The sequence below is a fragment of the Streptomyces sp. ST2-7A genome, assembly GCF_021390475.1.
In the GTDB taxonomy this organism is placed as follows: Bacteria; Actinomycetota; Actinomycetes; order Streptomycetales; family Streptomycetaceae; genus Streptomyces.
In genome coordinates, this window is the sequence record NZ_JAJUWS010000002.1 from 57672 (window position 1) to 173014 (window position 115343).

At 72.7% G+C, this 115343-nt stretch carries 89 protein-coding genes, 1 tRNA gene and 3 pseudogenes (2 of these 93 cut by a window edge); 50 read left to right on the forward strand and 43 right to left on the reverse strand.

The annotated features are described in order from the left end of the window. The 4 genes from LZF96_RS01930 to LZF96_RS01945 all read right to left on the reverse strand — a co-directional run. Positions 1 to 994 carry the 5' portion of a fructose-specific PTS transporter subunit EIIC gene (locus tag LZF96_RS01930; RefSeq protein ID WP_233865040.1) on the reverse strand. The gene continues 1202 nt to the left of window position 1, outside the view, so only the first 994 of its 2196 coding nucleotides appear in the window; it begins with the start codon at positions 992 to 994; the stop codon falls past the left edge of the window. Then, positions 994 to 2010: a 1-phosphofructokinase gene (pfkB, locus tag LZF96_RS01935; RefSeq protein ID WP_233865042.1), complete on the reverse strand. Its 1017-nt coding sequence runs from the start codon at positions 2008 to 2010 to the stop codon at positions 994 to 996. The genes LZF96_RS01930 and pfkB overlap by 1 nt, the downstream gene beginning before the upstream one ends. After that, positions 2007 to 2768 carry a DeoR/GlpR family DNA-binding transcription regulator gene (locus LZF96_RS01940; RefSeq protein ID WP_233865044.1) on the reverse strand — a complete coding sequence of 254 codons (762 nt, stop codon included), beginning with the start codon at positions 2766 to 2768 and terminating at the stop codon, positions 2007 to 2009. The genes pfkB and LZF96_RS01940 overlap by 4 nt, the downstream gene beginning before the upstream one ends. A gap of 571 nt (positions 2769 to 3339) precedes the next feature. Then, on the reverse strand, positions 3340 to 4353 hold the full coding sequence (locus LZF96_RS01945; RefSeq protein WP_233865046.1) for an RNA polymerase sigma factor RpoD/SigA: 1014 nt from the start codon (positions 4351 to 4353) through the stop codon (positions 3340 to 3342). 1013 nt (positions 4354 to 5366) lie between these two features. On the opposite strand from LZF96_RS01945, the gene LZF96_RS01950 reads away from it, so the two are divergent. The 4 genes from LZF96_RS01950 (at position 5367) to LZF96_RS26855 (ending at position 12109) form a co-directional block, all read left to right on the forward strand. After that, positions 5367 to 6770, forward strand: a complete 1404-nt coding sequence (locus LZF96_RS01950; RefSeq protein ID WP_233865048.1) for a M6 family metalloprotease domain-containing protein — start codon at positions 5367 to 5369, stop codon at positions 6768 to 6770. Between the two features lie 374 nt (positions 6771 to 7144). Continuing rightward, positions 7145 to 8575 carry an FtsW/RodA/SpoVE family cell cycle protein gene (locus LZF96_RS01955; RefSeq protein WP_374203066.1) on the forward strand — a complete coding sequence of 477 codons (1431 nt, stop codon included), beginning with the start codon at positions 7145 to 7147 and terminating at the stop codon, positions 8573 to 8575. A gap of 100 nt (positions 8576 to 8675) precedes the next feature. Next, positions 8676 to 9881 (forward strand): M20 family metallopeptidase, encoded by a 1206-nt coding sequence (locus LZF96_RS01960; RefSeq protein ID WP_233865049.1) that lies wholly within the window; start codon positions 8676 to 8678, stop codon positions 9879 to 9881. A gap of 428 nt (positions 9882 to 10309) precedes the next feature. Further along, positions 10310 to 12109: a family 43 glycosylhydrolase gene (locus tag LZF96_RS26855; protein WP_233865050.1), complete on the forward strand. Its 1800-nt coding sequence runs from the start codon at positions 10310 to 10312 to the stop codon at positions 12107 to 12109. Positions 12110 to 12244: 135 nt separating this feature from the next. Here the strand turns inward: LZF96_RS26855 and LZF96_RS01970 are convergent, their stop codons facing one another. Continuing rightward, positions 12245 to 12736, reverse strand: a complete 492-nt coding sequence (locus tag LZF96_RS01970; protein ID WP_233865051.1) for an NUDIX domain-containing protein — start codon at positions 12734 to 12736, stop codon at positions 12245 to 12247. 157 nt (positions 12737 to 12893) lie between these two features. Continuing rightward, a complete protein-coding gene (locus tag LZF96_RS01975) occupies positions 12894 to 13454 on the reverse strand; it encodes a GNAT family N-acetyltransferase (RefSeq protein ID WP_233865052.1) in 561 nt (186 codons plus the stop codon). Positions 13455 to 13779: 325 nt separating this feature from the next. Here LZF96_RS01975 and LZF96_RS01980 point away from each other — a divergent pair. Next, a tRNA-Arg gene (locus LZF96_RS01980) sits at positions 13780 to 13852 on the forward strand. A 108-nt stretch (positions 13853 to 13960) separates the two neighbouring features. Here the strand turns inward: LZF96_RS01980 and LZF96_RS01985 are convergent. From LZF96_RS01985 to LZF96_RS02025, 9 genes are all read right to left on the reverse strand, one after another. Next, positions 13961 to 15091, reverse strand: coding sequence for a site-specific integrase (locus LZF96_RS01985; protein WP_233865053.1), 1131 nt, complete (start codon positions 15089 to 15091; stop codon positions 13961 to 13963). Continuing rightward, entirely contained in the window at positions 15091 to 15303 is a 213-nt protein-coding gene (locus LZF96_RS01990; protein ID WP_182606833.1) for a helix-turn-helix domain-containing protein, read from the reverse strand. The genes LZF96_RS01985 and LZF96_RS01990 overlap by 1 nt, the downstream gene beginning before the upstream one ends. Continuing rightward, positions 15300 to 16646: a replication initiator gene (locus LZF96_RS01995; protein ID WP_233865226.1), complete on the reverse strand. Its 1347-nt coding sequence runs from the start codon at positions 16644 to 16646 to the stop codon at positions 15300 to 15302. Before LZF96_RS01995 ends, LZF96_RS01990 begins: the two co-directional genes overlap by 4 nt. 134 nt (positions 16647 to 16780) lie before the next feature. Further along, positions 16781 to 16975: a hypothetical protein gene (locus LZF96_RS02000; RefSeq protein WP_233865054.1), complete on the reverse strand. Its 195-nt coding sequence runs from the start codon at positions 16973 to 16975 to the stop codon at positions 16781 to 16783. 22 nt (positions 16976 to 16997) lie between these two features. After that, positions 16998 to 17189 (reverse strand): mobile element transfer protein, encoded by a 192-nt coding sequence (locus tag LZF96_RS02005; protein ID WP_233865055.1) that lies wholly within the window; start codon positions 17187 to 17189, stop codon positions 16998 to 17000. Positions 17190 to 17207: 18 nt separating this feature from the next. Further along, a complete protein-coding gene (locus LZF96_RS02010) occupies positions 17208 to 17867 on the reverse strand; it encodes a DUF2637 domain-containing protein (protein WP_233865057.1) in 660 nt (219 codons plus the stop codon). 48 nt (positions 17868 to 17915) lie between these two features. Then, on the reverse strand, positions 17916 to 19277 hold the full coding sequence (locus LZF96_RS02015; RefSeq protein WP_233865059.1) for an FtsK/SpoIIIE domain-containing protein: 1362 nt from the start codon (positions 19275 to 19277) through the stop codon (positions 17916 to 17918). A 3-nt stretch (positions 19278 to 19280) separates the two neighbouring features. After that, complete coding sequence (locus LZF96_RS02020) at positions 19281 to 19631, reverse strand: hypothetical protein (protein WP_182662202.1); 351 nt, start codon at positions 19629 to 19631, stop codon at positions 19281 to 19283. Positions 19632 to 19813: 182 nt separating this feature from the next. After that, the gene (locus LZF96_RS02025) at positions 19814 to 20602 is read right to left on the reverse strand and encodes a GntR family transcriptional regulator (RefSeq protein WP_233865060.1); all 789 of its coding nucleotides are present in this window, start codon (positions 20600 to 20602) and stop codon (positions 19814 to 19816) included. 112 nt (positions 20603 to 20714) lie between these two features. Here LZF96_RS02025 and LZF96_RS02030 point away from each other — a divergent pair, with 112 nt between their 5' ends. The 4 genes from LZF96_RS02030 to LZF96_RS02045 are packed head-to-tail and all read left to right on the forward strand — an operon-like array spanning position 20715 to position 22224. After that, positions 20715 to 21122 carry an NUDIX hydrolase gene (locus LZF96_RS02030; protein WP_233865227.1) on the forward strand — a complete coding sequence of 136 codons (408 nt, stop codon included), beginning with the start codon at positions 20715 to 20717 and terminating at the stop codon, positions 21120 to 21122. Positions 21123 to 21167: 45 nt separating this feature from the next. After that, entirely contained in the window at positions 21168 to 21581 is a 414-nt protein-coding gene (locus LZF96_RS02035; protein ID WP_233865061.1) for an ATP-binding protein, read from the forward strand. Further along, positions 21575 to 21937, forward strand: a complete 363-nt coding sequence (locus LZF96_RS02040) for a hypothetical protein (protein ID WP_233865062.1) — start codon at positions 21575 to 21577, stop codon at positions 21935 to 21937. The genes LZF96_RS02035 and LZF96_RS02040 overlap by 7 nt, the downstream gene beginning before the upstream one ends. Next, positions 21934 to 22224, forward strand: coding sequence for a hypothetical protein (locus tag LZF96_RS02045; RefSeq protein WP_233865063.1), 291 nt, complete (start codon positions 21934 to 21936; stop codon positions 22222 to 22224). The genes LZF96_RS02040 and LZF96_RS02045 overlap by 4 nt, the downstream gene beginning before the upstream one ends. A gap of 241 nt (positions 22225 to 22465) precedes the next feature. On the opposite strand, the gene LZF96_RS02050 is transcribed toward LZF96_RS02045, so the two are convergent. From LZF96_RS02050 to LZF96_RS02065, 4 genes and pseudogenes are all read right to left on the reverse strand, one after another. Next, positions 22466 to 23350: a hypothetical protein gene (locus LZF96_RS02050; protein ID WP_233865064.1), complete on the reverse strand. Its 885-nt coding sequence runs from the start codon at positions 23348 to 23350 to the stop codon at positions 22466 to 22468. Then, positions 23347 to 24723, reverse strand: a complete 1377-nt coding sequence (locus tag LZF96_RS02055; protein WP_233865065.1) for an AAA family ATPase — start codon at positions 24721 to 24723, stop codon at positions 23347 to 23349. The genes LZF96_RS02050 and LZF96_RS02055 overlap by 4 nt, the downstream gene beginning before the upstream one ends. Positions 24724 to 25281: 558 nt before the next feature. Beyond that, positions 25282 to 25699, reverse strand: a pseudogene (locus tag LZF96_RS02060) (GntR family transcriptional regulator); the annotation flags it as partial. A gap of 88 nt (positions 25700 to 25787) precedes the next feature. Next, positions 25788 to 26183, reverse strand: coding sequence for a hypothetical protein (locus LZF96_RS02065; protein ID WP_233865066.1), 396 nt, complete (start codon positions 26181 to 26183; stop codon positions 25788 to 25790). Between the two features lie 405 nt (positions 26184 to 26588). Between LZF96_RS02065 and LZF96_RS02070 the strand changes: the two genes are divergently transcribed. From LZF96_RS02070 to LZF96_RS02085, 3 genes and pseudogenes are all read left to right on the forward strand, one after another. Next, positions 26589 to 27134 carry a GIY-YIG nuclease family protein gene (locus LZF96_RS02070; protein WP_233865068.1) on the forward strand — a complete coding sequence of 182 codons (546 nt, stop codon included), beginning with the start codon at positions 26589 to 26591 and terminating at the stop codon, positions 27132 to 27134. Positions 27135 to 27240: 106 nt separating this feature from the next. Then, positions 27241 to 27783, forward strand: coding sequence for a GNAT family N-acetyltransferase (locus LZF96_RS02075; RefSeq protein ID WP_233865070.1), 543 nt, complete (start codon positions 27241 to 27243; stop codon positions 27781 to 27783). Between the two features lie 1747 nt (positions 27784 to 29530). Next, positions 29531 to 30052 (forward strand): annotated as a pseudogene (locus tag LZF96_RS02085) (RICIN domain-containing protein); the annotation flags it as partial. Positions 30053 to 30689: 637 nt separating this feature from the next. On the opposite strand, the gene LZF96_RS02090 reads toward LZF96_RS02085, so the two are convergent. After that, the gene (locus tag LZF96_RS02090) at positions 30690 to 31175 is read right to left on the reverse strand and encodes a peptidase inhibitor family I36 protein (RefSeq protein ID WP_233865072.1); all 486 of its coding nucleotides are present in this window, start codon (positions 31173 to 31175) and stop codon (positions 30690 to 30692) included. Positions 31176 to 32514: 1339 nt separating this feature from the next. Here LZF96_RS02090 and LZF96_RS02095 point away from each other — a divergent pair. From LZF96_RS02095 to LZF96_RS02105, 3 genes are all read left to right on the forward strand, one after another. Further along, positions 32515 to 37008: a DUF6531 domain-containing protein gene (locus tag LZF96_RS02095; protein ID WP_233865074.1), complete on the forward strand. Its 4494-nt coding sequence runs from the start codon at positions 32515 to 32517 to the stop codon at positions 37006 to 37008. Beyond that, complete coding sequence (locus tag LZF96_RS02100; protein WP_233865076.1) at positions 37005 to 37604, forward strand: hypothetical protein; 600 nt, start codon at positions 37005 to 37007, stop codon at positions 37602 to 37604. Before LZF96_RS02095 ends, LZF96_RS02100 begins: the two co-directional genes overlap by 4 nt. Positions 37605 to 38037: 433 nt before the next feature. Then, positions 38038 to 38562, forward strand: a complete 525-nt coding sequence (locus LZF96_RS02105; protein ID WP_233865078.1) for a GNAT family N-acetyltransferase — start codon at positions 38038 to 38040, stop codon at positions 38560 to 38562. Positions 38563 to 38842: 280 nt separating this feature from the next. Here LZF96_RS02105 and LZF96_RS02110 read toward each other — a convergent pair whose 3' ends face one another. Then, entirely contained in the window at positions 38843 to 39391 is a 549-nt protein-coding gene (locus LZF96_RS02110; RefSeq protein ID WP_233865080.1) for a hypothetical protein, read from the reverse strand. Positions 39392 to 40456: 1065 nt separating this feature from the next. Here LZF96_RS02110 and LZF96_RS02115 point away from each other — a divergent pair. From LZF96_RS02115 to LZF96_RS02130, 4 genes are all read left to right on the forward strand, one after another. Continuing rightward, on the forward strand, positions 40457 to 41713 hold the full coding sequence (locus LZF96_RS02115) for a glycosyltransferase (RefSeq protein ID WP_233865081.1): 1257 nt from the start codon (positions 40457 to 40459) through the stop codon (positions 41711 to 41713). Further along, positions 41710 to 43401 (forward strand): ArnT family glycosyltransferase, encoded by a 1692-nt coding sequence (locus LZF96_RS02120; protein WP_374203060.1) that lies wholly within the window; start codon positions 41710 to 41712, stop codon positions 43399 to 43401. The genes LZF96_RS02115 and LZF96_RS02120 overlap by 4 nt, the downstream gene beginning before the upstream one ends. Beyond that, positions 43398 to 44732, forward strand: coding sequence for a glycosyltransferase family 2 protein (locus tag LZF96_RS02125; RefSeq protein WP_233865083.1), 1335 nt, complete (start codon positions 43398 to 43400; stop codon positions 44730 to 44732). Before LZF96_RS02120 ends, LZF96_RS02125 begins: the two co-directional genes overlap by 4 nt. A 439-nt stretch (positions 44733 to 45171) precedes the next feature. After that, positions 45172 to 47766 (forward strand): galactose oxidase-like domain-containing protein, encoded by a 2595-nt coding sequence (locus LZF96_RS02130; RefSeq protein WP_233865084.1) that lies wholly within the window; start codon positions 45172 to 45174, stop codon positions 47764 to 47766. A gap of 193 nt (positions 47767 to 47959) precedes the next feature. Here the strand turns inward: LZF96_RS02130 and LZF96_RS02135 are convergent, their stop codons facing one another. The 3 genes from LZF96_RS02135 to LZF96_RS02145 all read right to left on the reverse strand — a co-directional run bounded on the left by LZF96_RS02135 (position 47960) and on the right by LZF96_RS02145 (position 51722). Next, positions 47960 to 48982 (reverse strand): DUF4394 domain-containing protein, encoded by a 1023-nt coding sequence (locus tag LZF96_RS02135; protein WP_233865085.1) that lies wholly within the window; start codon positions 48980 to 48982, stop codon positions 47960 to 47962. Between the two features lie 709 nt (positions 48983 to 49691). Further along, on the reverse strand, positions 49692 to 50618 hold the full coding sequence (locus tag LZF96_RS02140) for a class I SAM-dependent methyltransferase (protein WP_233865086.1): 927 nt from the start codon (positions 50616 to 50618) through the stop codon (positions 49692 to 49694). Positions 50619 to 50852: 234 nt separating this feature from the next. Next, on the reverse strand, positions 50853 to 51722 hold the full coding sequence (locus tag LZF96_RS02145) for a universal stress protein (RefSeq protein WP_233865093.1): 870 nt from the start codon (positions 51720 to 51722) through the stop codon (positions 50853 to 50855). 354 nt (positions 51723 to 52076) lie between these two features. On the opposite strand from LZF96_RS02145, the gene LZF96_RS02150 reads away from it, so the two are divergent. The 3 genes from LZF96_RS02150 (at position 52077) to LZF96_RS02160 (ending at position 55880) form a co-directional block, all read left to right on the forward strand. Continuing rightward, on the forward strand, positions 52077 to 53069 hold the full coding sequence (locus LZF96_RS02150) for an alpha/beta fold hydrolase (RefSeq protein WP_233865094.1): 993 nt from the start codon (positions 52077 to 52079) through the stop codon (positions 53067 to 53069). 179 nt (positions 53070 to 53248) lie between these two features. Further along, the gene (locus LZF96_RS02155) at positions 53249 to 54562 is read left to right on the forward strand and encodes a glycosyltransferase (protein ID WP_233865095.1); all 1314 of its coding nucleotides are present in this window, start codon (positions 53249 to 53251) and stop codon (positions 54560 to 54562) included. A gap of 520 nt (positions 54563 to 55082) precedes the next feature. After that, positions 55083 to 55880 (forward strand): HNH endonuclease family protein, encoded by a 798-nt coding sequence (locus LZF96_RS02160; RefSeq protein WP_233865096.1) that lies wholly within the window; start codon positions 55083 to 55085, stop codon positions 55878 to 55880. Between the two features lie 172 nt (positions 55881 to 56052). Here the strand turns inward: LZF96_RS02160 and LZF96_RS02165 are convergent, their stop codons facing one another. Both LZF96_RS02165 and LZF96_RS02170 read right to left on the reverse strand, forming a co-directional pair. Continuing rightward, positions 56053 to 56238 (reverse strand): hypothetical protein, encoded by a 186-nt coding sequence (locus LZF96_RS02165; RefSeq protein WP_233865097.1) that lies wholly within the window; start codon positions 56236 to 56238, stop codon positions 56053 to 56055. A 301-nt stretch (positions 56239 to 56539) separates the two neighbouring features. Then, the gene (locus LZF96_RS02170; protein WP_233865098.1) at positions 56540 to 58708 is read right to left on the reverse strand and encodes a D-alanyl-D-alanine carboxypeptidase family protein; all 2169 of its coding nucleotides are present in this window, start codon (positions 58706 to 58708) and stop codon (positions 56540 to 56542) included. A 680-nt stretch (positions 58709 to 59388) separates the two neighbouring features. Here LZF96_RS02170 and LZF96_RS02175 point away from each other — a divergent pair. The 3 genes from LZF96_RS02175 to LZF96_RS02185 all read left to right on the forward strand — a co-directional run bounded on the left by LZF96_RS02175 (position 59389) and on the right by LZF96_RS02185 (position 62024). Continuing rightward, positions 59389 to 60162 carry a GPP34 family phosphoprotein gene (locus tag LZF96_RS02175; protein WP_233865099.1) on the forward strand — a complete coding sequence of 258 codons (774 nt, stop codon included), beginning with the start codon at positions 59389 to 59391 and terminating at the stop codon, positions 60160 to 60162. A 370-nt stretch (positions 60163 to 60532) separates the two neighbouring features. After that, positions 60533 to 61402, forward strand: coding sequence for a helix-turn-helix transcriptional regulator (locus LZF96_RS02180; RefSeq protein ID WP_233865101.1), 870 nt, complete (start codon positions 60533 to 60535; stop codon positions 61400 to 61402). A gap of 403 nt (positions 61403 to 61805) precedes the next feature. Continuing rightward, positions 61806 to 62024, forward strand: a complete 219-nt coding sequence (locus tag LZF96_RS02185) for a DUF397 domain-containing protein (RefSeq protein WP_233865103.1) — start codon at positions 61806 to 61808, stop codon at positions 62022 to 62024. Positions 62025 to 62160: 136 nt separating this feature from the next. Here the strand turns inward: LZF96_RS02185 and LZF96_RS02190 are convergent, their stop codons facing one another. Further along, complete coding sequence (locus tag LZF96_RS02190; RefSeq protein WP_233865105.1) at positions 62161 to 63285, reverse strand: ADP-ribosylglycohydrolase family protein; 1125 nt, start codon at positions 63283 to 63285, stop codon at positions 62161 to 62163. 264 nt (positions 63286 to 63549) lie between these two features. Beyond that, positions 63550 to 66141: a bifunctional FO biosynthesis protein CofGH gene (locus tag LZF96_RS02195; RefSeq protein ID WP_233865107.1), complete on the reverse strand. Its 2592-nt coding sequence runs from the start codon at positions 66139 to 66141 to the stop codon at positions 63550 to 63552. Between the two features lie 529 nt (positions 66142 to 66670). On the opposite strand from LZF96_RS02195, the gene LZF96_RS02200 reads away from it, so the two are divergent. From LZF96_RS02200 to LZF96_RS02210, 4 genes are all read left to right on the forward strand, one after another. Beyond that, on the forward strand, positions 66671 to 69874 hold the full coding sequence (locus LZF96_RS02200) for a BTAD domain-containing putative transcriptional regulator (RefSeq protein WP_374203061.1): 3204 nt from the start codon (positions 66671 to 66673) through the stop codon (positions 69872 to 69874). A 399-nt stretch (positions 69875 to 70273) separates the two neighbouring features. Then, positions 70274 to 70450 (forward strand): hypothetical protein, encoded by a 177-nt coding sequence (locus LZF96_RS02205; RefSeq protein WP_233865108.1) that lies wholly within the window; start codon positions 70274 to 70276, stop codon positions 70448 to 70450. Positions 70451 to 70813: 363 nt separating this feature from the next. Continuing rightward, entirely contained in the window at positions 70814 to 70948 is a 135-nt protein-coding gene (locus tag LZF96_RS26360; RefSeq protein ID WP_267940329.1) for a hypothetical protein, read from the forward strand. A 658-nt stretch (positions 70949 to 71606) separates the two neighbouring features. After that, positions 71607 to 72359 (forward strand): hypothetical protein, encoded by a 753-nt coding sequence (locus tag LZF96_RS02210; RefSeq protein WP_233865110.1) that lies wholly within the window; start codon positions 71607 to 71609, stop codon positions 72357 to 72359. A 60-nt stretch (positions 72360 to 72419) separates the two neighbouring features. Here LZF96_RS02210 and LZF96_RS02215 read toward each other — a convergent pair whose 3' ends face one another. Then, positions 72420 to 74873 carry a PQQ-binding-like beta-propeller repeat protein gene (locus LZF96_RS02215; RefSeq protein WP_233865112.1) on the reverse strand — a complete coding sequence of 818 codons (2454 nt, stop codon included), beginning with the start codon at positions 74871 to 74873 and terminating at the stop codon, positions 72420 to 72422. Positions 74874 to 75498: 625 nt separating this feature from the next. Between LZF96_RS02215 and LZF96_RS02220 the strand changes: the two genes are divergently transcribed. Beyond that, complete coding sequence (locus tag LZF96_RS02220) at positions 75499 to 76146, forward strand: TetR family transcriptional regulator (protein ID WP_233865113.1); 648 nt, start codon at positions 75499 to 75501, stop codon at positions 76144 to 76146. 306 nt (positions 76147 to 76452) lie between these two features. Continuing rightward, positions 76453 to 77649 (forward strand): annotated as a pseudogene (locus LZF96_RS02225) (flavin-containing monooxygenase); the annotation flags it as partial. 757 nt (positions 77650 to 78406) lie between these two features. Here LZF96_RS02225 and LZF96_RS26860 read toward each other — a convergent pair. The 8 genes from LZF96_RS26860 to LZF96_RS02270 form a co-directional block, all read right to left on the reverse strand. Beyond that, positions 78407 to 79087 (reverse strand): ATP-binding protein, encoded by a 681-nt coding sequence (locus tag LZF96_RS26860; RefSeq protein WP_308294127.1) that lies wholly within the window; start codon positions 79085 to 79087, stop codon positions 78407 to 78409. A 379-nt stretch (positions 79088 to 79466) separates the two neighbouring features. Continuing rightward, a complete protein-coding gene (locus LZF96_RS02240; RefSeq protein WP_233865114.1) occupies positions 79467 to 79841 on the reverse strand; it encodes an STAS domain-containing protein in 375 nt (124 codons plus the stop codon). Positions 79842 to 80263: 422 nt separating this feature from the next. After that, the gene (purU, locus tag LZF96_RS02245; RefSeq protein WP_233865115.1) at positions 80264 to 81160 is read right to left on the reverse strand and encodes a formyltetrahydrofolate deformylase; all 897 of its coding nucleotides are present in this window, start codon (positions 81158 to 81160) and stop codon (positions 80264 to 80266) included. Positions 81161 to 81301: 141 nt separating this feature from the next. Continuing rightward, positions 81302 to 81748 (reverse strand): hypothetical protein, encoded by a 447-nt coding sequence (locus LZF96_RS02250; RefSeq protein WP_233865231.1) that lies wholly within the window; start codon positions 81746 to 81748, stop codon positions 81302 to 81304. Positions 81749 to 81945: 197 nt separating this feature from the next. Next, complete coding sequence (locus tag LZF96_RS02255) at positions 81946 to 82893, reverse strand: hypothetical protein (RefSeq protein ID WP_233865116.1); 948 nt, start codon at positions 82891 to 82893, stop codon at positions 81946 to 81948. Positions 82894 to 83776: 883 nt separating this feature from the next. Then, positions 83777 to 85204 carry a transcriptional regulator gene (locus LZF96_RS02260; protein ID WP_233865117.1) on the reverse strand — a complete coding sequence of 476 codons (1428 nt, stop codon included), beginning with the start codon at positions 85202 to 85204 and terminating at the stop codon, positions 83777 to 83779. A gap of 773 nt (positions 85205 to 85977) precedes the next feature. Beyond that, a complete protein-coding gene (locus LZF96_RS02265; protein WP_233865118.1) occupies positions 85978 to 86988 on the reverse strand; it encodes an alpha/beta fold hydrolase in 1011 nt (336 codons plus the stop codon). Between the two features lie 716 nt (positions 86989 to 87704). Continuing rightward, positions 87705 to 88400, reverse strand: coding sequence for a metal-dependent transcriptional regulator (locus tag LZF96_RS02270; protein WP_233865119.1), 696 nt, complete (start codon positions 88398 to 88400; stop codon positions 87705 to 87707). Between the two features lie 184 nt (positions 88401 to 88584). Between LZF96_RS02270 and LZF96_RS02275 the strand changes: the two genes are divergently transcribed. After that, positions 88585 to 89445 (forward strand): sugar isomerase domain-containing protein, encoded by an 861-nt coding sequence (locus LZF96_RS02275; protein WP_233865120.1) that lies wholly within the window; start codon positions 88585 to 88587, stop codon positions 89443 to 89445. A gap of 811 nt (positions 89446 to 90256) precedes the next feature. Here the strand turns inward: LZF96_RS02275 and pdxH are convergent. Then, the gene (pdxH, locus tag LZF96_RS02280; protein WP_233865233.1) at positions 90257 to 90883 is read right to left on the reverse strand and encodes a pyridoxamine 5'-phosphate oxidase; all 627 of its coding nucleotides are present in this window, start codon (positions 90881 to 90883) and stop codon (positions 90257 to 90259) included. Positions 90884 to 91339: 456 nt separating this feature from the next. On the opposite strand from pdxH, the gene LZF96_RS02285 reads away from it, so the two are divergent. Both LZF96_RS02285 and LZF96_RS02290 read left to right on the forward strand, forming a co-directional pair. Next, the gene (locus LZF96_RS02285; RefSeq protein WP_233865121.1) at positions 91340 to 92488 is read left to right on the forward strand and encodes a citrate synthase 2; all 1149 of its coding nucleotides are present in this window, start codon (positions 91340 to 91342) and stop codon (positions 92486 to 92488) included. 163 nt (positions 92489 to 92651) lie between these two features. Further along, positions 92652 to 93251 carry a gluconokinase gene (locus tag LZF96_RS02290; RefSeq protein ID WP_233865122.1) on the forward strand — a complete coding sequence of 200 codons (600 nt, stop codon included), beginning with the start codon at positions 92652 to 92654 and terminating at the stop codon, positions 93249 to 93251. 405 nt (positions 93252 to 93656) lie between these two features. Here LZF96_RS02290 and LZF96_RS02295 read toward each other — a convergent pair whose 3' ends face one another. Next, positions 93657 to 96653: an FAD-binding and (Fe-S)-binding domain-containing protein gene (locus LZF96_RS02295; RefSeq protein ID WP_267940330.1), complete on the reverse strand. Its 2997-nt coding sequence runs from the start codon at positions 96651 to 96653 to the stop codon at positions 93657 to 93659. Positions 96654 to 97421: 768 nt separating this feature from the next. Here LZF96_RS02295 and LZF96_RS02300 point away from each other — a divergent pair. From LZF96_RS02300 to LZF96_RS02355, 12 genes are all read left to right on the forward strand, one after another. Continuing rightward, positions 97422 to 99098: a sensor histidine kinase gene (locus LZF96_RS02300; protein ID WP_233865124.1), complete on the forward strand. Its 1677-nt coding sequence runs from the start codon at positions 97422 to 97424 to the stop codon at positions 99096 to 99098. Beyond that, positions 99095 to 99550 (forward strand): roadblock/LC7 domain-containing protein, encoded by a 456-nt coding sequence (locus LZF96_RS02305; RefSeq protein WP_233865125.1) that lies wholly within the window; start codon positions 99095 to 99097, stop codon positions 99548 to 99550. The genes LZF96_RS02300 and LZF96_RS02305 overlap by 4 nt, the downstream gene beginning before the upstream one ends. Continuing rightward, positions 99547 to 99900, forward strand: coding sequence for a DUF742 domain-containing protein (locus tag LZF96_RS02310; RefSeq protein ID WP_233865126.1), 354 nt, complete (start codon positions 99547 to 99549; stop codon positions 99898 to 99900). Before LZF96_RS02305 ends, LZF96_RS02310 begins: the two co-directional genes overlap by 4 nt. Next, complete coding sequence (locus tag LZF96_RS02315; RefSeq protein ID WP_233865127.1) at positions 99881 to 100501, forward strand: ATP/GTP-binding protein; 621 nt, start codon at positions 99881 to 99883, stop codon at positions 100499 to 100501. The genes LZF96_RS02310 and LZF96_RS02315 overlap by 20 nt, the downstream gene beginning before the upstream one ends. Further along, entirely contained in the window at positions 100405 to 101778 is a 1374-nt protein-coding gene (locus tag LZF96_RS02320; RefSeq protein WP_374203062.1) for a cytochrome P450, read from the forward strand. The genes LZF96_RS02315 and LZF96_RS02320 overlap by 97 nt, the downstream gene beginning before the upstream one ends. Further along, the gene (locus LZF96_RS02325) at positions 101778 to 103118 is read left to right on the forward strand and encodes a cytochrome P450 (protein WP_233865129.1); all 1341 of its coding nucleotides are present in this window, start codon (positions 101778 to 101780) and stop codon (positions 103116 to 103118) included. The genes LZF96_RS02320 and LZF96_RS02325 overlap by 1 nt, the downstream gene beginning before the upstream one ends. Continuing rightward, a complete protein-coding gene (locus LZF96_RS02330) occupies positions 103115 to 104410 on the forward strand; it encodes a cytochrome P450 (protein ID WP_233865130.1) in 1296 nt (431 codons plus the stop codon). Before LZF96_RS02325 ends, LZF96_RS02330 begins: the two co-directional genes overlap by 4 nt. Positions 104411 to 104420: 10 nt before the next feature. Continuing rightward, positions 104421 to 105710 (forward strand): cytochrome P450, encoded by a 1290-nt coding sequence (locus tag LZF96_RS02335; RefSeq protein ID WP_233865131.1) that lies wholly within the window; start codon positions 104421 to 104423, stop codon positions 105708 to 105710. A gap of 170 nt (positions 105711 to 105880) precedes the next feature. After that, positions 105881 to 106429: an RNA polymerase sigma factor gene (locus tag LZF96_RS02340; protein ID WP_233865132.1), complete on the forward strand. Its 549-nt coding sequence runs from the start codon at positions 105881 to 105883 to the stop codon at positions 106427 to 106429. Further along, on the forward strand, positions 106426 to 106815 hold the full coding sequence (locus tag LZF96_RS02345) for a zf-HC2 domain-containing protein (RefSeq protein ID WP_233865133.1): 390 nt from the start codon (positions 106426 to 106428) through the stop codon (positions 106813 to 106815). Before LZF96_RS02340 ends, LZF96_RS02345 begins: the two co-directional genes overlap by 4 nt. 225 nt (positions 106816 to 107040) lie before the next feature. After that, positions 107041 to 107655, forward strand: a complete 615-nt coding sequence (locus LZF96_RS02350) for a redoxin domain-containing protein (RefSeq protein WP_233865135.1) — start codon at positions 107041 to 107043, stop codon at positions 107653 to 107655. A 10-nt stretch (positions 107656 to 107665) separates the two neighbouring features. Next, positions 107666 to 108577 (forward strand): cytochrome c biogenesis CcdA family protein, encoded by a 912-nt coding sequence (locus LZF96_RS02355; RefSeq protein WP_233865137.1) that lies wholly within the window; start codon positions 107666 to 107668, stop codon positions 108575 to 108577. A gap of 171 nt (positions 108578 to 108748) precedes the next feature. Here LZF96_RS02355 and LZF96_RS02360 read toward each other — a convergent pair whose 3' ends face one another. After that, entirely contained in the window at positions 108749 to 109222 is a 474-nt protein-coding gene (locus LZF96_RS02360; protein ID WP_233865139.1) for an Rrf2 family transcriptional regulator, read from the reverse strand. 90 nt (positions 109223 to 109312) lie between these two features. On the opposite strand from LZF96_RS02360, the gene LZF96_RS02365 reads away from it, so the two are divergent. The 4 genes from LZF96_RS02365 (at position 109313) to LZF96_RS02380 (ending at position 112897) form a co-directional block, all read left to right on the forward strand. Beyond that, complete coding sequence (locus LZF96_RS02365; protein ID WP_233865141.1) at positions 109313 to 110173, forward strand: SDR family oxidoreductase; 861 nt, start codon at positions 109313 to 109315, stop codon at positions 110171 to 110173. Positions 110174 to 110206: 33 nt separating this feature from the next. Next, entirely contained in the window at positions 110207 to 111325 is a 1119-nt protein-coding gene (gene serC, locus LZF96_RS02370) for a phosphoserine transaminase (RefSeq protein WP_233865143.1), read from the forward strand. A gap of 573 nt (positions 111326 to 111898) precedes the next feature. Then, on the forward strand, positions 111899 to 112231 hold the full coding sequence (locus LZF96_RS02375) for a DUF1232 domain-containing protein (protein WP_233865145.1): 333 nt from the start codon (positions 111899 to 111901) through the stop codon (positions 112229 to 112231). A 90-nt stretch (positions 112232 to 112321) separates the two neighbouring features. Next, on the forward strand, positions 112322 to 112897 hold the full coding sequence (locus tag LZF96_RS02380) for a GNAT family N-acetyltransferase (protein WP_233865146.1): 576 nt from the start codon (positions 112322 to 112324) through the stop codon (positions 112895 to 112897). 37 nt (positions 112898 to 112934) lie between these two features. Here the strand turns inward: LZF96_RS02380 and LZF96_RS02385 are convergent, their stop codons facing one another. From LZF96_RS02385 to LZF96_RS02395, 3 genes are all read right to left on the reverse strand, one after another. After that, positions 112935 to 114188 (reverse strand): 8-amino-7-oxononanoate synthase, encoded by a 1254-nt coding sequence (locus tag LZF96_RS02385; RefSeq protein WP_233865148.1) that lies wholly within the window; start codon positions 114186 to 114188, stop codon positions 112935 to 112937. Positions 114189 to 114407: 219 nt separating this feature from the next. Continuing rightward, complete coding sequence (locus tag LZF96_RS02390; protein WP_233865150.1) at positions 114408 to 115277, reverse strand: ABC transporter permease; 870 nt, start codon at positions 115275 to 115277, stop codon at positions 114408 to 114410. Continuing rightward, positions 115274 to 115343, reverse strand: partial view of an ATP-binding cassette domain-containing protein gene (locus tag LZF96_RS02395; RefSeq protein ID WP_233865235.1) — the final stretch only. It continues 905 nt past the right edge of the window; the window shows 70 of its 975 coding nt (coding positions 906-975); the start codon falls outside the window, past its right edge — the gene reads right to left on this strand; it ends in the stop codon at positions 115274 to 115276. Before LZF96_RS02395 ends, LZF96_RS02390 begins: the two co-directional genes overlap by 4 nt.

Here is a 115343-nt window from a genome sequence, read left to right on the forward strand (position 1 = left end):
CGGCGATGAGTTCGGCGGGGCGGTTGATGGCGGCCTTGACGCCGGTGTCGACGACCGGCTTGCCGGCGAACCGGGTCTTCTCGCGCACCTCGACGTCGTGGGCCAGGATCACCGCGTCCGCGGCGGCCACCACGGCGGGGTCCAAACGCTTGAAGCCCGCCGACCCCTGGGTCTCGACGGCCAGTTCGATCCCGTCCGCGCGGGCCGCCTGCTCGAGCGACTCGGCCGCCATGTAGGTGTGGGCGATTCCGGTCGGGCAGGAGGTGACGGCCACCACCCGGAAGGGGCGGTCCGCTGCCGGCACGGGCTCCCGCACCGGGAACTCCCCGGGCGGGGCCGGGATCCCGTCCGCGTCGGAGGCCGTTCCGGGCGCGGCGTCCGCACCGGGGGTGGTGTCTGAAACGGGACCGGTCGAGGGGGTCGCCGGGTCCGTGGCACCGGCCGTGTCGGAGTCCCCGGCGGGACGGCCGGCGAGAACCTCCCCCGCGTCCGCCACCGTGGCACCCCCGCCGGTGGCCCCGGCCCGCTCCTCCGCGGGGGTCTCCGCCGGGGCGGACTCCCTCGCGATCAGGGCGGCGGCCCGCCCGGGATCGGTCGCCTCCCGCAGGGCGGTGGTGAACTCCTCGCGCATGAGCTCCCGCGCCAGGCTCGCCAGGATGGAGAGGTGGTCGCGGTCCCCACCGGCCGGTGCGGCGATCAGGAAGATCAGATCGGCGGGTCCGTCCGAGGCGCCGAAGTCGACGCCGTCGGCGCTGCGGCCGAAGGCCAGGGTGGGTTCGGTGACATGGGTACTGCGGCAGTGCGGGATGCCGATGCCGCCCTCCAGGCCGGTCGGCATCTGCGCCTCGCGCGCGGCGACGTCGGCGAGGAAGCCGTCGAGATCGGTCACGCGCCCCCGGGCCGCCATGCGCTCGGCCAGCGCCCGGGTGGCGTCTTCCTTGGTGGTGGCGGAGAGGTCGAGATCGACCAGCTCCGCGCTGATCAGGGTGCTCATCACACGGCTCCGTTGGCGGGAGAGGAGGTGGCGGGCCGGGCCGGCGCGGGTCCGGTCGCCGGGTCGGGGGGACGGTTGAGGGGGCGGGCGCGGGGCGGGTCGTCGGTGACGGTCACCGCGTCGGGACGCAGGTCGGCCGGGCGGGGCATGGCGCTGCCCGGGAGTTGGACGGCGGCGGCGCCGTGGGCGAGGGCCGCCGCCAGCGCGTCGGGCCCGCGACCGCCGGCGCCCAGGAAGCCGGCCAGGGAGGCGTCACCCGCGCCCACGTCGCTGCGGACGGTCTCCACCGGGGCGGTGCCCCAGTGGACGCCGTCCTCCTCGACCAGCAGTTGGCCGTCGGCGCCCAGGCTGGCCAGGACGGCGCCCGCGCCGGCCGCCCGCAGTTCGCGGGCGGCCTCCACGACCGCTCCCAGGGTGGCGAGGTCCGCGGCGACGCGGCCGGTGGCCTCGGCCAGTTCGTCGAGGTTGGGCTTGACCACGTCGGGACGGCCGTGCAGGGCGGCCAGGAACGCGGGCCCGGAGGTGTCCACGGCGATCCGCGCGCCGGTGTGGTGGATGCGGGAGACCAATTCGGCGTACCAGTCGTCGGCGGGGCCCCGCGGCAGGCTGCCGCAGCAGGCCGTCCAGTCGGCGCGCGGCGCGTACCGCCCGACGGTGACCAGCAGGGCCTCGCTCTCCGCCGGGCTGAGCTCCGGTCCGGCGGCGTTGACCTTGGTGAGGGTGCCGTCGGGTTCGGCCAGGGAGATGTTGACCCGGGTGGAGCCGGTGACGGGGACCTCGACCGGCTCGACGCCCAGTCCGCCGAGGAGGCGGGAGAGCAGTTCGCCCTCCGCGCCGCCCAGCGGGAGGACGGCGGTGGTCGGACGGCCGCCGGCGGCGACGGCCCGGGAGACGTTGACACCCTTGCCACCGGGGTCGACCCGGTCGGTTCCGGCGCGCAGCACGGCGCCGCGCTCCAGGGCCGGGATGCCGTAGGTGCGGTCCAGGCTGGGATTGGGGGTGACGGTGAGGATCATGCGCGGCGGACCTCCGTGCCGCAGGCCTCGATCTCCCGGGCGTCCCGGGGGTCGAGGTCGGTGTCGGTGATGAGCAGATCGATGTCCCGGAGGTCGCCGAAGCGGGCGAAGTGCTCGCGGCCGGACTTACCGGAGTCGGCGAGCAGGACCACACGGCGACCGGCTGCGATCAGCACGCGTTTCACGGCGGCCTCGGCGAGGTCGGGGGTGGTCAGGCCGGTGTCCGGGGAGAAACCGTTGGTGGCGAGGAAGACCAGGTCGGCGCTGATCTCGCCGTAGGTGCGCAGGGCCCAGGCGTCCACGGCGGCCCGGGTGCGGTGGCGCACCCGACCGCCGATCAGGTGGAGCTCGATGCCGGGGTGGTCGGCGAGCCGGGCCGCGAGCGGCAGTGCGTGGGTCACCACGGTGAGTCGGACATCCGACGGGAAGAGCGCGGCGAAGGCGGCGGTGGTGCTGCCGGCGTCGATGATGACACTGCCCTCCCGGGGCAGTTCGTCCAACGCGGCCCGGGCGATGCGCTCCTTCTCCTCGACCGCGGTGGCTTCGCGGCGACCGAGGTCGGGCTCGAAGTCCAGACGGCCGATGGGTATGGCGCCGCCGTGCACGCGACGCAGCAGGCCGGCCCGGCCCAGTGCCTTGAGGTCGCGGCGCACCGTCTCGGAGGTGACCCCGAACCCCTCGGCGAGGGAGACCACCTCGACCCGGCCCTCTTCACGGGCCAGGCGGAGTATCTCCTGCCGACGTTCCTGTGCGTACATCCGTCCGGTGTCCGTTCCGCTTCGAACCGGGTCTTCCGGTGTCCGAATGAGTGATTTCAGGACAAGATTACGACCGTGGCGCCATGAAGTAAACACACCCGGCACTCGAAACAGACATGAACGGGCACTTCGCGCTCAAGATAAAGACCATCGGTTACCCACCGCATCCACTGGATCCATCGCATCCGCCGCATCCGCCACGCCCGCCGGCGCTCCGGGCGGGCCGACACGAGTCGGACGCCCCCCGCACCGGGCACCGCGTCGGCCCCGGGCTCACCGATTCCACCGACCGGTCCCCGCTCCGATCCCGTGCCCCCGGTTCGGACACGTCCGGCCACCTTCGGGTACGCGAAAAGCCCGTCCGGCCCGGGACGCGGACCTTTCGATCCGCGTCCCGGGCCGGACGGGCCACGAGGGGCGGACCCCGACGAGAGGGGAAACGTCGGGGTCCGCGCGGCACACCGGGCGATGCCGGCGGCCGGTTCCGGGGGCGGGCCTCCGCGCGGGTGCGCGCGGCCCCGCCGCGATCGTCGGCCGGTCATCGGACGACCGGATGACGAGGGGGGACGGCTCAGGCGGCGGCGTCGAAGCCGGAGGCGTCGGCCATCCGCTTGAGCTCCAACAGGGCGTGCTTCTCTATCTGCCGGATCCGCTCCCGGGTCAGGCCGTGCTGCCGGCCGACCTCGGTCAGGGTCCGCTCCCGGCCGTCCTCGATGCCGTAACGGGCCCGGATGATCGACGCGGTGCGGTCGTCGAGCCGATCGATCAACTCGTCCAACCCCTCCCGACGCATCATGACCATCACCGACTGCTCGGGGGTGGACGCGGAGGTGTCCTCCAGCAAGTCGCCGAACTGGGTCTCACCCTCGTCGTCCACGGACATGTTGAGGCTCACCGGGTCCCGGGCCCAGTCCAGGACGTCCTGAACGCGCTCGGGGGTGGTGTCCAGCTCGACCGCGATCTCCTGCGGCTCGGCGTCCCGCCCGTGCTCGCGGTTGAACTCCCGCTGCACCCGACGGATGCGCCCCAACTCCTCGACCAGGTGGACGGGGAGCCGGATGGTGCGCGCCTGGTCCGCGATGGACCGGGTGATCGCCTGCCGGATCCACCACGTGGCGTACGTGGAGAACTTGAAGCCCTTGGCGTAGTCGAACTTCTCGACCGCCCGGACCAAGCCGGCATTGCCCTCCTGGATCAGGTCCAGCAGGGGCAGACCGCTGCGCGGGTAGCGACGGGCGACGGCGACCACCAGGCGGAGGTTGGAGCGGATGAAGACGTCCTTGGCGCGCTCCCCCTCGGCGGCCATCGCCGCCAGCTCCCCGGTCGGGATCTCCGCCGCCGGACCGTCCGGCGCGGGCTCCACCTCCCCGTCCAGGATGCGGCGGGCGTACAGACCGGCTTCGATGGTCTGGGACAACTCGACCTCCCGCGCCGCGTCCAACAGCGGGGTGCGGGCGATCTCGTCCAAATACATGCCCACCAGGTCGCGCTCGGTGGCGTCGCCCTCCGCGGAGGGCTTGGCGCTGCCCGTGGCTCCGACCGGACCGGAGGTCTGTCGGCTGCGGGCGACGGCACGGGTTGCCATACGTGCTCCCTTGCGAATGATTCGGTGTGACGCTCGGTGGCGCTCTGCCTTGTGCTCCTTCTCGGCCGGCGGAATGCCTCCTCGCACTCGCCTTCCGTAACGAATCAACGACGGGAAACCGGACAGAATTCCCAAGCGACGCATCTTTTTCCGGAGATGCAGTACCCTGCCCGGCGGCGCACGCGGATGCCGCCCCGGTGAAGGTCCCGTCGACCGGGCCCATCACCCCGACCGGCTCGCGCGGCCGATCCCGTCGGCCCGCTCCCCACCCGTCGCCGTCGCGTTTCCCCGGGGGCTCTCACCCCCTTGGACGAACCGGACCCCGAAAAGGTTGCGGATCAACTCTTCCTCGCCTGCCCGACTCCCCGGCGGGCATGTGCGATCCCTCCTCTTTCCCTCCTCTTCCTCCTTTCTTCGGCCGATTTCCCCGTCGGGCGCCGGGAACCCCGCGTCGGCCCCCTCCCGACCGGGTATTCGACGGCCCGCACCCGGAGTTCCCCGCCCCCGGGCCCGGGCACCGGCCCCTCGCCTCCATGCCCGCCCCCGCCTCCCCACCGGTCTCCCCGACCCGCCTCCCCACCGCTCCGACGCGCCCTTCGATCCGGCCACTTCCCCCGGGCAGGCCGGCCCCGGCGGGCCCCGGCGCCCGTGGGGCCCACACCCGTACTTCCCGGCCGGTCCCCCACCCGGATGCAGTAGCCCGACGCGCGGACCGCCCCCATCCGGCGCACGGTGGTCGAACCACCCGGTGACCGCTCGGTGACCGCTCGGTGACCGCCCGGCGCGGACGCCCCGAAGGGGCCGTCGGAACGCCCGCCGGGGCCCGGGAACGACGGAGGGACGGGAGAGGGACCAGGAGAACCGAAGGAGCCCGGCGACGCGGCGACCCGGACACGGCGACACGGGAGGCGGGCCCGACACCCCGCACCGGCATCCCCCACCCCGCATCCCGCGACGCCGAGTTCCGCGACTTCGGGCCCGGGGACCCGACGAGGAGGAGGTGACGCCCGCCCATGCCGACGGCCACCACCACGAACGCCGCCGGGCGGCCCCGCATATCCCGGGGTCGGGCGCTGTTGTCGGCGACCGGTTCCCTGGCGTTCATCGTGAGCACCGCCCCCGGAATGGTCGCCGCGCTCCCCGCCGACCCGCCCCTTCCACCCTCGTCGATCACCACCACCGGCGTCTGCGCCCTCCCCGGCGGGGAGGGCCTGCACGCCGGTATACCCACCCCGCCGGGCTTCGCCCCGACGGGGGGAACCATCCGCGCGCTGACCCTGTTCATCGATTTCCCCGACGCCGAGGCACGGATCGACACCGGCGAGCGCTTCGCCGAGTTCTTCCCCGCCACCGCCGAGTACTTCGCCACCGCCTCCCGGGGCCGGATGGACTACCGACCCGACCCGGTGCACCGTTGGCTGCGGATGTCCCGCCCGTTCGAGGAGTACGGCATCGACCGCGGGGTGGGGTGGCACCCGGACGACCCGGCCGGTTACAACGCCCTGATGCTGGAGATCGTCGGGGCGGTCGGCGAGGAGGTGAACTTCTCCTCCTACGACGTGGTGAACGTCCTGGCCGCCCCGAACGCCGGCCCCTCCGCCCTGGAGACCGTGCTGTCGGTGTCCTTCCCCGGCCGACCGCTGGTGGAGACCCCGACCGGTCCCCTGCGGAACGTGAGCTTCATCTGGAGCACCCAGCCGGGCGACAGCTCCCACCGGGTCCTGGTACACGAGAACGGCCATGCCTTCGGACTGCCGGACCTCTACTGGACCGGCGCGGGCGAGCCGCCGCTGCTGACCGGGCACTGGGACGTGATGGAACAGGACTGGGGGCCCAGCAACGGCCTGCTGGGCTGGCACCGCTGGAAGCTGGAGTGGTTGGACGACGACCAGGTGGACTGCGTCGTGGAGAGCGGCACCACCGAGCACCGCATCGTCCCGCTGGGCACTCCGGACGCCGACGCCCCGGACAACGACGCCCCGGACGCCGGTGCGGGCCCTGACGCCGACCCGCGGGCGGCCCGGCCGGAGGGCGCGGCGCCGGTCCGCCCACCCGGCGCCCCGGCGGACGCCGGCACCGACACCCGGTTGGTGGTCCTGCCGGTCGGCCCCCGTCGGGCCATCACCCTGGAGGTGCGGACGCCCTCCGCGCTGGACCACGCCGTCTGCCGTTCCGGTGTGCTGATCACCCGGGTGGACACCGCCGCGCGGACGGGCGAGGGGCCGATGCGGGTGGAGGACGCCACCCCCGGCAGCGGCGGCTGTCACGACCCCGCCGACCCCCAACTCGCCCATGAGCTGAGCGACGCCGCCTTCCTGCCCGGTGACACCTTCCACGACCCCCGGACCGGGGTGCGGGTGCGGGTGGTGGAGGTCGACGGGGACGGCGCGCACGTGGTCCGCGTCACCCGCCGGTGAGACTCCGGCGACCCGCCGCAGGCCCCCCGCGCACCACCCCCGACGGCCAGCCTCACCGGCTCCCACCCCCGCCCGATCCCGTCACGGACCGGTTTCGCCGGCCCCGTCCGGCGGCCCCGCTTGTTAGATTTGCCGGCGGTGCCGCGACAGCCGGCGGCACCCGTGGGGCGGCACGCGGCCGACGCCACGACACGAACGGAGAGCACCGGGGCACCGGGGTAGGGACGGGCGTGGAGAGAGCGGCTTCGACAACGGCGTCCTCCGGGGAGCCCGACGACGGCTCCCCGCGGGCCCTCCCGAACCGGTCGATCGGCCGCTCGGCGGACCGACCGGAGGTGACGGACCAGACGGACCCGACGGGCGGGGCCGCCCCCGTGGATGACGGGGTCCGCCGCTGGATCGCGCGCCGCCGGAACATCGAACTGGCGCTGGTGCTGCTCGCCGTCGCCATCTCCGCCTTCGGCCACGCCGCCGCGCATCTGGCCGTCCACGGCGAACTCCCCTCCGGCCTGCTCGGCTACACCGCCGGTCTCGGTGCCCTGGCCGTCGGCGGCCACCTGGTGGTGCGCCGCTTCGCGCGGTACGCCGATCCGTTGATCCTGCCGGTGACGGTGCTGCTGTGCGGGCTGGGTCTGGTGCTGATGGACCGCCTCGACCAGGCGTACGCCGAACGCTTCCCGGAGGGCCACTACCAGGCGGTGGCGGTCGCCCCCGGCCAGGCGATCTGGACGGCCATAGGGGTGGCGCTGCTGGTCGGCGTGCTGCTGGTGATCAGACACCACCGGGTGCTCCAGCGGTACGTGTACCTCGGCATGGCCCTGGCGATGATCCTGCTGATGCTGCCGGCGTTCTTCGGCGCGGATGCCTTCGGCGCCAAGCGGTGGATCCGGGTCGGGCCGCTGTCGGTGCAGCCGGGCGAGTTCGTGAAGGTCATGATCGTCGTCTTCTTCGCGGGCTACCTGATGGCCAACCGGGACGCCCTGGCGCTGGTCGGCCGCCGGGTGCTGGGGCTGGCCCTGCCGCGCGGCCGGAACGCCGGCCCGGTGCTGCTGGTGTGGGCGGTCAGCCTGGTCGTGCTGTTCTACCAGCGCGACCTGGGCACCTCGCTGATCTTCTTCGGGGTCTTCATCGTCATGCTGTACATCGCGACCGAACGCACCAGTTGGGTGGTGCTGGGCGGGTTGATGGCGATCGGCGGCGCGCTGGCGGTGGCCGCCACGCAGTACCACGTCAAGGCCCGGGTGGCGGCCTGGCTGGATCCGATGTCGATCTACCTGCCGGAGGACCAGCGCCCACCGGGGGTGATCTCCGAACAGTCGGCGCAGGCGCTCTTCGCCTTCGGCGCCGGTGACCTGACCGGCACCGGCCTGGGCCAGGGCCACTCCTACCTGATCGGCTTCGCCGGCCGCAGCGACTTCATCCTGGCCACCGTCGGCGAGGAACTGGGCCTGCTGGGCGTCACACTGGTGCTGCTGCTGTACGTGCTGTTGATCTGGCGGGCGTTCAAGATCGCGATGACGGTCAGCGACCCGTTCGGCAAACTGCTCGCCTACGGCCTGGGAACCGTATTGGCGCTGCAGGTGTTCGTGGTCGCCGGTGGCGTGACCGGGTTGATCCCGCTGACCGGCAAGGCACTGCCGTTCCTGGCACAGGGCGGATCGTCGACGGTGGCCAACTGGTTGTTGATCGCGCTTCTGATCAGAATCAGTGACGCCGCGGGCAGGGCCTCCACACTTCCGGAGGGGAACGCTACGATCCTCACCCCGGTGGTCCGGGACACCGCCGCACGCCCGACCGGCGGCTGATCCGACCGGGTCCGGGGGCGACACGGCCCCGCGGATCCGGCGGCGCGGCGGCCCCGTGTGCCCGTACCACCGGCTCCACCCACCGGAAGGAGCCCCGCCCGTGAACCTCCGCGACGACGCCCGCGCCCTGTCCGACGACCTGATCCGGATGCGCCACGACCTGCACCGCACCCCCGAGGTCGGTCTGGACCTGCCCCGCACGCAGGAGCGGGTGCTGGCCGCCCTGGACGGCCTGCCGCTGGAGATCTCCACGGGCGAGGGCCTGAGTTCGGTGACGGCGGTGCTGCGCGGGGCCCGGCCGGGTGGTCCGACGGTGCTGCTGCGCGGGGACATGGACGCCCTGCCGGTGGCCGAGCGCACCGGGCTGCCGTACGCCGCCGAGGGCGACCTCATGCACGCCTGCGGCCACGACCTGCACACCACCATGCTGGCCGGCTCCGCCCGTCTGCTGGCGACCCACCGCGACCGGCTGGCCGGGGACGTGGTCTTCATGTTCCAGCCCGGCGAGGAGGGCTGGGACGGGGCCGGACACATGCTCGCCGAGGGCGTGCTGGACGCCTCCGGAACCCGCCCGGTGGCCGCGTACGCCCTCCACGTGTCGTCCTCGATCCACGCCTCGGGGGTCTTCGCGACCCGCACCGGACCGCTGCTGGCGGCCTCCAACGTCCTGGACGTGACGGTGCGCGGAGCCGGCGGACACGGCTCCGCGCCGCACCGGGCCAAGGACCCGATCCCGGCGGCCTGCGAGATGGTGACGGCGCTGCAGACCTGGCTGAGCCGCGCCTTCGACGTCTTCGACCCGGTGGTGCTGACCGTGGGCAGCTTCCACGCGGGCACGCTGCCGAACATCATCCCGGACACCGCCCGGTTCACCGCGACCGTGCGGAGCTTCTCGCCGGAGGCGTTCGAGCGGCTGCGGGAGGGCCTGCCCGCGGTGTGCCGGGGGGTGGCGGCGGCGCACGGGCTCGAGGTGGACGCCGAGTTCATCGAGCAGTACCCGACCACGGTCAACGACGCCGCGGAGGCCGACTTCATCGCCGAGACCGTGCGCGAGGTGCACGGCGAGGAGCGGTACGAGCCGATGGAGAACCCGATCCTCGGCGCGGAGGACTTCTCCCGGGTGATCGCGGAGGTGCCGGGCGCGATGGCCTTCCTCGGCGCGACCCTGCCCGATCGGGACCCGGAGACCGCGCCGAGCAACCACTCCCCGCTGGCGGCGTTCGACGACGCGGTGCTGGCGGACGGCAGCGCCCTCTACGCGGAGCTGGCGGTGCGCCGTCTGGAGGCGGAGGCGGTCACCGCCTGACGCGGGGCCCGTGGTGCGGGGGCACGTCGCGGGACACCCCGGGCGACCGGGCCGTCGGAAGGGCGCCCCCTCCCGACGGCCCGTCGGTGTGTGGGGCGGATCGGGTCGGGGATCGGGGCCGCGCGGGGCGTGGGAACGCGTCGAACGCGTCCCCGGGGTTTCGGAGTTACCCGCCGATCACCGATGATCCAGGTACGAGCGCCTTCAGTCGCCGTACGACCCGATTCGGTCAACCGTGCTGCGCAAGCTCACCCGAAAACATAATCTTCAAACAGAACTCGACATCACCGGGTTCGCCGCCATCGGCCCGCACCCCCGGGCCCCGACTCCCCGCCGGCCCACACCCGCCCCCGGACGATCTCCCTTCCCCCGCATCGCCCCCAGCACGTTATCCAGCACGTCGCCAGTTAGCTTCCGATGGAGAGCCCGTGTCCCGCCGGATCACCTCCCGCCACCTGTTCGCCGCCTTCACCAACGCGAGCGAACGCACCCTGCACCTCTACGGCTCCGACGACGGCGTGCACTTCCACGACCTCGCGTCGGCCGCGTACACCCCGGCGAACGGCATCCTCCGCGACCCCTCCGTCATCCACCACGCCGGCCGGTGGTGGATCGCCCACACCACCGCCTGGGAGGGCGACACCTTCGGCGTCATCTCCAGCGAGGACCGCCTGAACTGGCGGCACGTCGCCGACATCGCGCACGGCGTGCCCTGCCACAACACCTGGGCCCCCGAGTTCTTCACCGAGCACCCCGACGGCCGACTGCGGATCATCGTCTCCATATCCGCCGACCAGACCTCCGCCACCGGCTTCCAGCCCTACGTGCTCACCGCCCTCGACGACACCCTCACCCGCTGGACCGACCCCGTCCCGCTGGCCGGGCTCCACCCCGACGAGGCCGACCACCGCAACGGCTGGATCGACACCTGCGTGATCCACGAGAACGGCTGCTTCCACGCCTTCGTCAAGGACGCCACCGCAGAACGCGTCGAGCACGCCGTCGCCCGCCACATCACCGGCCCCTGGAACCTCCTCGACGACGCCGCGCCCGTCCCCCCGAACGGCGAACCACTGGAGGGACAGACCGTCTTCCGCCTCGACGACGGCGGTTTCCGGATGTTCCTCGACAGCTATCTCGAGGGCCGCCACTACTACAGCGACAGCCCCGACCTCACCGACTGGACCCCGCCGCGCGAGATCCCCCGCCTGTCGGGAACGGTGCGACACGGCTCGGTGTGGCGGGAGACCGCCGACCTCCTGCCCGGCGACACCAACCCGGTCCTCCCCGGCTACCACGCCGACCCCGCCGTCCTGCACTCCCGGGGCCGGTTCTGGATGTACCCCACCACCGACGGCGTCGCCGACTGGGGCAGCACCTCCTTCGGCGTCTTCTCCTCCACCGACCTCGTCCACTGGAGCGACCACGGCACCGTCCTCGACCTCGCCGACGTCGACTGGGCCGAGGGCCGCGCCTGGGCACCGGCCGTGGTCGAGCGCGACGGCGTCCACTGGATGTACTTCTGCGCCGACCAGCAGATCGGCGTCGCCCGCGCCGACCACCCCACCGGACCGTTCGTCGACGCGCTCGGCAAGCCGCTGGTCGCCCGCGACGCCTACGGGCACCAGGCCATCGACCCCGCCGTTCTGATCTCCGGGGACGGCGCCGCCCACCTGTACTTCGGCCAGGGACGCTGCCGAGCCGTACGACTGGGCGCCGACATGACCTCCTTCGACGGCGAACCCGTCGACATCACCCCCGCCGGGTACAACGAGGCGCCCGACGTCTTCGAACGCGAGGGCCGCTACTACCTCACCTGGTCCGAGAACGACACCCGCAGCCCCGACTACCGGGTCGCCTGGGCCGTCTCCGACCACCCCCTGGGTCCCTTCACCCGCGCCGCCGCGCCACTGCTCACCAAGGACCCCGACCGGTGGATCATGGGCACCGGCCACCAGGCGGCGGTCCGCGTCCCCGGCCGCGACGAGTGGTACCTCGCCTACCACCGCTTCGCCCGGCCCGGCGGCGACGGCACCCACCGCGAGGTGTGCCTGGACCGGCTGCGGTTCACCGTCGACGGACGGCTGCGGCCCGTCACCCCCACCCTGCGCGGCATCGACCCCATCGCCCCCGTGGACGACAGGGGCGCCGGCGTCGCCGGCGGCCCGATGACGGCGCCGGTCCGACGGCCCGGGGCGGAACCCGCATCGGACCGCGCCCACGGTTGACCGGGGGCCGGCCGACTGACGAACCGGTGGGCAGGCGGGGTCCGTCGGGAGGCCGCGACGGGCGGCCGGGCATCGGGACGCGACAGTCCGACCGGCCGCCCCCGAACCGGGCCGGCCGGCGCGGCGACCCCGCGATCAGGCCCGCTCGCCCGCGCCCCCCGAAAAGCGGAACCGGGCCGCCGACTCCTCGGCCACGGCCGCCGCGATACGCCCCCGCATCTCCTCCGTCATCGGCGGCAGCGCGTCCAGGGGGAACCACCGAGCCTCGGTGTTCTCCCCATCGGCCGGATACGGTTCACCGGAGACCCAACGACAGCGGAAGGTCAGGTCGAGGTACTGGCTCCGGTCCCCGTTTCCGTACACCACCGGCGCCGTGACACCCACCGAGGCCAGCCGCTCCGGTACCGCCACCGCCCCCGCCTCCTCCAGCACCTCCCGGACGGCGGCGTCCGCCGGTTGCTCGCCCGGATCCACGATGCCCGTCACCGGCGTCCAGGCCCCGTTGTCCGCTCGCTTCACCATCAGCACGCGGTCCCCGTCCAGGACGACGGCCGTCACCCCCGGCAGCCACAGCGGGTCGTTACCGATCTTCTCGCGCAGCGCGAGGATGAACTCCGGGGTCGCCATTCCGTCAGCCTACGGGCGCGACGAGGCCGCCGGCCCGCCCGGCCCCAGCCTTCCGGGGACTCGATCCGAGGACTCGGGCACCGCGTCCACGCCCCTCGGTGTCCGCCGAACGGCCCACATCGGGGGCGCACCGCCACCCTCGCGACCACCGCGACGATCACCGCCCCGCCGGGTGAGCCGGCTCACCGCCGACCCCTCGCCCCGGCGTCCGCACGGCCTGGCCGGGCGGCTTGCGGTACTCCATGATGTGGCCGGTCGCCGGGAAGCTCTCGTTGCCCACCAGCTTGCCGCTCCTGGTCTCCACGATCGTGAAGCCGGCCCTTTGGTACACGCCGATCGCACGCTCGTTCCCGGCCAGCACCGAGGTCTCCACTCGCGCACCCGCCTGCGCCACGGCGTACCGCAACAGCGCGCCACCGGCACCCTGCCCGTACCGGGCGGGATCCACGTAAAGCCAGGACACCTCGTCGTCCTCCAGTGCCACGAAGCCCACAACCCCCGGCTCCGTGCCGGAGCCGGGGCCCTCGGCGACCCAGACCCGGCCGTTGAAGAGGCCCTCGTTCTCGTAGGTCTCGGCCAGCGTGAGGAAGGCTTCCACTCCCACGGTGGCCTCCAACTCATCGAGTCGGGCCGCGTCGTGGATCCGCTCGATCGCCTCCCAGTCCTCGGACCGATAGTCCCGTACCCGCCACTCGGCGTGCCGCCGCTCCGTCACCATGCCCGAACGATGGCCCCGACCTTCGCGGCGCGCAACGCGTTTATCACCCGCGGACATACCCGCCTCAACCGATCACCGAGCGCCTACGAACACCGAAGACATCGGACTCACCCATCCAGTCCGTGTGGCCGCCGGGCGGGGGAACCCGCCGTGATCGACAACGGTCGCGATGAAGTACTCCAACTGCCGGACGCCGGTACCCCGATCCTCCCCCAACCCACACCGGCCCTCCCCCGGTCGCGCCGCCCCGCGCCGGTCCGCCGGACGCCCCACCGGCTACACTGAGCCCGGCACGCGCCACCACGCGCCGCCACGCACCACCAACGCCTTCGTAGCTCAGGGGATAGAGCACCGCTCTCCTAAAGCGGGTGTCGCAGGTTCGAATCCTGCCGGGGGCACAGACCGAAGGGCCTGTTCGGAAGAGGTTTCCTCCCGAACAGGCCCTTCGTTGTTTCCGGCTCCGTGCCACAAGCGTGCCACTGGAGTCCGCACGGAGTCCACATCCCCTAGCCGGGGGCCCCTCCCCCACCTTCGCGGATCATGGCCCCGAGCCGATCGGCGATGGCCCGGTCCCGGTCGCCGGTCATGTGTTGGTAGATCAGCGCGGCTCGGGAGCTGCTGTGCCCCATCCTCGTCATCAGCTCCCGTGTGCTGGCCCCGGCCGTCGAGGCCAGCGTGTTGCCCGTGTGCCGCAGGTCGTGGAAGTGCAGCTCGGCCGTGACGCCCGCGGCCTTCCGGGCCTTGACCCAGTCGTCCCGGAAGTTGCTCCGCCGCAGCTGTCCACCCTGCGGCCCGACGAAGACATGTCCCTCCCGGCCCGGAGCGGCGAAGTGCTCCAGGTGGTGCGTGACGGCGTCGAGCAGTTCGGCCGGGAAGGAGACGGACCGCACCCCGGCCGCGGATTTCGGGGCCTTGTCGAAGAGTCGGCCATCCTGCAACTCCGCCTGGGCACGGCGGACCGTGAGGGTCGGCCCGTGGAGCTCGATGTCCCGGCGGCGCAGGGCGGCCAGCTCGCCGAACCGCAGGGTGGTGAAAGCCGCCAGGAGCACGAGCAGCCGATAGCGCGGCGTGATGGAGTCGGCGACGGCGAAGACCTCAGCCACCGTGAGAACCGGTCGTTCCGGCACTTCGTAGCGGTCCGCGCCCTTGACGCGGCAGGGGTTGCGCCGGATCAGTTCGTCGTCCACGGCCGTGTTCATCAGGGCGCGCAGCAGTTGGTACGCCTTGACCACCGTTGGTTCCCCGACGCCGGCCGCGAGGAGTTTGCCGCGCCAGCCGCGCACCCGGGCCGTCGTCACGTCCGCCACGCTCCCGGCCCCGAAGGTGGGCAGGATGTGCAGCCGCATGACCGACTCGTTGCGCTCCCGGGTGCGGTCGGCGAGCTTTCGATCCCGCAGCCACGCGGCGGCGTACTCGCCGAAGTTCACCGCCCCGGCGTCCGGGTCGGACCACTGTCCGCGCGTGATGTCCGACTCGATGTGTGTCAGGGCGAGCTGGGCATCGGTCTTCGTGGTGTACGTCTTCTCGGCCGGACGCAGTTGTCCTGTGTCCGGGTCCCGGTAACGGACCTGCCAGCGACCGGACGGAAGCCGCCGGACCGAGCCGAAGCTCCGCCGCTTCCCCTTCCCGTTGGCCATCAGGCGGCCCTCCGCAGGGAGTCGCGCCGGTGGTCGATCGGCCGCACCGTGTTGGCGTCGATGAAAGCGTTCAGCGCGCTCTGAGGGATACGGACGTGTCGGCCGACCTTGACGAACACGATCCGCCGCTCGGCGATCAGGCGCCGGGGGAAACGGGCCGTCGTGCCCAGCAGTTCGGCCACCTGGTCAACGGTGAGATAGCGGTCGCTCATCGGAAGGACTCTCCTTTCGGGGTCGATGCGAGGGAGTCGGCGAGCCATTCCTCACCGGGGGTGAGGCCGGTTCCGGCGTAGATCCAGTGGCCGAGGACGAGGGTGGTTTCCTCGCTCGGTTCGGGGGTGGGTCCGGTGTCGGTGGGGGCGTCGCCGTGTGCGAGGGCGGCTTGGAGTCGGCGCCATTCGGCGCGGGCGGTGCGCAGCGCGCCGAGGGTGGTGGAGTAGGCGCGGGATTTGGTGGAGAAGTGGCCCCGGAAGCCGAGCATGTGGGCCCAGGCCCGCAGTCGGAGGTCTTCCAGTTCCTTGCGGGTGCCGAGGGTCCAGGCGGTGCGGATCAGGCGTCGGGCGTGGTCGGGGAGGTCGAGGCCCACCAGTTCGGCGAGGAACCGCAAGGGGCGGTCGAGGGTGCCGGTGGCCGCTTCGGCGCCCTTGGTGGCGTACTTGGCGATGTAGCCCGCCACGGCCTGTTCGCTCAGGTCGGTGCCGGCGTCGAGGTCGGGGCCGTGGATGGGGCGGATGTCGAGTTGTCGGCCGAAGGCGAAGGTGTGCGCGCGGCCGTCGAGGACGGGACCGGGGATGCTCGCCCGGGTGACGGCGGCCCCGATCGCGTCGGTTAGCAGCTCGACCGTGGCCCAGGCCGGGGGCGGGGTGTGGCCACCTCGGGGACCGTCGAGGCGGATGACGGCGTGGAAGTGGACCGCACCGCGTCGTTGGTACTCGGCGACTTTGGCGAAGGAGATGCGGGCGTGCTCGGCGAGGGCGCGTTGGGGCAGTCCGGCGCGGTGGGCGATCTCGCGGCGCAGGTGGATGGTGAAGCATCGCCACAGCGCTCCGGCGTGCGCGTTCCACAGCACGGCCGCTTCGTAGTCGTAGCGGTCGGGGTCGATGGGTGTGCCGAGGGCCGGATCGTCGGGGGCGTGGCGCAGGCCGCAGCGGCACGGACGGACGGGACGGCCGGGCCGGTTGTGGACGGCGCCGAAGCCGGGGGCGGTGAGGGTGGCGAAGACGCGGGGGTGGGAGGCGACGGTTTCGGGGGTGCCCTTGCCGCCGCGCAGGCCGGCGGTGATCAGGTGGTAGGTGTCCCGGCGGTAGGTCTCGGCGCAGGAGGGGCAGCGGGTGGCGCGGCGGTTGTTGCAGCGCACCAGGAGGTGTCCGGCGGGCAGGTCGGTGGAGTCGAGCCGTCGCAGGGCGGGGCCGATCTCGCCGGTGGTCGTGTCGAGGGTGTGGTCGGTGCGGTGACCCTCCAGGCGGATGGGGCGACGGCAGCCGCCGAGGGTGGAGAGCTGTCGGGCGAGGGCGGGGAGGGTGCCCAGGGAGGCGAGGAATCGCAGTTCGGGCAGCGGCGGGGGCGTGGTGCGGGGGATGATGGTCGTGCTCCTTCGCGGCGGTTGTCGTGAGGGGGTGCGCTCCCGGGGCGGCGGATGCTTGGCGGTATCGAGGCCGCCCCGGGATGCCGACTCAGTGACCTACTCGTCTAGTCATGTGAGGTCGAGAAGATCTCGACGCCGGAGCGGGTGCCGGAGTCGATGGCGGGGGCGAGGAAGGTGTCGGCGAGGTGGAAGCCGAACAGGGCCAGGGCGAGGGCGACCCACAGGCGGACGCCGAGGAACTTGATCACGCCCCAGGCGATGACGCCCAGGACCAGGACGAGGGGCAGGGTGACGGTCACGGCGGGAAACTCTCCTGTCGGATCAGACGGCGGAGCAGCGGTGGGTACGGGCCGCGAGTTCGGCGGCGGAGCGGGTGTCGTACTCGGCGGAGAAGCCGCAGCGCGGCGCGGCGCACGCGGCGGTGTGCTTCTCCCGGCCCCGGTTGTCGGTGGCGGTGCCGACGCGGACCGGGCCGTAACGGCCCACCTGACGGAAGCGGCGGAAGAGGGTCACGGCGGTTTGTCCTCTCGATCAGTGGAGTCGGGTGAGGAGGGCATCGGCGATCGGAACGGGAACACCGAGCCGGGCCCGCAGGGTCGGGGCGTCGATGGGATGACCGGTGCGGTTCAGGTGGTCACCGGCGACCTTCCGGGCGTGCTCGACCAGGGCGGCCGGCACGGGGACCGGCGCCGCTTCGGTCGGGGCGGAAAGGGCTGGGGGCGGAGGTTCGGGGGCCGGTTCGGGATCGACGGCGGGAGGAGGGTCCGCCGCCGGTTCAGCCGGCTCCGGTTCGGGGTCGGCAGGATCGGCGGGTTCGGTGGTGGGGGTTCGGGGCGTGTGGGCCAGGAGGGTGCCGCCGAGGAAGGCGACGGCGGGCCAGCCGGCGACGAGGATGCGCAGCCAGACGGGAACGTCGTCCAGGTCCAGGAGTCCGGCCGTGGCGATGTTGGCGCCCAGGGAGGCCGCGAGGGCGATGAGGAACCAGCACCATCCGGCCGCCCTGGCGGTGCCCGAGCGCAGTCGGTGCCAGGCGGCGACCAACAGCAGATCGACACTGATCGGGTAGGCCCACGCCTTCCAGCCGTCCTGTCCGGCGGCTGCCGCGAGGTCGTGGATGTGGGCGAAGGACAGCGCGGCGGCGATCACCGCTTGGATCAACACCGCGTCGATCCGGAGCCTGTGGGCGCGCACGGAGGAACGCTCCTTTCCGGGGGCCGGGGAAGGAAGGGCGGGTGCGGGTCAGTCCGTCGCCTTGGCGAGGGACACCGGGGCGAGGGAAGGAGTGGCGAGGGGCCGGAAGGGGGCGAGGGCCGGGAGCTGGGGCACGAGTCCGGCGTTCTCCCGGCACCGGGCGGCGGCGTCGTCGAGGGAGAGGTACGGCGTGCGGATGCGGGACCAGCCGCCGGAGGTGTCGCCGACCACGGCCAGCCCGGGCCGCTCGGGTGGGATCGAGCAGGCGGCGGCGACCGCTTCGGGGGCGATGTCGCCGAGCGCCATCTTGGCGGACGCCTCGTCGTTGACGCGGTGGCAGACCCGGCCGGTCAACTGCGCGCGGAGCATGGTGGCGCCCTTGCCGAGTTCGGCGCCGAACCTCTGCCCGCAAACCTCCAGGAAGATGCCGGCGGCGCGGCCGAGTTGGGCGAGGCGGATGAGGTGGGTGACCATCTCATCCCGGCGTTCCTCGTCCTTGCGGGTGGCGGCGAGGAAGAGTTCGGCCACCTCGTCCACGAAGAGCACGATGGGCACCGGGCGTTCGGCGGCGGGCAGGCCCCACACGTCCGAGGTGAGGGTGTGTTCCGGGGCGTCGAACGGCAGGCCCTGGCGGGCGCGGATCAGGTCGTAGCGTTCCTCCATGATCCGCACCAGGACCGGCAGCAGCCGGGCCGCCTGTTCCGGGTCGGTGGCCAGCGCGGAGAGCCGGGACGCGAAGGGCGCCAGCTCCACGCCCTGTTTGCAGTCGATGCCCAGCAGCGCGACGGGTTGCCCGGCCAGGCCGGCGACCAGGTGCCGCAGGTACATCGACTTCCCCGACAGGGTGGCGCCCAGGGTCAGTTGATGGGGAACGGCGCGGTAGTCCCGCAGGAGGGCGGTGCCGTCCTCCCGCAGCGCGACGGGGACCCGGAGGAAGGAGCCGCCGCAGCGACGCGGCATCCGCACATCGCGTAGCACGTCGAAGCCGACCAGGCGCAGTTCCACGCGGCCGGGGCGCAGTTCGGCGACGTGGACGGCGTGCACGCCCCAGGCGTGGCGCAGGCGTTCACCGGCAGCGGCCACGTCCGCCGATTCCTGCCCGGGTGCCAGTCGCAGCCGGACCCGCAGTCCGGTGGGGGTGGGCCGCAGCATCCCCCGGCGGGGTGGGACCGGCCGCACCTCCCGCCGGGTGGTGGCCAGGATGAGGCCGGCCCGCCAGCGGGAGGGCGGGACGGTCAGCCCGCACGCCTCCATCACCGAGCCGTAGGAGGCCAGCAGGCGGAAGGTGGAGAACGGCAGGCCGACCAGGGCCCAGAACACCGAGGGATGCCGGCGGCGCACCGGCCCCAGCAGCAGCGCGGGCACCGCGACCAGGAGCAGGAGCCCCAGCAGGGGTATCGGGTCGGTCATCGCTCAGGCCCCCATAGCGGCGGGGAAGGCGGCCGGGGTGACGGCGGCGGCCCGGAAGGCGATGCCGTGCCGCTCCCGGCCGTTGAACACCGACTCCCACGGACGGGCGACCAGCCCGGGGAGGGCGACCGGGGAGCCGGGCACCAGCCCTTCCGAGACGCCGCTCTCCGGCACGGTGACGTGGAAGAGGGAGGATTCGCCGTCCTCGATGTAGACGACGCCGACCTTCATCAGCGCCTCACCGCTGGTGGCGTCCTTGGCGATCTCGCCCGTCTGGCGGTCGCGAACCTTGGGGGTGGGGGCTTCGGTGAGCAGGATCGTCGCGGACGAGGTCTCGACACGGATGGAACGCACGGAACGTCTCCTCGGGAGAAGCGGCACCACCCAAACACCTAGTCGTCTAGACGAGATGCAACGGGGTGATGCCTTCGAACTGTTGGCGCGTTCCACTGTGCCACACCACTCCCCCACTCGTCTATACGAGTAGCCGTGCTGTGGTGTACGAGTCCGCCGGGACGGACCGTCGGGGACTGCCCTCAGGTGGCGGGGAGTTGGTAGGCCAGCACGTAGGCGTCGGCCGCCATCACGGTGTCGCAGACCTCCACCGCCCGGCCCTCGGTGTCGTAAGCGGTGCGGATCAGGTGGATCACCGGCACACCGGCCGCCAACCGCAGCGTCTTCACCTCGGCGGGGGCAGGCATCCGGGCGCGCACCTCTTCCTCGAAGCGCTCCAGGCGGTGCCCCAACTCCTCCAGCCGGGCATAGATGCCACCGGGTCCGGGGTTGGGCTGCGCGATGGGCGTATTGCGCGCCAGGTCCAACGGCAGGTAGGAGGAGGCGAACTCCACCGGCCGGCCGTCCAACAGGTAACGGCGACGCCGGACCAGCACCTTGCGGGCCCCGCCCAGCCGCGCGGCGATGTCCTGACTCGGCCGCTCCTCGCGCACCTCCAGCTGATCGACCTCCGGACGGCTCCCCGCGGCTTCGGCCTCCACCGTGAACGCGGACTTCCCCTGCTCGCGGTGGCGGCGGGCGAAGCGGTCGGAGGCCAGGCGCCGCACCGGGGGTCGGGGGCGGACGTAGACGCCCTTGCCGTGTTCGGCGTGGACCAGGCCCTCGCCCTGGAGGATGGAGATGGCGTTGCGCACCGTCATGCGGGAGACGCCGTAGTGCTCGACCAACTCCGCTTCCGAGGGCAGCTTGGCGCCTTCGGTGAAGCGGCCCTTGTCGATGGCTTCGCGCAGGTGATCGGCGATCTGTCGGAACACCGCTCGATCACTTGTCGGGTCCAGGGCGCCGAGCAGGGCGGACGGGGAAGAGGTCACGGGAACTCCTACGGATATCTAGACGAGAAGCCATATGGGATTGCTACGGTGGGCAGCCTAGCCACCGGAAGGGATTCTCAGCACCGTGAGCACCGTCGAGCGCCCCCATTCCGTGAGCGTCGCCGGGGTCATCATCGATGACGCCGGACGCGCCCTGCTGATCAAGCGGCGCGACAACGGTCACTGGGAGCCGCCCGGCGGCGTGGTCGAGCCCGGCGAGACGATCACCGACGCACTCGTTCGGGAGGTGTTGGAGGAGACCGGTATCAAGATCTCCCCCGACGCCGCCCTGACCGGTGTCTACAAGAACATGGTCGGGCTGATCGTCTCGATGGTCTTCCGGTGCGAGGCGATCGACGGCGCTCCCACCACCGGCGAGGAGACCCGGGCACTGCGCTGGGTCACCCGCGAGGAGGTGCGCGGGATAGCGGACGAGGCGTACGCGATCCGCGTGCTCGACGCCATGGATCACCACACCCCGCCGGCCGTGCGCGCCCACGACGGCGTGCGACTCGTCTAGCACTTCGTTTCGGCCCACACCGCCCACCAGCGCAAAGGAACTTGTATGCACGAGTATACGAGCAGAGTCCGCGTCTGGGAACTGACCTGCCCCGGACTTCTCGAAGAGGTCGGCCGCGCCCGCCGATTCACCCGCGACGTACTGGCCCAGGACCCCCGACGCGACGACGCGGCATTGATCGTCACGGAGTTGGCCGCCAACGCCATCCGCCACACCGACAGCGCCCGCCTGGGCTTCCGGCTGGTCATCAGCCGCACCCCGGAACTGCTCACGGTCGCGGTCACCGACGCCGGCGGAACGGACCGGGTGCCCGTGCCGTGCGAGGCTGGGGACGAGGCGACCGGCGGTCGGGGATTGGCTCTGGTGCAGGACTTCTCCCACCGCCTGCACATCCACCGGGGCCGCCCCGGTCACACCATCACCGCCGAACTCACCGCCACCGAGGCCCGACCGTGCTGAGACTCCCACGGACGGAAGCACCACCGGGAACGGGCCACTACTGGTGCGAGGTCGCCGCCCACACCACCGGCCACCACCGCGAATACCCGTTGGGCAGCTATCACGCCCCGTCGCCCCGGCTGGCGATGAAGTGGTTACACGGCCGCGCCGGACACATCGCCGATCAGCTCGACCCCGGCCCCCGAACCCCGGTCCGCGCCTGGCTCAATGACACGACCGAGCACGAGTACGCCTTGGCGACCCTGGTAGCCGGAGGGGTCTACACCCACACCATCCGCGACGGCACCACCCGCTACCAGCTCGCCGCCCTCCCCACCGCCCGCCTGTTCATCCCCCGCACCCAAGTCACCCCATGAACTCGCCCAACGAAGACGAGACCGGGAACGATCGAGCGGCGGAGATCGAAGAGCATCACCGCTACAAGATCACCGCAGCCGTCAACGAAATCCTGCGCGCTTGTGAGGAGGTGGCCGCCCACGGCACGTACGGCTTCTGGACCCCCACCAGCCCGGCCGCCTACTCCGACACCACCGAGCTGATCACAACCGCCCACCGGGACATCCTCGACCCACTCACCCAGGCCATCACAGCAGCCCAAGCCACCATCCACGCCATCGAAGCCGAACAACGAGATGGCGCGTAACAACTTTCCCTACGTCATCAAGGCGGCTCGCTCCGCTCACCGCGCGCGGTCCGGCCCCCGGCCGGGCCTGCGCTCCTGCCTTCGTCCCGCTCCAGCCCGGCCGGGGGCCGGACCGCACTCTGAGGCAATCACTCGCACCAGAAGCCATCCGCCTTCTCATGCCGTATACGGCTGAAATTCGAGCCCAGCATAGTTCGTATCTAGAGGCCCGCTGGGCCAGCATTCGAGTGTTCCTGTCCGTTCAAGGGGTCAGCTGATACTGAGAAGCCTTCGTCTTCCAAACGCGATAGCCAGCACGTTCCGCGATCAATCGCATTCGCTCAAAGAAGAACAATACGGATATCCGATCACGGCCCATCGCAGCCCTTGCTGCCTGTTCGAGTTGGTGAGCGCCCACTTTGCCTCCCCATCTACGCTTGAGAACTATCGCCAACGCCTTAAAAAGATCGTGACCTGAACAGTATCTCATTCGATTCTTAAGGCACTTCGACACCTCATTCAGCTCCGCAACGAATTGGCTTACATCGACAATCTTACCGGCTTTGTCGGACGCTATTTTTACTAGTTTTTCACCGTCGACTCTGTAGGGAAATCCCCCCGACACAACCGCATCCAACGGGAAGTTTCTCAGAGCTAGTCCCGTCCCATTACGCTCTGAAATGAATCTCAAGATTCCAATCGGAAGCGCAAGCTCGACGCATACTTGCACTACCTCAGCTTCACTGCACCCGGCATCCCCGAGCCTGAATTTATCGGAACAAAAACTTGCAGCTTGTCTAGACACCATGCGATCCGAGAAGAATACGCTCGCATCCAGATCGTAGTGATCAGTGTATGCGACGAGACTTTCAGGCAGTTTTGGATGGGAGTCCAGCAGATTAACCCAATCCTTATCAAGAACTGCAAAAATACCCTCGTCGCCATTCCTATCAACCTCAACGATGGCCGCTGCGGCCCGCTCCTTGCCGTGCGCTGGAACAGAAACACAGTGCTGATTGTCTATATGATCGTCAAGGACTGCACAGTCAGTATGCCCTTCAACGATCAAAAACGCCCTGTCGTCACCCCCTGTTCTCATCATTAGCAGCTCTACATAGAACGACTCCACCGCGAGGTCATCAATCACGCTCGATCCCCCTCCGAATTAAACCGCGGGTCTAGCGCAATGGCCCGATCCCACCACTTGCCAATAATCTGAGGCGAGTGAGTCGCCACAATAAATCGAAAACCTGAAATCTTCGAGATCCTGCGAATGTCGTCTAGAAACCTTTTCTGCCAGTTCACATGCAGGGAGATTTCTGGTTCATCAATCAGCACAAGGGCTCCCATGGGCACACTAAAGAGCAGGTCATAGAGCAGCACCAATTCGTGCTGTTCTCCCGATGAAAGCATGGTTGAGTCGAGCTCTCGACCTTCATCTGTTACGAAACTGATCCCCGCGCGTCGATCGATCACCATCCTCTTCGACAGAAAACGGGAATTCACAATCTCCCGTAGAAGGTTGATCTTTTCGAGTAGTGGAACAAATGTTTCTAGCTTGATCTCGCTATCCTCAAGGTAGGTCCACATCACCCTCCGCTGCCATGTTTCCATCTTGGGTGGTAGCGAGATTCCGCCAGTCTTCTCGTCGAGCAGGGAAATCTGAGCCAATTGCTCCCGAAGTTGACTCTGCGATGAATAACGCTCACGGATCTTCTCATCGGATGGTGTCTCTGTCCAAGTGTGCTGGAGAAGACGGAGCGGGTAAGTCCTATCACGCTCTTGAGAAATCCGGGAGTTCTCGGCTAGCGCAGCACCGAGCCTCTCCTTGAGATCCTGAGCGAACTCCGCAACCTTGGTACTCAATTGGACGTGTTCACTCCGGGCCTTTACGCCGGCTCGTTGCAGGACTACAAGCCTTTGCGTCTCAATCAGATGCACATTCACTTCAGAGCGGAACGTTCGAAGTTCTTCCGGCATACGTGCACCAAAGAACTCGGCCGGCAATGAATCATTGTACCTATCAAGCACCTCCGTCCAGGAAATCGTATCGCCCTCTTCCGTGTCATACCACTGCCGAGGGCCAATTCGACGCACTGGAAGGTAAGTCTCCATCCGGTGATTGCGCGAGAGGCGTTGCCCACTGTCCGCGATATTAGCCCTCCATTCTGCTACGGTCTTCCGATCCCTTAGGAGAGTGAATTCGACAGAGGTATCACCGGTGGTCGGGCGCACCCTAGCGCCATTCCCCTCAAATTCTTCAAACGGCAAAACTTCCTGTGTGTGACGGGTCAGTTGCAACATAGTCCCGTCGTCATATCCGATCCGCGCCTGATCAAAGGGAAGCGACATCAACCTCCCGGCTTTGAGTTCTGAAGCCGCCTTGACCAGTTCAAGCAGCATTGTTTTCCCAACACCGTTGGGGCCATGCAAAATGACGAAGTCATCATCGCGGGAGAAGTGAATCTTATGGCTGTATCGTCCGATCAGGCCATCGACTTCGATGGACGTGATTTCCATCTTGCCCTCCAGCTACGGTGTGCAGAATCATCTTGGCGACGGCATATGACCATACGTCACCTCGCAATGCTCTGTGCAGGGTTGTGCCGCATCGTTAACGTCTGATCCTGCGCTGACCGTGAGGAGCCACGCGACGCTTGACGGCCTCGTGTGTGCTGACTGCTGCATCCGACTCCGGGTGCCGCTCCATCCGATAGCGTGGTGAAGGCCGGTGGGGGTGCAGCGAGGCATACGCGCGCCTGGTCGGTCGGCGCGCCCGCCGTCGTGGCTGACTTTCGTCGGCTGAGGTTCGTGCCACTACCGTGCCAGACGCAGGGGTCAGCCACGGTCAACACCGGTGCCGTGCGGTCGAGTAGCCGCCCGCTTCCTCGGCCGACGAAGCCGCAGCTCAGCCCGCAGGTCACCCAGCCTCTCTCCTAAAGCGGGTGTCGCAGGTTCGAATCCTGCCGGGGGCACAGGAAAACGCATGGCCAGAGGCCCTTTCGTCCACCGGACGGAAGGGCCTTCGCGCTCGCGGCACGCATGCGAGCCCGTGCGGCCCAGCCCTCCGAGCCCTTTTCATTCGGCGGGGAGTTGGTAGGCCAGTACGTAGGCGTCGGACGCCATCACCGTGTCGCAGACCTCCACCGCCCGACCCTCGGTGTCGTAGGCGGTGCGGATCAGGTGGATCACCGGCACCCCGGCCGCCAAGCGCAGCGTCTTGACCTCCGCCGGGGCGGGCATCCGGGCACGCACCTCCTCCTCGAAGCGATCCAGACGGTGCCCCAACTCCTCCAGACGGGCGTAGATGCCACCGGGACCCGGGTTGGGCTGCGCGATCGGAGTATTGCGTGCCAGGTCCAACGGCAGGTAAGAGGAGGCGAACTCCACCGGCCGACCGTCCAGGAGGTAGCGGCGACGCCGAACCAGGACCTTGCGGGCCCCGGCCCAGCCGCGCGGCGATGTCCTGGCTCGGGCGCTCCTCGCACACCTCCAGTCGACGGTCCACAGCCATCCGTCCGGGTTCGGGGCTCGTGAAAGCCGGCGGGCGCAACGTCCGTTTGGTGGGCCTGCCGCTTCTGTGGTCAGGCGGGGGCAGGCATGAAGCCGCCACGGACGGTGCCCGAGGACAGCAGCGCGGGCCGGTCGAGTACCTCGGGCATGCGGTCCACGGACAGAACTACCGCTCCTCCGGCCTGCTCGGCATCCGCGCACCAGTCACCCATGTCACCCGATGCCGTGTGGTCGCCGGCTTCGTCCACCACCGGCGCGGTGAAGGCGGGGATGACGAGCCCGTGGTCCCCGGGCCCCTCCACCACGCAGAGGGTGAGTCGTGGAACGATGCTCCAGCCCCCGCACCGGGGTACCTCTCCGTCCGGTGCGGTCAGGAGCGGCAGGGCATCGTGGACAGGCGCGTCGACCATCAGGAGCATGGGAACGGCACCACGGACGAACAGGGTGTTCTCGGGATCCAGCAGCACGGGACCACTCTCGCAGGCCGGGACATCGGAACGGCACGGGGGTGCCGAGGAGGACCACGACCGCACGGCAGTCCCGGCCACCGGCCGGTCCCCGGACAGCCCTTCGGCCACAAGCGCGCGGCGTGAACACGTGGCTGCCATGACGAGGGCCGATGGGGCGCACACACGGCAGCCGGGGTCGCCGCCGCTCGGCACACGGGTCATCGCCCACGGCTTCGCTGCACTCCCCGCCTTTCCCTCGTGTCCGGGTTCACTCCGCAGGGCAAGTGAACACGCCCGGGCGGCGAGGACGCACTCTGCTCTCCCGGGGGCAGACCGGGCGAAAGGTAGTTGGTACGAAGCCGGAAACGGCCAACAGTAAAATCATACGATCCTTCAGGTAGGACCAGCGCACCTGGAGGGTTCGTGGAAACTGCTGCTCTCGTTCGTCCGAACCGTCTGTGGTCGGCCGAGGAGGTCGTGACCCGGCCGAGTCCCGTCCCGGCCACGGCGGGGGTCTACGGATGGCACTTCGAGAGGCCGCCTCATCCGGACCTACCGGCAGGACGCCTGCTCTATGTCGGCATAGCGCCGCGTTACATGGCGAATCGGGTCAGCAAGCAGAACCTGCGGAAGCGGATCCGATACCACTACCGGGGCAACGCGGCCGGATCGACGCTGCGACTCACCCTTGGTTGCCTGTTGGGTCTGGAGTTGCGCCGTGCGGGCAGTGGTGGACGCATGACCTTCGGCAGGGAGGGCGAGGCCTGTCCGAGGGCGTGGATGGCGGAGAACGCCCGGGTGTGCTGGGTCGAGTGCGACGAACCGTGGGTCGCGGAGTCGCGGCTCATCTCCCGACTCGATGTGCCCCTGAATCTCGACCGGAACCGCCACAACGCGTTCCACGACCGTCTCAAAGCGCTGCGAGCCGAAGCCCGCAGTCGTGCCCGGGCGTTGCCCATCAGCTCATAGGCCGTCGGATCGGCATCGCCGGCCGGTTTCGAGGTGACGGGCACTCTGCCAGGGCGCCGACATGGGAATGTGGAACGCGACCCCGGGCACCGAAAGGACGGCTTGCGTGACCACCACCCCGGCGATCGACCTGCGCGCCTTCACCACTCTCGGTGCGGGAGTTCGTGGTGCTCTCCTCGACGTATACGCCGAGGTGCGCGCCCCGCTGCTCCATCTGCCGAACTACGCGGTCACCGCGTTCGGCGAGCGGCTGGACCGGCACGCCACCGAGCCGGGGTTCACCACTGTCCTCGCCTACGCCGAGGGGTACCCGGTCGGTTACGCCTACGCCAACACCATCGAGCACGGCGACCGATACTGGCAACGCACCACCCCGACACCGGCCGAGAGGTACACCGAGCGCCCGGCCGTGGCGCTGAAGGAGATCGGCGTTCGGCCGGCCTGGCGGAGGACCGGAACCGCCCGCCGCATCCACGACGCCCTCCTCGCCGATCGCGAGGAGCCGCACGTCACGCTCATGGTCAACCCGGCCGCCGGGGACGGAAAGGTCCACGCCCTCTACAGGTCGTGGGGCCACGAGGACATCGGGCGGAGCCGGCCCTCACCGGCATCGCCGGTGCTCACCGTGATGATCCGCGTCATCCGCTGACCGGCCCCCGTGACAGTCTGCCGGCTCCGAGTCGTGTTCACCGTCGCCCCGGCGGGGGCGACGCCCCGGCCCGGGGCCGATCCTCCCGGCCGCTCTCCCGAGAGAGGTGGGGCGGGTTCGGGGCCCGGCGGGGCGCTGGGTGAGGGGCGGAGCCCGGCGGGGCTTCCTCACAGAAGTGGGGACGGAAACCCTTTGCGGCGGGGGTTGACGACCTCCGGACGGGCCGTTAACGTGCTCATGAATTCGATATCGCGAATACTGTTCGCAATGTCGAACAATCCCTTTGTGGCGGCGCCGCCAGGGGAAGATCTCTTCGCCCTCCCGGCCTCCCCCCGTGGGCGATTCGATGTGACACCCGCTTTCACTCCGACATGAAGACGGGATTTCTCGCAGTCTTTGATCGCGCCCACAAATGGGAGCGCTCCCAAGTGCGACATGAAACGATTCGGAATCAGGTTCCGAACACCCGGATGGCGCAGGTCGACGCCGACGTTCAGGAGGGGAAGAAATGACGCCGCACCACCGTGAACCCATGATCCCCGGGCCGGGTTTCCCCAGCCGGAGGGCCCTTCTGGCGACCATGGGGGCGCTGCCCGTCCTCATGGCCGCGACACCTGCCTCGGCGGACCCCGGGGCGCCGTCCGCGGCCTCGGCGACCGACGTGCTCGTCGACCCCTCGGCGGAGCGGCAGACGATCCGGGGCTTCGGCGGTATGAACCACACGAGTTGGATCGGGGACCTGACCCCCGCCCAGAGGGACACGGCCTTCGGCAACGGCGAGGGGCAGTTGGGGTTCTCCATGCTGAGGATCCCCATCCCCGAGGACCGGGCGCACTGGAGCCGGGAGGTGGCGACGGCGAGGCGCGCGATCGAACACGGGGCGATCGTGTTCGCGTCGCCGTGGAACCCACCCGCCCACATGGTCGAGACCTTCGTCCGCGGCAACCAGTCCAACGCCAGGCGACTGCGGCACGACATGTACGGCGCCTACGCGCGGCACCTCGACGACTTCAACGGGTTCATGAGGGACAACGGGGTGAACCTGTACGCGCTCTCCGTGCAGAACGAACCCGACTACGCGCACGACTGGACGTGGTGGACCCCGGCCGAAATGGTCCGTTTCCTGCGGGAGAACGCCGGCTCGATCAACACCCGGGTGATCGCTCCGGAGTCCTTCCAGTACGTGAAGAGTTTCTCGGACCCGATCCTCAATGATCCCGCCGCCCTCGCCAACACGGACATTCTCGGCGCTCACCTCTACGGGACGCCGTACGGAAACTTCCCCTACCCCCTCTTCAGGGAAAAGGGCCGGGGGAAAGAACTCTGGATGACCGAGGTCTACCACCCCAACAGCAGTGATTCGGCGGACCTCTGGCCCCAAGCCCTCGATGTGGGGCAACACATCCACCACTCCATGGTGGATGCCGAGTTCCAGGCGTACGTGTGGTGGTACATCCGCCGAAGCTACGGCCCGATGCGGGAGGACGGGCGGATCAGCAAGCGCGGCGCCAACATGGCGCACTTCTCGAAGTTCGTCCGGCCGGGATACGTGCGGGTCAACGCCACCTCCTCCCCACAGGCGAACGTGTACACCTCCGCGTACAAGGGCGGCTCCCGGATCGTCATCGTGGCCATCAACAAGGGGACGACGTCGGTGGGTCAGCGGTTCACCCTGGCGCGCGGCACCGTGTCCGGCGTCTCGTCGTGGTTGACGGACGCGAGCAGGAACCTCGCCCCCCGGGGCGGGATCGGCGTCTCGAACGACTCCTTCACCGGCGAACTCCCCGCCCGGAGTGTGACGACCTTCGTGGCCGAGGTCGCCGGGTCCTCCGCCGGGATCGACCCGAACGCCTGGTACGTCCTGGTGAACCGCAACAGCGGCAAGGCGTTGGACGTGTACAACCTGGCCACCGGTGACGGGGCTCGGATCACCCAGTGGTCCCGCAACGACGGGGCCTGGCAACAGTGGCGGTTCGTGGCTTCCGACGGGGGCCACCACCGGCTCCGGTCCAGGCACTCGGGAAAGGTGCTCGACGTCCACAACTGGTCCACGTCGGACGGTGCCGAGATCGTGCAGTGGACGGACCACGATGCCGCCAACCAGCAGTTCCGTGCGGTCGAGTCGGCGGACGGCCATGTGCGGCTGATCAACCGTCACAGCGGCAAGGCGCTGGAGGTGCAGGGCGCCGCCACCCATGACGGGGCGAACATCGTCCAGTACTCCGATTGGGGCGGGAGCAACCAGCAGTGGCGCCTGGTCCGCGTCGGCTGACGCGGGCACCGACCGCCGGGGTCGTGCTCCCGTCGCACCCACCGGGTGACGGGAGCCGCCCCGGGCCGCCCCGGGTGGAGCCGGGTGGTTCCGAGCGGTCGACAGTGGAGCGGGAGGTCGCCCCGGGGCCGGGGTCCCTCCCCCGGCCTCTCCCCCGAGGGGCACCCGATCGACTGCGCCCCGCCCCGACACTGCCGAGAGGTGCACCGGGCAGCGGGCCGGGATGCCGAGAAAGGTCGGCCGCGGTGGTGTCAGGGGGCGGGACGGTTGCCGAGCGTTCGGGCGGCCGCACGGATGGCGTCCGCGTAGGGGGCATCGCACGCGCGTGTGTCCGCATCGAGTTCCACGAAGGGCATCAGCGACCGGTGGGGGTCGTCGATCGGCTGCGTCCGGGCGGACCAGACGTCGTGGACGTCCTCGTCGGTGACCTGCTCCCCCTCGCTTTCACATGACCGGGTCTCCGGACGACTACCCCACCGAGGTGGGGGGAGGGTTTCGACGAGAGGGCGGGACCCCACAACGCAAAGACCGTACGGCCCCCGGACGAGAGGGGCCGTACGGTGTTCATCGGCTCACCGGAATCCTCATTCCGCGCGCCCGGGAAATCCCTCGGAATTTCCGGTGATCGAACGGGTCAGTTGGGGCAGCCACTGGAGTTGTGGCGACAGAGGGAACCGATGGTGTAGGTGCCGGCCAGGTTCGCCTGGGCACCGCCCAGGGAACTGCCGATGCGGTTCTGGTAGTTGAAGGCCCGGTAGTAGTGCATCCGGTGGGAAGTACGGTTGTACACCGAACGGGTGACGGTACCGTTGTTCATCCACGAGCACATTTCCCGCGCCCTCGGATAGTTGGAGGCCCCCCACGTGCACCGGTCGCCGGTGCCGTTGGAGCCGGACCAGAAGCAGATGGAGCCGCTGGGGCAGTCGCTGTAGGCAGCGGTCCCCACCTCCCCGTTGGTGTCGAACCCGAGCGCTTCGCCGGGTTCGATCGTCTCGACGGACGGAGCGGAGCCGTACGCCGCGGGAGCGATGGCCCCCGATGCCTGCGCGGCGGGAGCGAGTACGAAAGCGAGCACGAGAGCCGCGACTGCCGAGACGATCATCTTCACACGCGATTTCATCTGCGGAACACCTTTCTCCTGTGCGTCACCCGCGTGACGCCGGCGAAACACTAGAGCCGACGAAAGGGTTTCCGCACCCTCGATTCGGTCATCCAGCAAAGAAATCCCCCGATCGTGGAACCCGATAATGATTTCCTCTCTCTTTGCCTTACGGAAAGGAACCCTTTGCCGCATCGGGGCACATGACAGGGACACCTTCATCACCTCCCCGGGATCGAGAGGAAGCCTTCGACCCTCCTTCATCCGACGCCACATCGCGATCAGGGTTTCATCACGTCGAACGAGATGATCATGGCCGGTCGGGTGAAGGCCGTTCGAGGCCGGGTATCCACCATCGGATCCCGTCTTTCCCGGGGGCCACCGAGGCCACGGGAGTGTTCGTCCGGTGGCCGGGCGGCCGGGAATCCCTTCCCGCCGACACGGCGGCCCCGGTTCGGGGCCCGAAACGTCCGCACGCGCGGGGCGCCTCATCACGACTCCTCCGATGATGAGGCCACCGGGGCGGGGCAACGAAGCCCGGCTGCCGGGGCGGGGTTCGCCCCGGCCACCGGGGCGGGTGAGACGGTGCGGGCCCCGGGCCGGGGCCCGGAGTCGGTGGTCGGGGTGGAGGAGGCGCTCGGCGGCGTCCGCCCGGTCGGACGCGTCGGTGGATCCGCCGTCGTCGGTGGCGTCACAGGCGGTGAGGGGCAGAGCAGCGCCTGCGAGAACCGCCGCGGTGTACGGGACCACCCGACGGGGGTCATGCCGGGCCGTGCGTCCGTGGAGCGTGTGCGTGACGGCTCGGTTGCGCACCGGCATCCGCTCCGGGACATGTGACGAATGATCGCCCTTGGGGAGATCGGGGTCGGTGGGGCCGGCCGGGGTCGCCCCGGTCTCGTGGCGCCCCCCGGCGCCAACCGGTCATCAACGGGTTCCACCATGGCACAATCCCGGTCGGACCCGATCGCTCCCGGCTCCCGGCTCCCGGCTCCCGGCTCCCGGCTCCCGGGATGAGAGTCCCCGGGTACGGCGGCGTGTTCGCCAATGCCCGGGTGCTCGGCCGGGTGGTCGATCGCCGACGCCAACAGCCCCGGTGCGGTCCACGTTGCGACCTTCCGAATCCGCGCAGGAGTCTTCTCCCAAGGGGCCATCACCGACAGCCGGCTCGGAGCATGCCTGCGGGAAGTTCCCAAGCCGGGGGTTTCACCACGGCCCTCCCGAACTGTCCGCTTGTGAACGGGAGAAGTGTTGCTCGGTCTTCTCCGCGCCGTTTAGGGTCCGTGGTTGCCACCTGTTGTTCCTCCGGGGGGACGCGGCAGGGGCATCGGGGTGACAGGGGAACAACGGGGGTTGATGGGTCGTGGCGCGGGCGTCGGATTGGTCGCCGGTGGGGCTGGGGTCGGACCCCACCCCGGGGGATCCGGAGCGCATCGAGCGGTTGGGCGGTGAGCTGGAGGAGTTCGCCGATGACGTGTTCACCGCCCTGGGCAAGGTCCGCTCGATGGGCGAGGAGGGCGCGCTCGCCACGTTCGTGGGCGAGAGCGCGGAAGCCTACCGGGACCGCTTCGACAAGCTCCCGCCGGATCTGGACAAGCTGCACACCTCCTACGACCTGGCCGCGCAGGCCCTGCTGACCTACGCACCGAAACTGCGCGAGGCGCAGACGGACGCGGATCGGGCGCTGAGCGAGGCGATCGAGGCGCGCGAGGAGCTGTCCACCGCGCAGTCGTGGTTGGAGCGGGCCACGAGTGCTCTTGAGGACGCGACCGAGGCGGCGGAGCCGCCGGATGAGGGCGAGGTGGCGGCCGAGGTCCGCCGGGCGCTCACGGACGCGGAGAGCGATCAGGGCGACGCGGAGACGGCCGTGACCGACGCCCGGGGGAAGTTGGATCTGGCGATCGCGTTGGCCGGTCAGGCCAAGGAACTGCGCGAGGAAGCCGCCGCCAAGTGCAAAGCGGACCTCGAAGAAGCCTCCGAGGCCGGTATCCCGAACCGCAAGTGGTGGCAGAAGGCCGCCGATTGGGTGGTGGACAACTGGGACACCATCGTCGCCGTCGCCAAGGTGGTCGTCGCGGTGGTCGGCATCATCGCCATGATCATCGGCGGGCCCCTGGCCCTGCTGGTCCTGGCCGCCGCCCTGATCGTCCTCGCCGACACCCTCATCGACTACGCCCACGGCGACGCCACCCTGTGGGACGTGGCCTTCGCCGCCCTGGACTGCATCCCCGGCTTCAAGGGCATCACCACCGCAGCCGGACTGATATCCGGCATGAGGACCGGGTTGAAGGGCCTGGCCGCAGGTGCCGCAGGGCTGGGCAGGACCGTGCGCAAGCAAGCGGTGATGATGGCAAGGCGCAACGGTTGTGGCGACCCGGTCGACGTGGCAGCCGGGGAGGTGTTCATGTCCGCCACCGACGTGGAGTTGCCCGGCGTCCTCCCCTTGGTGATCGAACGGCACCACATATCCGGCTACCGCGAGGGGCGCTGCTTCGGGCGTTCCTGGGCCTCCACCCTCGACCAGCGGCTGATACTGGAGGACCGGGGGGTGCGGTTCCACACCGAGGACGGGATGTCCCTGCTCTACCCCGTCCCGCAGGCCGACCCCGACCATCCGGTGCTACCGGTCGAGGGGCCCCGCTGGTCCCTGGCATGGGACGGCATTCCCGGCTCGCCGCTGATCGTGCACCAGCGCGAGACGGGCCGCACGCTGCACTTCGCCTCCGTGGCCGGTCGGTCCGGCGCCGAACTGCCTCTGATCGCGATCACCGATCGCAACGACAACCGCATCGACTTCCTCCATGACGAGGACGGTGTGCTCACCGAGCTGAGGCACTCGGGTGGTTACCGTGTGGATGTCGTCGTCCGGGAGGAACGCGTCGTCTCCCTCGCCCTGCGGTCCGACCCGGACGAACCGACCCTCGTCACCTACGACCACGACGACGCCGGCAACCTCGCCCGCGTCCACAACTCCTCCGGCCTGCCACTGCGCCTGTGGTACGACGAGGATCACCGGCTCATCCGGTGGGAGGACCGCAACGGCATCTGGTACCGGTACGAGTACGACGACGCGGGACGTTGCGTGTTCTCCACGGGGACCGACCGGGCCATGGAGTACCGGTACCGGTACGACACCGCTGATCACCGCACCCGGGCGACGAACAGCCTCGGCCACACCACCGTCCACCGCTTCAACGACAGTTACCAGCTGATCTCCCGAACCGACCCCCTCGGGGGTACGAGCCACCGGTCATGGGACCGCTACGACCGACTCCTGGGCTTCACCGATCCGCTCGGCAGAACCATGACGATGGAGTGGGACGAGCGGGGCGATCTCATCGGGACACGGTTGCCCGACGGCACCACCTCCACCGCCCGTTTCAACGAGCTGGGCCTGCCGGTGGAATTGGTCGCCCACGACGGAGCGACCTGGCGACAGGAGTGGGACGAACGCGGAAACTGTCTGTCGATCACGGCTCCCGACGGTGCCACCACCACCTTCGCCCGTGACCGTACCGGTGCTCTCGGCTCGCTGACCGATGCCGAGGGCGCCGTACTGCGTCGCACCAACTCCCCCGCCGGTCTGCCGGTGTCCGTGGTCGACCCGCTGGGTGCCGAGACGCGCTACCGCTATGACGCGTTCGGCCGGCCCGTCGCCGTGATCGACCATTTCGGCGCGGTCATCGAGCAGTCCTGGACCGTCGAGGGTCTGCTCGCCTCCCGGGCGGGCCCGGATGGTGCCGTCGAGAAGTGGCAACACGACGGTGAGGGCAACCTCGTCGCGCACACCGACGCTCTGGGGCGGGTCACCCGCTACACCCACACGTTCTTCGACCTCATAGCCTCCCGGACGACGCCCGACGGGGCCACCCACACCTTCGGGTACGACACCGAACTGCGGCTCACCGCTGTCACCAACCCACAGGGGCGGAGGTGGGAGTACGTCCATGACGAGGCGGGGCGCCTCGTCGCGGAGACCGACTTCGACGGCAGCACCCTGCGTTATCGCCACGACGCCGTCGGTAACCTGCTCGCTCGCACCAACGCCGTGGGGCAGGCCATCACCTACCGGTACGACGATGTCGATCAGGTGATCGGCAAGGGTGTCGATGGGCGGGAGGTCGTCTACGAACTGGACCCCGCCGGGCGAATACTCCGGGCCGCCGACCCATTGGTCACCCTTGCTCTCGATTACGACCGGGCCGGTCGGGTCACCGGGGAAACCGTCAACGGCCGTACACTCACCACGGTTCACAACGCGCTCGGCCGCCCCACCGGGCGCACCACGCCTGCCGGGGCCGCCATCGGCTATCGGTACGACGCCGCCGGGCACCGCACCTCCCTGACTCTCTCCGGGAGGACGATGGAATTCGCCCGGGACGCGCTGGGTCGCGAAACCAGCCGTCGATGGGGCAGCGGTGGTCCCTGCCTCACCACCGCCCGGGACGCGGCGGACCGTGTCACCGCCCAGACACTCGCCACGGCCGGTGCCGATCGGCCCGTTCGGCACCGCACCCACACCTACCGCCGGGACGGCAGTCCGGTCGCGGTCGCCGACTCTGCGACCGGCACCCGGGCCTTCGATCTCGATGCCGGCGGCAGGATCACCGGTGTCCGCGCCGAGGGCTGGACGGAGAGCTACTCCTACGACGAGTCGGGCAACCAGACGGAGGCCCACTGGCCCGACGGGCAGCCGCAGCCGGAGGCACGCGGGGAGCGCCGGTACAGCGGGAACCGCGTGACCCGCGCCGGGTCGGTGCACTACGAGTACGACGCAGCCGGCCGGGTGGTGGTGCGGCGCAGGACCCGGTTGTCGCGCAAGCCGGACGTCTGGCGTTACACCTGGGACGCCGAGGACCTCCTCACCTCGGTCGTCACCCCGGACGGCACCACCTGGCGCTATCTTTACGACGCCCTGCGACGGCGGGTCGCCAAACAGCGGCTCGCGGCCGACGGCGAGACCGTGGCGGAGGAGACGCGTTTCGTCTGGGACGGTCCGCACCTGGTGGAACAGACCACCCGGGTCGCGGGGAACCCCGAGGAGTACACCCTCACCTGGGATCGCGAGGGGATGCGTCCGATCGCGCAGACCGAACGCACCACCTCGGCCGATGCTCCCGACGAGGTCATCGCGCAGCGCTTCTTCGCCATCGTCACCGATCCGGTCGGTACGCCCACCGAACTCGTCGACGAGAACGGGGGGATCGTCTGGAGCGCGCGTTCCACTCTCTGGGGCCTCACGACCTGGCAGGCTGACGCCGCCACGACGACCCCTCTGCGGTTTCCCGGCCAGTACCACGATCCGGAGACGGAACTCCACTACAACTACTTCCGCCACTACGACCCGGCCACCGGCAGCTACATCAGCCCTGATCCGCTCGGGCTGGACGCCGGGCCCAACCCCCGGGCCTATGTGAGCAACCCGCTGACATGGGTGGACTACCTGGGTCTGCTGACCTGCGCACAGAACGCCGCCATCCTGCGACGGAACATGACCGCCGAGGGCCGCGGCCCGGCATCGGGTCAGGCGGCGGCACATATCGTGCCATCCAGCCTGAATCGTGGTGGTTCAGCCAATTCCCGAAAAATCCTGAGCAAATACGGAGTGGATATCAACGATGCCGCGAACGGCATCCCCCTGGGGCACCCCACACCTCACAACTACACCCATCGGACAAATTTCCTCAACCGACTGGACGACCACTTGCAGGAAACAGTGGACACCATGGAGCAACTCGGTCGTGGAGCGGATGAAATCGGTAGAGCTCTGCGCACCGAGTTGCGCGGCATCGGCAAGGCAGTGGAGCAAGAACTGAAGACCGGCGTCCCGGGCGCCGGAGCATACTGGACCGCATGAGCGACACACCCCACTCCCCCATGTCGGTTTGCCGACTGCTACCGAACATTCCGGAGGGAACCCGCGGGTTGGCCTTCGACGACAGCATCAAGCAGTTGACGCGGTGGCAGGTAACCGGTTCCGCCGAGGACCGTCCCACCGCCATCCAAGCCGAATGGCGGGACGGGGAGGGTGAGCGCAAGGCCGACTTCCCCACCGGTCGTCCCACCGGACCGGTACTCAGCCAACGGTTGACCAGGGTTTTGGGAGAAGAGACCCTGATGCGCGCCGGTACGTTGATGCCTCTGCTCATCAACGGCGTCGAGCAGAACGAGCACCGCCTGTATGTGGTCGGCCAAGTGGTTGACTGCCTCGATGTCGAGCTTTCCTCCGAGCCCGAGTCCCTGACCGGGAGAATCAAAGAATCCGTCTTCCGGCCCGAGGCCGTTCCCGTGGACCTCCCCGCTTTTCGGATCCCGCAGTATCCGATGGCCGTCCACTGGAATGGCTGGGCCGCAGACATCCTGGCTCGCGAACTCGGCGAGGAACTCGAAGTCCGTCTCATCTGGTCGGAGGACCCCGGGCTCGCCCCCCATCCCAACCCCTGGGGCTTCTGATCCCGTCGCCTCGGGCAGCCGATGGCGGGTGCGCTCGCCCATGACGATGCGGGGGCGAGGTCGGCCGGTGGTGGCACGGGGACGGGTGGTGGCCGAACCCTCGTGGTCCCCGGGCCCTCCTCGGCTGTGAGCGCTCGAACGCGAGGAGATCGACACGCGGGCAGCAGCGGTCATACGCCGGTGTCCGGTACGACCTCCACCTCGCACGGTGTCGGCGACGGTGGCCCGCACCCTTCCCGGGCGATGGAGAACGGTGATCGGGAACACGGAAGGTCCGGGAGAGGCGCGGTTGATCCGGGGCACCGTTCGCCGAACCGGAAAGCCGAACCGGCGACCCCGGGGCGAGGTTATTCGGTTGAGGTGGGAGTGGGGGCGTGTTATCCCTGACGGGTTCGCGGAACCGACAGCGGGACTCGAGGGGCGGGCCGACGGGATGCTCGGAGATCTGGTGGAACTGCGCGCGATGGACACCTCGGACGCCGAGGCGTTGTGGCGCTGGAACCACGATCCCGCGGTGATGCGCTGGATGGAGAACGGCCATCCCCAGTCGCCCGCCCGCACGGCGGCGCGGCTGACCGAGCGGGCCCCCAACGGATACGGCGATGTCCTGCTGGGGGTGGAGGTGCCGGAAGACGGGAAGCTGATCGGTCTCGTCCGACTGACCGGTGCCGAGCCGGAGACCGGGTGCGCCGAACTGACCCTCTACATCGGGGAGAAGGAGTACTGGGGACGCGGCTACGCCACGGACGCCACGCGGACGGTCTGCCGGTACGGCTTCGAGGAGATGCGCCTGCACCGGATCGAGTTGGACGTGGTGACCGAGAACCACGCGGCGCTGCGGGTCTACCGCAAGGTCGGCTTCGTGGAGGAGGGTCGGTTGCGCCAGGTCTTCCGCCGGAACGGCCGGTGGTATGACATGTTCGTCATGGGACTGCTGGAGGGTGACCTCCGCTCCTGAGCCGGGAGCGGGTTCCGGGTGGTGGCCGGAAAGTCGTGGTCGTGCGGGCCGGGGCCTCCGGGAGGATCGAGGGCCGTTCCGCGGAGCGCGGGCGGGGCGGGGGCCGGTGAGCCGGTGTCCTCGGGCGGGGCGCATGAGGGCGCGGCAGGCGGAAGACCGGAACGGGAATCCCGGTTCGTCGGCGTACGCGCGGTGGTGGGGCCGGCCACCGGGGCGGGGGCCGCCCCGGTGACCGGGAGGAACGACGGCGGCGCGACCCCGCCGTCGATCGGGGCGCGGCTCAGTGGTCGGGGCAGAGGAGACGCTCGGCGGCGTCCGCGATGGGCCGGGCCAGGTCGGTGTCGACCTGCTGGTAGTCGATGTAGTACTGGGCCGCGACCAATTCCAGGAACTCCTCCTCGCCGGCGTTGCCCGCGTGGTGGTCGGCGATGCGGGTGCAGGTGTCGGCGCCTCGGTAGACGATCTCGCGCTCGGCCTGCGCGAGGGAGTCGTAGCCCGAGCCCTGCTCGGCGACCAGGCCCGGGTTGATGTCGCGCAGGGCGTCCACCCATGCGGCGCGCTCGTCGGCGGTGTACACCCGCTCCCCCATCTCGGCCATGCAGCCGTCCTGGAGGTCGCGGTCGAGCAGGTCCTCCTGCCAGGCGTCGCAGGCCGGGGAGTCACCCTCGTCTCCGCTCTCCGCCGGCTCCGTCTCCCCGGCGGCCTCCGGGGAGACGGAAGAGTCGGTCGAGTCGGCGGGCCCGCCGTCGTCGGTGGTGTCGGTGGTGTCGCAGGCGGTGAGGGACAGCATGAGTGCGGCGAGAACCGCCGCGCCGGTACGGGATCGCATGACGGTGATCCTGCCGCGTGGCACGGTGGCGGAGGGTGAGTGTGACGGTTCGGTTGCGTAAAGGCGTCCGTTCCGGGATATGCGACGCGTGATCATCATCGGGGCCGGCGGGGCAGGCGGTACCGCTCCTTCACCGAGTGCGCGAGGGCGTCGATGCCCCGCCCGTGCCCGTGCCCTCCGACCCGTACCGCGTCTCCCCTGCTCGGGGGTTCGGCCGGGGCGGCGGGGAAAGCGGGTGACACGTCGCGGGAATTCGCCGGTCACACTTCCCACCCCAAGGGGTCACCATCAAACCGGTGTACGAATTCGCACCACCCGACGGAAAGGGGAGTCACCGCGAACGACGCATCGAACAGAAGTACCGAATGGAATCACGAAACGGCGCACGGGGGAGCGCGCCCGAAGGAATGCCGACGACCGTCCGCACAGGGCGCACGGAGGGGGAATGGGTGCACGGTCGGGGACGCCCGTGCGTCCGACCCCGGGAATGCACGGAGGTCACTCGACCACCCCCGAAGGCGGACGCGTCGAGTGCCACATCGACCGGCCCGGGGCACGAATTCCCCGCCCGCGACCCCGGCGCGGATCCGCCACGAACGGGGGATGTCTCGCGAGTACGCACGAACCCGCTCCCACCTGCGGTAACGCCGAAGCAGCGGGACGGTCGGGAAAGTCGGACCGCCCGGGGCTCACGGGTGAGGCACCCCCGCACACCGCCCCCGACATGGGAAAACGAATTGCCGTGACCGGCGGGGAACACCGCTCCCGTTTTCTCTGCACCAACCATAGATCGCTCCGTTCATCGAATGAAAAGCGCGCGATCATACCCGAGGGAAGACCCGGCGCAGCGGGAAACGAGGTGTTCATCGGATTTGGCTACGAACTCCTCAAGCCGTGTCCTAACCTCTAACCCTCCGCAACGAACACCCGGACCAGGGGAGGGCCCGGGGAATCGACGGTGGGGGGGGCATGGGCAACAGGCGTCGACGCCTGCCCGCACGGGTGCTCCTCCTTGGGGGTTGAGGAAACACCACGCCGGGGGCGTGGCAGGTCCCTGGAGGGGTCTTGTTCACCGCTGTTTTCGTCGTCATCGTCTCGTTGACGCTCTTCTGGATGGCCGCCTTCACACTGTGGTGGCAGATGCACGCCTGGCGCACGCCGGAGGTGTTGGAGGCCACCCGATTCGGCAGACCGGACGGGGACGCCCACCTGTCGTTCTCCCTGCTGGTGCCCGCGCGGCACGAGCAGGAGGTCCTGGAGCACACCGTCCGCCGGCTGCTCCTTTCCCACCACCGGGACTACGAGATCCTGGTGATCGTCGGTCACGACGACCCGGAAACCGCCGAGGTCGCCGAACGGGTCGCCCGCGACTCCGACGGCCGGGTGCGGGTCATCGTCGACCACAACCAACCCAAGAACAAGCCGAAGGCCCTCAACACCGCGCTCCCGCACTGTCGCGGGGACGTGGTCGGGGTCTTCGACGCCGAGGACCAGGTCCATCCGGACCTGCTCTCCCACGTCGACCACGCCTTCCGCACCACCGGCGCCGACGTGGTGCAGGGCGGGGTGCAGCTGATCAACTTCCACTCCAGCTGGTACAGCCTGCGCAACTGCCTGGAGTACTTCTTCTGGTTCCGCAGCCGGCTGCACCTGCACGCGAGCAAGGGGTTCATCCCGCTGGGCGGCAACACCGTCTTCGTCCGCACCGACGTGCTGCGCGTGGCGGAGGGCTGGGACGAGAACTGCCTGGCCGAGGACTGCGACCTGGGCGTCCGGCTCTCCAGCGCGGGCAAGCGGGTCGTGGTCGCCTACGACGCGGAGATGGTCACCCGCGAGGAGACCCCCGGTTCGCTGATGGGTCTGCTCAAGCAGCGCACCCGCTGGAACCAGGGCTTCCTGCAGGTCTACCGCAAGGGCGACTGGCGCCGACTGTCCGGCCTCGGGCGGCGGATGCTGGCCCGCTACACCCTGATGACCCCGTTCCTGCAGGCCTTCACAGGTGTGGTCATCCCGCTGAACGTGGCGGTGGGCCTGCTGCTCGACGTCCCCGTCGGCGTCGCGATGATCTCCTTCCTGCCGCTGCTGACGATGACCGTCACGTTCGTCTTCGAGGTCGTCGGACTGCACGACTTCGGCCGGCAGTACGGCTTCCGCATTCGGCTCGCGCACTACCTCAAGCTCATCATCGGCGGCCCGTTCTACCAGGTCCTGCTGGCCGGCGCGGCGATCCGCGCGGTCTGGCGGGAGCAGCGGGGCCGCAACGAGTGGGAGCTGACCCGGCACACCGGCGCGCACCTCACCCGAGAGGACATCCAGAGGTGACCACCACACTTCCCGCGCTGCCCGCGACCTCCTCGTCGACGAATTCACCGACGGGTTCACCGACCGCTCCGCCGACCGCTCCGCCGAAGTCCCCGTCGGGGTCGGGGAGACCGGCGGTGGACGCCCGACGCCCGACTCCGGTGCGCACCGGCCGGACCGACGCGTTGCTGTGCTCGGCGCTACTGATCGTGATCACGGCGGTGCAGGCCTGGAACATGTCGCGCTTCCCGGGGTTGAGCGACGACGAGGGCACCTACCTCGCCCAGGCATGGGCCGTGCAGCAGGGCGAGGGCATGACCCACTACACCTACTGGTACGACCACCCCCCGCTGGGATGGATCCAGATCGCCGCGCTGACCCGGATACCCGCCTGGTTCGCTCCCGAGGCGATGACCGTGGGGACGATGCGGTACGCCATGCTCGGGATCTCGGCGGTCTGCGCGATCCTCGTCTACCTGCTGGCCCGGCGGCTGCGGCTGCCGATGTGGGCGGCGGGTCTGGCGATGGTGCTCTTCGGTCTCTCCCCACTGTCCGTGGTGCTCCAGCGGCAGATCTTCCTGGACAACATCGCGGTGATGTGGATGCTGGTGGCCTTCTGGCTGGCGTCCTCGCCCAACCGTCACCTGTGGCACCACTTCGCGGCCGGTATCGCCGGCGCGGTCTCGGTGCTCACCAAGGAGACGATGCTGCTGGTGCTGCCGGCGCTGCTGGTGACGATGTGGCGGCACAGCCACCGCGACACCCGCAAGTTCGCCGTCAGCGGCGCCATCACCGGCTGCTTCCTGATCGGCCTGCTCTATCCGCTGTACGCGCTGCTCAACCACGAGTTGTTCCCCGGCACGCGGCACGTGTCGCTGATCGAGGGCGCGATCTACCAACTGACCCGGCCCGGTTCGGGCTCGGTCCTCGACCCGACCTCCGATTCGCACAGCGTGCTGATGGCCTGGTTGTACTACGACCGGGTGCTGCCGGTGGGAGGGCTGCTCGGCGCGGTGGCGGTGCTGTGCGCGACCCGCTGGTCGGTGACCGCGCGGGCGATGGCCGGACCGGCGCTGGTGGTCGTGATCCTGGCCGTGATCGCCCTGCGGCCGTCCGGCTACCTGCCGGCGATGTACGTCATCCAGGCCCTGCCGTTCCTGGCGCTGCTGCTGGCCGCGCTGGTGGCGAGCGTCGCGCACCTGGTGCTGCGGCGCGGCCGACCGACCGGGCGCGGCCGGGAGGGGCGCGGGACGACCGTCGTCCGGTGGACGGTGGCCGGCGCGCTCGCGACCGGCGCGCTGCTGCCCGTCGTGCCGCAGTGGTACGACGGCAATCGGACCGCGATGACCGAGGACGCCAACGCCGGCTATCGGGCCGCCGCCGTCTGGATGCGCGAGGAGGTGCCGAACCCGGAGAGCGTCCGGGTTCTGGTGGACGACGCGCTGTGGCTGGACCTGGTGCACGCGGGCTACGAGCCCGGCCCCGGCGTCATCTGGTTCTACAAGGCCGACCTGGACCCGGCGGTGACGCGGACCCTGCCGAACGGCTGGCGGGACGTGGACTACGTGGTCGCGTCCCCGACCGTGCGGCGCGACGCCGTTGACCTGCCCATCGTCAAGGGCGCAATCGAGAACTCGACGCCGGTGGCCGTCTTCGGCACCGGTGAGGACCGGATCGAGATCCGGCGGATCGTGGGAGGCGACCGATGACCACACACCACTCCACCGGTACGCCCACCGGCTTCCCCGGCACGCCCGGGCCCCCGTCCCCGACGGGGCGCCGCTCCGGGATCCTCGGTGACCGCGTCGCGTTCCCGACCGGCTCGGGGGTCGTCCCGACGACGGACCCGACGTCGGGTTCGGTCACCGGCGCGGTCCCGCTCCCGGTGCCGGACCCGACGGCGCCCCCCACCGGTGGGACGCTGACCCTGATCGTCCCGACCTTCAACGAGGCGGGGAACATCCGCGAGTTGCTGCGGCAGTTGGGCGAGGCGCTGCCGGCCGGCGACCGGTGCCGGGTGGTCTTCGTCGACGACAGCACCGACGAGACGCCGCGGATCATCGAGGAGGCCGCGCCGACCTGCCGCTTCCCGGTGTCGGTGATCCACCGCGAGACGCCCACCGGCGGCCTGGGCGGCGCCGTCGTGGAGGGGATGCGAGCCGCCGACACCGACTGGATCGCGGTGATGGACGCCGACCTGCAGCACCCGCCGTCACTGGTGCCCGAGTTGATCGCGACCGGCGAGCGCGCCGGAGCCGACCTGGTGGTGGCCAGCCGCTACATTCCGGGCGGCAGCCGGGAGGGACTGGCCGGCGGCTACCGGGTGGCGGTCTCCCGGGGCGCGACCCGGCTGACGAAGGGGTTGTTCCCGCGCCGGTTGCGGGGGGTCAGCGACCCGATGAGCGGGTTCTTCGCGATCCGGCGGGAGATCGTCACGGCGGAGGTCCTCAAGCCACTGGGCTACAAGATCCTGCTGGAGTTGGCGGTGCGCTGCCGGCCGCGCGTCGTGGCCGAGGTGCCGTTCGTCTTCCAGGACCGGTTCGCCGGGGAGTCCAAGTCCACGGCGAGGGAGGGGATGCGCTTCCTGCGGCACCTGCTGTCCCTGCGGACCGCCTCGGCGACGGCCCGGATGATGGTCTTCGGCCTGATCGGCGTCACCGGCTTCCTGCCGAACCTGTGGGCGCTGTACCTGCTGACCGCCGGGGGGATGCACTACCTGCCGTCGGTGATCCTGGCCAACCAGTGCGGCGTGGCCTGGAACTTCCTGTTGTCGGAGAGCCTGCTCTTCCGCGATCGGCGCGGTCACCGGCACTGGGCGGACCGGGCCGGGCGGTTCACGCTGTTGGCCAACGCCGACCTGGTCCTACGGGTGCCGTTGATCGCGCTGTTGGTGGAGAGCCCGGGAGTGGCGGTGCTGCCGGCGACCGCCCTGGCGCTGCTGGTCACCTTCGTCCTGCGGTTCGTCGCCACCGAGATGCTGGTGTACCTGCCGCGCCGGGACCGGGACCGGGACCGGGATCGGGGCGACCGCCTCGCCTGAGCCGGGGCCCGCCCCCGCGCCCGTATCCGTCACCGCCGAGTCGGGCGGCGCCTCCCGGTGACGGGATGTCACCCGCCGGCCGGGACCGGCGACCGGGCGACCGGCGCCGAATCGATCGTCGGGGCCACGGAGGGAGCCGTTCGCGGCTCCGCGCCGGCGGCCGACGAGCCGCACCCCTCCGAACCGAGCCGCACCCATCGCCCCCCGCCGGGTCCCCGTAGCGGATCCGAGTCCGGACCCCGGCGGGACCGGCGGACGGGTCCCCCCACCGGGGGCGACCCCGCGGGCCCGTCACCGCCGGCGGCACCACCGGCACCGGTCACATCCCCCTGTCCGCGCCGGCCGAGTCACCCATGGCGCCCCGTACCGCCCCGGGCCCTACCACCCCGGGGAAAGGCACCACCCGCACCGCCCGCACCACCGGCACGAAGGGACCCGCATGTCCGCACCACCCGCACCGACCCCGCCCGACGTCCCCCGCGTACCCGTCGCCGCCCCGTCCGGGGCGGCCCCGCGCGCCGCCCGCCACCGAGCGCGGCGCGCGCTCACCGCGCCGCTGCTGGTCGCCCTGGTGGCGGCCTCCGCGGTGCTGGCCGTCCCGCCGCGCGAGGCGGCGGCCGAGCCGAACCTCATCACCAACCCCGGCTTCGAGACCCCCGGCACCGGTGACATGCCCGCCTGCTGGTCCCGCTCCGGTTGGGGTGACCACGACTTCACCATCGAGCCGACCACCGACGCCCACACCGGCACCACCGCCATGTCGGTGACCCTGGACAACCGGGAGAGCGGCGACCGCAAGGCGCTGATCACCGAGAGCACCGAGTGCGCCCCCGAGGTCGACGAGGGCGCGCAGTACGACCTGTCGGTGCACTACAAGGCGACCACCCCGAGCGTGGCGATCACCCTGTTCCGGCACGACACCGCGCTGGGCTGGCAGTACTGGACCGACGTCTCCACCCTGCCGGCGGCGGCCGACTGGGAGCAGGCGCGGGTGCGCACCCCGCTCGTCCCGCCGGACACCGACCGGATCTCCTGGGGCGTGTCGCTCTTCGGCGACGGCACCCTGATCACCGACGACCACGCGATGGTCGAGGTGGGGGCGCCGGCGCCGGACCCGGTGTGCACGGGCACCGCGCGGGAGTGCGCCGAGGGCGTCTGGGACGTGCTGCCGGTGGACAACCCGGTGCGCAGCATGCACTCCGTGGTCCTGCACAACGGCAAAGTGCTGCTGATCGCCGGTTCCGGCAACGACGAGGACCTGTTCGCCGCCGGCACCTTCACCTCGGCCGTGTACGACCCGTCGGACGGCTCGTACACCGTCATCCCCACCCCGGTGGACATGTTCTGCGCCGGGCACGTGCAGCTCGCCGACGGCCGGGTGCTGGTGATGAGCGGCAACCAGGCGTACCCGGCGCCCGACGGCTCGCACGACTACCAGGGGTTCAAGGACTCCTACCTCTTCGACCCCGACACCGAGACGTACATCCCCACCAACGACATGAACGACGGGCACTGGTACCCCTCGGCGACCATCCTCGGCAACGGCGATGTGCTCTCCTTCGGCGGTCTGCGCGAGGACTCCACCGGCAGTGTGACCGCCGAGCGCTGGTCGCACGAGCACGAGGAGTGGCTGCCGCCGCACCGGGTGAACCAGACCTGGTCGTTCTGGGGCCTGTACCCGGCGATGATCCTCATGCAGGACGGTCGGCTGTTCTACTCCGGCAGCCACGTCTTCGGCGACGGCCTGCCGGGGACCGGCGCCTCGATCCACGACCACGACGCCAACACCATCACCGACGTGCCCGGGCTGCGCGCCAAGGACGAGCGGGACCAGTCGGCGAGCGTGCTGCTGCCGCCCGCCCGGGACCAGCGGGTGCTGACCATCGGCGGCGGCAACATCAACACCAACCCCGAGGCCAACCGGCTGACCGACATCATCGACCTCAAGGACCCGAACCCGGAGTACCGGCCGGGTCCGCCGCTGCCGCAGGGAACGGTCGACCTCGGCGCGGGCCCGGTCCCGCAGACCGGTGACCAGGGAAAGATGTACCTCTCGGCGGTGCTGCTGCCGGACGGCACGGTGCTGGAGACCGGTGGTGCCCTGCACAACCGGGCCGATCCCGTCTTCTCCGCATCCGTCTTCGACCCGACGACCGACACCTTCACCCCCGTCGCCGCCGACCCACAGGCGCGCGGCTACCACTCCTCGGCCTTCCTGCTACCCGACGGCCGGGTGATGGCCACCGGCGACAACCCGGGCGACGGGTCGTGGAACCACAAGGTCTCCGTCTACAGCCCGCCCTACCTCTTCAAGGGAGCACGCCCAAAGATCACCTCCGTGGACGGCGGCCACTGGGAGTACGGGGAGACCCGGTCGATCACCGTGGACCGGCCGATCACAGGGGCGGCCCTGATCCGCCCGGCCGCCGTCACCCACTCCTCCGACCCCAACCAGCGGTTCGTGGACCTGCCGATGACCGTGGCCCCCAACGGCACCGACATCGACCTGCGCGTGACGGGCAACCCCAACCTGGCCCCGCCCGGCTGGTACATGCTCTTCACCGTGGACGCCAACGGGGTGCCCTCGGAGGCCGAGTGGGTGCGGGTCGGGGAGACCGACGCGCAGGCGTTGGCCACCGCCCTGGAGACGGCGCACGTCCACGACTTCGCCGGTGACCTCGACGCCGAGCCGCGCGGTCCGGAGCCGTACCGCGAGTCGGTGCCGGTCGGGCCGGCCATCGACGTGGAGCGGGCGGGGGCCGGGGCCCCGGAGGGCCAGATGGTCGGCATCTCCGGTTGTGAGCGGGCCTACGGCGCCGCGGGGGTCTGCGTGCCGACGGTCTTCCCGGAGTCGGTGTCGCCGACGCCCATGGAGCGCTGCTCCTGGCTGCGGGAACGCGGCATCGGGGAACAGGTGGTGAACGGGGCGGAGGATCCGCTGGAGCTGGACCCGGACGGGGACGGGGTGGCCTGTGGCACGGGCGACCTGCGGATCTCCCGGCCGCTCGACCACCTCCACCTCCACCGGCACTGACCGGGAACGGGACCGGAACCCGGGGCGCGGTCTCGGGGGCACCGGCACCACGCCCCGGGGGAACGCCCCCAACGATCGGGGCCCGGCAAACCCGAGGGCCCCGGGAACGACGACGGGGAGCGGCCGTCCGCGCCCGACGCGGACGGCCGCTCCCCGTTCCGGGTCCCGTCGGGACCAGCGCGATCGGCGGTGATCAGTCGGGCAGGACGGTGAGGTCGGTGACCCGACTCCCGCGCGGGAAGTCCCCGAGCGGCTGTGCGGACCCGGAGAGTACGTCCACCAGGTACAGGCGCTCCCGACCGTCCACCCGGAGCACCGCGTAGGCGGTGTTGACCCCGCTGACGGGGTCGGTGTGGATGTCGAACCCGGCATCGGGGCCGGGGTCCACGCCGAGTGCCCCGGTCGGTGCGGAGGTGCCGTCGTTGGCCGGGGACTGGACCAGCACCCGGTTCATCGCCGTGTCCAGGGTGAACAGGGTGGTGGAGGTGGCCGGGTCGAGGTCGTCGTTGGTGTAGGCGGCGCCGGTGACCCCGGTGAGGACCGCCCCGTCCGGGCCGGTGAGGGAGCCGTCGACGACGGTGACGCCGGGGGCGGGGGCGCCCATGGGGTCGTCGATGTTGTGCCGGAGGTTCTGGCCGGTGTCGCTGATCACCCGCAGGCGGTTGGCGGCCGGGTTGAAGTCGACGCCGAACAGGGCGCCCTCCAACGGAACGCTCAGCCGCGAGACCTTCTCGGCGCGCACGCCGGCCGGCCTCGGCGTGGTCGCGGGGGCCTCCCCGCCGGTGGGAGTGGCCTCGGCACCGCGCGGGCCGAACAGGCCGAGGCCGGGGAGCAGGTCGCCGAGCACGCCGGAACCGAGCCCCCCGCCGGGACCGTCCGCCCCGCCGCGCGGGGAGTCGAGGTCGAGGCGGTAGACGCCGCCCACCTCGCCGACTCCGTAGACGGCGCCGTCCTGTACCCGGTGATCGATGCCGACCAGGCGGGTGTCCCCCTCCAGGCCGCGGATGCGACCGAGGTCCACGGTGCGGTCCGGGACCCGGGTGGTGAAGGCGACCAGGCGGTCGCCGGCGAGGCCGATCGCCCGGGGACCGTCGTGGGCGTACGACTCCGCCGGCGCCGTGGGGAGCGCGGGGGCGGCCGAGGCGGTGGGGAGCGGGGTGAGGAGGCCGGCGCACAGGGCGGCGGCGAGCAGACCAAGGGTCGGCTTCTTGCGCATGGGTACAACTCCTGACGGATGAAGACGGTGGGGGACGACTCCCGGCACGGCCATGATGGGCACGAGGTGGTACCGGGAGTGAACATTCGGTGCCCCGGCGCGTCGGAGGGGCTCCCCTCCCGACAGGGCACGGGCGGTCCGGGGCCGCCGAGCGGTGCCGAGAGTCCTCCTCCACCCGACGGCCCCGGTGGGCGCCCGGTCCGTCCCCGGCAGGGGGTGGAGGCGGTCACCACCCCTCCATTCGGAACGGGGGGCCGGATGGATGGGTCCGTCCGGTGGAAACGGAGCCCGCCCCCCGTACTTCACCCTTGTGGGTCAAGTCCGGGACACCCGTTCCAGGATTTCTCCTCGGATCGTCGGGGCGTGCCGGGACGCCCGTTCGAGTGGTTCAGTGGCATGGCGACGACGGAATGGGCCCGGGCGACGGTGCGCGAGTGGCACGAGGAGGAAGGCCGGGGAGTGTGAGGCCCCGTCCACGCCGGGAGGGTAGGGGCACACTTCTCGGACATCGGAATGCCCGGCTTTTGTTCCCTGACGGTCGGACAGGGGGTGAACGCCGTCCCGGAGGAACCGGACCTCCTCCGGGACGGCTATCCGTACCGGTCGGTGAACGCGGTGTACTGAAGGGGAGTCACGAACGACCGGCGCGCGAAAGCCGATCGCGCGTCGAAGGCGGAGGACTCCGGCGCGCGATGTCCCGGAGGGACCGTCAGGTCAGGCGGGGCTCGGGGCTCCGGGCGATCCGGATCTTCGACTGCTTGTGCGGCAGCCTCTCCCAGTCGTCCATGAAGCGGGCGTGCAGCCCGTGTCGGCGGGCGAGCGCGACGAGGGTCTCCGTGCGGTAGTAGAAGTCCTCCCGCAGCACCTGGTGCTCCTCGCCCTCGGTGCGGTCGAAGGTGAAGTCGAAGAACCCCTCCGGCTTGAGCACCCGCCCCACGTGGGCCAGGCACTCGTCGATGACCTCGAGGGGCGAGTGGGAGAAGACGCTGTGCGCGTGGACCACGTCGAAGTGGTCCGAGGGCAGGAACTCCAACCGCAGGTCCCGGGTCAGGCTCAGGTGGGGCAGCTTCTCCCGCAGGTCGTACTCGGCCACCGTGCGGTGGGCGTGCAGCAGGATGTCCGGGGAGATGTCGATGCCGTGGTAGTTCCCGGCGTCGAGGTGGGCGATGAACAGCCGGCCGGCCCGCAGGTTGCCGCAGCCGATCTCGAGCATCCGGTGGTGCGGCCTCAGACCATGGCCGACCAGGTAGTCGTACTGCATCTTCCCCAGGGCCAGCCACCGCTCCCGGTTCGCGCTACCGACGGCGGCCTCGGGGCTGCGGCGCGCGTCGGAGGCCATCACGGCGGAGTAGTAGGAGACGTGGTCGGGGTGCCGATGGCGCAGCCAGGCGTCCCGGGCGGCCCGGCGCAGGTGGGGCAGGACCCGGCCGGGGTGACGCAGCGCGTATCCGACGCGGTGGCCGAGGCGTGAGCGGTCGACCACCAGACGGCGGTGGAGCCGGGCGGCGGTGCCGGCGACACCCCGCGATCCGTTGTCGGCGGCGGCGGTGTCGGGACCGGAACCGGCGGCGTCCGGGTCGGGACCGTCGGCGTCCGGGTCGGGACCGTCGGCGGGCGGGCGGGTGGTGGCGGCCATGGCGGTTCCCTTCTCGCCGGCGGGCGGGTGGGGCGACCCGGGCGGGCCGGATGCGCTCATTGTCCCCCTCGAACCCGTTTTCACACGAAAAAGGGGCCCGCTCGGCGTGGTGTCCGGATCCGCCCCCGGTTCCGGACGACCACGCCGGGCGGGCCCCACCGTCGTACCCGTCGACCACCACGTCCGTCGGGTCCGACGGACCGGCCGGGAAACCCGGCCGGCCTCGGAGAGGTCTCACTCGTGCGGGACGATCACCACCGGGCACCGCGCGTGGTGCAGGGCGGCGTGGACGACCGCGCCCACCCGGGGGGCGAGCGCCCCCAGCCGGTGCCCACCGCGTCCCAGGACCAGCAGGCGCGCCCCGGCGGCCTCGGCGAGCAGCCCCTCGGCGGCACCGCCGGTCAGCAACTCGGCGTTCACGGCCACCCCCGGGTACTTCTCCCGCCACGGCGCCAGCACCGCCTCCACCCGGCCGCGCAGCTCCTCGGGGGTCGGCTCGCCCGATTCGTCGCGGGACTCGTCGCCGGCGGAGCGCCGGGTGTGCACGACCCGCAGCGGTAGTTCCGCCCTTGCGGCCTCGGCGAAGGCGAACTCCAGCACCTCCTCGTCCGGGCGCCCGGGCCGCTTGAGGCCGACACAGATCGGCCGTGGGGTGCCCGGCACCTCGGCGGGGCCCTCCGGGCCGGCGGAGTCGGCGCGGACCACCATCACCGGGCACTCGGCGCGGGCGACCACGGCGTGGCTGACCGAGCCGAGCAGGAAGCCGGCGATGGTCCCCAGGCCACGGGCGCCGAGCACCAGCAGGTCGGAGTCCATGGCGCGGTCCAGCAGCGCGGGAACGGGGCTCTCGGGCGGCGACTCGCGGCGGATCTCCAGCTCGGGGTGGGCGGCGGCGATGGCGTCGCCGGTCGCGGTGAGCTTCTCCTCGGCGGTCATCCGCAGGTGCTGGGGGGCGTCCATCGGGGCCTCCCAGGCGCTGATGATGCCCCAGGCGTAGACCAGTCGGAGCGGCATCCCGCGGCGGACCGCGATCTCCGCCCCCCATGCGGCGGCCGCGCGGCCGGCCTCGGAGCCGTCGATGCCGACGGTGATGTATCGGACCATGGCGGCGGTCTCCTCTCCGGGCCCCGGACCTCCGGCCCGGACGGTGTGCCGACCGGTGCCGACCGGTGCCGACCGGTCCGTGACGGGGTTCCCGAACGACTGGTGGTGCGGGTGGCGCCTCGCCGCGCCGATTCCATTGTCGCCCGACGGGGTACGCCGCACATCTTCGAAGCGGCCCCCTCGGAGGGCCGTTCGGCCCTCTTGCGCAAGGGGGAGCGGAGGCGTTCGACGGAGCCGCCCGGTTCACCCGATCGGAGGGGGTGGAGTGACCGGGACCACCGGCCGCTCGTTGATCCCCGGACCGCCGCAACATGCCGCATCACGTTCCGGGGGACCGGAGGTGGGAGGGTGACCGTGAACGGGAGTTCGCCGGCGCAACTGTCGGAGGCACCGGGAGTCGAGGGTGCGAGCGTCCGGACGCACCGGTGGGAGGGGTACCGCTGCGAGTCCCGGCTGGTGCGCTCCCCCTCGCCCCGGGTGGCCCCGGTGCTGCTGGTCGGCGGGGCGCTCCAGCGCAAGGAGGACTGGGGTCGGCTCGAGCGGGAGTTGCTGCGGCACGCCGACGTGCTGAGCGTGGACCTGCCGGGCTGGGGCGCGGGCGACCCGCTCCCGGAGCGGTTCGGGGTGGACTTCCTCACCGAGGCCCTGCGCCACATGCTGGTCGAGCTGGACCCGGGGCCGGTGAACGTGCTGGGCGGCTCCTACGGGACGGCGCCCGCGTACCGGCTGGCCGAGCTGGACCCCGCGCGGGTGGCCCGGTTGGTCCTGGTGGGGACGATGCCGGCCATCCCCGAGCACGCGCGCGGGCTCATCGAGCGCACCCTGGAGCTGTTCGCGGCCGGGCGGATGACGGAGTTCGCGCGGGCCGGGGTGGAGTTGTTGATGTCGAGCACCCCGGGCGCGGACGTGGCGGCGGGTGCGGCGGTGCGCCGGATCCTGCTGCACCGCTTCGCCGGGATCTCGCCGGAGGAAGGGCTCAAGTACACCGAGAACACCCGACGGTTGCTGGCCGGGGCCATGCTGGGGGCCGGTGGGGGCCCCTCCCAGCCGGTGCTGGTGACCACCGGTGAGCACGACACCTTCACCACGCCGGCGCTGTGTCGGGAGGTGGCGGCGGGGTGTCCGGACAGCTGGTTCGTCGAGGTGGCCCGCGGGGACCACATGCTGCATCTGGAACGCGCCCCGGAGCTGGTGGAGTTGGCCGCGCGGTTCTTCGCCGGGGAGCCCTTCGCCGAATTGCCGTTCGTGCGGCGCGTGGAGCGGATGGGCGGGGGCACGCCGGTTCCGGCGCCGGCCCGGCCCGGGTCCCATGTCCGGCTCGGCCCGGCCGGCGCGCACGGCGGTTGACCGATCCGCCCCGGCGCCACCGCGCGCCGGTACCGGGCCCGAACGGCTGATTCCGGCACGCTGGGGACATGACACCCCCACCTCCGTCCCCCGCCGGATCCGTGCCCCGGTTCCCGACCGGGCGGGAACCGTCGTCCCCCGGACCATCCGCCGCCCGCCCCCGGGTGGGGTGAGGCGGGATGCGGATCACCTTCCTGCTGCACACCGCGTACGGCATCGGCGGCACGATCCGGGCCACCGCCCTGCTGGCCGGCGCGCTCGCCGACCGGCCGGAGGTGGAGGACGTGGAGATCATCAGCGTCTACCGACCGAGGGACGAACCGGCCGTCCCGCCGCACCCCCGGGTGCGACTGACGTCGCTGGTGGACGCGCGGCGGCGCGGCTGGCGGTACCGGAACATCGGCGCCCGGCGACCCAGCCGGCTGATGACCGACCCCGGTCCGGCGAACAGTTCGCTGCCGCCCAGCCGGCTGACCGACCGCCGGTTGGCCCGGGCGTTGCGGCGCAGCCGGGCGGACGTGGTGATCGCGACCCGGCCGGTACTGGTGGACGCGGTGGCCCGGTACGCCCCGGAGCGGGTGCTGCGGATGGGTCAGGAGCACCGCACCCTGGACTCGCACACCGAGGCGCTGCGCGCCGGCTGCCTGGCCGCCCTGCCCCGGCTGGACGCCTACGCGACCGTCTCCGAGGCGGACGCCCGTCAGTGGCGGGAGGCGCTGCCGGCGGAGCACGCGCACCGGGTGGTGTGCGTGCCGAACACCGTACCCGACACCGGCGATCGCGGGGACCCGGCGGCCTCGAAGGTGATCGTGGCGGCCGGCCGGCTGATCCCGATCAAGCGGTACGACCGGCTGGTGGAGGCCTTCGGACGACTCGCGAAGGAGTTCCCCGACTGGGAGCTGCGGATCTACGGGCGCGGGCGCCGGGAGGCGGACCTGCGCGAGCGGATCACCCGGCTGGGGTTGGAGGGCCGGGCGCACCTGATGGGCGCGGTCTCGCCGATCGAGCCGGAGTGGGCGAAGGGCGGGATCGCGGCCGTGACCTCCAACGGGGAGTCCTTCGGGATGACGATCGTGGAGGCGATGCGCTGCGGGGTGCCGGTGGTCTCCACCGACTGCCCGTACGGCCCGGGCGAGATCATCACGCACGGGGAGAACGGCGTGCTGGTGCCACTTACCGAGGGGGGGCGGGGGATCGCGAACGCGCTGCGGCGATTGATGGACGATCCGGCCGAGCGGTCCCGGCTGGGCGAGGCGGGCCGCAAGCGGGCCGGGGCGTACGACCCGGAGCGGATCGCCGGGCGATGGCTGGAGCTGATCGGGGAGTGCGCGCGACGGCGGCGCGGGGTCGGGGCGGGTGGCGTGGCCGCCCCGGTGTCCGCACCGGACCCCGGGGGCTCCGGAGCCCCGGAGGGCACCGGAGGGGACGGGACCGGAGCCGGGGCCGGAACGACCCGCGCGCGAGGGGTCCCCGGTTCGGACAACCGCCGCTGACCCCCCGGGCGTTGGGCACGCAGCCGACGGCTTCACTCCCCGCCACCACCCCTCCCCGGGCGGAACACCGACACCGCCTCCGGTGGGGCGACCTTCACCGGCGTCCCCAACGGCACCTGCACGGGCGCCGTCACCGGCACGAGTCGGACGGTGACCGACGGCCGACCGGAGATCGCCGCGCCCGGCACCGGCGACCTCCGGGTGTACGTCCCGGACCCCGGCGGCGCCAACGCGCCGCCGGGTCGGATCGGTGACGCCGGCCCCGGCTCGCGTCCGCCGCGGGCGCCCGCCCGCTTCGGAGACACCGGACGCGCCGTCACATCCCCGACTCCCGAACCCGGTTCGGCACCCGGTGCGGCGTCCGACCGGAGCGGGAGCGCACGCCCCCGCGGCGAACTCCCCGGTGTACGACGGTGCGCGGGTCCCGGACGATCGGAGCACGCCCGCTTGGGGGCCCGGGGGCGGCGGGTACGATCACCGCCGAACGGCAGCGGTGAGGACGAGGGACAGGGGCGGGAAGATGAACGACGTACGTCGACGGGGTACGGCAGGCCGGGCGGGACACCCCGGAGGTCGGCGGGGCGGGACGGGACGACGCGGCGCTCTGCTCGCCGGCGCCCTGGTCACCGCCCTGTGCGCGGCGCTGACCGGCTGCTCGGACGAGTTCGGGGAGGCCCTGGACGACGCACTGAACGAGGCGCTGCCGGAGGAGACCGGCTCCGGCGGCAGCGGCGGCAGCGGTGGCTCCGAGGAGGGGTCCGTCTCCGACCGACTCCCCGGGATGCCCACCGTCGAGGAGGGCAGGCGGCAACTGTCCGAACTGACCGTCGCCGAAGAGGGGTCGATGGCCGGCTACTCGCGTGAGGCGTTCCCGCACTGGATCACCGTCCAGGGCTGCACCACCCGGCAGACCGTGCTGGAGCGCGACGGCGTCGACGTGGTGACCGACGACCGCTGTCAGCCGACCTCCGGCGAGTGGTTCAGCCCCTTCGACAACGTCACCCTCACCGAGGCCGGCGACGTGGACATCGACCACATGGTGCCGCTGGCCAACGCCTGGCGCTCGGGCGCCGACTCCTGGAACGAGGAGCAGCGCCGGGAGTTCGCCAACGACCTGGAGAACCCGCAGCTCATCGCGGTGAGCGCGAGCTCCAACCGCTCCAAGGGCGACCAGGCTCCCGGGGACTGGGAGCCGGTCGAGGAGTACTGGTGCGAGTACGGCCTGGCCTGGACCGCCACCAAGCACGTCTGGGACCTGACGATCACCGAGGACGAGCACGCCATGCTCACCGAGATGCTGGACACCTGCGGCGGCTGAGCCGACCCCGCACGGCCCCCGCACGGTCCGGGTGACCCACACCCTCCGGGCGGTCCGGGCGGTGCGCACACCCCGGACGGGTGGGTCGCCGCGGCTCCCCGCCAGTCGTGGTGGACACGGGTGGGCACGGATGGGCCCGGTGGTGGATCCCGGTCGGGGTCCGGCACCGGGCTCACTGCTGCGAGGGGTACCGCTCCGCGCGGTCCAGCGTGTCCGTCAACCGCTCCCAGCGCTCGGCGGCCTCGGGGGTCGGCCCCACCGTGAAGTCCGCCGGGTCGAGGAAGTCCAACCGCTCCCGGGTGGCCGGGTCCAGATCCCGCCACGCCGCCTCATCCTGCGGTGACCGCGCCACAGTCATTGCACACCCAGTTGCCGTTGTTCAGCCTGCGTCCGTCGGCCGAGCCGCACGATGGACATCGCATCAACCGCCCCCTCACGCACCCGAGCCGCCGGGAAACCGACTGTAGCGCGCGGGAAGCCCCGCCGGCAGACCCCGAACCCGTGGTGGGAGCAGCGGCGACGTGTTCTCGACGCCCGGGACACGGGACCGTGCGCCGGCGCACTCCGGGCGGACGTGAACACGCCCCGGCGCCTTCGTTCCCCGATGGATCGAGGGCGCCGGGGCGGAGACGGGCCGGGCCGGAGACCGGGCCCGGCGGTCAGCCGATCCGGGTGAGGCGGGGGCCGACCCCCGGCTCGGCCAGATCCTCGCCCAACTCCACCGGCACCTCGATGGCCCCGTCGCCGTCACCGACCGTCAGGACACCCACCCCGGTACCGGCCGGCGCCTCCGAGGGCACCTCGCCCGCCTCCAGGTTCAACTCCACGGTCAGTCCGGCCCAGCCCACTGCCGGGACGTCCTCGGCGACGACGATCGGTGTCCGGCCGCCGAGCCGGTCGTCCACGTGACCGACCACCGTCCCCGCCTCCAACACGCTCTCCTTGACCAGCTGCTCCTGCGCGAAGCGCATCAGCGCGTCCCCCGCGCTCACCGCGCCGGTCCGGATGGAGTTGTCCGACGGGTGCGGGGGCTGGGTGAGCACGGCACCGATGATCGACATCGCCTCCCCGTCCACCTCCTGACGGGCGGCGAACAGGAAGTTGCCGCCCGCGTCGGTGCGGCTGCCGGTCTTGATGCCCGTCACACCGTTGACCGGCACCAGGTAGTTCCCGTTGGAGTAGGAGTTGCCGTACTGATCGGTGAAGCCGGAGACCCCGACGACCTGCCGGAACACCGCGTCGCGCATCACCGCGCGTCCCAGTTTCACCTGGTCGGCGGCGGTGCTGACAGTCGTCATCTCGTAGCCGCTGGGGTCGGTGTAGACGGTGTCGTCCATCCCCAGCTCGGCGGCGGCCTCGTTCATCTTCTCCACGAACGCCTCCTGCGAGCCGGCGTCCCAACGCGCCAGCAACCAGGCCAGGTTGTTGCCCGAGGCGATCATCAACCCCTGCAACGCCTCGCGCTGGGTGATGGTGTCGCCGGCCCGCAGGTCCACCACGGAGTCGCCGCGCGTCTCCCCGAGCGCGTAGTCGTCCTGGGCCCGCTGGTCGATCGGGATCAGCGCACCGTCCTCGTCCGGTTCCATCGGGTGATCGCGCAGGAGCACGTAGGCGGTCATGGTCTTGGTGACGCTGGCGATCGGCACCGGCGTCTGCTCGCCGGACGTACCGAAGGTGCCCACGCCGTCCACGTCCAGCGCGCCCTGCCCGGAGGCCGGCCAGGGGACGTCGGCGGCCGCGCCCTCGAAGGTGTACCGATCGGCGACCGTGATCACCGCCTGCGGCAGCGGCAACGGGCGCAGCAGTTGCGCCACCACCAGCAGGATGCCCACCAGCACCGCCAGGGGCGACCAGATCTTGATCCGGCGCAACAGGGTGCGCAGCGGGGAGGGCGGCGGCGGCGGACGGTTGGTCAGGCTGGCCAGCAACTCCAGCGGGTTCTTGGGCCCGGCCGCCGGTTCCGGCTCCGGTGTACCGACCGCCGTGCCGGCGGTGCCCTTCCCGGACCCGTCCTCGCTCCTCTCCCCGCCGTTGGTGCGGGACGCGGCGGCGGGCACGTCGGCGTCGGTGCGCAGCGGCACGAAGGTGCTGCCGGCCCGGGGGTCGGCGGTCTTCTTGTCGGCGGTCTTCCCGTCAGCGGTCTCCGGGGCGACTTTCGCCCCGGTGTCTCCGGCCGGGGCCGCCGGCCCACGGGGGTCGGCCGGCGACGCCGGGGCGGCCTTCCCGCTCGACTCCTCGGCGGTCTTCTCCCCCGACTTCGTGTCCTTCGCCGCCAGGGAGGGCACCCGAAGGGCCGTGGTGCGATCGGCGGGCACGTCCGCCTCCGCACCCGCACCGGCCTTCCCGGCCCCGGCGGCCTTCCCCGCCGCTTTCCCGGCCTTCCCCGGGCCCGAGGGCACCCGCAACACCGCCGTCCGGTCCGAGGGCGCCTCCGCGCCCGCACCGGCCTCCCCCACGCCCTCCCCCGCCGACCCGGCACCCGACTTCCCGTCCGGCTCGGCCCCCGGCTCGGTGGTGGTCGGCTCGGCCGACTCCTCGTCGGTGGGCTCGGCCCGCTCGGGCCCGGCGGGGTTCGCGGCGCGGGTGGCCCCGGCCTTCCCCGCGTCCGCCGTGGTGCCGGCCTCGTCGGGGGCCCGGTGCCCGTCCGGCCCGCTTCCCGCCTCAGGGGCATCGGCCTCCGGTTCGGGGTCCCCGGCGGCGTCGTCCGCGTCCGGGCGCGGGGTGCCGTCGTCCCCGGCCCGGACGGGCCGGGGCAGGCGGGACCCGGCCGTGTCCCCGGTCGTCCCCGCGCTCCCGGTCCGACCCGCCCCGTCGTTCCCGTCCGCCACGTCGGCCGTCCCCGGCCCCCCCGCCGGGGAGGCACCATCGCTTTCCGGCCGCGCGGACGGGGTTGACGCGCGGGGATCCCCCACTCCCCCGGTCGGGGCCTTCCCGGCGGTGGCGGGGCGGACGCGCAGCATCGTGGTGCCCTCCCCCGTGCCCGTTCCCCCGCCGGACGCCTCCGGAGCGGCCTCCGATTCCCCCGGGGGGAAGTCACCCGGGGGAAGGCCGTCGGCCGGGAGGTCACCGGCGGGAACGCGGAGCACCGCGGTGCGCTCGCCCCCTCCCGCCGTCCCCGCGACAGGGGCGACGTCGGTGCCCGACCGTTCCCCCGCCCGTCCCGGCTTCCCCGTTCCAGCGGCCCCCGGGGGAACCGTCCCGGTGGTTCCGGGCGTCCTCGTGTTCGCCCGACCCTGCTCCCGCTCGTTCTCCGGGATCTCCGGGGACTGACCCGCCACCCGCGCCTCCTCGCCTATCGTGCACCGGTCGCCGACCGGATCACTGCCGATATCAGTGTGCCGCTTCCTGTGCACCGTGGCGCACAGCCTCCCCCATGGCGGAAAGTCGCGGTCTACCCGCATGGACGACAACGACATATCCGCGAGTTGCATCACAAATCGACCACGCACCCTCGACAGAACATTGTGAGAGGCGTCACCCTGTCTTTCATCCACGCGGGGAGGCATGGATGAGCAGGAGTCGTAGAAGCATTCCGGAGGAGCTACTGCTGCTTGCTCTGGACCCGACCACGGGTACCACAGCACAGCCGCAGTCGCTCGACCTCGGCCTGGCCGGGGCACAGCTCGTCGAGCTGGCTCTCGCGGGGCGCATCGCCCCGAACGGAGACCGTATCGCCGTGGTACTCGCACGGCCCACCGGTGATCCGACCCTGGACACCGCATTGGAGTTGCTGCGCAGGCGCGGCGCCCCGGTGCGGGCGGTCCACTGGGTCGGAGGCCCCCGGCTGGGCCTGCGGCAGACCTACCTGTCCCATCTGGAACGCTGCGGCATGGTGCACGCGGTGGAGAACCAGATGTGCGGTGTGCTGCCGACAACGCGGTACCAGGCGACCGACACGGAGGTCAGCCGGGAGATCAGGGCCCGCCTGGACGGTGCGATACGCACCGGGTCCCCACCGGACGCCAGAACGGCCGCCCTGGCCGCCCTGGCGCACGCGGTGGGGCTGGGCAAGCACCTGTACCCGGGCAACGAGGGGCGGTCCTCCCGCTCCCGGTTGCGGGACCTGATCCGCCACGACCCGATGGGTGGGCTCGTCGCCCACGCCGTCATGGACGTGCAGAACGGTGCGGCCGGTCAGGCGCGTCGGGCCGCTCCGGCGCCCGTACGCGGCCGACGACCGACCGTGCCGGCGACGGCCCGGGGCGGACAACAGGTGCCGGACCAGACCCGTCGACGGGAGTCGGCCAGGGCGTCCGCCCGGCCGTCCCTCTCGCCGCATTAGCGCCGGTCGACAACCGGCCCGCGCGCCCCGACGGCGCACGGGCCGGTCCGATCGGTGCCGTGATCCCACCGGGAGCCGCCGATACGGGGTGCGGGGTCCGTCGGTCCATCGCCGAGTGCGGTGGACCGACGGCCCCGCGCCCCGTGTCCGTGTGCGCACAGGGGTTCGAACCCGGGTCCCCGATCGGGGCCTCCGGGACGTTCCGATGTCCCGCCGCGCCCCGCGAACCCCACCGGAACCGACCGTCTCCGACCGCATCGGATCGCCCGCTTGCGGTCCGTACGCCGCTGTTGACATCCTCCACCCCACACACGTCTGTAAGTGACAGGCTACCGAGCGGTGTTGGCGGCTCAACGGAGGTGCACCCCCGGTGACGGGAACGATCAATCCCACGGTGCGGCGGCGCAGGCTCGGTCAGGAGCTGCGCAGGCTCCGCGAGGACCGGGGCATGACGGCCGAGGAGGTCGCCGACCGGCTGCTGGTCTCCCAGTCGAAGATCAGCCGGTTGGAGAACGGTCGGCGCAGCATCAGCCCGCGCGACGTGCGGGATCTGTGCGGCGTGTACGACGTACAGGACCAGAAGCTCATCGACTCGCTGATGCAGATGGCCCGCGAGTCCCGCCAGCAGGGGTGGTGGCACGCGTTCGGCGAGTTGTCGCCCGGATACAGCGTCTACATAGGACTGGAGATGGACGCCGCCTCGCTGCGCATCTTCGAGCCCCAGGTGGTGCCGGGGCTGTTGCAGACCCCGGAGTACGCGGAGGCGGTGATCACCGGGGCGCTGCCGGAGGTCGGGACCGAGGAGGTCTCCCGCCGGGCGGAGGTGCGGCTGCGCCGGCAGGAGCGGGTGCACGACGGCGCCCGTCCGCTGCGGCTGTGGGCGGTGGTGGACGAGGCGGTGCTCCGCCGCGAGGTGGGTGGACGGTCGGTGATGGCCGAGCAGCTCAAGCATCTGGTGGATCTCTCCCGCCGCCCCAACGTGACGTTGCAGGTCCTGCCGTTCTCCTCCGGCGCGCACCCCGGCGTGAACGGACAGTTCGCGATCATGGAATTCCCGGACGCCACGGATTCCACCGTGGTGTACCTCGAAGGAGTGACCAGCGACCTCTACCTGGAGAAACCGAACGACGTACAGAACTACGGCGTGATGTACGAGCACCTGCGGGCGCAGGCGCTCAGCCCGGAGGCCACCCGGGAATTCATCCAGCGGATCGCCGGAGAGGGCCCCGGGTGGCGCTGAGGCACTCCGGGGGGAACGGGCGGGGAGGAATCCGGGAGGGGACGCGCGGGGGACGCGGGGCGGTCCCGATGGCGGGCGTGGACACGGGTGTGGGACGGCACGGGGGCGACAACCATCAAGGCGTCCCCGCCCATCCCGCACCCCCGGGCCCGCTTCCGACACGTCCCGGCGCCGTTCCCCACACCGGGAACTCCGACTCGACCCCCGTTCTGGTGATCGATTTCGACGCCGCCGAAAAGCCCGCCGAACCCTACACACACCCATGGGCGTTCCGCAGTCATATGCCGAAAGTGCCATTCATTCGTGTGAAACGTTTGCTCGAATCCCCCCGGGGCCCATTACCGTCCCTCCGAGGCGTCGCAGCAAGGCGGACGCCGACGTACGGAAAGGGCCGCAATACCTCATGGCGATTCAGCAGGGTTCGACTCATCGGTGGACCAAGTCCTCCCACTCGGGGGGCAGCGCGTGCGTGGAGGTGCTCTCGCCCGCTTCCCCGGCCCTCCTGGTCCGGGACTCCAAGGCGCCCACCGGCCCGCGCCTGGCCTTCTCCACCGCCTCCTGGACGGCGTTCGTCGACTCGGTGCCCGGCACCGACGCGGCCGGCGAACCGCGTCACGGCTGACCCGGCCGGGTCCGGGGACCGACCGGCGCCGATGACGATCGGCCCGGCCGGCCGCCCGGGGCGCCCACCCCGGCCCCACCGGGGTGTCGACCACACCGCTCGGCCCGGCCGGCACCCATCCGGTCCGGCCCGCCGCTCACCCGAGGGGGTAGCGGTCCGTCCACACCCCCTCGACGCCCCCCGGGCGGTGCAGCGCGGGGCCCTGGGTCATCTCCATGGCGAAGTCGTCCGCCAGTTCCAGGATGGTGCCGCGACCCTCCACGCCCGCCACCCACTCGGGGGGCAACACCGTCTCGCCGTGCAGGGCGCCCAGCAGGTTGCCGCAGATCGAGCCGGTGGAGTCGGAGTCCCCGCCGTGGTTGACGGCCAGCAGCAGGCCGTGCCGGGTGTTCTCGGCGACCAGCGCGCAGTAGACCCCGATCGACAGGGCCTCCTCGGCGGTCCAGCCCTCGCCGAGCGCCTCCACCCGCTCGGGCCCCGGCATCCCCCGCCGCACCGCCCCCAACGCGCGTTGCAGGGCGTCGGTGGTCTCCTCGTGGTGGGGGCGCACCGCGAGGTGGGCGAGCGCCTTCTGCACCGCCGCGTCCAGCCCGTCGCCGCGCACCACGGCGTGCACGATCACCGCCAGCGCCCCCGCCGCCAGGCCGGCGGTGGGGTGGCCGTGGGTCTGCGCCGAGCACTCCACGGCGAGTTGCAGGACCAGGTGTGGGTCCCAGCCGACCAGCAGGCCGAACGGCGCGGACCGCATGACCGTGCCGCAGCCCTTGGAGCGGGGGTTCTTGGGGGTCTCCAGGGTGCCCATGCGGGCGTCGCCGAGTCCCGACAGGCAGGCGCGGCCGGGCTCCCGACGGGCGTACAGCCACTCCTCGCGAGCCAGCCAGCCGTCACCGGGTCGGCGCTCGTCCGGGCCCCAGTCCCGCTGGGTGCGATACCAGCGCAGGTGGGCGGCGTGCACGTCGCTCGGCGGGTGCCAGACCCCGCTGTCGCGGCGGATGTGCGCGCGGATCAGGCCGTCCACGGTGAACAGGGTCATCTGGGTGTCGTCGGTGATCGCCCCCCGTCGACCGTGGGCGGGGACGTAATCGGTGACGCCGTGCGGGCCGTGGCGCTCGCGGATGGTCTCCAGGGAGTCGAACTCGATGCCCGCCCCCAGCGCGTCCCCGATGGCCCCGCCGAGCAGACAGCCGCGCACCCGGCTGCGGAAGTCCTGCTGTTCGGCGCGCCCCCACGGTCCGCCGCCGGTCACCGCCGCCGTGGTCATCGGCACCCCCTCCCCGTTTCGCCGAGCCGGTCGTGCTCCTTCCCCGGGCCCGGCCGGCCGACCCTCCCGGGTGCCGCGCCGGGAACCGCCCGTCGTCGACGGGCGGACCCCCTCCGGCAGGGTAGGGGAGCCGGCGCCGTCCGTCAGGAGTGCCTTCGGAACACAGGGGAACGGAATCGGCCGCGACCGGGGGTGAAGGGCGGCGGTGTGGTGGGCGGAGGAGGGGGCGCGGGACCCGGGCGCGGTCCGGGTCCCGCCGGCCGGTCAGTCGACCAGGGGCAGCAGTTCCGGCAGCCGACCGTCCTCCGCCAGAGCCCGTAGCCGCCGCTCCTCCGGCACCGGGCCGTAGTCGGTGGTGCGCAGCCGGGAGGGGCGCCCGGCCGCCTCGGCGATGGCCCGCAGGTCCGCCACCGAGCGGTGGGAACCGTACCGGGAGCCCGCCATCCGGGAGATGGTCTCCTCCATCAACGTGCCACCCAGGTCGTTGGCGCCCGAGCGGAGCATCCGCGCCGCGCCCTCGGCCCCGAGCTTGACCCAGCTGGTCTGGATGTTGGTGATGTGCGGGTGCAGCAGCAGCCGTGCCATCGCGGTGACCGCCAGGTTGTCACGAAGGGTCGGCCCCGGCCGGGCGATGCCGGCCAGGTAGACCGGCGCGTTGGTGTGGATGAAGGGCAGGGTCACGAACTCGGTGAACCCCGGCACATCCTTCTCCTCGTTCGCCCGCTGCACGGCCGCCAGGGTGCGCAGGTGCCCCAGCCAGTGACGGGGTTGGTCCACGTGGCCGTACATCATCGTGGAGGAGGAGCGCAGACCCACCTCGTGGGCGGTGGAGACGACCTCGATCCAGGTGGCGGCGGGCAGCTTGCCCTTGGTGAGGATCCAGCGGACCTCGTCGTCGAGGATCTCGGCGGCGGTACCGGGGATGGAGTCCAGGCCGGCCTCGCGGGCGGCGATCAGCCACTCGCGGATCGACAGGCCGGTGCGGGAGACACCGTTGACGACCTCCATCGGCGAGAAGGCGTGCGCGTGGATGCCCGGCACCCGCTCCTTCACCGCCCGCACCAGGTCGAAGTAGGCGGTGCCCGGCAGGTCGGGGTGGATGCCGCCCTGCATGCAGACCTCGACCGCGCCCACGTCCCAGGCGCCGGCGGCGCGCTCGGCGACCTGCTCCAGGGAGAGCGTGTAGGCGTCGGCGTCGGTACGGCGCTGGGCGAAGGCGCAGAACCGGCAGCCGGTGTAACAGACGTTGGTGAAGTTGATGTTGCGGGTGACGATGTACGTCACCTCGTCGCCGACGGTGTCGCGGCGCAGGTCGTCCGCGATCCGACACAGCGCCTCCAGGGCCGGGCCGTCGGCGTGCAGCAGCGCCAGGGCCTGCTCGTCGGTGAGCGCGGTGGGGTCGTCGGCGGCCGTGGAGAGCGCGGCGCGCAGGTCGCCCGCCACCCGCTCGGGGACCATGCCGGGGGCGGCGCTGCGGCGCAGTTCCTCCCAGTCGCCGTAGACCTCGTCGAAGTCGGCGCGGCGGTCGCCGGTGCGGCCCTCGGTGTCGATGGTGCGGTGCAGGTCGGTGCGGCCGGACGCGGTGAGCGGGCGGTCCGGCTCCTGCCAGGGGCGCCCGACCGGGCGGGCCGACTCGTCGGCGAGGCCGGTGTCGGGGTCGGCGAGGGCGGTGACGTGCGGCAGCAGCCGGGGGTCCAGCCAGGGCTCGCCGCGCCGGATGAACTCGGGATGGATGGTGAGGCGCTCGCGCAGCGTGAAGCCGGCGCCGGCGGTGCGCCGGGCCAGCTCGTCGATGTGCGGCCAGGGCCGCTCGGGGTTGACGTGGTCGGGGGTGAGCGGGGAGACGCCGCCCCAGTCGTCGATGCCGGCGGCCAGCAGCAGCGGATACTGCTCGTCGGCGAGGTTGGGCGGGGCCTGGATACGGGCCTCGGGCCCCAGCAGCAGGCGGGTCACGGCGATCGTGGCCGCCAGCTCGGACAGTTCGGTGTCGGGGACGCCGCGCATGGCGGTGTCGGGCTTGGCCCGGAAGTTCTGGACGATGACCTCCTGCACGCCCCGGTGGGCGCGGGCCACCCGGCGCAGCGCGAAGAGGGAGTCCACCCGTTCCTCGACGGTCTCGCCGATGCCGATGAGCAGACCGGTGGTGAAGGGGACGGCGGAGCGCCCGGCGTCCTCGAGCACCCGCAGCCGCACGGCGGGCTCCTTGTCGGGGGAACCGTGGTGCGGGCCGCCGGGCTCGGACCACAGCCGCTCGGCGGTGGTCTCCAACATCATCCCCATGGAGGGCGCCACGGGCTTGAGTCGCTGGAAGTCGGCCCACCCGAGCACACCGGGGTTGAGGTGGGGCAGCAGTCCGGTCTCCTCCAGGACCCGGATGGCCATCGCCCGCACGTAGGCGAGGGTGTCGTCGTAGCCGTGCGCGTCGAGCCACTCGCGGGCCTCGGGCCAGCGGTCCTCGGGGCGGTCGCCGAGCGTGAACAGCGCCTCCTTGCAGCCCTGTTCGGCGCCGCGTCGGGCGATGTCCAGTACCTCGTCGGGGGACAGGTAGGGCTGCCGCCCGGCACGGCGCAACTTCCCGGGGACGGTGACGAAGGTGCAGTAGTGGCAGCGGTCCCGGCACAGACGGGTGAGGGGGATGAAGACCTTCTTTGAGAAGGTGATCACACCGGGGCGACCGGCCGCCTCCAGGCCGGCGTCGCGGATCCGGGAGGCGACGGCGCACAGCCGCTCCAGATCCGCGTCGCGGGCCGTCAGCAGGACGGCGGCCTCGGCGGCGTCGAGGGTGACGCCGTTCTCGGCTCGACGCAACGCGCGTCGCATGGCGGTGGCCCCGGGGCGGTGCGCGCTCGTGGTCATTCCCCGAGCATACGAGCGGCACCCGGATCGGGACGGGTGGGGAGGGTGGCGCGTTTCCGGCCGACTCCCCGCATACCACCGCGCCCGGCGGGCGATCGGGTGGGGTTTGAGATGCGTCACGTCGGGCCGGAACGGGTCGGATCCGCCGGGTCCGGGCGGGTCCGCGGCGAACGGGCGGGCCCCGGGCGGGGGCGACCGTCCGACCGTGCCGGAGAGCGGATGTCCCGGCCGCCCCGGGTGTCCCCTCCGTCCCCCTTGCCCCGGCCGTCCCGGGCGCGGCGGACTCGCCGCGGTCGATCGTCAACCGGATTGTTCCGTAGCGGACTTGGCACGGATACGACCTGACGTTCCCGGCCCGTAACGTGCAGACTGTGCGGAGCGCGGGACGACCCGCGCGGCCACGCGCGTCGCACGCCCCGGGGCAGCCGCCCCGGGACCGGGCCGGTTCCCACGGGAACGGCCGCACGCGCGGACAGGGGATCGACACGGGCCCGGGGACGGTGAGGCACCGTCGACGGGACGGAGGACGGTGGCACGGGCGGTGGGCGCGGCGTACACGGTGAACACGGCGGGCGGGGCAGGGGTCGCGGGAACCTGCGCCGGGACCGACACGGAGACCGGCACGAAGGCCGCCGGGGGACCGGGGACGGCCCCCCACCCGGCGACCGGGGCCCGGGGGGACACGAACGGTGACTCCGCCGGGCGGGTCCGCCGGGCCGGGAGTTCGCCGACACCGGAGGAATCCCCGGCCTCCTCCCCCACCCTGGAGTTCCTGCTGCTCGGCCCGGTGCGGGTGCTGCGCGACGGCGTCGAACAGCCCGCCGGCCCGCCCCAGCAGCGGGCTCTGCTCGCCACACTGTTGCTGCACGACGGGCACCCCGTGGGAGTCTCCGAACTGGTGGACTCGCTGTGGGACGAGGACCCTCCGCTGCGCGCGGTGGCGGCGCTGCGCACCTACGCCTCGCGGCTGCGCCGACTGCTGGCCCCGCGCTCGGAGGTACTGGTCAGCGAGGCCGGCGGGTACGCGCTGCGTCCCGGCCCCGGTGACCGGGTGGACCTCGCGGAGCTGGACGAGCTGTGCGGGCTCGCCGAACGCGCCTCGCTGAACGGTGACGCCGCGGAGGCCCACCGGCTGTACGGGCGGGCGCTGGCGCTGTGGGACGGGGAGGCCCTGACCGGGGTACCCGGTCCGGCGGCCGACACCCATCGCAACCGGCTGACCGAACGCCGACTGGTCCTGCGCGAACTGCACCTGTGCGCGGCCCTGGAGTGCGGCCTGCACGTCGAGTCGGTCTCCGACCTGACCGCGCTGACCAGCAGCCATCCGATGCGCGAGACGTTGCGCGAGTTGCTGATGCTGGCGCTGTACCGGTGCGGGCGGCAGGGGGAGGCGCTGGCCGTCTACACCGACACCCGCCGAGTGCTGGACGAGGAGCTGGGGGTGGAGCCCCGCTCGGAACTGCGGGAGCTGCACCAGCGGATCCTCACCGCCGACCCGGCGCTGGACCCGACCCCCGCGCCGGGCCCCCGGGAGAGCGCCGCGACCCTGCCGCGTCCGGCACAACTCCCTCCGACAGTCGCTGATTTCACCGGCCGTCGGGAATTCGTGACGGAGCTGGGCGAGCGGTTGACGGACAGCCGGCGCCCGGTGATGGCGCTCTCCGCCGTCGCCGGTATCGGCGGTGTCGGCAAGACCACCCTGGCCGTCCACGTGGCACACGCGGTCCGCGAGCGGTACCCCGACGGACAGCTGTACGTGGACCTCCAGGGGGCGAGTCCGGCCCCGATGGAGCCGACGGCGGTGCTGGCCTCCTTCCTGCGGGCGCTGGGTGTCACCGATCCGGACGTCCCCGAGGGCCCGGGCGAGCGCGCCGCGCTCTTCCGCTCGCTGCTGGACGGCCGACGGGTGCTGACCCTGCTGGACAATGCCCGGGACGCCGCGCAGATCCGCGACCTGCTGCCCGGCACGCCCGACTGCGCGGTCCTGGTGACCAGCCGCACCCGCATGGTGGACCTGGCCGGGGCCCACCTGGTGGACCTGGACGTGATGAGCCCGGAGGAGTCCCTCCAGCTCTTCGCCCGGATCGTCGGCGCGGAGCGGGTGAACTCCGAACGACAGGCGGCCATGGACGTGGTGGCCGCCTGCGGTTTCCTGCCGCTGGCCATCAGGATCGCCGCCGCCCGACTGGCCGCCCGCCGCACCTGGGCGGTGTCGGTGCTGGCCCGCAAACTCGCCGACGAACGGCGCCGGTTGGACGAACTGCAGGCCGGCGACCAGGCCGTCAAGGCCACCTTCGAGTTGGGCTACGGCCAGTTGGAGCCCGAGCAGGCGCGGGCGTTCCGGCTGCTCGGGCTGGTGGAGGGCCCCGACATCCCGCTGCGGGCCGCCGCCGCGCTGTTGGACCGCGATCCGGAGGACACCGAGGAGGTGCTGGAGTCGCTGGTGGACACCAGCCTGCTGGAGTCCGCCGCCCCCGGTCGCTACCGACTGCACGACCTGGTGCGGCTGTTCGCCCGCGCCTGCGCGGAACGGGACGAGACCTCGGCGGCCGGACGGGCGGCCACCGACCGACTGCTGGACTTCCACCTGACCGGGGCCCGCCGGGTGTTCGCGATGGAACGGCCCGGCGACCGGACCGTGGAGCACCTCACGGGCGGACGACCCGTCCCCTCCGGGTCGGCGGAGTCGCCGGCACACCCGGACGGGATGGTCTTCGAGGATTTCGACGCGGCCCGCGAGTGGCTGTTCGCGGAGGCGGAGTGCCTGCTGGCCTGCGCCCGACAGGGAGCCCGCGAGGGGCGAACGGGCAAGGCGGCGGACCTTCTGATCGCCGCCAAGGACCTCGCCGAGACCGGCGCCTTCTCCCTGCAGTACGAGCAGGCCTGCGCGGTGGTGCTGGAGTGGGCGGTGGCGACCGGGGACCGGCACGCCGAGGGGCGGGCCCGGGTGTCCTCGACACACAGCCTGAGCGTGACCGGGCGGGTGCGGGAGGCCGCCGCGGAGGCCGCCGAGGCGGCCCGGCTGGGTACCGCGACGGGCGACCCGGTGGCCCGCGGCTACGGCTTCAACGACCAGGGCATCATCGCCATCTACCGTTCCCGGCACGAGGAGGCGGAGGAACACCTGGAACGGGCGGTGGCGGTCTTCCGCGAGGACGGCAACGCCCCCACCGAGGCCAGCGCGCTGTCGAACCTGGCCCGGGTGCACCTGAACACCGGCCGGGTCGGCTCCGCGCTGGAGCTGGCCGGTCGGGCGCACGCCATCTACCTGGGAGTGGGGGCGACCCTGCGGCTGGCGAACGCCAAGTACGCGCTGGGCATGGCGCTGACCGCCGCCGGCCGGCACACGGAGTCCCGGGAGCGGTTGGAGGAGGCGGTGGAGATCTTCCGGGAACACCGTCAGCGACTGTGGGAGGGGATGTCGCTGTTCCGACTGGGCGAGGCGGTGCGGGCGGCCGGCGACGACACCGGGGCGGCGGCGCTGGCCGAGCAGGCGCTGGGGCTGCTGCGGGACATCGGGGGCGACTTCCGTCGGGCGCAGGTGCTCACGCTGCTGGGCCGGGCGCTCGCGGGGTCGGGCCAGCGGGGTCGTGCGCGGGCCTGTTGGGAGCAGGCGCTGGGGATCTTCGAGGCGGAGAGGATGCCGGAGGCCGGGGAGGTGCGGGACCTGCTCGACTCCTCCGGCGAGGAGGGGCCCGGGCGGGGACGGCGGGCCGATCCGACACCGGTGTGACCGGCCCGGCGGCGGGTGCGGATGCGGCGACCCGTCGGCGGACGCGCCGACGGGTCCACGGCGGGCGACCGGTGTCGGTGCGGGTACCCGGCCCGGCGACCGGTGTCGGTGCGGTGACGGGTGCGCGGTGGATCCCGCGCGACGTGATGGGACGCGGGGAGGGGGACCGGGACGGACGGTGCCGGCAGACCGACGATCGGACCCCGACGGGAACCATCGACCCCGTTTTCGACGTGACACACCCTCAGCAGCGCGTTTATCAGATGTTCAACCACGCCCGAGAGGGTCGCCGACACATCCACCGGACAAGGGAAGCCGGCGGGTGGAACAGCGGGACGCGCCCGCCCCCACCATCGGGCGGGCCGGTCCGTGCGGCGCACGAGAGAACAGGAGAACGACATGACGACCGACGTGACTCCGCAGGAGAACCACGCCACGGGGGAGCCGGTGGTGCCGGCCGACGGCGGGAAGAGGCCCACCCCGCCCGGGCCCCGCCCGGACGAGAACCACGCCACCGGCAACCCGGTCGACACCCGTCCGCAGGAGAACCACGCCACCGGAACCGGCCCGACCTGATCCCTCCGCGACGGGACCGACGGAACGCCGGCACCCGCCTCGCACCGGACCCGACCGCCCGGCGCGACACGCACCGCCGCCCCGCCCCTCCCGCCACCCCGCGTCCGGTGCGGCCCGACTCCCGGGCCCGTGCCGACGCGGTACCGGCTGCCGCGTCCCTCGCGGCAGCCGGTTCGTGCTGTCCGGGCGCCGCACCGGAGCCGCACCGGAGCCGCCCCGAGGGGACGCCACCCGTCCCCGCCCCCGCACGTGCCGTCCTCCCGACGGCTCGCCCCGGTCCGCCGGATCGGGGAGCCCATCGAAGAACCCACGACCCGGGAAACCCCACCGGGAAACCCCGGAACAACGAAGGAGAGGTACCCCGTGCTCCGTACCGCCGCCCTCGCGCTGATCGGCTCGCTGGCCGCCGCCGTCCTCCTGGGCCTCGGCGCGGTGGACGTGCCGAAGGCCCCGGTCGTCCCCGCCGACAACCACGTCACCTCGATCCCCCGGGCCTGACCGGCCGTCCCGCCGGTTCGGACCGAACCGGCGGGACCCCGGGACCCCGGGGCGACTCCGGGACGTTTATCGATCGTTTATGCCTCCCTGCCATGCTCATCGCACACGGAACGCCCGGCGGGGGAAGGCGATCCGAGAGGTCCGGTCCGGCGGCCCCGGGGGAGTCGCCGGACCGGACCGACGGGCGGGGCCCGGTGGCCGGGAGGGGGAGCCACCGGGCCCCGCCCGCGTGTGCGCCGGGGACCGGGTCCGGCCCGCCGACGCACACGTGGGCGGGTCCGGCGACCCCGGGGCGTCCGACCGGGGAAACCACCCCGGCGGGCGGAGGCCGGGACCGCGACCCGACGGTGTTCACGAACCCCGCCCCTCCCCCGCACCCCGGCGAAGGCGAATGCCCCTCGGCCCCGGGAAGCCGACCGCGAGGTCCCCCATCCGGTGGTGGTCGGTGCCCCGCCGACCGGGGCCGCGCACCGCGCCGCCGCCCACGGGGGCCGGACCGACCATCGGGGCCGGACCGGGCCGCCCGTCCGGTCCCGGATCGGCGCGATACCCCCGGATGGCGGCGCCGGCGTGCGCCGATCGTGTACGGGTCATAGCTTCGGGTGACGAGAACTGACGCCCCGGGCGGCGTCGGGGATGCCCGTGAGGAGGCATGTCCGTGACCATTCGCTCGTTCATAGCCATCCCGCTCGCCGTCATCGGGGCGGCGATGGTCGTCCTGGGGTCCTTCCGACCCTGGTACGGCGACCGGCTCGGCCGGGAAATCCCCCCGGCCGAGGTATTCGGCACCCCTCCCCCACCGGGGGAGACCATCGGCGCGGCGGCCGGGCTCCTCCCGCTGCTGATCGCCGCCGGCACACTGGCCGTCCTCGGCCTACTGCTCCGTTCCCGACTGCTGATCGGCCTGGCCGGGGTGATCGGGCTGGTCCTCACCTCGCTGTGGCTGCTGAACACCTACCAGCTGGAGAACAGCCTCCTGCTGGGCGGCGCGGGGCTGGGGTCGGGAGCCCTCCTGGCCCTGCTGGGCGGCGGGTTGCTGGTGGCCGCGGCGGCCGTCATGCCGGGGCCCTGGCTGGTGTGGGAGCGGGTCGATCCGCTACCACCGGTCTCCCGACCCATCAATCCGCTGGTGGTCACCGGGTCGTGGCCCGACGGCGAGGTACCGGCCGGCATCGCCGCAGAGGCGCGCGGACCCACCGGCACGCTCTCCACGGCGCTGACCGCGCCGCTCCACCCGTCGGCGACCGTGCAGGCCGGCGGGACGACCGGACTCGAATTCGGCGAGGAACCCGTCGACCCGGACGCCCCCCACCCCGCCGGGACATCCGACGGATCCACCGGGGTCCACCGTCCACCACACCGCGGGGAACCCCTCGGCACCACCGGGGGTGCCGCGCTCCCCCACCCCTGAGTCGCGTCCCGCCCCGGGGCCCCGACCGGGACCGGTCCCATCCCGGTCCCGGTCGGGGTCTCAGGAGGCCCGGGAGGACTGGCGGGTGCCGCGCCCGGCGTCCAGCGCGTAGACGCAACGGTCCTGGCTGCAGGTGAAGAGCATCCCGCCCGCCACGGCGGGGGTGCCGGTGATCGCCCCGCCCATCTCCAGCTTCCAACTCAACCGGCCGGTGACCGCGTCCAGCGTGTACAGGCAGTGGTCCTCGGAACCGAAGTGCACCCGGCCCGCCGCGACCACCGGGGAACCGACCACCGGCCCGCCGGTGCCGAAGCGCCAGCACGGCGTGCCGTGCACGGCGTCCAACGTGTACACGGCCGAGCCGGCGGACAGGTGCACCAGGCCGTCGGCGACCAGCACCGGCTCGGGCGAGTTGCGCGGCTCGGTGGCGATCCGCCAGCGCTCGGTGCCGTCCCCGGCGTCCAGCGCGTAGACCGTGCCGAGGTAGTCCACCACCCACACCCCGGTCGGGGAACCCCGCCGGGACGGCCCCGGAGTGGGCGGGCACAGGAACGCGGCGGGCGCGTCGAAGCGCCAGCGCTCGGTGCCGTCGGCCGCGTCGAGGGCGAAGATCCGGGTACCGGCGCTGACGTACACGGTGTCGGGCCCGGGCCGCAGCCGCACCGGCACACCGCCGGTGGCGGAGGCGTCACCGACCGGGTGACTCCACAGTTCGGCGCCGGTCCGCGCCTCCAGTGCGTAGAGGCGGTCGTCGGCACGGGTGTAGACGGTGCCCCGGGCGACGACCGGGCCGGTGTCGGCGGTCTCGAAGTCGGTCTGCGCGCCGTCGATCCCCCACAGCCGCTCGCCGGTGGCGACCTCCAGGGCCTGTACCCCGCCGCCCCGGACGCCGGTGACGACGGTGCCCCGGTCGACGGCCAGGGAGTAGATCCAGCCCTCGGGGGCGACGCTCCAGTGCTCGGCACCGTCGGTCGGGTCCAGGGCCCGCAGGGAGGGGCCGTCGGAGGCCAGCAACCGGCCGCCGGAGACCTCCGTCAGCCAGGCCACGTCCCGGGTCTTGAACTGACGGCGGCCGGTGGCGATGTCCAGTGCGTGGACCTCGAAGGAGGAGACGTACAGCAGCCCGTCACGAGCCACCGGGGAGCCCCACAGTTCGTTGCTCATACGGAACCTCCACGGTCGCCAGCGCACCGGGGCGGCGGCGGGCGCGGGCGGGGACGCCGGGGCATCGGCGGGCGCGGGCCGGTCGGCCTCCGCCACCGGGGACGGCGGGGCGGCACCGGCCGAGGGCGAGCCCCGGTGACGCCCGGACCCGCCGGGGCCTCCGGATCCGTCCGTCTCGACGGTCCCAGGCAGCGGACCGAGCATCATGGTGCCCTCGGGCAGGGGGGCGATCCCCGATGCCCCGGCCGCCGGGCCCGCGGCCGCGACCGGGGCGGGGACCGGGGGCAACGGCGGTGGTCCCTGCGACGGGGCGGCGGACGGCGCCGAGGACACCTGCGGCACCGGGAACCGGGCCGGTACGGGGGTGGCGGAGGCCGCCGGCGGGGGCGCCGCTGGCATCGGCGGCGGGGCGGCCTGCGGGCGGGCCGGGGGCCGGGAGGCGGGGTCGGGGCGTGGCTGCCCCCGACGCCGACGTTCTATCAGCGCCACGGCCCCCGCCGGCAGCCAGGCGGAGGCGGTGCCGCTGTCGTCACCGGAGGCGAAGAGGTGCGGGGCGAGTTGGGCCTGGAGGTCGGCGGGGGACGGCCGCTCCGCCGGGGTGTGCCGCATGCACGCCTCGATGAGGGGGTGCAGTTCCTCCGCCAGCCCCTCCAGGTCGGGGTTGTCGCGCAGCAGCATGAAGACGGTCTCCACCGGGTTGGCGCCGTGGTAGGGCGGGTGGCCGGTGCCCGCGTAGACCAGGGTGGAGGCGAGGGAGAAGATGTCGCTGGCGCCGGTCACCCCGCGCGAGTCGCGCGCCTGTTCGGGCGACATGTAGGCGGGGGTGCCGACCGCCACGTTGGTCATGGTGAGCCGGGTGGTGGAGACGCCGGAGGCGATGCCGAAGTCGATCACCCGCGGGCCGTCCTCCACGACCAGCACGTTCGACGGCTTCAGGTCGCGGTGGACCAGCCCCGCCCCGTGGATGGACTGCAGGGCCTCGGCGATACCGGCCGCCAACCAGCGGACGGCCTGCGGGGGGAGCGGGCCGCACTCGCTGACGATCTCCTCCAGCGAGGGGGCGGGCACATAGGCGGTGGCCAGCCACGGCACCGCCGCGCGCGGATCGGCGTCGACGACGGCCGCGGTGTAGAAGCCGCTCACCGAACGGGCGGCCTCCACCTCGCGGGTGAAACGGATCCGGAACAGCTGGTCCTCGGCCAACTCGGTGCGCACGGTCTTGATGGCGACCCGCCGCCCGGACGCCGAGCGCGCCAGGTAGACCAGACCCATGCCGCCGGAGCCCAGCCGTCCGAGCACCTCGAAGGGACCGATCCGCCGGGGATCGTGCCGCGTCAGCTGCTCCACCATGAGTCCTTTGCCACCTCCCCGTGGGGACGCCGCCCGGGCGCCCCGTGCAGCATCTCACCGCCGTCGGCCGCCGACGGTCGTCCGTGCCGATTCTTCCCGCCCCGGCCGACAACGGTGAACGCGGGGCCGGCGCGTCGTCACTCCGTTCCACGCCCGTGACGCGTCGTCGAACGAACCAGTCGAACACCCATTCCCGGGAGGTTCTCCCGTTTCCCTCCCGCTCCCCGTCGGCACCCCGTCCCGGATGCCCACCGGGGCGGCGGGACGTGGCGACCCGGGGGCGGCCCAACCGACTCGCCCTCGGAGGGCCCGCGTCCCGGACCGGCGTCCGAGCGGACGGCGCGGCCCCGGAAGGGGATACGAACCGGCGGGGTCCGCCGGTTCCCCGACCGCGCGTCGGCCGGAGGACCCAATGCTAGGTCCCGGGGGTGCCGCACCGACGGCGAGTACGTCCCCCCGGAGTGTTCGGCGGGACGTGCCCGACGGGGAGCGGTCCGTGCGGCGCGACGCCCGGTGGGGTCCCGGGTGACGGTACGAAAGCAGCCGGCAGGACCCCGAAACGGCCGTCCACCCCGTTTGGAAGCGGACAAATGGCGCGTAAACACCCCGCCGATAAGCTGACGGCATGACAGGACAGGTAACGACCGTCGACGGCCGGATCGCCGGTCGGCGCGGTCAGGCAACCCGACAGAAACTCCTCGACTGCCTCGGGAAGATGCTCGCCTCCTCACCGTATCGCGACGTCCGGGTGATCGATGTCGCCCGGAAGGCGGGCACCTCCCCGGCGACCTTCTACCAGTACTTCCCCGACATCGAGGCCGCCGTCCTCGAACTCGCCGGTGACACCGTGCGGGACAGCGGTGAACTGGCCGGTCTGGCGGAGAACCGCGCCTGGACCGGACGCGCCGGTCGGGAGGCCGCCGAGGAGTTGGTCGACGGCTTCCTCGCCTTCCGTCGCCGCCATGACGCCATCCTGCGCGTCATCGACCTGGCCGCGGCAGAGGGCGACCGACGCTTCGTACGCATCCGCACCAAGGTGCACGGCGCGCTGGTCCGGCCCCTGGCCGAGACCGTCGAGGCGCAGGGCGGACGCGGACGCGCCGAGCCCGAGGCGCCGCCGATCGCCGTCGCCGCCGCCCTGGTGACCATGCTCACAGCCGTCGCCGAGCAGTCCAAGAGCCTCCAGTCGCTGGGGGCGAAACAGAGCGACACCCGCCCGGCCCTCGCACTGCTCGTCCACCTCGGGGTGACCGGGCGCAAGCCCGGGAAGTGACCCCGGCGGAACTCCCCGGCCCTGTCACCGGGGGACGTCGCCCCTCCACCACCCTCCCGGCGCCCCGGACACCGACCGTCCCGGACCCGGACGTCGACACCCCCTTCCGCCACGTCACACCTCCGCGCGCCCCCACACGCCGTCACCACACCCCCACCCCGTCCGCGCATCCTCTTCACCACGCATTCATCGCAAACCCATTCGAAATCCGTCGACCGGGTACCCCCCACCGGAACCCGGCCACAAGCGGGTAACACCGACCCGGCCCCGTCCGGCACCGGCCCACCGGCTGCGTATCCTCTGGGCATGCCGATACCCGCCACCACACCGCCGGTGCACGTCATCGGTGGCGGCCCCAGCGGCCTCGCCACCGCCGCCGCCCTGGTCCGGCGCGGCATCCGAACCATCGTCGTGGAACGGGGCGCCGAGCCGGGCACCTCCTGGCGGAACCACTGGGACGGCCTGCGCCTGCACACCACCCGCCGCTGGTCCTCACTGCCCGGCCTGCCGCTCCCGCGCTCCGCCGGACGCTGGGTGCCCCGCGACGAGTACGTCGCCTACCTGGAGCGCTACGCCCGCGCGCACCGGCTCGAGTTGGCCTGTGGCGTGGAGGTGTCCCGGATCGAACCCCTCGGCGATCCCGGCGAGATCGACGGCGGCGACGGGTCGGACGGCCCCGACACCGGCGCGGAGGACGGCGGACGCTGGCTGCTGCGGGCCAACGGCGGACGGGAACTGCGCGCCTCCGCCGTCGTCGTCGCCACGGGCGCCAACCGAGTTCCCCGGATACCGGCCTGGCCCGGACTCGACGACTTCAGCGGTGAGTTCCTGCACGCCTCCGCCTACCGCGCCGCCGAACCCTGGGCCGGTCGGGACGTGCTGGTCGTCGGCCCGGGCAACAGCGGTGCCGAGATCGCGGCGGAACTGGTCGCCGGCGGTGCGGGCCGGGTCCGGCTGGCCGTGCGCACGCCCCCGCACATCGTCCGCCGCTCCACCCTCGGCTGGCCCTCGCAGGCTTCCGCCGTGCTGTGCCGACGGTTGCCCGTCGGCGTGGTGGACCGCCTCGCCGTCCCGATGACCCGCATGGTGCCGGACCTCTCCCGGCACGGCCTGCCCCGGCCGGAGAGCGGCCTGTACTCACGGGTTCGCGAGGGTGCCATCCCCGTTCAGGACATCGGCCTGGTGCGGGCGGTCCGCCGGCGCCTGGTCGAACCGGTCGCGGCGGTGGTCGGTTTCGAGGGCGACCGGGTGCTCCTCGCGGACGGCGGGTCCATCGCCCCCGAGGTGGTCATCGCCGCCACCGGCTGGCGCCCGGGCCTCGAACCGCTGGTGGGGCACCTGGAGGTGCTCGGCGACGACGGTCGACCGCGCGCGGAGGGCCGGGAGGGCCCGCTGCCGGAGGCACCGGGGCTGTGGTTCACCGGTTACATCCACCCCATCAGCGGCATGTTGCGGGAGATCGCCCGGGAGGCCCCCCGGATCGCCGCCGCCGTGGCGCGCGAACTGTACGAGCACCGCAGCGGGGGGCACGGCCGCAGGGCCCGCCGCGTCGCCGCGCGCGCCGCCCGGGAGGCCCGGGCGGCGGCCGCCGCCGGAGCCGATCCCCGGGTCATGCCGGCCCGGGCCGGCGACTCGGGCCCGGCCGTGGAGGGGCCCGCGCCCACCGACGCGCCCGCGAGCGCCGGCACCGCGGGGACAGCAGGCCCCGCCGGCACCAAGGAGAGCGCGGCGGCGGCCCCGACACCCGCGGAAGCCGGGGCGGACCCGGCGGAGACGGACGGTCCCGGCGCCGGAACCCCCGGTTCGTCCGGCGCCGCTCCCGAGCCGGACAGCGCCGACGCGGAGGACACGCGCCCGGCCGCGAACCTCGATGTCGGGGTCGCCGATCCGGAGCGGAACGTCCCCACCACGAGCGCCGCCGGGACGGCCGGTACCGCGCCCGTCCCGGCCCCGACGGTTCCCCTCGACAAGGCGGGAACCGTGGCCCCGCGGGCGCCGACCACCGGCGCGGACACTCCCGGCCGGGTCGGGGTTCCGAACGAGGCCGACGGCCCGACGACCGATCACACCGGCGACGAGCCGACCCGTGCCGCCGAGGCCGAGGTGGATCCCGTCGCGACGGGATCACCGGAAACGGTTGACGGCGATCCGGACACCCCCTCGGAGGACGTGGTGCCCGCACCGGCCGCCCGGGGCCCGAAGGAGGAGAAGGCCCGACCGGCCCCGGCGGGGTGATCGGGCCCGGCCGACAAGTGCTGTTTCACGTCGCGAACGGCTGTCGTGACGTGGCCGGAACCCACCGGTCCACCGCCGGCCCCGGAACCTCCGGGGAGCAGTCCAATTCGCACCAGATGCGCTTCCCGCCGGGCTGGGGCCGCCAGCCCCAGCGGTGGGCGAGTGCCTCGACCAGCTCCAGCCCGCGCCCGCTGGTGTCCTCGCCTCCGGTCTCCCGGCGGCGAGGTGGGCGCAACGTGCGGTCCGCCACCTCGATCCGGATCACCACCGGCGTCCCGGACTCGACGGGGATCCCGTCCCCGTCCGGGACACCGACACCGCATACGGCGCACCCGCCGGGTCCGGCCGGCTGCGACGGACCCCCGACGCGGCTTTCCGGCGGACCGTCGGGACGACCCGGGGCATGTGGCTCCCGATGCCCGGGCCCGGTGGGGGGCTCTTCCGGCCGTCCGATCGGGGAGGGATGACGTGGCGGGTGACGATGGGCCGACGCGGGTGCGGGGAGGATCTCCAGCCGCAGCACCGCCGACCGGCCGGTGTGCACGACGGCGTTGGTGACCAGTTCCGAGACCAGGAGCACCGCCGTGTCGACCAGATCGATCGGGGGCCCGGGGAGCTCCCCGAGGAATCGTCGCGTCCACACCCTGGCGCGGGAGACCTCCCCCGGGTCCGCCCCGACCTCCAACCGCTCCTGCAGTTCCTGCACCGCTCACACCATCCGAACCGGTGGAATGCGTTCCCGGCACGCCCGGGAACGCCCCGGGACCGCGCCACGGCGCACGAATCCCGGGACGAACCAGCATGGTTGACGAAGGACCCACACAACAAGCACTTCCGGTGTATTCCGGCGCAAAGGAGTACGGTCCGGTGCGATGTGCGAGACACCCGGGCCGTGTTCGGATGTCTGTTCGCCTCCGGGGGAAGCCCCGCGAGCGGTCTCCGGGGACGGGGGAGGTCGCACGGGTCCGGGGCGCGGTCGGGTACGGCCCGGCGCGCCCGGGATTCCCCGCGAACACCACGGACGCCGGTCGACACCTCCGTCCCCGGGGCCGTCGACCGGCGTCCGTCCGTGTCCCGCTCCGGCCTCAGGTCGACAGCGGCTCCGCCGCGTCGCGGGCCGCGCTCTCGGGGTCGGGGTAGTGCTCGAACAGTCGGAGCACTCCCAGGGCCGCCAACACCCGGTTGACGTGGGATCCCTCGCCACCGGCATCCGGTGGGAGGACGATCCGCAATCGGCCGGCGCAGGAACGCAGCAACCGACGTGCGGCGATCAGGACGCCCACACCCGTGGAGTCACAGAACCGCACCCCGCCCAGATCGATGATCAGATCGCGGCGCCCCTCGGCGACCGCGTCGTGCACCCGGCGACGCACCATCGGGGCACTGACCAGATCGAGTTCTCCCTCGACCCGGAGCACCCACCAGGCGCCGAGCCGTTCCTCCCGCACCGTCAAGGTCACGTCCCGCAGCCCCTTTTCGCGATCGTCCGGTACCCGGGACGAGCGGCCGCCCGCGGGCCTTTCGGTCACCGACCCCCGATCGAGGGCCCGCTTCGCCCACGCGATGCCCGGTGACGGGCCGCTCAAGCCTCAGGGAACACACCGGGGCGCACATCGCGCCGGCACACCACTGATCGGACGGCGCGAAACATCGACCGCCCACCGACCGGATCGACCGGTCCCCGGCACCGGCACCGGCACCGCGTCGGGCTCTCCCCGCACTCTACGGGCGACCCACCCGCATCGCCGAGCGGGGGCCGGAGCACCCGGCGTGATCCCCCGGCACGCGCGCCGGGGGTTCCCCTTCCCCGGCGCGGATTCGACCACCGCGCCGGAGAGCCCGCTCCCGGGGCGCCCCGACGGGGAAGCCCCCGCACCGGGTCTCAGGAGAAGACGACGGTCCGGTGGCCGTTGAGGAGGACCCGGCGCTCGCTGTGCCACTTCACGGCCCGCGCCAGCGCCTGACACTCCACGTCCCGCCCCACCGCCACCAGCTGCTGCGGACTCAGGTCGTGCCCGACCCGCTCCACCTCCTGCTCGATGATCGGCCCCTCGTCCAACTCGGCCGTCACGTAGTGGGCCGTCGCGCCGATCAGCTTCACGCCCCGGGCGTGCGCCTGGTGGTAGGGCTTGGCACCCTTGAAGCTCGGCAGGAAGGAGTGGTGGATGTTGATGATCCGCCCGTTCAGCCGCTTGCACAGATCGTCGGAGAGCACCTGCATGTAGCGGGCCAGGACGACCAGCTCGACGTTCTCCTCCTCCACGATCCCCAGCAACCGGGCCTCGGCGTCCGCCCTGGTCTCGGCGGTGACCGGGATGTGGTGAAAGGGCAGGTTGTAGGAGGCGACCAACTCGGCGAAGTCGGTGTGGTTGGACACCACCGCCGCGACCTCCACCGGCAGCGCGCCGATCCGGGCGCGGAAGAGCAGGTCGTTCAGGCAGTGGCCGAATTTGCTGACCATCAGCACGACCCGCATCCGCCGGTCCGCCGGGTGCAGCTGCCAATCCATCCGGAAGGAGTCACCGATGGCGGCGAAGCTGGCCCGCAGCTTCGCCGGGGTGGTGCTGTCCTCCGCGGAGAAGTGGACCCGCATGAAGAACAGGCCGGTATCCCGGTCCTTGAACTGCTGGCTGTCCTCGATGTTGCACCCGGTCATGAACAGGTAACTGGCCACGGCGTGCACGATGCCCGGTCGATCCGGGCACGAGAGGGTGAGCAGGTACTGCTCGGCCGGCTCCTGGTCCCGCTCGTCGCGGGGGGCGGTCGTGGAGGGAGTCATGTTCCCCAGCCTGGCACATCGCCCCGATCGGCCGGTGCCGGCGACCGCCCCGTGAGCCGACCCGTGAGCCGATCGGCGGACCGGACCGAGGGCTCGGGACCGGGAGTTCGGGACCGAGGGCTCGGGACCGGGCCGGCGCCGCTACAGACCGGTGACGGCGGCGGACAGCTCGTCCAGCGACCGGGGCGGGAGGTCGGGGCTCTCCCCGTCGTTGGTCGCCAGCCGCACGTGGGCCTCCCGGGCCGCCCGCACCGCCTCCGGCCAGTCGGGGTGATCGAGATAGGTGGCCGGCGGGGCGTCCGGCCCGACCCGGTGCATGATCCGCAGCACCCGCAGGACGGCCGCGTCCACCAGGGCCGCCTCCTCCTCGTCACGGAAGATCGTGCCCACGTACCTGTCGGCCGACCAGTTGTCCAGCCAGGTGTCCTCCACCAGCCGGTAGACCGCGTCGGTGACGTCCCCGTATCCCGGCACGCCGGCGGCCCAGCGGTCCCGCTGGAAAACCGGGTCGGAGAGCATGTGCAGCCCGGAACGCACGTGCGCGCGCCAGCGCCACCAGGGCATGTCGTTGTTCGGCATACCGTCCATGGTGGTCGAACGACGGGCCCGACGGGAAGAGCTTTCGGAAGCCTGCACGGAACAGATGGTACGTTCCGGCCCGATCCGACCCTCCGGCGCCCCGGCCCGGCCGCGCGCGGGCCGACACCGACCGGGTGGGACGACCCCGGCCGGGGCGGGCACGCGCGGGCACACTCCCGACGGGACCCGGCCCCCGGCCGTACCGATCACAGGTCGCCGGCGGTCCGTTCGGGCAGTCCGTACTCCCGGGCGATCGGGTTCCACAGTTCGGCCGCCCGCTCCTTGGCGGCGGTCGCCTCGGCGCCCGCCCGCTCGGCCTCCGTGGTGTTGTCGGTGCGACGGGTCTCTCCGCGCCGGCACATCCGGCGCCGGTCGTCGCGCACCTCCTCGGCCCAGTCCGCGTACCGGTCGTCGGCGTCCGCGGACGCCTCCCACGCCTCGGTGAGCGCACGGGACAACTCCCGGTGCTCCGGCAGGCCGTCCAGGGACATCCCGTGCAGGCGCATGACCTGGGAGGTGCGTTCCCCGGCCGCCCCGCGCAGGGTCCCGGCGGCGTCCTTCAGCTTCTCGCAGGCCTCGACCCGGGCCACCGCCGCGACCACCGCCTCCCGGCTGCCGACGCTCTCGCCGAGAAGGTCGGAGAGCGCCTCGGCGCGGGCCGCGACCGCGGCCGGGTCGTGCTTCGGCTCCGGTTCGGGCTCCTCCTCCGCTCCCCCGGCGGGTTCGGGCTCCCCCGCGAGCGGGTCCACATCCGGTGCGGTGGCGCCCGGCGGCCCGGCGTCCCCGGCCGCGGCACTGTCCCCGCCGCTGAACACGGCGCCCGCCGTCAGCCCCGCGGCCGCGCAGCCGGCCAGGACGACGGCGGCCAGGGCACGGGGGGAGAGCGCGGAACCGGCCGGGCCCGGACGACGGGCCGCGCGACGGGCGGCGGCCCGACCGCCCGGAGCGGGAGCGGGAAGCGCGGCACGCCGGGCGGCGGCGCGCTTCCCCGGAGCCGGTCCGCTCACGGGGCCGGCGGGGATCGGCGGGAGCACCCGGGTGGCACCGGCGTCCCCGAAGGGGTCGTCCCCGCCCGGCGCGTCCCCGGCCGGGAAGCCGACGGGATCGCGGATCGGCTCGATCCACCGCGTCGCGTCGTCGGGCGCGGCGGTCACCGGCGGAAGGTACTGCGTCGCCGCCTCCTCACCCGACGACGACGGCACAGCCGGCGAAAACCCCACGCCACCCACCGAACCCCCGACCGGACCGGGATATCCATGGTCCGGACCGGCGGCGGTCACCGGCGGAAGGTACTGCGTCGCCGCCTCCTCACCCGACGACGACGGCACAGCCGGCGAAAACCCCACGCCACCCACCGAACCCCCGACCGGACCGGGATATCCATGGTGCGGGGCGGGGGCGGCGTGCTCCCCGGACCCGTGGTCACCAACCCCGGCACGGCGACCGCCGGCGACCGCCGCGCCGGGGAAGTCGGGAAGGTCGGGGAAGGGGTACGGCGGCAGCAGACCCGTTTCGGCGGCGGGGTCCGCGCCGCCCCGCGCGCCGTGCGTACCACCCCGGGTCGGGTGGGGGAACGCGCCGGCGCCGTACGAAGGGTCGGCGCCGTGGGCGGGGTCGGCGGATATCGGGGGCACCGCGGGTATCGCCCGAGTGGGCTCGTCCGCCCACCCCCCGGCCGCGCCGACACCGGGGGCCGGCGGCGGTCCGGACGGCACCGGGGGCGGCGCGGCGGGCATCGGGGGCACGGGGGGCGACCCGGCGGCGGGGGGATACCCGTACCCACCCGGGGACGCGGCGGAATGCCCGTCCGGACCGCCGGGCCACGCCTCGCCGGGCCCCGGCGGGTGCGATCCGCCGCCGGGCGCGGGGTGCGGTGCGTCCTCACGTCCGTGGTGGCTGCTCAACGGCCGGCTCCTCGTGACCTCTCCCGCCGCCGGCCCGCGACTCCGCGTCCGACACGCCCGGGTGGGGCGCCGGACCACGGTACCCGTTCGGGCCCCGGTTCCGGCCCCTTCCCCGGGTATCCCGGGAGCGGGATCACACCGCCACGGGGCGGGCGCCGGCGTCGCGCCAGCGCTCGGCGAACTCCGTGACCGAGGAGTTCTTCTGATGCGGAGCCAGCCGGGTCAGGAAATCGCCGAAATATTCGGTGCCGCGCCGGGATCGCACCCCCTCCAGCAGTTCCCCCGCCTCACCGGCGGTGCGGCACGCCTCCTCGACCTCGCCCTCCTGGAGCCGGCCGGAGGCCAGTAGCAGCAGGCCGATGGCCCGGCGCCGGACGCGGCCCTCCGGCAACTCGGCCAGCGCCTCCTGCGCCCGCTCCCGGGCGGCCCCGCCCTGTCCGAGGTCGCGGTGGCAGTGGGCCAGTTCGTCGGCGAGGTAGGCGCGGTCGAAGTGGGTGATCCACTCCGGGTCGTCGCCGGAGGAGGGGTTGGCCCGGTCCATGGCCGCCACCGCCGCCGACACGGCGCGCCGACAGCTCTCGCGGTCCCCCAGTTGGGCGTGGCCGCGCGCCTCGGCGGCCAGGTACAGCGCCTCGGCCCGGGGCCCGACCCGGCCCCTGGTGCCCTCACCGGCGGCGCGGGCGAGCTGCACCACCTCGCGGGGGTTGCCGAGTTGGGCGGCCAGGTGGCTCATCCCGGCGGCCAGGACATAGCCGCCGAAGCCCCGGTCCCCGGCCGCCTGGGAGAGCCGCAGTGCCTGGATGTAGTAGCGCTGGGCCAGGCCGGGCAGTCCCGTGTCCACGGCCATGTAGCCGGCGAGCTCGGTGAGGCGCGCGGCGGCGGCGAACAGGTCGCGGCCGACCTCCTCCCGGTAGGAGCCGGAGAGCAGCCCGGCCACCACCGTCCCCAGGTAGTGGACGACCAGGGGTCGGACATGGCCCGCCCCCCAGCGGCGGTCCAGCTCCACCAGGGCGGCGGAGGTGGCCCGTACGGCGTCCACGTCGGCGGTGCCCACACGCGAGCCGCCGGCCCGGGCGACCCGCTCGTCGACGGGGGTGATCAGCCAGTCGCGGGAGGGCTCGACCAGGGCGGACGGGGTGGCTCCGGCACCCGGCAGCCCCCGGCTCCCCTCGAGCCCGGCCGGGTCGCGTCGTCCCCCGTCGGTGCGCCACAGCTCGGCCGCCTGCTCCACCGAGTCGGCGAGGTCCGGGGCGAACCGCAGACCGACCGAGGAGGCGGGCCGGCGGGCACCGCCCATCCCGATCTCCTCGGGGGTGACGGGTCTGCCGAGCTTCGCGCCGATGGCCTCGGCGATGACCTCGGGCGCGCGTCCGCGCGGTTGCTGGCCACGGATCCAGCGGGCGACGGACGTCTTGTCGTAGCGGAAGTCCAGCCCGCGTTCGGCCGCCCGTACGTTGACCCGCCGGGCCAGGCCGGCGTTGGAGCACCCGGCCTCCCGGATCAGGCCCACCAGGCGCTCGTTCGGTTGCCGAGCGGGGGGAACTCCCGGTCCCTCGATCATCTGTCACTCCTCGCGGTGCGCGTCCCGGCGCCGCGGTGGCGCCCCCGGGGATGAATTCCCGGCCGGCCCCGGGGGTCATGCCTGCGCACCGCCCGATGCGACCGTGCGCCCCGACTGCGCGTGACGGCCCGGGGGCGAGCCGTAACCCCTTCGGGGGAAGGGAGTTGTGGGGATCGTGAAGGACCCGGCGAGTGCCGACCCGGCCGTCGGCGTTCCCCGATCAGGCCCCCGGGGCCCCGCGGACCCTCCCCTGAGCTGTGCCGGGGCACGCCGGCGGGTCGCTCCGGGCGGCGCCCGGGCGGTGGCACCGGCGGAGGTGCCGCGCCTTTCGTGCGCCTCCATCGGCTGCGATGCGCCGGGCGCGCACCCCTTGCGCTCGCGCCGTGGGAGGGAGGTGACCGGGGCCCTCGCGCAGGCCCCCGACGGTTGTCGGCACGGTGATCGGCAGCGCTCTCGACCCGCTCACCGCCCCACTGCCCCGCCTCCCCCGGACCCGCCCGCCGATCGGGGTTCCGGGCACCGGGAGCACCCGGGAATGGGACGCGGGAAGAGCCTCCCGGCTCCCGGGACCGGGGGCGGTCGCACCGGGCGGAGGACCCGGGCCCCGCGCACCCGCGAGCCCGGGGCGGGAAACCGGGCGCCGGGCCCGGACGATGTGCGCCGGGCCGCATCGGGGGTCGGCCGGGAAACCCGGAAGGAGCCGGCCACCGGAGAACGGTGGCCGGTGGGGAACGGGACCCACGCCCGGAGTCGGGGACGGGGATGCCGGCGGGTCAGGGGCCGGATCCGCGCCGGGTTCCGCGCGCTCCCGCCCGCCGCTCGGACCGGTGCGCGCCCGCCGGAGCGGGCACCCCCGCGGGCCCCGCCTGCCGGACGGCCCCGTCCACCGGTGCCGCGGGCCCGCCGTCCTCCTCCGGCCGCCCCTCCTCCCGCAGGACATCCGCGAGGAAGCCGTCCACCACCTCCTGCCAGGCGTCCGGCCGGTCGTGGTGGGCGAGGTGGCCGGCGTCGGGGATGTCGGCGTAGCGGCCGCGCGGCAGCACCCGGACCATCTCCTGTGCCTCGGCGCGTCCCAGCTCCCCGTCCACGCCGCGCAGTACCAGGGTGGGGCAGCGGACGCGGGCGAGTTCGTCCCAGTGCGCGTCGTGGATCCAGCTCTCACGGGCCATCAGCATCTGCCGACGGGAGAAGACCGGCCGCCAGCCGTCGGCCCGTTCGACCATCACCTCGGCGTAGTAGTCGCCCCGGGTCACGGAGGGGCGCTCCAGCCACGGATCCTGCTCGGCGAACCAGCGCCGTGCCGCCGCCAGACTGCCGAAGGGCAGCGGCCAGGAGGCATACCACTCCTCCCACTCGCGCTGGGCCCGCTCGCCGAGGGCGGAGGCCCGCATGTCGCAGATGACCAGCGCGCGCACCAGATCGGGCCGACGGGCGGCCAGTTGCCACCCGGTCAGGGCACCCATGGCGTGGCCGACGAGGATCACCGGCGCGAGGTCGAGGCGGTCGATGACGGCCTCGAGGTCGGCGACGAAGGCGTCCCGGTCATAGGGACCGGTGACGGGTTTCTCGCTGAGGCCGTGGCCGCGCTGGTCGAATCCGAACACCCGAAAGCGGTCGTCGAGACGGCGGGCCGCGTCGGACCAGTGGGAGGCCCGCCCCATGAGGCCGTGGAGCATGAGGATGTCGGGCCGGGCCGATTCACCGGGCCGCTCGGCCCGTTCGGAGAACTCCCGGGCCACCAGCCGCACCCCGTCCCGGCCGGCCACCTCGATCCGCCGTGCCATGCGCTTCGCCTCCTCGCCTCCCGACGCCGCCGGGGGCCCCGTCGTGCCGGTCCCGCCGCGCGGGTGTTCCCGATCGCCGGGGCACCGAACCGTCGTGCCGCGTCCCACGCGTCCGGGTTCCGTTCGCGCCGTCGCCCTGCGCGCCCCTTTCCCGCCGGCACCGTCGCCGACTCCCGTTCGCGCTCTCCCGTTCGGTCCCCTCGTACGGATCGCTCATTCGGGTCGACCTGTCGATTTGACCACGGCGCGGGTGTCGGGCGCATCGTTACCGCCCGGTGGATCGGGGCGCGTCCTCCTTCCCGCCCCGGGGATCACCGGTGTCCCGCGCGATGAACGACCCCAGGGTATCGAAATTTTGTTCGAATGAAGGCGATGGTTGACGACCCCTCATCACCTTTTCGGGGCAGGGGGGTTCGACCGCCCGTGTCAACGAAGCCGTCCGGCCGAGCACCGGGAGCCGGCCGTCCGGGACGGATCGACCGCCGGAAGGGAGGCGGGAAGGCGTCGGTGGAGAACCGCGGGAGAAGCCACCGGGAAACGCCGAGAAGATCCGAGAACGCCCCGGAGAAGAACCGCGGAGGGCGGGCGACCCGGGGAAAGGTGCGTGCCGGTGGCCCCCGATCCCGGCGGGGATCGGGGGCCACCGGCACGCACGAACAAACAGTGGGGAGGACCGCTCGGAACCGGCCCGGGGCGCCCCGAGGCGCCCGCCGCGACTACGAGGCCCGGGCCACGAAGACGTGCATCGCCACCGAGGCGTCCAGCTCGGCGGCCTCGCCACCGCTGCCCACCTGCACCCCGCCACCCGCCGAGCTGGTGACGCTCACCGAGGCCCCCGGCCGCACCCCCGCCCGACGCAGGGTGTTCATGACCTGCGAGTCGGTCTGGATGGGCTCGCCGATCCGACGCACCACCACGGTCTTACCCCCCGGACCGCGCACCTCGGTGAGCGGCAGCATCCCCTCCTCGAGGAAGGGTTCGGGGACCGAGACCTCGCCCAGCTCCGCCAGCGCCGGAATGGGATTGCCGTAGGGGGACTCGGTGGGGTGGTTGAGCAGTTCCAGGACCCGACGCTCCACCGCCTCGCTCATCACGTGCTCCCAGCGGCAGGCCTCCGCGTGCACGTGTTCCCACTCCAGGCCGATGACGTCCACCAGCAGGCACTCCGCCAGGCGGTGCTTGCGCATGACGCGCTCGGCCAGCCGACGCCCCTCGGCGGTCAGCTCGAGATGACGGTCCTCGGCGACGGCCAGCAGCCCGTCGCGCTCCATCCGCGCCACCGTCTGGCTGACGGTCGGGCCGCTCTGCTCCAGCCGTTCGGCGATACGGGCCCGCATCGGCACCACGCCCTCTTCCTCCAGCTCCAGAATGGTGCGGAGGTACATCTCGGTCGTGTCGATGAGTCCGGACATGAGTGCCCCTAGGTATGTGTTGCGGTGGCCCTGAACTCAATTCTGACGCATCCCACCGACATACGGGGCCATGCGTTCCCGGCCGAACCCCGGCGTGCCTTGACAGGCCGCCGCCGACCACTCCACGGTGACGCACGGCGTTCCACCGCCTCCCGTCCGTCGACCCCCGGGGGTACCACCAGCCATGACCCGTCCCAGCGACACCGGAACCGGAACCTCCCCCACCGTCACGGCACCGGACGGCACCGGCACCGGTCTGCCCGACACCCCGGTGTCCGACACCCCGACGGCGGGGACCGGGGACCACGCCGAGCGCTACCTGGCCGCCGCCGAGTCCCTGCTCCGCCGACTGCGGGAGCGGGAACTCGACGCGATCCGCCGCGCGGGCGCCGCGATCGCCGACACCGTGGCCGCCGGGGGCCGGATCCTGGCCTGGGGCGCGGGCCACTCCTCGCTACCCGCCCAGGACCTCGTCTACCGGGCGGGCGGCCTGGCCGTGGTCAACCTGCTCAACGTGCCGGGAACCACCGGCGTGGACGTCATGCCCGCCCACCTGGGCAGCGCCCTGGAACGGGTCACCGGTCTGGCCGCGGCGGCCCTGGACGCCTCTCCGGCCCGCGCCGGGGACCTGCTGATCGTCATCTCGCTCTCGGGACGGAACGTCCTGCCGATCGAGATGGCGCGGCACGCCCGCTCGCTCGGACTGACCGTGGTCGGCGTGACCTCCGGCGCCTACGCCGGGCACACCACCTCCCGCGACCCCTCCGGCACCTTCCTGCGCGACCACTGCGACCTGGTGCTGGACAGCGGGATCGGCGTCGGTGACACCGAACTGAGCGACCCCCGGATCCCCGCCCCCTTCGCCCCCGCCTCGACGGTCGTCACCTCGGCCCTGTTGCAGGCGGTGGTGGCGACCGCCGCCGGGGAACTGGCGGCCCGGGGCGTCGAACCGCCGTTGCTGCGCTCGGGCAACGTGGACGGCGGCACCGAGTGGAACCGCCGGGTCATGGCGGAGAACGCCGACCGTGTGCTGTGGCACCGCTGACCACGCCCGACCGGCTCCGAACCGGGGCGGGGGCGGGGTGCGGCGGGACAGGGCACGACGGGTAAAAAACACTTGTGGGTCGCCCGGGCGGATCGTACCGTCGTGGGTACACGAGAAGGGAGGTGGTTCGGCAGATGAGTGACAACCGGACGCGTGAGGTGGCTGCGGTCTAGCGACCAGCCCCGCACATTGTGCGGCGCCGGCGTCGCCGGCCCATTCCCAGCAGTCCACCCGACCCGCAGGCCGCCGGTACCGTCCGGCCGGCTCCCCCGTCAGGGGGACCACGGCCTGCGGGTCGCTCGTTTTCAGGGCCCCGTCACGGCGGGCCCCGCCCCGAACGCCCGTCCCGCCGCCGGGCACCCGGTGCCCGGCCGTGAATCCCGTATCGGGCCGGCGAACACACCCCGGGGCGTCACCCGGCGGTGGCGGCCGGCCCGAACCGGACGCCACCGGGGAGACGGAGCGCCCCCGGGGCTCTCCCCCGCCCCCGCCGGACACCTCCGTCCGGGCCACCGGGCCCCGGGGCCACCCACCGGGACCGGGGCCCGTCCGACTCACCACCCACCGGGGCGTCGACCACCGGACCGGGCCGCCCGGATCACGGCCCCGCCGCCCCGGGCCCCATCCGGGACCCGACCACCGAGGTCACGGGCCCCCACCACCTCTCGACGGATCATCGCCCCGCCCCGACCGGACCACCCACCGGCGTCGGGGGCCCGTCCGACTCACCACCCACCGGGGCGTCGACCACCGGACCGGGCCGCCCGGATCACGGCCCCGCCGCCCCCACCGAACCCCGGCCGGGCCCGGCTCACGGGCACAGCCGCTCCACCGTCCACCGCCCGCCGGCCCCCCGGACGTACCGCAGCCGGTCGTGCAGCCGGTTCTCCCGGCCCTGCCAGAACTCCACCGCCTCCGGTTCCACCCGGAAGCCGCCCCACAACGGCGGCGCCGGCACGTCCTCCGCCTCCGGGTACCGCTCGGCCAACTCCGCGTACCGGCGGTCCAGCTCCTCCCGGGAGGCCACCGGCGCCGACTGATCACTCGCCCACGCCCCCAACTGGGAGCCGTGCGGCCGGGTGCGGAAGTACCGCGCGCTCTCCCCGCGGTCCGTACGCCGGGCGGTCCCCGAGACGATTACCTGGCGGGCGATGGGGTGCCAGGGGAAGAGCAGCGAGACACGCGGGTTGGCGGCGATGTCCCGGCCCTTGCGGGAGCCGTAGTGGGTGAAGAAGACGAAGCCGCGCTCGTCGTACTCCTTCATCAGCACGGTGCGGGAGGAGGGCACTCCCCGCTCGTCGACGGTCGAGAGCACCATGGCGTTGGGCTCGTACACTCCGGCGCCGACCGACTCGGCGAACCACCGGCCGAACTGGGTGACCGGGTCCGGGGCCAGCCCCTCCTCCGGTAGACCGTCGGCCCGGTACCGGGCCCGCATGGACGCGGGATCCGGGCGCTCCCCCGGGGCGGGGGTTCCGACCGGCTCGGAGACGGGTACCCCGGGGGCGCGGGGCTCGTCCCGGGCGCCGGGACGCGGATCGGGCCGGGTCTCGCCCCGGGCATCCCGCCGCGGGTCCGGGCGACGGGCACGGCGAGTGGAGGAGGAGCGGGCATGGGCGGCGTTGTCGGCGTGGGACACGGCCATATCTTGCAACACGCCACCGACAGCAACGGACGCGCCGCGAACCCGTCGCGTGCCCTGTGGCCGGCGGACACCCCCGGTTAAGGTGACCGACTGACACCCCGTGCCGGGAGGACGACGCCACCGACGCCGCCGAACCGCCCGCGCCGACACCCCGGGGGAACGAGATGTTCCCCCGGCCGGAGCAGCCGGCCGACCGGCCGACGAGCCGCCCGCAGCACGCAGCACGCAGCACGCACCCGAGGAGCCGCGATGTCCGACACGCCGTCCGACAACCCGTCCGCCGCATCCGGCGGGGAGTCCGCCGATTCGACCTTCGTTCCCGGGCTGGAGGGTGTCGTCGCCTTCGAGACCGGGATCGCCGAACCCGACAAGGAGGGCGGCGCCCTGCGGTACCGGGGCGTGGACATCGAGGAACTCGTCGGCGAGGTCTCCTTCGGCCAGGTGTGGGGCCTGCTGGTGGACGGCGCCTTCGAGCCCGGCCTGCCGCCCGCCGAGCCCTTCCCGATCCCGATCCACTCGGGTGACGTCCGGGTGGACGTGCAGGCCGCGCTGGCGATGCTCGCGCCCGCCTGGGGCCTGCGCCCGCTGCTGGACATCGACGAACGGCAGGCCCGTGCCGACCTGGCGCGCGCCGCCGTGATGGCGCTCAGCTACGTCGCCCAGTCGGCCCGGGGCACCGGCCTGCCGATGGTGCCGCAGCGCGAGATCGACAAGGCCGACAGCGTGGTGGAGCGCTTCATGCGCCGCTGGCGCGGCGAGCCCGACCCCAAACACGTCGCGGCCGTCGACGCCTACTGGACCTCGGCCGCCGAGCACGGCATGAACGCCTCCACCTTCACCGCCCGGGTCATCGCCTCCACCGGCGCCGACGTGGCCGCGGCGCTCTCCGGCGCGGTGGGCGCGATGTCCGGACCGCTGCACGGCGGGGCGCCCTCCCGGGTGCTCGGCATGATCGAGGAGATCGAGCGCACCGGCGACGCGGAGGCGTACGTGCGTGGGCAGCTCGACAAGGGCGAGCGGTTGATGGGCTTCGGCCACCGCGTCTACCGGGCCGAGGACCCGCGGGCCCGGGTGCTGCGACGCACGGCCCGCGAGCTGGGCGCGCCCCGCTACGAGGTGGCCGAGGCGCTGGAGCGGGCGGCCCTGGAGGAGCTGCGTTCCCGCCGGCCGGACCGGGTGCTGGCCACCAACGTGGAGTTCTGGGCCGCGATCGTGCTGGACTTCGCCGAGGTGCCCGCCGAGCTGTTCACCTCGATGTTCACCTGTGCCCGGACCGCCGGCTGGTCGGCGCACATCCTGGAACAGAAGCGGACCGGACGGCTGGTGCGGCCCTCCGCCCGGTACATCGGACCGGGGCCCCGGTCGCCGCGCGAGGTGCCGGGACACCCGGCGGCCTGATCCGCGCCGCTCCCCCGCCGCCGGTCCGACGGACCGTCACGCGTGCCCCGCGCCGACGCGGGGCACGCGGCCCCCGGGATCGGGGGATCGGGGGGGACCGGGAGGAATCGCCGAGGGGCGGAGCCGTCCCGGCGTGTCGGGAACGCCGAGAAGGGGATGAGGGATGGGAACGGCGAGCGAACGGGCGACGGACCCCGGCGCGGGTTCCGGCGCGTCGGTGACGGCCGTGGTGGTGATGGGGGTCTCCGGCTGCGGAAAGAGCACGATCGCCCGGATGCTGGCCGACCGGCTGGACCTGCCGATGGCCGAGGGGGACTCCTTCCACTCGGCGGGGAACGTCGCGAAGATGTCGGCCGGGGAGCCGCTGGACGACGCGGACCGGATGCCCTGGCTGCGCGCCCTGCGGGACTGGATCGCCGAGCGGGCGGCGGACGGTGAGTCCTCGGTGATGGCCTGCTCGGCTCTGAGGCGCTCCTACCGCGACGTGCTGCGGGAGGCCCGTGGGTGCCGGGTGCGCTTCGTCCACATGTCGGTCGAACGGGACCTGCTGGCCGAGCGACTGGGCACCCGCGGCGGGCACTTCATGACCGCCGCGCTGCTCGACTCCCAGCTGGAGACCCTGGAGCCACCGGGTCCGGACGAGGACGCGGTGACGGTCCCGGCGGGGCGGGAGTGCCCGGAACGGGTGATGGAAGCGGCCCTCTCCGCCCTGGCTCTTCCCGCGCCGGGCATCGCCGAGCCGGGCATCGCCGAGCCGAACTGAGCCGGCCCCGATCGACCGGACTCCGGCGGGGTCGGACGCCGCCCGGGGCGGAGCGTGGGGATCGACGTCGGTCCGAACTCCTCCTCCCCGGCCGCTCCCGGGCCCGGTGGCACCGGCCCACCGGCCCCGGGAGCCGTCCCGAACGCCCCGGGCCGGAGCGGGCGCGCCCCCGCCGGCCGGGACACGGCGTCGCCCACGGCGCGGGAAGGCCGGGCACCGGCGTGGTCCCGCCCCGGGCCCGTCCGGAGGTTGGATGGGCCGGAACCCACGGCGATCGGGAGCCGTGCCGGACGCGCCGGCCCGGAGTGTCGCGTCGTTCCCGATGCCGCCGACCCCCCGATACCTCCGGGAGAGACACCGCGGATGCGCGGTACCGTCGCCGGGACGGCGCCCCGGCACCGCCGCCTACCCCTCCCGCCCCGGGCCGTCGCCCTCCGCCGGCAGGGCGTCGGCGAGCACCTCGGCGAGGTGACGGGCGGGCCTGCCGCCCCGGGGGCCGAGCTGGGCGATCTGCAACCGGCAGGAGTACCCGTCGGCGACCAGGACCGTCTCCGGGTCGGCCGCCCGCACCGCGGGCAGCAGCCGTTCCTCGGCGCAGGCGGTGGACACCTCCAGGTGTCCGCGCTCGAAACCGAAGTTCCCCGCCAGGCCGCAGCAGCCGGTCAGCGGCTCACCGGTCAGTCCGGCCCGTTCGCGCAGCCGCCGGTCGGCGGTGTCGCCGAGCACCGCGTGCTGGTGGCAGTGGGTCTGGCCGACCAGCGGCCGGTCCACGCGCGGCGGGTCCCACTCCGGCGCCAGCTCCCCGAGGGTCTCGGCGAAGGTCCGCACCGAGGCGGCGAGGGCCTCGGCGCGCGGATCGTCGTGCAACAGCTCGGGCAGGTCGGAGCGGAGCGCGGCGGCGCACGGCGGTTCCGGGACGGTGATCGTCAGGCCCGCCTCCACCAGTGGGGTGAGCCGGTCCAGGGTGCGGCGCTGCACGCGGCGGGCCGCGTCCAGCCGACCGGTGCTGATCCAGGTCAGGCCGCAGCAGACCGGCTCGCGCGGTACCGAGGTCTCCACCCCGGCGGCCCCCAGGACCCGCAGCACCGCCTCACCCGCCTCCGGGGAGAGGAAGTCGGTGAAGGTGTCGGGGAACAGCACGGCGCGCGGTCGGGACGGGGCCCCACCCCCCGTGCCCCCCGCTCCCCGTGCGGCGACGGCCTCCGCCGCGATCTCCGCCACGGGACGGCGCACCACCCGGATCGCCGGTCGGCGGTGCAGCGGCACCCGGGGCAGCGGCGGGATGTCCCGGCCCGGGTCGACGCCGCCCAACCGCTTGGCGAGGGCGGCCGCCGGCGCGACCCGGCCGGCGGCGTTGGCGAGCGGGGCCAGTCGCAGCGCCGCCGCCAGGCGCAGCCAGCGGGGCAGCGAGCCCATCGAGTAGTGCGCGGCGGGACGGATCCGACCGGCCCAGTGGTGGTGCAGGAACTCCGCCTTGTAGGTCGCCATGTCCACCCCGACCGGACAGTCGCTGCGACAGCCCTTGCAGGACAGGCACAGGTCCAGGGCGTCACGCACCTCGGTGGAGCGCCAGCCGTCGGTGACCACCTCGCCGGCGAGCATCTCGTGCAGCAGACGGGCCCGCCCCCGGGTGGAGTGCCGCTCCTCGCGGGTGACCCGCCACGAGGGGCACATCACTCCGGTGCCCGGGTCGTCCACGCGGCATTTGGCGACCCCCACGCAGCGGCGCACGGCCGCCGAGAAGTCCCCCGAATCGCCGGGGTAGCCGAAGGCGACGGGGACCGGTTCGCGCGGCAGCGGGGTGAAGCGCAGATTGTCGTCGAGGCGGTCGGGGCGGGCCAGGACACCGGGGTTGAGACCGTTGGCGGGGTCCCACAGGTCCTTGAAGCGGTGGAAGAGGTCCACCACCTCGCTCCCGTACATCAGCGGCAACAGTTCCGCGCGGGCCAGGCCGTCGCCGTGTTCGCCGGAGAGCGAGCCGCCGTGCGAGACGACCAGCCGGGCGAGGTCTTCGGAGAAGTCGCGGTAGCGGGCGACACCGGCGCCGGTGAGCAGGTCGAAGTCGATGCGCACGTGCACGCAGCCGTCGCCGAAGTGGCCGTAGGGAACGCCCCGCAGGCCGTGGTCGCGCAACAGGGCGCGGAAGTCCCGGAGGTAGGCCCCGAGGCGGGCGGGCGGGACGGCGCAGTCCTCCCAACCGGGCCACGCCTCGCCGCCGTCGACCGCCCGGGTGGCGGTGCCGGAGGCCTCCTCCCGCATCCGCCACAGGGACCGCTGCGCGACGGGGTCCTCCACCACCGCCGAGGCGACGGCGCCACTCGCGGCCCGGCACAGCGCCGCGGCCCGTGCCCGGGCCTCGGCGGGGGTGTCCCCGCCGGTCTCGGCGAACAGCCAGGCGCCGCCACGCGGCAGGAGGGCCCGGGCGGCGGCCCGGCGGCCGGGGTCGGGCCCTCCGATCAGATCCTCCGACATGCCCTCCAGGGTGAGCGGGCGCAGCGGCAGCAGGCCGGGGGCGGCCTCGGCGGCGGCGCTCTCGTCGGGGTAGCCGACGACGGCCAGGGCGCGGGCGGCGGGCACCGGCAACAGGCGGACGGCGGCACGAGTGAGGACGGCGAGGGTGCCCTCGGAACCGGTCAGGGCCCGGGCCCAGTCCCGACCGTGTTCGGGCAGCAGACGGTCCAGGGCGTAGCCGGAGATCCGGCGTGGCAGCTCGGGCATCCCGGTGCGCAGGAGCGCGGCGTGCGCGTCGACCAGCGCGTGCCCGGCGGCGCGCAGGTCGGCGGGGAGACCGGAGCCGCCGGGGGCGGCGCGCAGGGCGCGGCCGTCGCGGGTCAGGATGTCCAGCGCCAGGACGTTGTCGGCGGTGGTGCCCACGGCCACCGAGTGGGAGCCGCAGGCGTTGTTGCCGATCATGCCGCCGATGGTGCACCGGCTGTGGGTGGAGGGGTCGGGACCGAAGACCAGGCCGTGCGGGGCGGCGGCCGCGCACAACACGTCACGGATCACGCCCGGTTCCACCTCGGCGGTGCGGGCGTCCGGATCCACCGAGAGCACCCGGTTCATGTGCCGGCTGAAGTCCAGGACGACGCCGACCCCGGTGGCCTGTCCGGCGATGGAGGTGCCGCCGCCGCGCGGGACGACGGGGATGTCGTGGTCGCGGCAGACCGCGAGGGCGGCGGCGACGTCCTCGGCGTCCCGGGGGGCGACGACGCCGAGGGGGACACGGCGGTGGTTGGAGGCGTCCATGGTCATCAGGGCCCGATCCCCGGCGGTGAAGCCGACGTCTCCGCGGATGACGGCGCGCAGGCCGTGTTCGACCTCGGCGGCGCGGCCGGTGTCCTCACGGGCGGTTCGGCGGGCGGGGGTGGGCGAGCCGGTCTCGGGGGGTGGGAACGATGCCATGTCTCCAGCGTGCACCCGGCCGCGGGGAGCCGACGGGAGGCGGGACGGGAGCGCGGGCACCGGCCGTCCCTGCACCGCCGGTACCGGGTACCCGGTACCGGCGGTGCCGGCCCACGGGCGACGAGGGAGCTCCCGGCGGTCTCGTCCCCCGCCCGGGGCCGCGGCGCCCGGCCGCGGCTTTCGATCGTCGCGACACCGGTTGTTCCGTCGTGTCGGTCGGGAATTCCCGGTGGGTGGCGCGCCGCCGGAAACCCCCGATGATCTCGTCCGACGCGTCGCGCTCCCCCGCCGGCGGCCCTTCCCGACCGCCCTGCCCGGGCTTCCCGCCCACTCCTGCGACCGGCCCCGGTCGGTTCCCGACCGAAAAATTCGGCCCCGCTCCGGTGAAGAAGAATTCCGCCGGGGAAAGTCCGATACCTCGGCCGGGATCACGGATGGAACGAGCGCGTCCACCGAGGCCCTCGCCGCCTTGCCCCAAAAGCCCCGGTTTCGGAGTTCTCCGACGCGATTTCGACCGGTACGAACCCCGCCGGGACCGGCACCCATCACGCCGGAAGAGGAAGTGACGTCAGGTCACTTATCCGAAATGTCCAGTCGTCGGAGAAATTCAGGCACTCACCCGATCGACACGTATCACGCGAGACGGACACTTTCGACACAAATGCAGACCCAAAGCGATCGACAACTCACCTATAGTGTTCCCGACTTGAACATAGGTCCGAGTCCGCCGCGGTGGGCACGGCCCGCTCGTCCCCGAGGACCCGATAGATGACAGCGCACACTCCCCCGGTGCGACGGTGGACGGAACAACCTCCGCCGAGACGCACCCTGCTGGCCCTGCTGGTGACCCTCGTTCCAAGCGCCGGCCTCGGCCTGTGGGGGGTGTACGCGGCGCCGGAATCGTTCCGTGTCCCCCTCGCCTGGGGGGCCGGCGTCGGTATCCTCGCGCTCTGCCTCACCGTCGCCACGGCGGTCCGGTCCGGGGAACGCGCGGAGCGACTGCGCGAACGCATCGGCGCCCTGGAGGCCGCCGAGCGCAGGCTCTCCGAGGAACACGTCCCGGCCCTGATCGCACGGTTGCGCGAGAACATCTCGGCCGACGCCGCCCTGGCCTCGGTCACCCAGCCGGAGAGCCCCGCCCACCGAACCGTGCTCCGCCAGTTCGCCGAGGAGATCGGCCACAGCGAGACCTCCCGCGCCTCCGCGATGTCCGCCTGCGCCAACGCCGCCGGTCGGATGCAGGCCATGGCCACCGGCATGCTCGCCGACCTGCGCGCCATGGAGCACCGGCACGCCGACCCCGACGTGCTGACCGACCTCCTGTACCTGGACCACCGCACCGCCCAGGCCGGTCGCCTCGCCGACAGCATCGCCGTCCTCACCGGAGCCCGCTCCGGACGCCGCTGGGCCAAGCCGATCGTCATGGAGAGCATCCTGCGCGGCGCGATGGGTCGCATCGCCGGCTACCAGCGCGTGCGACTGCACTCCAGCACCGATGTCGCGATCGCCGGCCACGCCGCCGAGGGCGTCATGCACGCCCTCGCCGAACTCCTCGACAACGCGGCGAACTTCTCGCCGCCGACCGCCGAGGTCCACGTGTACGTGGAAGAGGTGCCCTCCGGCATCATCATCACCATCGAGGACAGCGGTCTGGTGATGAGCGAGACGGCGCTGCGTCGCGCCGAGCGTGCCGTCTCCTCCGACCCCCGCGACCTCACCGCGCTGTCCGGCACCCGTCTGGGCCTGGCCGTCGTCGGCCGACTGGCCCGCAAGCACGGCCTGTCGGTCTCCTTCCGCCCCTCCGCCCGCGGCGGCACCGGCGCCCTGGTGCGCGTTCCCCAGGAACTCATCACCCGCCCGCGCAGCGCTCCCCCGACGGCGCCCGTCACCGCGCCGGCCGCCGCGCGTTCCACCGTCGCGCCCGCCGAATCCACCGCGCCCGCGGCACCCGCCGCGGGGAGCGCCCCGGTCGACACCCGGGAACACACCGCGGTTCCCGACCGCGCCGACACCTCCCCCGCTCCCGGCGGATCCCGACGGGACGGCGGGGGGAACTCCGAGGACACCGCCTCCGTGCCCGAGTTCAGCACCGGCGGACTGCCCAAGCGCCGCCGCGGCCGCACCCTCGCCAACGCCAACGCCAACGCCAACCCGACCGGCTCCCGGGACACCCCGGCCGCCCCCCGTCGGCCGGCCCGCGAGCACTCCCCCGCCGAGTCCGCCGCCCGTTTCGGCGCCTTCCGCAGCGCCGTGCGACGGCCCGCCGACGGAGCCGGCGACGGACCGGAAACCCCTCCGGACAGCACGGCCGGCGCCGCCACCACGAACCCCCCGAACGTCCCCTGGCCCCAGCCGGCCACCGCGGATCCCGATCACGCGCAGCAGCAGTCCCCCACACCCCCCGCCACGACCGCCTCTTCGCTTCCGGAGGACGAATCCCGATGACCGCACCAGTACCAGGGGACTCCAACCCGATGGGCAACATTCCCGCGACCAAACTGGACTGGCTGCTGGAGAACCTCCTCGAGCGCACCCCGGGCGCCCGTCACGCGCTGGTGCTCTCCCGCGACGGCCTCAAGCTCTGCCGCACCCCCGAACTCTCCGAGGACCAGGCCGACCAGCTCGCCGCCATCTCCGCCGGCATCCAGAGCCTGTCGCACGGTGCCTCGATCGAGTTCGGCGACGGGTCCGGCGGCGTCCGCCAGTCGATGACCGAGTTCTACGGCGGCATCCTCTTCATCGTCGAGGCCGGTGACGGCGCGCACCTCGCCGTGGTCGCCGACGAGACCGCCGACCCCGGCCTGATCGGCCACAACATGAACGAGCTCGTCGAGCAGCTCGGTGAGTACCTGACCGCCCCGCCCCGACGGTCGGATGAAGGTGATGATCGGGCATGAGCCCTCCCCGGAACGAGAACCCGGACCGGCTGTACACCGTCACCGGTGGCCGCAGCCGGTCCGCCTCGGACGCGTTCGACCTGGTCACCCTCGTGGTCAGCGAATGCGAACCGACCGCCGGTATGCAGTCCGAGCACGCCGCGATCCTGCGGCTGTGCCGCCGGCCCACGGCGGTCGTGGAGATCGCCGCCGATCTGGGCATGCCGGTCGGCATCGTGAAGATCCTGCTCGGCGACCTGCTGGACACCGGGCGGATCACCGCCCGCCACCCGCAGACCGCCCGGCGATCGGCCCAGCTACCCGACACTTCCATCCTGGAGCAGGTGCTCGTTGGACTCCGCAACCTCTGATCCGGCTCTGCTCCCGACCTCCCGGGCGCCACTGAGCAGCACCGCCGACAACGGCCTGAAGATCGTCATCGTGGGCGGCTTCGGTGTCGGCAAGACCACCATGGTCCGGTCCGTGAGCGACATCCGTCCGCTCAACACCGAGGAGACCATGACCCGGGCCGGGGAGGCGATCGACGACCTCTCCCGCGTGCGGGACAAGACCTCCACCACGGTGGCCTTCGACTTCGGCCGCATCACCCTGAACGAACGCACGATCCTCTACCTGTTCGGCGCCCCCGGCCAGGAACGCTTCTGGTTCCTGTGGGACCGCCTGTTCAGCGGCACCCTGGGCGCCGTCGTCCTCGTGGACACCCGTCGCCTGGCGGACTCCTGGTACGCCATCGACCGGTTGGAACACCACGGGACGCCGTTCATCGTGGCCCGCAACGACTTCGGCGGCCCCGCCCACTCCGCCGAGGAGGTCCGCGAGGCACTGGACCTCTCCGACGACGTGCCGCTGGTGGAATGCGACGCGCGTTCCCGCAACTCCAGCAAGTTCGTCCTCATCTCGCTGGTGGAACACCTCCAGTGGCTCGCCGCGAAACGGGAGGGAATCCGGTGAGCGCGCCGGGGGATGGGGCGACGGGCGAATGCCCGTTCGTCGATGGCCTGGTCCCCCTCTCCGGGCCGCGTTTCCACACCGATCCCGCCGCGCTCTACCGCGACATGCGACGCGAGCACGGCGCGGTCGTCCCCGTGGAACTGCTCGGCGGGGTCCCCGCCTGGCTGGTCATCGGGTACCGCGAACTGCTCCGGGTCACCGGTGACCCGGAGCTGTTCAGCCGGGACTCCGGCCTGTGGAACCGGTGGGATTCCATACCCCCGGACTGGCCTCTGCTGCCGATGATCGGACGGGACCAGCCCTCCATCCTCTACACCGTCGGCAGCCGCCACCACCGGCGGGCGAGGATGATCTCCGACGCGCTGGAGGCCGTCGACCCCATCGAGTTGTCCCGACACACCGAGCAACTCGCCGACGCCCTGGTGGACGGCTTCTGCCAGAAGGGCGAGACGGACCTCATCCCGGCGTACGCGATGCTCCTGCCGATGCTGGTCCTCACCCGGCTCTACGGCTTCCCCGACGGCGAGGGCCCCGGTCTCGCCCGGGCCCTCAACAACATAATCGACGGCGGGGAGAACGCCCTCGCCGGGCAGCGGCACCTGGCCGGTTCCATGCACCGGCTGGTGACGAGCCGGCGGACCCGCCCCGTCAACGACGTCGTCTCGCGCATGTTGGCCCACCAGCCGCAGGAGTTCACCGACGAGGAGATCCTCCAGGACCTCATGGTGATGACGGCCGCGGGCCACCAGCCCACCGCCGACTGGATCGGCAACTCGGTGCGCCTGATGCTCACCGACGACCGGTTCGCCGCATCCCTGGCCGCCGGGCGCAACAGCACCGGCGAGGCCATGAACGAGGTCCTCTGGGAGGACACCCCCACCCAGAACGTCGCCGGACGGTGGGCCTCCCGCGACGCCCAGCTCGCCGGCCGGCACATCTCCGCCGGAGACATGCTCCTGCTCGGCCTGGCGGCCGCCAACGGCGACCCCTCCGTCCACGCGGGGGCGGGCGCCGGAGCCGGTCCGCACAACGGACTGCGCGGCGGCAACCACGCCTTCTTCTCCTTCGGCCACGGCGAGCACCGCTGCCCGTTCCCGGCCCAGGAGATCGCCGAGATCATCGCCCGGACCGGCATCGAGGTGCTCCTCGACCGCCTGCCCGACATCGATCTCTCCGTACCCGTCGCGTCCCTCGCCCGGCGTCCCTCGCCGTGGCTGCGGGGCATGGCCGCACTGCCCGTCCGCTTCACACCCACACCCGCCCGCGGAGGCATGTGATGACCCGTCCCACCCCGTCCCCGGGGACCGGCCCCGCCGGCACCGCCCCGGTCGCCGGCACCGTGACCGGTTGTCCCGTGATCGCCCTGGACCCGCTGGTGCGCGACCTCGACGGCGAGGCCGTGCGACTGCGCGACGCCGGGCCGATCGCCCGGGTGGAGCTGCCCGGCGGCGTCCCCGTGTGGGCGGTCACCCACCACGAGGAGGCCCGTCGGCTGCTCACCGACCCCCGGCTGGTCAAGGACATCGAGGAGTGGGGCGCCTGGAGGCGCGGGGAGATCACCGCCGACTGGCCCCTGATCGGCCTGGCCAACCCCGGCCGCTCCATGCTCACCGTGGACGGAGCCGAGCACCACCGACTGCGCGCCAAGGTGGCCCGGGCCCTCAGTCCCCGCCGCGTGGAGGCCCTGCGACCGGGCATCGAACGCATCACCGAGCGGCTTCTGGACGAGCTGACCGCCCGCGCCGAGGCCGAGGAGACCGCCGGCGGGACGCCCCGACCGGTGGACCTCAAGGCCGCCTTCGCCTATCCCCTGCCGATGGGCGTGGTCGCCGAACTGATGGGCATCGACGAGTCCGACCTGCCCCGCCTCCAGGAGCTCTACGACGCCTTCTTCTCCACCCAGACCCCGCCCGATCGGGTCCTCGCCGTCCTGGGCGAGCTGGCCGAACTCTTCGGCCGGGTGGTCGAGGAGAAGCGGAAGGAGCCGGGCGACGACCTCACCAGCGCCCTGCTGCAGGCCGAGGACGGCGGGGAACCGCTCACCGGGGAGGAGGTTGTCAACACCCTCCAGCTGATGATCGCCGCCGGCCACGAGACCACCATCAGCCTGCTCGTCAACACCGTCCGGGCCCTGCTCAACCACCCCGGGCAGCTGGCACTCGTGCTCTCCGGGGAGGTCCCCTGGGAGACCGCGATCGAGGAGACGCTGCGCCGCCACAGTCCCACCTCGCACGTCCTCATCCGGTTCGCCCGCGAGGACGTGGAGATCGGCGGGACCGTCATCCCCCGCGGTGACGCCCTGATCACCTCCTACTCGGCGATCGGCATCGACACCGCCCGCCACGGCGCCGACGCCGACGCGTTCGACATCACCCGCCCGACCCCCATCCGGCACATGTCCTTCGGCCACGGGCCGCACATCTGCCCCGGCGCGCCGCTCTCCCGGCTGGAGGCCGCCATCGCCCTGCCCGCGCTCTTCACGCGATTCCCGGACATGACCCTCGCCGTTCCGGACGCCGGTCTGCGCAACAAGCCCACCGTCACCCAGAACGACCTGTACGAACTGCCGGTCCTTCTGCGTCCCCCCGTCACCACCAGCACCGAGAGTTCCCGATGACCACCCACCCCCGCTCCGATGCCCCCGCCACCCCCGGACACCCCGCCCCTCCGGTGGGCTGTCCGGCGCACGGGGACGCGGTACCGCTGAGCGGTCCCCGCTTCCACACCGACCCCGCCCGTCTCTACGGGGAGATGCGCTCCGAGTACGGCCCGGTCGTGCCGGTCGTGCTGCCCGGCGACGTCCCCGCCTGGCTGGTCGTCGGCTACCGCGAGATGCACCGTGTCACCGGGGATCCGGATCTGTTCCCCCGCGACTCGAGCCTGTGGAACCAGTGGGAGAACATCCCCGCGGACTGGCCGCTGCGCCCGATGATCGGGGTACGCCTGCCGTCGGTGTACTACACCGTGGGTGAGGAGCACCGCCGTCACCTGGCCGCCGTGGAGTCCTCGCTGGAGGTCGTGAATCCACACGAACTGCGGCGACACGCGGAGGAGTTGGCGGACCGACTGATCGACGCCTTCTGCGCCCGGGGCGAGGCCGAGATCATCGGTGACTACGCCCTGTTGCTGCCGGTGTTGGTACTGGCCCGGATCACCGGCTTCCCCGACGCCGAGGGGCCCGACCTCGCCCGCGCCATGAACGACCTCGCCGACGGCGGGGAGGACGCGATCGACGCCCACCAGCGGTTCGGCGCCGCCATGTACCGCCTGGTGGCGGCCAAGCGACAGCACCCGGGCCCCGACGTCGCCTCCCGTCTGCTGGCCCACCCCGTGGGCCTGAACGACGAGGAGTGCGCGCTCGACCTCATGGCCATCACCGCCGCCGGCCACCTGCCGAGCGCCGACTGGATCGGCAACTCGGTGCGCCTGATGCTCACCGACGACCGCTTCGCCGCCTCCATCGGCGGCGGCCGGCGCAGCATCGGCGAGGCCATGAACGAGGTCCTCTGGGAGGACACCCCCACCCAGATCCTCGCCGGACGCTGGGCCGCCCGCGACACCCGGCTCGCCGGCCGGAACATCGCCGCCGGCGACCTGCTCCTACTCGGCCTGCAGGGCGCCAACGCCGACCCCGACGTGCACGATTTCGCCGGGGACGACGGCTTCCGCGCCGGGAACAGCGCGCACTTCTCCTTCAGCCACGGCGAGTTCCAGTGCCCCTTCCCGGCCCGGGAGATCGCCGAGGTGATCGCCCGAACCGGCATCGAGGTGCTCCTCGACCGCCTGCCCGACATCGACCTGGCCGTACCGGCCCGGACACTCGTCCGACGACCGTCCGCGTTCCTGCGCGGCATGAGCACGCTACCGGTCCGCTTCGCTCCCACCCACCCCGTCGGGAGCATGAGATGAGAGGCACCTGATGAGCTGTCCCGTCACCGGCCGCACCACCGACCCCTCCACCGGTTCCGCCGAATCCCCCGGGAACGCCCCGCTCGTGCTGGACCCCCTGGTCCGCGACCGCGAGGGGGAGATCGCCCGACTTCGCGAGTCGGCTCCGATCACCCGGATCGACCTGCTGGGCGCGGTGGCCTTCTCCGTCACCGACCACGCGGAGGCCCGTCGGCTCCTCACCGACACCCGCCTGGTCAAGGACATCAATCGCTGGAACGCCTGGCGGGACGGGCGGATCACCCGCGAGTGGCCGCTGATCGGCATGATCGACGCCGGCCGGTCGATGTTCACCGTGGACGGCGCCGAGCACCGCCGGCTGCGCGCCATGACCGCCCAGGCCGTCACCCCCCGGCGAGTGGAGGAGATGCGCCCGACCATCGAGCGGATCACCGCCGACCTGCTGGAGAGCGTCGCCGAACGGGGCGCAGACGGCTCGCCGGTGGACCTCAAGGAGGTCTTCGCGCTGCCGCTGCCGATGAAGGTCGTCAGCGAACTGATGGGCGTGGACGCGAAGGACCACCCGCGCCTGCACGAGCTGTACGACGCGTTCTTCTCCATGCTCACCCCGCAGGAGGAGCGACTGGCGGTCATCGAGGAGATGGACGTCTTCTACACCCGGGTGGTGGCCGAGAAGAAGGCCGCGCCGGGCGACGACCTCACCTCCGCGCTGATCCTCGCCGACGAGGGCGGTGAACCCCTGACCGACGAGGAGGTCATCGGCAACCTCAAGGCGATGGTGGCCGCCGGGCACGAGACCACCATCAGCCTGATCCTGCACGCCGTGCGGGCGCTGCTGAACAACCCCGACCAACTGGCACTCGTGCTGTCCGGGGAGGTCGACTGGGAGGCCGTGATCGAGGAGACCCTGCGCTGGGCCTCCCCCTCGACCCACCTCCTGATGCGCTTCGCCACCGAGGACATCGAGATCTCCGGGACCGTCATCCCCGAGGGCGAGGGCGTGGTCATGTCCTACGCCGCCATCGGCCGCGACCCCGCGCAGCACGGCGAGGCCGCCGACCGGTTCGACGTCACCCGTCCCCAGCCGATCCGGCACATGGCCTTCGGTCACGGACCGCACATCTGTCCCGGCGCCGCGCTCTCCCGGCTGGAGGCCGCCATCGCGCTGCCGGCGCTCTTCGAACGGTTCCCGCGCATGGCGCTCGCGGTACCGAACGAGGAGATCCGCAACATGCCGGTGATGACCCAGAACGACCTGATGGCCCTGCCGATCCTCACCGACGCGGCCGCCGACCGCTGAGGCGTCGCCGCGCCGTCACGAACGCCGGTTCCGGTGCCCCGGTCCCCTCCCCTGAGGGATCCGAGGCGGGGAACCGGCGTTCGCCGTCCCCGGGGCCCGGGCCGGGGAGCGGCTCCGACTCCGGCTCCGGCGGAGGGAATGGGGGTGCGCTCCCGCCGGGTTTCCGGGGCGTGGAGAAACACACGGCGGCCCCGGACACCGCGCGGGACGCGGCGTTCGCACGCCATGTCCTTCCCGAGGTGGAGGTGTTGCTGCGGGTGGCCACGACCCTGACCGCCCAACCGGCGGACGCCGAGGACCTCGTACAGGACACCCTGCTGCGGGCCTACCGGGCCGTGGACCGTTTCGACGGTCGGCACCCGCGGGCCTGGCTGCTGACCATCCTGCGGCGCACGGAGATGAACCGGAACCGGGCCCGCCGTCCGCACCTGGTCCGGGACGCGGCGACGGAACTGGAACGCCCCACCGCCGGCCCCGAGGACATCGTCATGGACGGTGAGTTCGACACCACCGTGCACAACGCGCTGCTCGCGCTGCCGGTCCATCACCGCCGCGTGGTGGAGTTGGTCGATGTCCACGGGCTGTCCTACGCCGAGGCGGCCCGGGTGCTGGACGTACCCGAGGGCACGGTCATGAGCCGACTGCACCGGGCGCGCAACCGCATCCGGAAACGGCTGCGGGACGGCGATACGACGATCCCCGACGGAGGTTCCCGGTGAGGCGGGCGCTCCGACGGGGATGGTCGACGCTGCGGCTGCGGATCGACTGCGTCCGGGTGGGCCGGATCCTGCACGCCCATCTGGCGGGCGAGGTGTCGCAGACGGATGCCCGGTGGGTGGCCGACCATCTGGAGGCATGCCTGCACTGCGGCATGGACGCCGAACTCCACCGACGGATCAGCCGCTCCCTGGCCCGTCACGGCGCCGTCCCTCCGGAGGCGGTAACCCGCATGGTCACCTTCGGGGAGTCGCTGATGGGGAACCCGGGGAACCCCTCACCGCCCGGCCGCCCCCGGGCGCCGGGGACGGCCGGGGGGCCGGGGACGGCCGGGGGGCCGGGGACGGCCGGGGGGCCGGACCGCCGCGAAGGGACCGGCACGCCCTGACCACCGGCACCGTGCACCGTTCCACTCGCGGTCACCACCCCGAAGCGGGGCCGACCCGGTTCGGGGCCGACCCGGGGTCCGGTGGGGGAATTCCCGCGCGATGGAAGCCATGGGGGCAGCCGGCGGGTTTCCGGGGTGATGGTGCCCGAAGGCATCACCCCGGGATCCACCGGGGTCCGGCGAAGCCCACCGATGTCCACCGATGTCCACCGAAGGAAGCGCCCCATGCGAACCCTCCTCCGCCCGACCACCGTCCTCCTGGCCGCCGCCCTGGTGTTCCTGTCCGCCTGTGGAGCGGGAGAGACGACCCCCGTCGAGGACGGATCGACCTCCTCCGCCGCCCCGCGGGACGGCGGAGGAGACGCCGGGGAAGACGAGGGCGGGCCGGACGGAGAAGGCGAGGCCCCCACCTCCGAGGCGGACGCCCCGCCGGCCGAGGCCCTGCGCTTCGTCGCGCCGACCGTGGCGGGCGGGGAGTTCGACGGTACCGAACTGGCCGGCGAGCCGGCCGTGTTGTGGTTCTGGGCCCCGTGGTGCGCCGTGTGCCGGGGCGAGGCCTCCGTCGTGGCGGAGGCCCGGCGGGAGTGGGGCGACCGGGTGACCTTCCTCGGGGTTTCCGGCCACGGGGGTCCGACGGAGGACGCGGAATTCGTCACCGACCACGACCTGGCGGACTTCACCCACGCCCGGGACACCGACGGCGCCCTGTGGAGTTCCTTCGGTGTGGTCTCCCAGCCGGCCTTCGCGTTCATCTCCGCGGACGGCACCGTGCAGACCGTTCCGGGGGCGTTGAGCCCGGATGATCTGGACTCCCGCATCGCGGCGTTGGCGAACGGCTGAGGGGCACGTGGTGACCGGGATCCCCCTCGCCCTGGCCGTCACCGCCGGCATGCTGGCCGCCGTCAACCCCTGTGGATTCGCGCTGTTGCCCGCCTACCTCGGCCTGTTCGTCACCGGGGAACCCGGCGGGACCGGGAGATCCGGCGGGACCGGATCCCGGCGCCCCGCCCTGCGCCGGGCCGCGGTGGCCACCGCGGCCATGACCGGCGGGTTCGTGCTGGTCTTCGGTACCTTCGGCCTGGTCGTCTCCCCCCTGGCACTCTCCCTCGAACCCCGACTACCGGTCCTCACGGTGGTGATCGGCCTGGTGCTGATGGGTCTGGGCGGGTGGCTGCTGTCGGGACGGACGCTGCGGATCCCGCTGCCCGGGATCCGCGGCGGGGGCCGTAACCCGACCGAGTCGGCAAGGGGCATGGCACTGTTCGGTGTCTCCTACGCCCTCGCCTCGCTCTCCTGCACCATCGCGCCGTTCCTCGCCATCACCACCACCGCCTTCCGCGTCGGCAGCGTCACGGGAGTGGTGGCCGTCTTCCTGGGTTACGCGGCCGGCATGGGCCTCGTCGTCGGAGCGCTGACGTTGGCCGCGGCCCTCTCCCGGGGGGCGATGGTCGCCCGCCTGCGCCCCCTGCCGGCCCGGCTGCATCGGATCGCCGGTCTGCTGCTGCTGCCGGCCGGCGCCTACGTCACGTACTACGGCTGGTACGAACTGCGGGCCCTGCGCGGGGAACTCTCGGGCACCGACCCCGTCATCTCCTTCGCCGTGGGCATCCAGGGCGAGATCACGCGGTGGCTGAACGACCTCGGTCCGTGGCCGCCGGCGGCGGCGATTCTCGTCCTCGTCGCCCTGACGGTCGGTACCGGGCGGCTGCGTCGCCGCGCGGGACGCCACGGGGCGGTGGCGGGGAAGCCTCCGACCGGCTGAGCGGAACGGCGCCCTCCGCGGCTCTCTCCCGCCCGGGCACGGGCCCCATTGGGCACCACGAGCCACGAGTGCCCTCCGGACGGTCGGTGGAGAGCCGGTCGGCCGGGGTTCGTCTCCCGTTCCCGTTGCCCGGTCGACCGGTTCGACGGCACCGTCCGACGACGCGCGGACCTACCCCATGCCCGTCAGGCGCCTTCGGGTGCGGGCCGGCGCTTCCGGGGGCAACTCCGCGACGATGTCGGCGAGCGAGGTCTCGGCGAGACTGCGCCGCCAGGCCTCGTGCGCCCGCCCCATCCGCTCGGCGAGCACGCAGGGGGTGCGGCACTCCTCGGCGGGCAGAGCCCCCCGACCACGTTGGCGGATCTCACGGCACTCGTAGGGCGGGGAGACGCCGTCCACGGCCTCGACGATCCCCAGAAGCGTGATCTCCGAGGTGGGGCGGGCGAGCCGGAAGCCACCTCCGGGCCCGGTGGTCGCGGTCAACACCCCCCCTCTGACCAGGGCCTGCAACTGCTTGGCCAGAGAGGCCGGGGGGAGATCGTAGTACTGCGCGAGCTGCGCCGCCGAGGCGGTTGCGCCCGGTTCGAGCTGGGCCAGCGACGCGGCGCAGTGCAACAGCCATTCGGTGCTCACGGGCAACTTCATGAACTCGATCCTATCTCGGCTATTGAGGAACTTTATAATCCTCAATAAGATGGGCCCGTCCGGTTCACCCGGCAGATGGAAGGGAATCCCATGACGAGTCCACGCCCCCCTGCCCGCTCCGGTACGCCGTCCACGAGGCGCATCGCCGTCGCCGGCGCGACCGGAAGGATCGGCTCCCTCACAGTGACCGCCCTCGAGCGGGCCGGACACGAGGTCGTGCGCATCGGTCGTTCACTCGGGGTGGACGTGGTGAGCGGCGCCGGCCTCGACTCCGCTCTCACCGGGGTCGAGGGCGTCATCGACGTCACCAACCACCCCCCGGCCGACCGGGCGACGACGGTGGAGCGCTTCGGCACCGCGACACGCACCCTGCTCGACGCCGGCAGAAGGGCGGGCGTCCGTCACCACGTGCTGCTCTCCATCGCCGGCCTCGACCGACTGGAGGGCACCGCGCACTACGCGGGCAAGCGGGAACAGGAACGCCTCGTGACCACCGGACCGGTGCCCTGGACCATCGTCCCCACCACGCAGTTCCATGACTTCGCGGCGATGGTGGCCGAATGGACCGAACGGGACGGGGTCGCCCGGATCGCCCCGCTGCTCGTGCAGCCGATCGCCCCGGCGGACGTGGCCGATCTCCTCGTCGAGGTTGTGACGGGACCACCCCGGGGGCGCCACCCGGAGGTCGCGGGGCCCGAACCGCAGGACCTGGTGGACATGGCCCGCCGCACCCACGCCGCGCGGGGACGGTCGGTGAGGCTCGTGCCGACGTGGGGGGCGACCTTCGGCCCCGAAATGGCCGGTGACGTACTGCTTCCCCGGGAGGGGGCCCGCATCGCACCGACCAGCTTCGACGAGTGGCTCGCGAGCCATGGCGGGGAAGCGGACGGCGCGACCGAGGGCCGTTCCGCCGATCGGGCACGCCGTCTCACCGGGCGGACCGGTGAGTGACCGAGGGACGCGCAACCACTACGCTCGCGAATCGTGGCTGAGATCGAGATTCCCGCAGACATCAAGCCCTCCGACGGCCGGTTCGGCTCGGGCCCCTCCAAGGTGCGGCCCGAGGCGCTGAACGCCCTCGCCGCGGAGGGGGCCTCCCTGATGGGCACCTCCCACCGGCAGGCCCCGGTGAAGAACCTCGTGGGCCGGGTCCGTGAAGGGCTCGCCGAGCTGTTCTCCCTCCCCGAGGGCTACGAGGTGATCCTCGGCAACGGCGGCACCACCGCTTTCTGGGACATCGCCACCCACGGGCTGATCCGGGAGAAGTCGCAGCACCTGTCCTTCGGCGAGTTCTCCTCGAAGTTCGCCAAGGCCTCGAAGCTCGCCCCCTGGCTGGCCGAGCCCACCGTCATCACCGCCGAGCCGGGCTCCCTGCCGGAGACCCGCGCCGAGGCGGGCACGGACGTCTACGCCCTCACCCACAACGAGACCTCCACCGGTGTCGCCGCTCCGATCCGCCGCCCGGCGGGCGGCGACGGGGACGCGCTGGTGCTGGTCGACGCCACCTCCGGCGCCGGGGGCCTGCCGGTGGACATCGCGGAAAGCGATGTCTACTACTTCGCGCCGCAGAAGTCCTTCGCCGCCGACGGCGGTCTGTGGATCGCGATCTTCTCCCCCGCGGCCCTGGACCGCGCCGCCTCCGTGCACGGTTCGGGACGACATGTGCCGGAGTTCTTCTCGCTGCCGACCGCGATCGACAACTCCCGCAAGAACCAGACCTACAACACCCCCGCGCTGGCCACCCTCTTCCTGCTCGCCGAGCAGATCGACTGGATCAACGGTCGGGGAGGCCTGACATGGGCCGTCGAGCGCACCGCCGACTCCTCGGGTCGGCTGTACGGCTGGGCGGAGAAGTCCGCGCACGCCACCCCGTACGTCACCGAGCCCGCGCACCGCTCGCAGGTCGTCGGCACCATCGACCTCGACGACTCGATCGACGCGACCGCCGTGACCAAGGCGCTGCGTGCCAACGGCATCGTGGACACCGAGCCGTACCGCAAGCTGGGCCGCAACCAGCTGCGGGTGGCGATGTTCCCCGCCGTGGAGCCGGACGACGTCGAGGCGCTGACCCGCTGTGTGGATCACGTGATCGAGCGCCTCTGACCTTCCCGGCAGCGCCCCGGATCGCCGTCCGGGTTCCGCTCGCCCCGGTCGACCCATCCGGTCGACCGGGGCGAACCCGTTCCGGGGCCCCGCGCGGGCCCCGTCGACGGTCGCGTACCGGTCCCCGCTCCCCCGTGTCCCTCTCCCGCCTCCGTGCGCGACGGCGTGTGTCGGCACCGCGCGCCCGGGGACCGCGCGGTGCCGGCACCCCCTCTCGTACGGCGCTCCCGGGCGGCTACGGCGCTCCCGGGCGGCCGGGACGGATCCGACCGGGACGTTCCGGGCTTTCGGCGGTCCCACGGCTCGCCCCGCGCGTCGACCGCTTCCGTGCCCCGGCGGGTCCGCCGCCACGGTGAACACGGTGAGCGCGCCCGGACCCGGTGCTCACCTTCGGCGGGAAACCCGGCGTCACCTCGGACACGAGCCCGCGCCCCGGCGTGCGAGCCCTGGCGCCACACATACGATCCCATCGGCATATCTCTGCGAACGACGTGCCCGGCAGTACCATGGCTCGATGGAGGACGGCCCGGCGAGGGGCCGCGCACGCGAGGACGAACCGGAGGGAGGCGGCCCGTGGAGAACTGGGTCGTGACCCTGCTCGTCATCCTCGGTGTGATCGCCGTCGCCACCACGGCGGTGGCGGTCGTCCTGGTCACCAAGCTGGTGCGCACCTACCGAACCCTGCGGACGGTCGGCCTCAACGGCGGTGACAAGTTCGCTTTCTGGGGCGCGATCGCCTACACGATCTGGCCGGTGGACCTGCTCCCGGACCCGATCTACCTGGACGACATCGGCGTACTGCTGGCCGCCCTGACCCGACTGGGGGTCTCCGCACGGGACGTCCGGCGCAAGCGCGGGATCGAGGCCGGCCGTGACCGTTCCGTCCCGGCCATGCCCCGGGAGTGACGTCCCGCCGGCATCGGTGGGCCGGACCACGCCCCGCCGCGCGGGGGTGCCGACCGTGGCCCGCGACACCCGGCGGGGAGGGGAGGAACCGTGAGTCCGGACACCACCGGAATCGTCACCCCGCGCCTGGTGCTGCGCCGCCCCGTGATCGGTGACATCGACACGCTGCTCGCCCTCCACCGCGATCCCCGCGCGTGTGAACACAATCCCTCGGACATCCTCACGGACCGGGACGCGGCGATCTCCCGATACATCGAATGGGACCGCTGCTGGCGCGTCTTCGGCCACGGCTACCGCGCCGTGCGGCTGCTGGACGACCCCGGCGGGGTGATCGGCTTCTGCGGGCTGAAACCGAGCCGGGTGGCCGGAGTGCCCGTGCTGAATCTCTTCTACCGCTTCCTCCCGACCCACTGGGGCCGGGGGCTGGGCGGTGAAGCGGCGGTGGCCTCGGTGGAATGGGGCTCCGCGCGGATGCCCCGCCTGCCGATCACGGCCCGGATCCGGCCCGCCAACGTCGCTTCGCGGCGGGTGGCGCTGCGGGCAGGGCTGGTACGAACGCCGCACGCGGACCCCACGGGCCCGGATGGTCCGGAGGAGTTGTACGTCCTGGACCGAGCCGGGCGACTGGCGGCCCCGCACCCCGACGGGCCGCCGCCCGGGGAGTGAGACGCCTCCGGTACGCCCGTCCGGTTCTCCCGTCCCCTCACCGTCCCGGGGCGGTGGCGAGAATCACCCCGGTCGCACGGTCGAGGTCGGCATCGGAGAGGTCGGCCCGGGCGGTCAACCGCAGCCGGGAGATGCCGTCCGGCACCGACGGCGGGCGGAAACACCCGACCGCCACCCCCGCCTCCCGGCAGTCGGCGGCCCAGCGGACGGCCGCCACCGGATCGGGGGCGTGCACGGAGACCACCGCCGCGTCCGGACGGGCCGCCGTGTGACCGGCGTCGGTGAGTCGTCGGTGGAGTTCGCCGGCGACCCACCGGGCCCGGGCGGGACGCTCCGGTCCGGACCGGAGCGTCCGCAGGGCCTCCAGCGCGCCCCCGGCGGCGGCCGGGGCCAGGCCGGTGTCGAAGATGAAGGTGCGGGCGGCGTTGACCAGGTGCTCGATCACCCGCGCCGGTCCGAGCACCGCCCCGCCCTGGGAGCCCAGGGACTTGGAAAGCGTGACGGTCGCCACCACATCGGCCGCGCCGGCGAGACCGGCGGTGTGCGGGGCACCACGCCCCCCGTCCCCGACCACCCCCAGACCATGGGCGTCGTCCACCACCAGGGCGGCACCGTGCTCCCGACAGACGTCGGCCAGCCCGGTGAGCGGCGCGGCGTCGCCGTCCACGGAGAAGACGGAATCGGTGACCACCAGCACCGGACCGGCCGACTGCCCGCCGGCACCACCCGAAGGGGTGCCGGACGACTCCCCGGCGGGCGGTGGACGGTCGTTCAGGATCTTGTCCACCGCCGCCGGATCGGCGTGCGGGGCGACGACGGTCGCGGCCCGAGCGAGGCGGCAACCATCGATCAGGGAGGCGTGATTGGCCGCATCCGAGACGATCAGCCCGGCGGCGCCCCGCTTCCCGGTGGGGCCGGCGAGGGCGGTGAGCGCCGCGAGATTGGCCGCGTAGCCGGAGGAGAACACCAGACCCGCCTCGAACCCGCAGAACGCGGCGAGTTCCACCTCCAGTTCGGTGTGCAGGACGGTGGTGCCGGTGACCAGCCGGGAACCGGTGGCCCCGGCACCCCACCGGTGGGCGGCATCGGCGGCGGCCGACGTGACCCGGGGGTGACGGGCCAGGCCCAGGTAGTCGTTACCGGCCAGGTCCAGGAGCCCCTCCCCGGCCTCGCGGGGGCGCGGTGTCCGGGTCAGCCCGGCGCGCTCCCGTTCCGCCCGGGCGGCATCGAGCCATCCGAAGGGATCCTCCGGGGGCCGATCCCCGGGTGCCTGCCGGGTGGGGGTCCGCATGGGCCGGTGCCGCCTTTCGCCGTGGAATGGCCGGGTGCCTCGCCAACCGGGATGAACCCCCGGGTCGCCGGCGCGCCCGTCGTCCCGCCGAGCGTAGTGACGGCGGGACGGCCGGCGGTAGGGCGTGCGCCACGCCGCCGCGCGCCTCCGGGAAGCGGGACGAGGGCACGACGGTGTGACGTCACGGACCGTATGGCGGCACGGAGGTGCGGCACGGGTTCAGCGGGAGAGGCCCCGGAACCGGCGTACCGCGAGCGGCAGGAAGACGGCGGTGATCAGCAGCGGCCACACCACTGCCATCAGCAGGGAGTTCTGCTCGATCCACCCCTCCCCGTAGGCGACCGGGTTGCCGAACAGTTCCCGAACGGCGTTGGCGGTGGCGGAGACCGGATTCCATGCGGCGATGGTGCCCAGCCAGTTCGGCATGAGTTCCGGCGGGGTGAAGACCGAGGAGATCATGCCGAAGGGAAAGGCGAGGGCGAAGAGGTTCCCGGCCGCCTCCTGGTTGCGCACCACCAACCCCAGCAGCACCCCGACCCACACCAGGGAGAAGCGCAGCAGGAGCAGCAGGCCGAGGGCGGCCGCGCCGGCGAGGAGACCTCCCTCGGAACGCCATCCGATCGCCAGCGCGATGGCGACCAGGACGACCAGGTCCAGTCCCGCGTGCAGGACGTCCGAGACACCCCGGCCGGTGACCACGGCGGAAGGTGACATCGGCATGGAACGGAATCGGTCGGTGATCCCCCGGTCGCGATCCACCACCACGGTTATGGCGGTGTTCATGAAGCCGAAGGCCATGGTCATGGTGAACATGCCCGGCATGGCGTAGGAGGTGTAGTCCACCCCCTCGGCCACCACCATGGCGCTGCCGAAGACGTAGACGAAGAGCAGGACGGAGACGATCGGGAAACCGAGCTGCCAGGCGATCAGCGAGGGTTGTTTGGCAAGGTGCCCGAGGTCGCGGCGGACGATGGTCGAACAGTCCGTCAGGGCCCACCACAGGCGACTCCCCGGGGCGACGGGGAACAGAGCTGGTTCGGTGGAGAACAACTCGCCGGTCGGCTCGGGTCGGGGCGGAGCGCCGCTCATCGGCCGACCTCCTCGGTGGCGGTTCGGGTGGGGACGACGGATACGGCGGAGGAGCCGGTCACCCGC

Coding starts and splice junctions, on each gene's coding strand:
- pfkB (WP_233865042.1), bottom strand. CDS start 2,010: ATGATCCTCACCGTCACCCCCAATCCCAGCCTGGACCGCACCTACGGC.
- LZF96_RS01940 (WP_233865044.1), bottom strand. CDS start 2,768: ATGTACGCACAGGAACGTCGGCAGGAGATACTCCGCCTGGCCCGTGAA.
- LZF96_RS01945 (WP_233865046.1), bottom strand. CDS start 4,353: ATGGCAACCCGTGCCGTCGCCCGCAGCCGACAGACCTCCGGTCCGGTC.
- LZF96_RS01950 (WP_233865048.1), top strand. CDS start 5,367: ATGCCGACGGCCACCACCACGAACGCCGCCGGGCGGCCCCGCATATCC.
- LZF96_RS01970 (WP_233865051.1), bottom strand. CDS start 12,736: ATGGCGACCCCGGAGTTCATCCTCGCGCTGCGCGAGAAGATCGGTAAC.
- LZF96_RS01975 (WP_233865052.1), bottom strand. CDS start 13,454: ATGGTGACGGAGCGGCGGCACGCCGAGTGGCGGGTACGGGACTATCGG.
- LZF96_RS01985 (WP_233865053.1), bottom strand. CDS start 15,091: ATGGCCAACGGGAAGGGGAAGCGGCGGAGCTTCGGCTCGGTCCGGCGG.
- LZF96_RS01990 (WP_182606833.1), bottom strand. CDS start 15,303: ATGAGCGACCGCTATCTCACCGTTGACCAGGTGGCCGAACTGCTGGGC.
- LZF96_RS02015 (WP_233865059.1), bottom strand. CDS start 19,277: ATGACCGACCCGATACCCCTGCTGGGGCTCCTGCTCCTGGTCGCGGTG.
- LZF96_RS02035 (WP_233865061.1), top strand. CDS start 21,168: ATGCACGAGTATACGAGCAGAGTCCGCGTCTGGGAACTGACCTGCCCC.
- LZF96_RS02045 (WP_233865063.1), top strand. CDS start 21,934: ATGAACTCGCCCAACGAAGACGAGACCGGGAACGATCGAGCGGCGGAG.
- LZF96_RS02055 (WP_233865065.1), bottom strand. CDS start 24,723: ATGGAAATCACGTCCATCGAAGTCGATGGCCTGATCGGACGATACAGC.
- LZF96_RS02090 (WP_233865072.1), bottom strand. CDS start 31,175: ATGAAATCGCGTGTGAAGATGATCGTCTCGGCAGTCGCGGCTCTCGTG.
- LZF96_RS02100 (WP_233865076.1), top strand. CDS start 37,005: ATGAGCGACACACCCCACTCCCCCATGTCGGTTTGCCGACTGCTACCG.
- LZF96_RS02105 (WP_233865078.1), top strand. CDS start 38,038: ATGCTCGGAGATCTGGTGGAACTGCGCGCGATGGACACCTCGGACGCC.
- LZF96_RS02110 (WP_233865080.1), bottom strand. CDS start 39,391: ATGCGATCCCGTACCGGCGCGGCGGTTCTCGCCGCACTCATGCTGTCC.
- LZF96_RS02125 (WP_233865083.1), top strand. CDS start 43,398: ATGACCACACACCACTCCACCGGTACGCCCACCGGCTTCCCCGGCACG.
- LZF96_RS02130 (WP_233865084.1), top strand. CDS start 45,172: ATGTCCGCACCACCCGCACCGACCCCGCCCGACGTCCCCCGCGTACCC.
- LZF96_RS02135 (WP_233865085.1), bottom strand. CDS start 48,982: ATGCGCAAGAAGCCGACCCTTGGTCTGCTCGCCGCCGCCCTGTGCGCC.
- LZF96_RS02140 (WP_233865086.1), bottom strand. CDS start 50,618: ATGGCCGCCACCACCCGCCCGCCCGCCGACGGTCCCGACCCGGACGCC.
- LZF96_RS02145 (WP_233865093.1), bottom strand. CDS start 51,722: ATGGTCCGATACATCACCGTCGGCATCGACGGCTCCGAGGCCGGCCGC.
- LZF96_RS02155 (WP_233865095.1), top strand. CDS start 53,249: ATGCGGATCACCTTCCTGCTGCACACCGCGTACGGCATCGGCGGCACG.
- LZF96_RS02160 (WP_233865096.1), top strand. CDS start 55,083: ATGAACGACGTACGTCGACGGGGTACGGCAGGCCGGGCGGGACACCCC.
- LZF96_RS02165 (WP_233865097.1), bottom strand. CDS start 56,238: ATGACTGTGGCGCGGTCACCGCAGGATGAGGCGGCGTGGCGGGATCTG.
- LZF96_RS02175 (WP_233865099.1), top strand. CDS start 59,389: ATGAGCAGGAGTCGTAGAAGCATTCCGGAGGAGCTACTGCTGCTTGCT.
- LZF96_RS02185 (WP_233865103.1), top strand. CDS start 61,806: ATGGCGATTCAGCAGGGTTCGACTCATCGGTGGACCAAGTCCTCCCAC.
- LZF96_RS02190 (WP_233865105.1), bottom strand. CDS start 63,285: ATGACCACGGCGGCGGTGACCGGCGGCGGACCGTGGGGGCGCGCCGAA.
- LZF96_RS02195 (WP_233865107.1), bottom strand. CDS start 66,141: ATGACCACGAGCGCGCACCGCCCCGGGGCCACCGCCATGCGACGCGCG.
- LZF96_RS02205 (WP_233865108.1), top strand. CDS start 70,274: ATGACGACCGACGTGACTCCGCAGGAGAACCACGCCACGGGGGAGCCG.
- LZF96_RS02215 (WP_233865112.1), bottom strand. CDS start 74,873: ATGGTGGAGCAGCTGACGCGGCACGATCCCCGGCGGATCGGTCCCTTC.
- LZF96_RS02220 (WP_233865113.1), top strand. CDS start 75,499: ATGACAGGACAGGTAACGACCGTCGACGGCCGGATCGCCGGTCGGCGC.
- purU (WP_233865115.1), bottom strand. CDS start 81,160: ATGACTCCCTCCACGACCGCCCCCCGCGACGAGCGGGACCAGGAGCCG.
- LZF96_RS02250 (WP_233865231.1), bottom strand. CDS start 81,748: ATGGACGGTATGCCGAACAACGACATGCCCTGGTGGCGCTGGCGCGCG.
- LZF96_RS02260 (WP_233865117.1), bottom strand. CDS start 85,204: ATGATCGAGGGACCGGGAGTTCCCCCCGCTCGGCAACCGAACGAGCGC.
- LZF96_RS02265 (WP_233865118.1), bottom strand. CDS start 86,988: ATGGCACGGCGGATCGAGGTGGCCGGCCGGGACGGGGTGCGGCTGGTG.
- LZF96_RS02270 (WP_233865119.1), bottom strand. CDS start 88,400: ATGTCCGGACTCATCGACACGACCGAGATGTACCTCCGCACCATTCTG.
- LZF96_RS02275 (WP_233865120.1), top strand. CDS start 88,585: ATGACCCGTCCCAGCGACACCGGAACCGGAACCTCCCCCACCGTCACG.
- pdxH (WP_233865233.1), bottom strand. CDS start 90,883: ATGCGGGCCCGGTACCGGGCCGACGGTCTACCGGAGGAGGGGCTGGCC.
- LZF96_RS02285 (WP_233865121.1), top strand. CDS start 91,340: ATGTCCGACACGCCGTCCGACAACCCGTCCGCCGCATCCGGCGGGGAG.
- LZF96_RS02290 (WP_233865122.1), top strand. CDS start 92,652: ATGGGAACGGCGAGCGAACGGGCGACGGACCCCGGCGCGGGTTCCGGC.
- LZF96_RS02295 (WP_267940330.1), bottom strand. CDS start 96,653: ATGGCATCGTTCCCACCCCCCGAGACCGGCTCGCCCACCCCCGCCCGC.
- LZF96_RS02300 (WP_233865124.1), top strand. CDS start 97,422: ATGACAGCGCACACTCCCCCGGTGCGACGGTGGACGGAACAACCTCCG.
- LZF96_RS02305 (WP_233865125.1), top strand. CDS start 99,095: ATGACCGCACCAGTACCAGGGGACTCCAACCCGATGGGCAACATTCCC.
- LZF96_RS02310 (WP_233865126.1), top strand. CDS start 99,547: ATGAGCCCTCCCCGGAACGAGAACCCGGACCGGCTGTACACCGTCACC.
- LZF96_RS02320 (WP_374203062.1), top strand. CDS start 100,405: ATGCGACGCGCGTTCCCGCAACTCCAGCAAGTTCGTCCTCATCTCGCT.
- LZF96_RS02325 (WP_233865129.1), top strand. CDS start 101,778: ATGACCCGTCCCACCCCGTCCCCGGGGACCGGCCCCGCCGGCACCGCC.
- LZF96_RS02330 (WP_233865130.1), top strand. CDS start 103,115: ATGACCACCCACCCCCGCTCCGATGCCCCCGCCACCCCCGGACACCCC.
- LZF96_RS02335 (WP_233865131.1), top strand. CDS start 104,421: ATGAGCTGTCCCGTCACCGGCCGCACCACCGACCCCTCCACCGGTTCC.
- LZF96_RS02350 (WP_233865135.1), top strand. CDS start 107,041: ATGCGAACCCTCCTCCGCCCGACCACCGTCCTCCTGGCCGCCGCCCTG.
- LZF96_RS02360 (WP_233865139.1), bottom strand. CDS start 109,222: ATGAAGTTGCCCGTGAGCACCGAATGGCTGTTGCACTGCGCCGCGTCG.
- LZF96_RS02365 (WP_233865141.1), top strand. CDS start 109,313: ATGACGAGTCCACGCCCCCCTGCCCGCTCCGGTACGCCGTCCACGAGG.
- LZF96_RS02385 (WP_233865148.1), bottom strand. CDS start 114,188: ATGCGGACCCCCACCCGGCAGGCACCCGGGGATCGGCCCCCGGAGGAT.
- LZF96_RS02390 (WP_233865150.1), bottom strand. CDS start 115,277: ATGAGCGGCGCTCCGCCCCGACCCGAGCCGACCGGCGAGTTGTTCTCC.